Annotated in this window: 105 protein-coding genes and 2 tRNA genes (2 of these 107 running past the window's edge); 40 read left to right on the top strand and 67 right to left on the bottom strand. The window is 46.0% G+C overall.

The window, feature by feature from the left end; all coding sequences use genetic code 11:
• Together ftsH and rsfS are read right to left on the bottom strand one after the other, a co-directional pair.
• On the bottom strand, positions 1-186 hold the start of the coding sequence (ftsH, locus tag Q369_RS0100850; RefSeq protein ID WP_031525663.1) for an ATP-dependent zinc metalloprotease FtsH. It extends 1,872 nt beyond the left edge of the window; the window shows 186 of its 2,058 coding nt (coding positions 1-186); the start codon lies at positions 184-186; its stop codon lies beyond the left edge, outside the window.
• A 72-nt stretch (positions 187-258) separates the two neighbouring features.
• Positions 259-642 carry a ribosome silencing factor gene (gene rsfS, locus Q369_RS0100845; protein ID WP_031525662.1) on the bottom strand — a complete coding sequence of 128 codons (384 nt, stop codon included), beginning with the start codon at positions 640-642 and terminating at the stop codon, positions 259-261.
• A gap of 43 nt (positions 643-685) precedes the next feature.
• On the opposite strand from rsfS, the gene Q369_RS0100840 reads away from it, so the two are divergent.
• Positions 686-1,453 carry a biotin--[acetyl-CoA-carboxylase] ligase gene (locus Q369_RS0100840; RefSeq protein WP_031525661.1) on the top strand — a complete coding sequence of 256 codons (768 nt, stop codon included), beginning with the start codon at positions 686-688 and terminating at the stop codon, positions 1,451-1,453.
• Here Q369_RS0100840 and Q369_RS0100835 read toward each other — a convergent pair.
• Positions 1,443-1,784: a transmembrane 220 family protein gene (locus Q369_RS0100835; protein ID WP_031525659.1), complete on the bottom strand. Its 342-nt coding sequence runs from the start codon at positions 1,782-1,784 to the stop codon at positions 1,443-1,445. The genes Q369_RS0100840 and Q369_RS0100835 overlap by 11 nt on opposite strands.
• Before the next feature lie 76 nt (positions 1,785-1,860).
• Positions 1,861-2,562, bottom strand: coding sequence for a tetratricopeptide repeat protein (locus Q369_RS0100830; RefSeq protein ID WP_031525658.1), 702 nt, complete (start codon positions 2,560-2,562; stop codon positions 1,861-1,863).
• A 281-nt stretch (positions 2,563-2,843) separates the two neighbouring features.
• Between Q369_RS0100830 and fsa the strand changes: the two genes are divergently transcribed.
• Positions 2,844-3,500 (top strand): fructose-6-phosphate aldolase, encoded by a 657-nt coding sequence (gene fsa / locus Q369_RS0100825; protein WP_031525656.1) that lies wholly within the window; start codon positions 2,844-2,846, stop codon positions 3,498-3,500.
• Between the two features lie 18 nt (positions 3,501-3,518).
• On the top strand, positions 3,519-4,196 hold the full coding sequence (locus Q369_RS0100820; RefSeq protein WP_031525654.1) for a cell division ATP-binding protein FtsE: 678 nt from the start codon (positions 3,519-3,521) through the stop codon (positions 4,194-4,196).
• Between the two features lie 75 nt (positions 4,197-4,271).
• Here the strand turns inward: Q369_RS0100820 and porX are convergent, their stop codons facing one another.
• Positions 4,272-5,837 (bottom strand): T9SS response regulator signal transducer PorX, encoded by a 1,566-nt coding sequence (porX, locus tag Q369_RS0100815; RefSeq protein WP_031525652.1) that lies wholly within the window; start codon positions 5,835-5,837, stop codon positions 4,272-4,274.
• Between the two features lie 170 nt (positions 5,838-6,007).
• Positions 6,008-6,745 (bottom strand): 3-deoxy-manno-octulosonate cytidylyltransferase, encoded by a 738-nt coding sequence (gene kdsB, locus Q369_RS0100810; RefSeq protein ID WP_031525651.1) that lies wholly within the window; start codon positions 6,743-6,745, stop codon positions 6,008-6,010.
• A gap of 51 nt (positions 6,746-6,796) precedes the next feature.
• Here kdsB and Q369_RS0100805 point away from each other — a divergent pair, with 51 nt between their 5' ends.
• The 5 genes from Q369_RS0100805 (at position 6,797) to Q369_RS0100785 (ending at position 11,245) form a co-directional block, all read left to right on the top strand.
• The gene (locus Q369_RS0100805; RefSeq protein ID WP_031525649.1) at positions 6,797-7,588 is read left to right on the top strand and encodes a DUF4905 domain-containing protein; all 792 of its coding nucleotides are present in this window, start codon (positions 6,797-6,799) and stop codon (positions 7,586-7,588) included.
• Positions 7,589-8,602 (top strand): LysM peptidoglycan-binding domain-containing protein, encoded by a 1,014-nt coding sequence (locus tag Q369_RS0100800; RefSeq protein ID WP_031525647.1) that lies wholly within the window; start codon positions 7,589-7,591, stop codon positions 8,600-8,602.
• 19 nt (positions 8,603-8,621) lie between these two features.
• Complete coding sequence (locus tag Q369_RS0100795; protein WP_031525646.1) at positions 8,622-8,834, top strand: hypothetical protein; 213 nt, start codon at positions 8,622-8,624, stop codon at positions 8,832-8,834.
• Positions 8,821-9,618, top strand: coding sequence for a TIGR02757 family protein (locus Q369_RS0100790; RefSeq protein WP_031525644.1), 798 nt, complete (start codon positions 8,821-8,823; stop codon positions 9,616-9,618). Before Q369_RS0100795 ends, Q369_RS0100790 begins: the two co-directional genes overlap by 14 nt.
• Before the next feature lie 154 nt (positions 9,619-9,772).
• On the top strand, positions 9,773-11,245 hold the full coding sequence (locus Q369_RS0100785) for a tail fiber domain-containing protein (protein ID WP_031525642.1): 1,473 nt from the start codon (positions 9,773-9,775) through the stop codon (positions 11,243-11,245).
• A 67-nt stretch (positions 11,246-11,312) separates the two neighbouring features.
• On the opposite strand, the gene Q369_RS0100780 is transcribed toward Q369_RS0100785, so the two are convergent.
• From Q369_RS0100780 to Q369_RS0100760, 5 genes are all read right to left on the bottom strand, one after another.
• The gene (locus Q369_RS0100780; protein WP_031525641.1) at positions 11,313-14,720 is read right to left on the bottom strand and encodes a ThuA domain-containing protein; all 3,408 of its coding nucleotides are present in this window, start codon (positions 14,718-14,720) and stop codon (positions 11,313-11,315) included.
• A gap of 146 nt (positions 14,721-14,866) precedes the next feature.
• Complete coding sequence (locus Q369_RS0100775) at positions 14,867-15,919, bottom strand: sugar phosphate isomerase/epimerase family protein (protein ID WP_031525640.1); 1,053 nt, start codon at positions 15,917-15,919, stop codon at positions 14,867-14,869.
• 47 nt (positions 15,920-15,966) lie between these two features.
• Positions 15,967-16,335 (bottom strand): four helix bundle protein, encoded by a 369-nt coding sequence (locus tag Q369_RS0100770; protein ID WP_031525639.1) that lies wholly within the window; start codon positions 16,333-16,335, stop codon positions 15,967-15,969.
• 65 nt (positions 16,336-16,400) lie between these two features.
• A complete protein-coding gene (locus tag Q369_RS0100765) occupies positions 16,401-17,546 on the bottom strand; it encodes a Gfo/Idh/MocA family protein (RefSeq protein ID WP_031525637.1) in 1,146 nt (381 codons plus the stop codon).
• Positions 17,547-17,625: 79 nt separating this feature from the next.
• Entirely contained in the window at positions 17,626-18,753 is a 1,128-nt protein-coding gene (locus Q369_RS0100760) for a Gfo/Idh/MocA family protein (protein ID WP_031525635.1), read from the bottom strand.
• A 249-nt stretch (positions 18,754-19,002) separates the two neighbouring features.
• Between Q369_RS0100760 and Q369_RS0100755 the strand changes: the two genes are divergently transcribed.
• Positions 19,003-20,253, top strand: a complete 1,251-nt coding sequence (locus Q369_RS0100755; RefSeq protein WP_031525633.1) for an MFS transporter — start codon at positions 19,003-19,005, stop codon at positions 20,251-20,253.
• A 65-nt stretch (positions 20,254-20,318) separates the two neighbouring features.
• Here Q369_RS0100755 and Q369_RS0100750 read toward each other — a convergent pair whose 3' ends face one another.
• Both Q369_RS0100750 and Q369_RS0100745 read right to left on the bottom strand, forming a co-directional pair.
• On the bottom strand, positions 20,319-22,727 hold the full coding sequence (locus Q369_RS0100750) for an endonuclease MutS2 (RefSeq protein WP_031525631.1): 2,409 nt from the start codon (positions 22,725-22,727) through the stop codon (positions 20,319-20,321).
• 196 nt (positions 22,728-22,923) lie between these two features.
• Complete coding sequence (locus Q369_RS0100745) at positions 22,924-23,442, bottom strand: DUF7935 family protein (protein ID WP_031525629.1); 519 nt, start codon at positions 23,440-23,442, stop codon at positions 22,924-22,926.
• Between the two features lie 139 nt (positions 23,443-23,581).
• Here Q369_RS0100745 and Q369_RS0100740 point away from each other — a divergent pair, with 139 nt between their 5' ends.
• A complete protein-coding gene (locus Q369_RS0100740) occupies positions 23,582-23,884 on the top strand; it encodes a HesB/IscA family protein (protein WP_031525627.1) in 303 nt (100 codons plus the stop codon).
• A 9-nt stretch (positions 23,885-23,893) separates the two neighbouring features.
• Here Q369_RS0100740 and Q369_RS0100735 read toward each other — a convergent pair whose 3' ends face one another.
• On the bottom strand, positions 23,894-24,466 hold the full coding sequence (locus Q369_RS0100735) for an NUMOD4 domain-containing protein (RefSeq protein WP_031525625.1): 573 nt from the start codon (positions 24,464-24,466) through the stop codon (positions 23,894-23,896).
• A gap of 158 nt (positions 24,467-24,624) precedes the next feature.
• On the opposite strand from Q369_RS0100735, the gene Q369_RS0100730 reads away from it, so the two are divergent.
• The gene (locus tag Q369_RS0100730) at positions 24,625-24,984 is read left to right on the top strand and encodes a CoA-binding protein (RefSeq protein ID WP_031525623.1); all 360 of its coding nucleotides are present in this window, start codon (positions 24,625-24,627) and stop codon (positions 24,982-24,984) included.
• A 5-nt stretch (positions 24,985-24,989) separates the two neighbouring features.
• Here Q369_RS0100730 and Q369_RS0100725 read toward each other — a convergent pair whose 3' ends face one another.
• The 5 genes from Q369_RS0100725 to Q369_RS0100705 all read right to left on the bottom strand — a co-directional run bounded on the left by Q369_RS0100725 (position 24,990) and on the right by Q369_RS0100705 (position 29,045).
• Entirely contained in the window at positions 24,990-25,991 is a 1,002-nt protein-coding gene (locus Q369_RS0100725) for a 3-oxoacyl-ACP synthase III family protein (RefSeq protein WP_031525621.1), read from the bottom strand.
• A gap of 34 nt (positions 25,992-26,025) precedes the next feature.
• Positions 26,026-26,730 carry a CDP-diacylglycerol--serine O-phosphatidyltransferase gene (gene pssA, locus Q369_RS0100720; protein WP_031525619.1) on the bottom strand — a complete coding sequence of 235 codons (705 nt, stop codon included), beginning with the start codon at positions 26,728-26,730 and terminating at the stop codon, positions 26,026-26,028.
• Between the two features lie 15 nt (positions 26,731-26,745).
• The gene (locus tag Q369_RS0100715) at positions 26,746-27,384 is read right to left on the bottom strand and encodes an MBL fold metallo-hydrolase (RefSeq protein ID WP_031525618.1); all 639 of its coding nucleotides are present in this window, start codon (positions 27,382-27,384) and stop codon (positions 26,746-26,748) included.
• Between the two features lie 142 nt (positions 27,385-27,526).
• Positions 27,527-28,237 (bottom strand): hypothetical protein, encoded by a 711-nt coding sequence (locus Q369_RS0100710; RefSeq protein WP_031525617.1) that lies wholly within the window; start codon positions 28,235-28,237, stop codon positions 27,527-27,529.
• A 103-nt stretch (positions 28,238-28,340) separates the two neighbouring features.
• A complete protein-coding gene (locus tag Q369_RS0100705; RefSeq protein WP_031525616.1) occupies positions 28,341-29,045 on the bottom strand; it encodes an SAM-dependent methyltransferase in 705 nt (234 codons plus the stop codon).
• A gap of 75 nt (positions 29,046-29,120) precedes the next feature.
• Here Q369_RS0100705 and Q369_RS0100700 point away from each other — a divergent pair, with 75 nt between their 5' ends.
• A complete protein-coding gene (locus tag Q369_RS0100700) occupies positions 29,121-29,549 on the top strand; it encodes a hypothetical protein (RefSeq protein ID WP_031525614.1) in 429 nt (142 codons plus the stop codon).
• Here Q369_RS0100700 and Q369_RS0100695 read toward each other — a convergent pair.
• Complete coding sequence (locus Q369_RS0100695; protein ID WP_031525612.1) at positions 29,542-30,318, bottom strand: alpha/beta fold hydrolase; 777 nt, start codon at positions 30,316-30,318, stop codon at positions 29,542-29,544. The genes Q369_RS0100700 and Q369_RS0100695 overlap by 8 nt on opposite strands.
• A 348-nt stretch (positions 30,319-30,666) precedes the next feature.
• Here Q369_RS0100695 and Q369_RS0100685 point away from each other — a divergent pair, with 348 nt between their 5' ends.
• A complete protein-coding gene (locus Q369_RS0100685) occupies positions 30,667-34,020 on the top strand; it encodes a TonB-dependent receptor (RefSeq protein WP_031525610.1) in 3,354 nt (1,117 codons plus the stop codon).
• A 57-nt stretch (positions 34,021-34,077) separates the two neighbouring features.
• On the opposite strand, the gene Q369_RS0100680 is transcribed toward Q369_RS0100685, so the two are convergent.
• Both Q369_RS0100680 and Q369_RS0100675 read right to left on the bottom strand, forming a co-directional pair.
• Positions 34,078-34,965 carry a glycerophosphodiester phosphodiesterase family protein gene (locus Q369_RS0100680; RefSeq protein WP_031525608.1) on the bottom strand — a complete coding sequence of 296 codons (888 nt, stop codon included), beginning with the start codon at positions 34,963-34,965 and terminating at the stop codon, positions 34,078-34,080.
• A 12-nt stretch (positions 34,966-34,977) separates the two neighbouring features.
• A complete protein-coding gene (locus Q369_RS0100675) occupies positions 34,978-35,886 on the bottom strand; it encodes a patatin-like phospholipase family protein (RefSeq protein ID WP_031525606.1) in 909 nt (302 codons plus the stop codon).
• Positions 35,887-36,239: 353 nt separating this feature from the next.
• Between Q369_RS0100675 and Q369_RS0100670 the strand changes: the two genes are divergently transcribed.
• Positions 36,240-37,214, top strand: a complete 975-nt coding sequence (locus tag Q369_RS0100670; RefSeq protein WP_031525604.1) for a polyprenyl synthetase family protein — start codon at positions 36,240-36,242, stop codon at positions 37,212-37,214.
• Positions 37,215-37,328: 114 nt separating this feature from the next.
• Entirely contained in the window at positions 37,329-38,702 is a 1,374-nt protein-coding gene (locus tag Q369_RS0100665; protein ID WP_031525602.1) for a leucine-rich repeat domain-containing protein, read from the top strand.
• A 1-nt stretch (position 38,703) separates the two neighbouring features.
• Here the strand turns inward: Q369_RS0100665 and Q369_RS0100660 are convergent, their stop codons facing one another.
• The 7 genes from Q369_RS0100660 to Q369_RS0100630 form a co-directional block, all read right to left on the bottom strand.
• The gene (locus Q369_RS0100660; RefSeq protein WP_031525600.1) at positions 38,704-40,881 is read right to left on the bottom strand and encodes a DUF5916 domain-containing protein; all 2,178 of its coding nucleotides are present in this window, start codon (positions 40,879-40,881) and stop codon (positions 38,704-38,706) included.
• Between the two features lie 40 nt (positions 40,882-40,921).
• Positions 40,922-41,221: a DUF3817 domain-containing protein gene (locus tag Q369_RS0100655; protein ID WP_031525598.1), complete on the bottom strand. Its 300-nt coding sequence runs from the start codon at positions 41,219-41,221 to the stop codon at positions 40,922-40,924.
• A gap of 144 nt (positions 41,222-41,365) precedes the next feature.
• On the bottom strand, positions 41,366-43,966 hold the full coding sequence (gene ccsA / locus Q369_RS0100650) for a cytochrome c biogenesis protein CcsA (protein ID WP_051663856.1): 2,601 nt from the start codon (positions 43,964-43,966) through the stop codon (positions 41,366-41,368).
• On the bottom strand, positions 43,963-44,397 hold the full coding sequence (locus Q369_RS0100645) for a cytochrome c maturation protein CcmE domain-containing protein (RefSeq protein WP_031525595.1): 435 nt from the start codon (positions 44,395-44,397) through the stop codon (positions 43,963-43,965). The genes ccsA (Q369_RS0100650) and Q369_RS0100645 overlap by 4 nt, the downstream gene beginning before the upstream one ends.
• A gap of 9 nt (positions 44,398-44,406) precedes the next feature.
• Entirely contained in the window at positions 44,407-44,628 is a 222-nt protein-coding gene (locus Q369_RS0100640; protein ID WP_031525594.1) for a CcmD family protein, read from the bottom strand.
• A 71-nt stretch (positions 44,629-44,699) separates the two neighbouring features.
• Positions 44,700-45,389, bottom strand: coding sequence for a cytochrome c biogenesis protein CcsA (ccsA, locus tag Q369_RS0100635; protein ID WP_035332893.1), 690 nt, complete (start codon positions 45,387-45,389; stop codon positions 44,700-44,702).
• A 45-nt stretch (positions 45,390-45,434) separates the two neighbouring features.
• Positions 45,435-46,106: a heme exporter protein CcmB gene (locus tag Q369_RS0100630; protein WP_035332783.1), complete on the bottom strand. Its 672-nt coding sequence runs from the start codon at positions 46,104-46,106 to the stop codon at positions 45,435-45,437.
• A gap of 233 nt (positions 46,107-46,339) precedes the next feature.
• Here Q369_RS0100630 and Q369_RS0100625 point away from each other — a divergent pair, with 233 nt between their 5' ends.
• Positions 46,340-46,567 carry a FeoA family protein gene (locus Q369_RS0100625; RefSeq protein ID WP_031525588.1) on the top strand — a complete coding sequence of 76 codons (228 nt, stop codon included), beginning with the start codon at positions 46,340-46,342 and terminating at the stop codon, positions 46,565-46,567.
• 28 nt (positions 46,568-46,595) lie between these two features.
• Entirely contained in the window at positions 46,596-48,731 is a 2,136-nt protein-coding gene (gene feoB / locus Q369_RS0100620) for a ferrous iron transport protein B (protein WP_031525586.1), read from the top strand.
• On the opposite strand, the gene Q369_RS28950 is transcribed toward feoB, so the two are convergent.
• The 3 genes from Q369_RS28950 to Q369_RS0100610 form a co-directional block, all read right to left on the bottom strand.
• On the bottom strand, positions 48,716-48,940 hold the full coding sequence (locus tag Q369_RS28950) for a hypothetical protein (RefSeq protein ID WP_031525584.1): 225 nt from the start codon (positions 48,938-48,940) through the stop codon (positions 48,716-48,718). The genes feoB and Q369_RS28950 overlap by 16 nt on opposite strands.
• Positions 48,867-49,145 (bottom strand): BrnT family toxin, encoded by a 279-nt coding sequence (locus tag Q369_RS29790; RefSeq protein ID WP_169739227.1) that lies wholly within the window; start codon positions 49,143-49,145, stop codon positions 48,867-48,869. Before Q369_RS29790 ends, Q369_RS28950 begins: the two co-directional genes overlap by 74 nt.
• Before the next feature lie 66 nt (positions 49,146-49,211).
• Positions 49,212-50,693, bottom strand: coding sequence for a bifunctional ADP-dependent NAD(P)H-hydrate dehydratase/NAD(P)H-hydrate epimerase (locus tag Q369_RS0100610; protein ID WP_031525582.1), 1,482 nt, complete (start codon positions 50,691-50,693; stop codon positions 49,212-49,214).
• A gap of 215 nt (positions 50,694-50,908) precedes the next feature.
• On the opposite strand from Q369_RS0100610, the gene rplS reads away from it, so the two are divergent.
• Together rplS and dapF are read left to right on the top strand one after the other, a co-directional pair.
• Positions 50,909-51,271: a 50S ribosomal protein L19 gene (gene rplS, locus Q369_RS0100605; RefSeq protein ID WP_031525580.1), complete on the top strand. Its 363-nt coding sequence runs from the start codon at positions 50,909-50,911 to the stop codon at positions 51,269-51,271.
• Between the two features lie 95 nt (positions 51,272-51,366).
• Positions 51,367-52,146, top strand: coding sequence for a diaminopimelate epimerase (gene dapF / locus Q369_RS0100600; RefSeq protein ID WP_031525578.1), 780 nt, complete (start codon positions 51,367-51,369; stop codon positions 52,144-52,146).
• Between the two features lie 16 nt (positions 52,147-52,162).
• Here dapF and Q369_RS0100595 read toward each other — a convergent pair whose 3' ends face one another.
• A complete protein-coding gene (locus Q369_RS0100595; RefSeq protein WP_031525576.1) occupies positions 52,163-52,462 on the bottom strand; it encodes a rhodanese-like domain-containing protein in 300 nt (99 codons plus the stop codon).
• Positions 52,463-53,605 carry a DEAD/DEAH box helicase gene (locus tag Q369_RS0100590; protein ID WP_031525574.1) on the bottom strand — a complete coding sequence of 381 codons (1,143 nt, stop codon included), beginning with the start codon at positions 53,603-53,605 and terminating at the stop codon, positions 52,463-52,465.
• 167 nt (positions 53,606-53,772) lie between these two features.
• Here Q369_RS0100590 and Q369_RS0100585 point away from each other — a divergent pair, with 167 nt between their 5' ends.
• Entirely contained in the window at positions 53,773-54,597 is an 825-nt protein-coding gene (locus tag Q369_RS0100585; RefSeq protein ID WP_031525572.1) for a hypothetical protein, read from the top strand.
• Between the two features lie 10 nt (positions 54,598-54,607).
• On the opposite strand, the gene Q369_RS0100580 is transcribed toward Q369_RS0100585, so the two are convergent.
• The 18 genes from Q369_RS0100580 to Q369_RS27455 form a co-directional block, all read right to left on the bottom strand.
• Positions 54,608-56,338, bottom strand: coding sequence for a M14 family metallopeptidase (locus Q369_RS0100580; protein WP_031525570.1), 1,731 nt, complete (start codon positions 56,336-56,338; stop codon positions 54,608-54,610).
• A 21-nt stretch (positions 56,339-56,359) separates the two neighbouring features.
• The gene (locus tag Q369_RS0100575; RefSeq protein WP_157487994.1) at positions 56,360-56,620 is read right to left on the bottom strand and encodes a hypothetical protein; all 261 of its coding nucleotides are present in this window, start codon (positions 56,618-56,620) and stop codon (positions 56,360-56,362) included.
• 49 nt (positions 56,621-56,669) lie between these two features.
• Positions 56,670-57,704, bottom strand: coding sequence for an alginate O-acetyltransferase AlgX-related protein (locus Q369_RS0100570; RefSeq protein ID WP_031525567.1), 1,035 nt, complete (start codon positions 57,702-57,704; stop codon positions 56,670-56,672).
• A 4-nt stretch (positions 57,705-57,708) separates the two neighbouring features.
• Positions 57,709-60,393, bottom strand: a complete 2,685-nt coding sequence (locus Q369_RS0100565; RefSeq protein ID WP_031525566.1) for a DUF3352 domain-containing protein — start codon at positions 60,391-60,393, stop codon at positions 57,709-57,711.
• Positions 60,394-60,403: 10 nt separating this feature from the next.
• Complete coding sequence (locus Q369_RS0100560) at positions 60,404-61,147, bottom strand: glycosyltransferase family 2 protein (protein ID WP_031525564.1); 744 nt, start codon at positions 61,145-61,147, stop codon at positions 60,404-60,406.
• A gap of 75 nt (positions 61,148-61,222) precedes the next feature.
• Positions 61,223-62,341, bottom strand: coding sequence for an acyltransferase family protein (locus tag Q369_RS0100555; protein ID WP_031525562.1), 1,119 nt, complete (start codon positions 62,339-62,341; stop codon positions 61,223-61,225).
• Positions 62,342-62,343: 2 nt separating this feature from the next.
• Positions 62,344-64,041, bottom strand: coding sequence for a hypothetical protein (locus tag Q369_RS0100550; RefSeq protein WP_031525561.1), 1,698 nt, complete (start codon positions 64,039-64,041; stop codon positions 62,344-62,346).
• A complete protein-coding gene (locus Q369_RS0100545; RefSeq protein ID WP_031525559.1) occupies positions 64,038-64,958 on the bottom strand; it encodes a transketolase family protein in 921 nt (306 codons plus the stop codon). The genes Q369_RS0100550 and Q369_RS0100545 overlap by 4 nt, the downstream gene beginning before the upstream one ends.
• Positions 64,959-64,976: 18 nt before the next feature.
• Complete coding sequence (locus Q369_RS0100540) at positions 64,977-65,165, bottom strand: hypothetical protein (protein ID WP_031525558.1); 189 nt, start codon at positions 65,163-65,165, stop codon at positions 64,977-64,979.
• A gap of 11 nt (positions 65,166-65,176) precedes the next feature.
• Positions 65,177-65,470, bottom strand: a complete 294-nt coding sequence (locus Q369_RS0100535) for a type II toxin-antitoxin system HigB family toxin (protein ID WP_031525557.1) — start codon at positions 65,468-65,470, stop codon at positions 65,177-65,179.
• 76 nt (positions 65,471-65,546) lie between these two features.
• Positions 65,547-67,541 (bottom strand): NAD-dependent epimerase/dehydratase family protein, encoded by a 1,995-nt coding sequence (locus Q369_RS0100530; RefSeq protein WP_031525556.1) that lies wholly within the window; start codon positions 67,539-67,541, stop codon positions 65,547-65,549.
• Positions 67,534-68,361 (bottom strand): transketolase, encoded by an 828-nt coding sequence (locus tag Q369_RS0100525; protein ID WP_031525554.1) that lies wholly within the window; start codon positions 68,359-68,361, stop codon positions 67,534-67,536. Before Q369_RS0100525 ends, Q369_RS0100530 begins: the two co-directional genes overlap by 8 nt.
• Before the next feature lie 126 nt (positions 68,362-68,487).
• Positions 68,488-70,347 (bottom strand): glycosyltransferase family 39 protein, encoded by a 1,860-nt coding sequence (locus Q369_RS0100520; RefSeq protein WP_031525552.1) that lies wholly within the window; start codon positions 70,345-70,347, stop codon positions 68,488-68,490.
• Between the two features lie 97 nt (positions 70,348-70,444).
• Entirely contained in the window at positions 70,445-72,472 is a 2,028-nt protein-coding gene (locus tag Q369_RS0100515; RefSeq protein ID WP_031525550.1) for an OmpA family protein, read from the bottom strand.
• Positions 72,473-72,543: 71 nt separating this feature from the next.
• The gene (locus Q369_RS0100510; RefSeq protein WP_031525548.1) at positions 72,544-73,851 is read right to left on the bottom strand and encodes an apiosidase-like domain-containing protein; all 1,308 of its coding nucleotides are present in this window, start codon (positions 73,849-73,851) and stop codon (positions 72,544-72,546) included.
• A gap of 34 nt (positions 73,852-73,885) precedes the next feature.
• Positions 73,886-74,533 carry a ribulose-phosphate 3-epimerase gene (gene rpe, locus Q369_RS0100505; protein ID WP_031525547.1) on the bottom strand — a complete coding sequence of 216 codons (648 nt, stop codon included), beginning with the start codon at positions 74,531-74,533 and terminating at the stop codon, positions 73,886-73,888.
• A gap of 44 nt (positions 74,534-74,577) precedes the next feature.
• Positions 74,578-75,114 (bottom strand): Uma2 family endonuclease, encoded by a 537-nt coding sequence (locus Q369_RS0100500; protein WP_084165616.1) that lies wholly within the window; start codon positions 75,112-75,114, stop codon positions 74,578-74,580.
• A 124-nt stretch (positions 75,115-75,238) separates the two neighbouring features.
• Complete coding sequence (locus Q369_RS27455; RefSeq protein WP_229206699.1) at positions 75,239-75,766, bottom strand: Uma2 family endonuclease; 528 nt, start codon at positions 75,764-75,766, stop codon at positions 75,239-75,241.
• Between the two features lie 169 nt (positions 75,767-75,935).
• On the opposite strand from Q369_RS27455, the gene ligA reads away from it, so the two are divergent.
• From ligA to Q369_RS0100435, 12 genes are all read left to right on the top strand, one after another.
• Positions 75,936-78,026, top strand: a complete 2,091-nt coding sequence (gene ligA, locus Q369_RS0100490; RefSeq protein WP_031525541.1) for an NAD-dependent DNA ligase LigA — start codon at positions 75,936-75,938, stop codon at positions 78,024-78,026.
• Between the two features lie 63 nt (positions 78,027-78,089).
• Positions 78,090-78,980 carry a 4-hydroxy-tetrahydrodipicolinate synthase gene (dapA, locus tag Q369_RS0100485; RefSeq protein WP_031525540.1) on the top strand — a complete coding sequence of 297 codons (891 nt, stop codon included), beginning with the start codon at positions 78,090-78,092 and terminating at the stop codon, positions 78,978-78,980.
• Positions 78,980-80,041, top strand: a complete 1,062-nt coding sequence (locus Q369_RS0100480) for an aminotransferase class V-fold PLP-dependent enzyme (RefSeq protein ID WP_031525537.1) — start codon at positions 78,980-78,982, stop codon at positions 80,039-80,041. Before dapA ends, Q369_RS0100480 begins: the two co-directional genes overlap by 1 nt.
• A gap of 67 nt (positions 80,042-80,108) precedes the next feature.
• Positions 80,109-80,822 carry an NUDIX hydrolase gene (locus Q369_RS0100475; protein ID WP_031525535.1) on the top strand — a complete coding sequence of 238 codons (714 nt, stop codon included), beginning with the start codon at positions 80,109-80,111 and terminating at the stop codon, positions 80,820-80,822.
• A gap of 99 nt (positions 80,823-80,921) precedes the next feature.
• Positions 80,922-81,491, top strand: coding sequence for a MarC family protein (locus Q369_RS0100470; protein WP_031525534.1), 570 nt, complete (start codon positions 80,922-80,924; stop codon positions 81,489-81,491).
• 48 nt (positions 81,492-81,539) lie between these two features.
• A complete protein-coding gene (locus tag Q369_RS0100465; protein WP_031525532.1) occupies positions 81,540-82,004 on the top strand; it encodes a pyrophosphohydrolase domain-containing protein in 465 nt (154 codons plus the stop codon).
• A gap of 24 nt (positions 82,005-82,028) precedes the next feature.
• Positions 82,029-83,267 (top strand): peptidase T, encoded by a 1,239-nt coding sequence (gene pepT / locus Q369_RS0100460; RefSeq protein WP_031525530.1) that lies wholly within the window; start codon positions 82,029-82,031, stop codon positions 83,265-83,267.
• A 248-nt stretch (positions 83,268-83,515) separates the two neighbouring features.
• Complete coding sequence (locus tag Q369_RS0100455) at positions 83,516-84,151, top strand: ribonuclease H1 domain-containing protein (protein WP_031525528.1); 636 nt, start codon at positions 83,516-83,518, stop codon at positions 84,149-84,151.
• Positions 84,152-84,154: 3 nt separating this feature from the next.
• Positions 84,155-84,877, top strand: coding sequence for a tRNA1(Val) (adenine(37)-N6)-methyltransferase (locus tag Q369_RS0100450; RefSeq protein ID WP_031525526.1), 723 nt, complete (start codon positions 84,155-84,157; stop codon positions 84,875-84,877).
• A gap of 60 nt (positions 84,878-84,937) precedes the next feature.
• A complete protein-coding gene (locus Q369_RS0100445; protein ID WP_031525524.1) occupies positions 84,938-85,909 on the top strand; it encodes a glycosyltransferase family 2 protein in 972 nt (323 codons plus the stop codon).
• Between the two features lie 53 nt (positions 85,910-85,962).
• Positions 85,963-86,574, top strand: coding sequence for an inorganic pyrophosphatase (locus Q369_RS0100440; protein WP_031525522.1), 612 nt, complete (start codon positions 85,963-85,965; stop codon positions 86,572-86,574).
• A 138-nt stretch (positions 86,575-86,712) separates the two neighbouring features.
• Entirely contained in the window at positions 86,713-88,308 is a 1,596-nt protein-coding gene (locus Q369_RS0100435) for a peptide chain release factor 3 (RefSeq protein WP_031525520.1), read from the top strand.
• Positions 88,309-88,530: 222 nt separating this feature from the next.
• Here Q369_RS0100435 and Q369_RS0100430 read toward each other — a convergent pair whose 3' ends face one another.
• Together Q369_RS0100430 and Q369_RS0100425 are read right to left on the bottom strand one after the other, a co-directional pair.
• Positions 88,531-88,893 (bottom strand): DUF4890 domain-containing protein, encoded by a 363-nt coding sequence (locus Q369_RS0100430; protein WP_031525518.1) that lies wholly within the window; start codon positions 88,891-88,893, stop codon positions 88,531-88,533.
• Between the two features lie 91 nt (positions 88,894-88,984).
• Entirely contained in the window at positions 88,985-89,281 is a 297-nt protein-coding gene (locus Q369_RS0100425) for a hypothetical protein (protein ID WP_031525516.1), read from the bottom strand.
• Positions 89,282-89,450: 169 nt separating this feature from the next.
• Between Q369_RS0100425 and Q369_RS0100420 the strand changes: the two genes are divergently transcribed.
• Together Q369_RS0100420 and Q369_RS0100415 are read left to right on the top strand one after the other, a co-directional pair.
• Positions 89,451-92,480, top strand: coding sequence for an amidohydrolase family protein (locus Q369_RS0100420; protein ID WP_031525515.1), 3,030 nt, complete (start codon positions 89,451-89,453; stop codon positions 92,478-92,480).
• 23 nt (positions 92,481-92,503) lie between these two features.
• A complete protein-coding gene (locus Q369_RS0100415) occupies positions 92,504-93,820 on the top strand; it encodes an amidohydrolase family protein (protein ID WP_051663854.1) in 1,317 nt (438 codons plus the stop codon).
• Between the two features lie 21 nt (positions 93,821-93,841).
• Here Q369_RS0100415 and Q369_RS0100410 read toward each other — a convergent pair whose 3' ends face one another.
• From Q369_RS0100410 to Q369_RS0100380, 7 genes are all read right to left on the bottom strand, one after another.
• The gene (locus Q369_RS0100410) at positions 93,842-94,681 is read right to left on the bottom strand and encodes a CvfB family protein (RefSeq protein ID WP_031525513.1); all 840 of its coding nucleotides are present in this window, start codon (positions 94,679-94,681) and stop codon (positions 93,842-93,844) included.
• Between the two features lie 48 nt (positions 94,682-94,729).
• A complete protein-coding gene (locus Q369_RS0100405; protein ID WP_031525511.1) occupies positions 94,730-97,135 on the bottom strand; it encodes a TonB-dependent receptor in 2,406 nt (801 codons plus the stop codon).
• A gap of 209 nt (positions 97,136-97,344) precedes the next feature.
• Complete coding sequence (locus tag Q369_RS0100400) at positions 97,345-98,676, bottom strand: TolC family protein (RefSeq protein WP_084165615.1); 1,332 nt, start codon at positions 98,674-98,676, stop codon at positions 97,345-97,347.
• 35 nt (positions 98,677-98,711) lie between these two features.
• Positions 98,712-101,810 (bottom strand): efflux RND transporter permease subunit, encoded by a 3,099-nt coding sequence (locus Q369_RS0100395; RefSeq protein WP_031525507.1) that lies wholly within the window; start codon positions 101,808-101,810, stop codon positions 98,712-98,714.
• Between the two features lie 34 nt (positions 101,811-101,844).
• A complete protein-coding gene (locus Q369_RS0100390; protein WP_229206698.1) occupies positions 101,845-102,942 on the bottom strand; it encodes an efflux RND transporter periplasmic adaptor subunit in 1,098 nt (365 codons plus the stop codon).
• Between the two features lie 141 nt (positions 102,943-103,083).
• Complete coding sequence (locus Q369_RS0100385; protein ID WP_031525504.1) at positions 103,084-104,334, bottom strand: chorismate-binding protein; 1,251 nt, start codon at positions 104,332-104,334, stop codon at positions 103,084-103,086.
• Between the two features lie 51 nt (positions 104,335-104,385).
• Positions 104,386-104,811, bottom strand: coding sequence for a hotdog fold thioesterase (locus Q369_RS0100380; RefSeq protein WP_031525502.1), 426 nt, complete (start codon positions 104,809-104,811; stop codon positions 104,386-104,388).
• Positions 104,812-104,896: 85 nt separating this feature from the next.
• Between Q369_RS0100380 and Q369_RS0100375 the strand changes: the two genes are divergently transcribed.
• The 4 genes from Q369_RS0100375 to Q369_RS0100360 all read left to right on the top strand — a co-directional run bounded on the left by Q369_RS0100375 (position 104,897) and on the right by Q369_RS0100360 (position 108,341).
• Entirely contained in the window at positions 104,897-105,541 is a 645-nt protein-coding gene (locus Q369_RS0100375) for a histidine phosphatase family protein (protein ID WP_031525500.1), read from the top strand.
• A gap of 104 nt (positions 105,542-105,645) precedes the next feature.
• The gene (locus Q369_RS0100370) at positions 105,646-106,713 is read left to right on the top strand and encodes a sensor histidine kinase (protein ID WP_031525499.1); all 1,068 of its coding nucleotides are present in this window, start codon (positions 105,646-105,648) and stop codon (positions 106,711-106,713) included.
• A 53-nt stretch (positions 106,714-106,766) separates the two neighbouring features.
• Positions 106,767-107,501: a LytR/AlgR family response regulator transcription factor gene (locus Q369_RS0100365; RefSeq protein WP_031525497.1), complete on the top strand. Its 735-nt coding sequence runs from the start codon at positions 106,767-106,769 to the stop codon at positions 107,499-107,501.
• 24 nt (positions 107,502-107,525) lie between these two features.
• On the top strand, positions 107,526-108,341 hold the full coding sequence (locus Q369_RS0100360; protein ID WP_051663853.1) for a PdaC/RsiV family protein: 816 nt from the start codon (positions 107,526-107,528) through the stop codon (positions 108,339-108,341).
• A 5-nt stretch (positions 108,342-108,346) separates the two neighbouring features.
• Here the strand turns inward: Q369_RS0100360 and radC are convergent, their stop codons facing one another.
• The 4 genes from radC to Q369_RS0100340 form a co-directional block, all read right to left on the bottom strand.
• On the bottom strand, positions 108,347-109,054 hold the full coding sequence (radC, locus tag Q369_RS0100355) for a RadC family protein (protein ID WP_031525493.1): 708 nt from the start codon (positions 109,052-109,054) through the stop codon (positions 108,347-108,349).
• Between the two features lie 61 nt (positions 109,055-109,115).
• The gene (locus tag Q369_RS0100350) at positions 109,116-110,633 is read right to left on the bottom strand and encodes a tetratricopeptide repeat protein (RefSeq protein WP_031525491.1); all 1,518 of its coding nucleotides are present in this window, start codon (positions 110,631-110,633) and stop codon (positions 109,116-109,118) included.
• Positions 110,634-110,708: 75 nt separating this feature from the next.
• Complete coding sequence (locus tag Q369_RS0100345; protein WP_031525490.1) at positions 110,709-111,455, bottom strand: zinc ribbon domain-containing protein; 747 nt, start codon at positions 111,453-111,455, stop codon at positions 110,709-110,711.
• A 100-nt stretch (positions 111,456-111,555) separates the two neighbouring features.
• Entirely contained in the window at positions 111,556-112,656 is a 1,101-nt protein-coding gene (locus tag Q369_RS0100340) for a Nif3-like dinuclear metal center hexameric protein (protein WP_031525488.1), read from the bottom strand.
• Between the two features lie 288 nt (positions 112,657-112,944).
• On the opposite strand from Q369_RS0100340, the gene Q369_RS0100335 reads away from it, so the two are divergent.
• Together Q369_RS0100335 and Q369_RS0100330 are read left to right on the top strand one after the other, a co-directional pair.
• Positions 112,945-113,021 (top strand) — tRNA-Asp (locus Q369_RS0100335).
• A 26-nt stretch (positions 113,022-113,047) separates the two neighbouring features.
• Positions 113,048-113,121, top strand: a tRNA-Asp gene (locus Q369_RS0100330).
• Between the two features lie 264 nt (positions 113,122-113,385).
• Here Q369_RS0100330 and Q369_RS0100325 read toward each other — a convergent pair.
• Complete coding sequence (locus Q369_RS0100325) at positions 113,386-114,969, bottom strand: RagB/SusD family nutrient uptake outer membrane protein (protein WP_031525486.1); 1,584 nt, start codon at positions 114,967-114,969, stop codon at positions 113,386-113,388.
• 11 nt (positions 114,970-114,980) lie between these two features.
• Positions 114,981-115,343: the end of a SusC/RagA family TonB-linked outer membrane protein gene (locus tag Q369_RS0100320; protein WP_051663852.1), read on the bottom strand. It continues 2,619 nt past the right edge of the window; only the last 363 of its 2,982 coding nucleotides appear in the window; its start codon lies off the right edge, out of view — the gene reads right to left on this strand; the stop codon is at positions 114,981-114,983.

The raw sequence follows: 115,343 nt of genomic DNA, 5'->3' as shown, positions 1-115,343 counted from the left end.
TTCCACTTCCCTGTCCGCCATCATTTTTTCAAAACGCTTCTGAGTAGTTTCGCGGATTGTCGAGGTACGGTTCAGGTAAGTAATTCCCAGTATAGTGGCAATAAGAGCGGCTATGATCCAGCCTTGATATCCTTTTTGAGGACTTTTAGGACTGAGTGGCCCTCTTTTGTTATCGTTTTCGGACATTCTTTGTTTCTAATTAAGAGGAAATTTATTAAACAACGTTCCCGGTAGGGTGAATGTTCACCCCCCAGCCTTTTATACCATGGAATCTTCCAGGTATGTCACCTCTGCATCTCCCCATAATTCTTCCAGATCGTAGTGCTTACGGCGTTCCTTGTTGAAAATGTGGGCTACGACGTCCACATAGTCAATCAAAATCCATTCGCCGTTTGCTTTTCCTTCTTTCTGCCAGGGCTCTGTTTTGGAGATTTTATACACCTCTTCTTCAACCGAGTTTGCCAGAGCATCGATCTGTGTATCGGAGTTACCGGAACAAATCACGAAAAAATCAGTTATTGAATTTTTTACTTTGCGGAGGTCGAGTATTGCTATGTCCTGGCCCTTCTTTTCTGTCATTCCTTTTACTACCAGCTCGGAGAGATCTTTTGAAGATAGTTCTTTATTTTTGCGTTCTTTCATGCGTAATTGATTCCTTTCTAAACCCTAAAGTAAAGCAAAAAAATTGTACAACTCGATACAGGATACCTTAATAATTGGTAAAAAAGTTATCTATCTGCCAAGTTGTCATTCAACAAACGACATTGCGGCTGAAATAGTACACGCTGGCTTGTTCACGGAGGGTACCGTTGTCATTACTGGTCATCAGCTGTCAGGGCGGGGACAGCGGGGGACTTCCTGGGTATCGAATCCGGGAGAAAACCTGACGCTTTCCATTGTACTTACGCCTGCTTTCCTGTCCGTTCAAAACCAGTTTCTTATTAGTCAGACAGTCGCCCTCGGAATTAGGGCATACCTTGAAAGATACGTTTCAGGTGTTCAGATAAAGTGGCCTAACGACATTCTTGTTAAGGAAAGAAAGATCTGCGGAATACTCATTGAAAACGCAATTCAAGGTAGCAGGCTGAATACCTCAATTGTCGGTATTGGCTTGAATATTAATCAAATGAGTTTCAATAGTGAGCTCGCTTCGTCACTATTCATCGAGACTGGCAATGTGTTTGCTTTGGCCGACGAGTTTGCATTATTAATGCACAGCCTCGATGCAGCTTATCTGCAGCTAAGGTCCGGACACCGATATGACGAGATTCGTCAGGCGTATATGGACAGTCTTTACGGGCATTTGCAAGAAGTAAAATTCTCCTACGAGGGTAACGTTTATACAGGTACCGTCACGGGGGTAAATGAGCTGGGGCAGCTATCTGCCAGGCTATCAAATGGGGACATGCTCACGAACCTGGGCTTAAAAGAAATCAGCTGGATCAGGAGCTAGGTTGCCCCCATTTGCCAATTACAAACATCACAATCGCACTGATTCCCAGTCCCAGCGACTCCCGGGCCAACTCAATATTCAGGCTTCTCATTTGTGTCTCACCAAAGAAAATGCCCTCAAACTCGGTCGGCCATTGAAATACAGCGCCGATCAGATAGGCGGCTCCCAGTACGTAGAAAACCCAGCTGGGCCAAAGATCCCGGATGCCCATAAAGCAGGCAAGCGCTGCAAAGCTGTAAATCCCGATCCAAACGCCGGAATCCGGATCGTTCAGTTGGAAATAGGCGAAAATGACGAAAATGATCCCGAAAACTATTTTAAACAATCGCATTGTTCTTGAAGAAAAAGTGAGTCTGTTTATTTGAATAAAGTACTATCACAGGTTCAATTTACCTGTATTTCCTCATTTATTGACAAAACTGCGCCAGCGCATTGGTGGCATCAGAATACCCCAGGTTTGCGGCCTGTTTGAGACTTGTACAACCCAGGTCTTTCTCCCCATCGTTCCATTGCGACAAGCCGAGGCCGTAAAATGCTTTTCCGTATTGTCCGTCCAGCTTCACTGTTTGGCGGAATGCCAGCGTAGCTTTTTTGAAATCATTTAAACGGTAGTAAGTATTGCCCAGATTGTACCAGGCTTGTTTGTTGTTTTCATCGAGCCTGGTTGCTTTTTCGAAGTCAGGGATAGCTTCTGTGGGTTTGTCCATCAGCACCAGCAATTGTCCACGGTTAAGGAAAACATCAGCGGTATCAGGAGCAAGCTCGGCAGCTTTGTTATAGTCTGCGAAAGCGGAATCCAGGCGGTTTTCACCAGAGTAAAGCAATGCGCGGTTGAAATACGGGCGGTAGTTGTCAGGTTCCAGTTTGATTGCCTGCGCAAAGTCCAGCAATGCGTTTTCGCTTTCCTTTAACTCGTAGTAGGCGACAGCACGGAGGTTGAAAGCTTCTGAACTGGTGGTATTTTTTTCAATGGCAGTATTGATGAATTCAATGGCTTCACGGGGTTTCCCTTCATTCATCAAATCCTTTCCTTTTTTGAGAAAAGCGTCAGAAGATTGGGAGCAGGCATTCAGAAGTAGTAAAAAAAATAAAAAAAATAAGCGGGGCATACTGATTCATTTCTAGGTGATTCGCACAAAAGTAGCGTGAAACCGTAAATGAATGTTTTCTTTTTGTTAATAAAATGTCTTTATCTTTGCACCCGGCAAATCGGAACTACCAGCTCCTTCCGAATCCCCCAGGTCCTGACGGAAGCAAGGGTAGGTGGTCGATGCGGTGAGATTCTCGGTTTGCCTTTTTTTGTTCCCCCCTGCGATCCCCCCTTCTTTCTTTTTGCATTTGACCAGGGTTTTCTACTTTTGTGGAATATTCTAACCAATAAATTTCCGATATGAAGTTTTTCATTGACACTGCTAACCTGCAAGAGATTCAGGAGGCACAGGCGCTTGGCGTTTTAGATGGAGTTACAACCAATCCATCCCTGATGGCGAAAGAAGGAATTACAGGTAAAGACAATATTATGCGCCATTACAAGGCAATCTGCGATATTGTTGATGGAGATGTAAGTGCCGAAGTGATATCAGTTGATTTGGAAGGAATGATCCGCGAAGGTGAAGAGCTGGTGGAGATTGATGATAAAATAGTGGTGAAAATCCCGATGATCAAAGAAGGCGTAAAGGCATTAAAATATTTTTCAGGCAAAGGTATCCGAACCAACTGTACGTTAATTTTTTCTGCCGGACAGGCACTTTTAGCAGCAAAAGCGGGAGCAACCTATGTATCTCCGTTTATTGGCCGTCTGGACGATATTTCAACAGATGGAATTGGCCTGATTGAGCAAATCCTTACTATTTACAGAAATTATGGGTTTGACACCCAGGTACTGGCGGCATCAGTTCGTCACCCGATGCACATTATCCAATGTGCAGAAGTAGGCGCCGATGTAATGACCGGGCCGCTGAGCGCAATGGAAGCGTTGTTGAAGCATCCATTGACTGACATTGGTCTTGAGAAATTCCTTGCCGACTACAAAAAGGGCAATTCCTAAAATCGTTTTTGCATTATTATGACTGAGTCTTCGGAGCCGATAATTGTACTCGACCAGGCTGATATCTTCCAGGGTGACCGGCCTGTATTGAGTGATGTGCATTTTGAGATTAAAAAGGGAGAGTTTGTCTATCTGATCGGTCGTACCGGCAGTGGCAAAAGCTCACTTTTGAAAACGCTTTATGCAGACCTGTGGCTCCATACCGGATCTGCAAAAGTAGCTGGTTACGAGCTCCATAAAATCAAGAGAGCGGATATCCCGTTCCTGCGTCGCCGCATTGGAATTGTGTTCCAGGATTTTCAGCTGCTTTCCGACCGTTCTGTGGAAGATAACCTTTCGTTTGTACTCCGCGCAACGGGCTGGGATAACCAAGCGAAAATTTCGAAAAGAATAGCCGAAGTACTCATGCAAGTAGGCTTAGGTACCGCGCAGAAAAGAATGCCGCACCAACTTTCGGGTGGTGAGCAGCAGCGGATCGTAATTGCCCGTGCTATGCTGAATGAACCCGCAATCCTGATCGCTGATGAGCCGACGGGTAACCTGGACCCGGAAGTAGGTGACCAGATCATGAATGTTTTCAGGACGATTAATAATGCAGGTACCGCCATTTTAATGGCTACTCACAACCACGATTTTCTCAGGAGATTCCCTGCACGTGTATTGAAGTGCGAGAACGGGAGTGTAACGATCAGCTGAGTCAGATCACATAAAATGAAAAGCGGGCGAAGTTTTAAACTTCGCCCGCTTTTCATTTTATACCTCTCACATTAACTATTTGGCTGTCATATCAATGATCGGAATGATCATCTCCTCCAAAGACACACCGCCGTGCTGGAAAGTATCCCGGTACAAGTTGACATACTGATTATAGTTATTCGGGTAAGCAAAGAAATAATCTTCTTTCGTAAACACGTAAGATGTTGAAACGTGCGGTTTCGGCAGGAAAATGCGCTCTGGTTTCCGGCAAACCATCAAGTGGTTGTCATCGAATCCCAGGTTTTTCCCGTGCTTATATCTCAGGTTAGTATTTGTTTCGCGGTAGCCGATGATCTTAACCGGCTTTTGAACGCGGATCATGCCGTGGTCAGTAGTTAGGATCAACCTGCACTTTTTCTCAGCCACTTTTTTAATAAAGTCTAGAAGGGGAGAATGCTGGATCCAGGAGCGGGTAATTGAGCGGTAAGCAGCTTCATCTGGCGCAAGTTCCTTGATCATCTGAACATCAGTCCGAGCGTGCGAAAGCATATCCACAAAGTTATAGACAATCACATTCAACTGATTATTCAGCATGTTGTTAAAATTGTCTATCAACGATTTCCCCTGATTTGTATTGAGGATCTTGTTGTAAGAAAACTTAATGTTAAAGTGGTTCATTTCCAGTTGCTTTTGCAGGAAATCCTGTTCATGGTTGTTCAGACCTTCTTCACCTTCTGGGGTGTTTTCATCACTTACCCACCATTGCGGATGCTTGCGCTCCATTTCGCTTGGCATTAAGCCTGAAAAGATCGCATTTCTAGCATAACCTGTGGTAGTCGGCAGGATTGAGTAGTAGGAAGATTCTTCCTCAATGTTGAAATACTCCTGCAAAATGGGCTGGATCATTTTCCATTGATCGTATCGGAAATTATCTATCAAAAGGAAGAATACAGGCTCGTCGGAGGTTTTCAGATGTGGAAATACCTTTTGTTTCATCAACTGGTGCGACAAAATCGGCTTGTCCGACTTCGGATCATTCAGCCAGTCTTCATATTCGTCTTCGATAAACTTGCAAAAATTGGCATTTGCCTCACTTTTCTGCATGCTGAATACTTCCGCCATTCCCTGATCTTCGGAATTTTCCAATTCCAATTCCCAGTAAATCAACTTTTTATAGATATCCGCCCATTCCTCGTGCCCGATCCTGTCCTGGTATTGCATTGCCAGGCTCCGGAATTCTTGCTGGTAGCTTAATGTGGTTTTTTCTGTAACCAGTCTTTTATTGTCAAGTATTTTTTTAACCGACAGGAGAATCTGATTAGGATTCAGTGGTTTGATCAAGTAATCATCTATTTTAGAGCCTATTGCATCCTCCATGATATGCTCTTCCTCACTTTTGGTAATCATTACTACAGGAAGGCTGGGCTGCTGTTGTTTAATCTGGGCGAGTGTTTCGAGGCCGGTCATACCTGGCATCATTTCGTCCAAAAAAACTATGTCAAACCTGTCATTTTCAATGCGATCCAAAGCATCTGCTCCACTATTTACAGGAGTAACATTGTATCCTTTGTTCGTCAGAAACATGATGTGCGGTTTGAGAAGATCTATTTCATCGTCCGCCCAGAGAATGTTATATTGCATAAGCTTGTTTTTTCAATAATAATTAAATGAAATGCCTTAAAGGGTAACGGGACAATCAGAAAGTGTGGTATAAAAATACCTGTTTTAACATATTTTTAGAATTGACACCTGACTGTATACGTTGGCAAAAAGGGTACAAAAGGCATACCAACAATGCGGCTTGCAGCCCGTCAGAGAAACTTTTTGGTGACACGGGCCAGGTCATCGGGAGTGTCTACACCGTGTGAATCATCGGAAGTTATTACCGCTCTAATTGCATATCCGTTTTCCAGCCAGCGCAACTGTTCCAGTGCTTCCGCCTTCTCCAATGCAGATACCGGCAGCTTTGTAATTTCAGCAAGCACGTCGGCCCGATACGCATAAATTCCAATGTGTTTGTAAAATGTGTGTGCAGAAAGCCACTGGTCTTTTTCCGTGTTGCGGAGATAGGGAATCGTTTGCCTGCTGAAATACATAACTTCATCTTTCTTGTTCAAAACGGCTTTCGGCACATTTACATTGAACAAAATGTCCTCCTGATCGATTACCTTCACCAATGTAGCGAGCTCGGTTTGGTTGTCAAGTACCCCGGCAAGCTGGTCGATCGGTTCGGGGCTGATAAATGGTTCGTCGCCCTGAATGTTAATGATGTAGTCAAAATTCCCCTCGGTTTTGGTAAGTGCCTCATAGCATCGGTCGGTACCGCTCTGGTGAGATTCGGCTGTCATCACAGCAATTCCGCCAAAGCTTTTTACATGATCCATGATCCGCACATCGTCAGTTGCCACAATCACCTGGTCGAGACGGGTTGCTTTGGAGGATTGTTCGTAAACTCTCTGGATCATACTTTTACCCCCGATATCCACTAGGGCTTTTGCCGGGAAGCGGGTAGAGGCATAGCGGGCGGGAATGATTCCTAATATTCGCACAAGGTCGTTGGTTTGATTTTTGTCAATTCTGTTCCAAAATAAAGCTAAAAATTGCAAAATACTTTTTCATATCGCTTTTCAAAGAATATCTGGCGCATCCTCCCCGATGCGGACCCGGCCAGCTCGGTATGGGCAGTCGAGCTGCGGGACACGGAGCAAAAAGTGGCGTCTGTCGCGGTAATTGATTCAGGGGAAAAGGCACTGCGCTGGGAAGGTATCCCGCTGGGAATGGACTGGTGGTCTTCGGTAACTGCGCTTTCTTCCCACCAGTTTTTTCTGCACCATTACAGATACCCGGACCTTCCCGAGCCGACAGACTTATCCGCATTCTCTGCGCTCACCGGGGAGCATTTGTGGGATTTGCCTAATCATCTGCTGGTCAAAATCATCGACAAAAACCGCATTGAGGTTGCAGCCAAAGCTGGCAGCGGGTTTAGCTACCATTTGTGCGACGTACGTTCAGGCGCGTTGCTGCCGCGCGAGGAAATTGTGCAGGCTGATGAAGACCAGGTAATTTTGCAAGAACCTGTTCGTTACAAAAAGGGCAATGTATTTTTCGACAAGCTGAGCTCCTTTGTTGAAGAGATAACCGGTGGTCACCAGCCTATCAGTATCGATTATTTAGAGAAAAGGCCCTTTATGATCTTTTCTTATTATATTTACCATCAGGATAAAACCGTGCAATATCTTCTGATTATCACTACCAAAAGAGAGCTTGTTTTACATGAAAAGCTGTCAGAAGAACGCGAAGGAATGGGCCGCTCCACAATGATATTGAAGGCGTCAGCACTGATTTATCTTAAAAATAACAATGAGTTTTCGAGTTTAACGCTTTCATATTAAATGAAATACATTTTTTGCCTGACTGTTCTGGCAGGTATTTTTTCAGGAATGATCAGTGCCCGGGCTGCGGGGAATGTTACAATTGATTCAGTAGGAGTTGAAAGGGTAGGAGGCAAGGTGTTTGTCTTGCATAAAGTAAATCAGGGACAAACCATGTTTGCGGTAGTGCGGCAATATGGCACTTCTATCCAGGCTCTGCGTGAAGCTAATCCCGGTATGAGCGATCAAATTCAGTTTGGACAGACGATCCGCGTACCTTACACGCCAAAGGTCAGCAAAAAAGAGGCGAGGAAGGAAGACAAAAAGGAGGAAAAGAAGGAAGATAAAAAAGAAGAGAAAAAGGAAGTCAAACCTGCTGCGCCGGCCGCGGCTGCAAAGCCTGATACCACTCCATCCACGACTTCGGCACCTACCGCCGGATCTTCCGTTTCTGTATCTCCTAACGGAAAACACATTGTGGAGCCGGGCCAAACATTGTATCGTGTTGCTGTTAAATATGGTGTTTTGATGGCCGATCTACGCAAATGGAATAATTTGACTGACGATAATCTGAAAGACGGGCAAGAGCTGATTGTGAGCGAGAAGGGGGCTGAGAAAGCTGTTGCGGCAGTTACACCGCCAGCAGCGCCGAAGGTAACCAGCACAACGGTAGTTAAGGATTCTGTAAAAGCGAAGACTGTCGTTCCTGAGAAAGTAGTTAAGCCTGTGGAAGAAGCAGTTGAAGCTCCGAAAGTGGTTAAAGGCAAGAGAAAATCAGAATCGGGGCTTGCGGAAGTAATCGAGACTGATGAAAGTACCAGTAAGTTCCTCGGCTTGCACCGAACTGCACCAATCGGCGCATTGGTGGAGGTTTTAAATGAGTATAATCAGGAAAAGATCATCGTCCGCATTATCGGCCGGATCCCTGATACCAGCGTTAACGACGATATTGTTATTAAGTTATCGTCACGCGCCTTCGAAAAAGTTTCTCCCAACAGCAAGCGTTTCAGAGCAGTTGTAAGCTACCTGGAATAGTTTTGTTATCAATTCCATTATGAAACATTCACCCAAATTCCGCTCTAAGAGAGAAGAGGAGAGAGAAGCTCTGAAAAACACTGCCGGATACAAGATTTGGAGCGTTATGTTCACATTGCTGTATCCTTTCATTGCCATTTTTACATTCCTATTTTCAGGAATTGTCATGTTCTTCTCCGGCATTTCCCGGGTTCTGGCTTACCTGTTCGGAGGAAGCCATGCAAAGCATTGAAGTGCCTCATTTGTCCCCCTACATTATAGATTTATTAGAAGATAAAGTCGAGCAGTACAACAAGCCCGACTTTATCTCCCTGGATCCAGTAAGTATCCCGCATCGATTTTCGTTGAAGCAGGATATCGAGATAATGGGTTTGTGGGCAGCAGTACTTGCCTGGGGGCAGCGGAAGACGATCATCAGCAAATGTCTGGAACTGGCTTCGCTCATGGACAATGCGCCCTATGATTTTATCCGGAATCATGAAGACAGTGATTTAACGCCTTTTCTGAACTTCAAGCACCGCACATTCAATGCCACTGACACCCTCTATTTCCTTCATTTCTTCCAGAACTACTACCGGCAGCACGATTCACTTGAATATGCATTTAGCTCGCATATCAATGCAGCAGACGAGACGATAGAAAAATCTTTGATCGGTTTTCACAACATGTTTCGCGATTCGGAACATTTCCCATCGCGTGCTGCCAAGCACATTGCCACCCCAGCTCGGAAGTCTTCCTGCAAGCGGCTGAATATGTTTCTGAGATGGATGGTCCGGAAAGACAATAATGGGGTTGACTTCGGTATCTGGAATAATATATTGCCTTCACAGCTAGTATGTCCCTGCGATGTTCACGTAGATCGCGTTTCCCGCTTTCTAGGCCTTATAAAAAGGCCAAATACGGATTGGCAAACTGCATTGGAACTTACTGCCTCATTAAAACAGCTTGATCCTTCTGATCCGGTCAAATACGACTTTGCACTGTTCGGTTTAGGGATTGAAGGTTTTGCCAAGTAGTGTTACAAACCAGCCTCCAAATACTTAACGAAAGGAAAAAAGCAAATCCGATCGTTAATTTGCGTCCGCCTCTGAATTAAGCTTTTCTTGCAAATCATTCCTAGTGTAAAAATTGCGACTGCGAAGTTGCACAATACACTAAACGTTTTGCGAAATGAAAACAATTTACAAGTTATCGGGTGCTGCTTTCTTGTTAGCAGGAATGTTTAACAGCGTTTGCGGACAGACAACCTCTTATGGTTCGCAAGCCGGCGATCAGGGTACCGATGGTACTTATGTGGGAATATGGGCGGGCTCCTCCACGGTCGGCGAGCATAATACATTTGTCGGGAGTCTTTCCGGGTTTGCTAATATAGGCGGAAATCAGAATACAGCGCTTGGAAGCAGGTCTGCTTTCTCGATTTCTCATGGAAGCGAGAATACTTTTCTCGGGTACTTATCGGGCAAAAGCAATACAACAGGCAGTTGGAATACCTTTGTAGGATCGAAGTCAGGGGCAGGCAGTGGTGTGGGTCTTAGAAACACTTTCATTGGCGTAGAAGCAGGCGGCTCTAACTACTTTGGTAACGAAAATATCTTCATTGGCTGCCGGAGCGGCTTCTTCAATAAGGAGGGGAATTACAACTTGTTTGCTGGAAATGGAGCAGGAGAGTATAACACAAGCGGACATTACAATGTATTTCTCGGACACGGAGCCGGAAACAGTAACTTGAAAGGGCTTGCAAATACATATATTGGACATGAAACGTCGGGGAGCGCCAATGTAACCTATGCAACAGCAGTGGGCGCGAAAACCAAAGTCACCCGGGATCATAGTATTGTGCTCGGGACAATTTTCGACAATGTAGGAATTGGGGTTGAGGCCCCTACTTACAAGCTTCACTTGAGTACGTTTTCTGCTGCAAAAGCCGGCTCTTCCGCATGGATTGTCGCCTCTGACAAGCGTCTCAAAAAGGATATCTCAGATTACACCGAAGGGCTTGATGTGTTAAAGCAGATCAAACCCGTCTGGTTCAACTACAACGGCGCGGCCGGTTTGCCAACAGATAAGAAGTTCGTAGGGATCATTGCCCAGGACGTGCAGAAAATAGCTCCTCACATGGTGGGTACATTCACCTATCAGGATTCGCTTGGCAATAAGACAGAATACCTCGATTACGATGCAAATGCAATGACATATATGCTGGTAAACTCTGTGAAAGAGCAGCAGCAAATGATCGAGCAAAAAGACGAGGAAATCCGGCAGCTCACAGCTGAGACTGCCGAATTAACGAAGAGACTAGCCCAGCTAGAACGCATTGTGGCTTCCAACATGACTCGGCCGCTTACCAATCCTGCCGCCAGAACCAACGAAGTAAATGAGAATGGAGTGATTCTGGAACAAAATTCGCCAAACGGTTTTTCCGGTAGTTCTTCAATCAGGTTCTTTATTCCGGAGACGATCAAGGATGCAGTATTGAATATTTATTCAACAAACGGACATAAAATCCGTACAGAAGTTGTGAAAACGCGCGGAGAAGGATCCATTCAGCTTTCTGCTCATGATTTTGGAACCGGCGTATTCATTTACGATCTCGTTACGGATGGGAAAAGCAATGGCGCTAAAAAGATGATGGTGAGTAAATAGTTTGTTTTTAAATGCGAAAAGCCGGACTTCATCGAAGCCCGGCTTTTCGCATTTAGATAAATCAAGTTTATAAAGTAGCTCGGTCAAACCGGACTGACTCTACGGTAAACAACGGTTTTGTTCCCGCATTCGGATTTCTGTATACAAAGAACAACTTATGCAGCTTTTGATCAACTGGCGCTTTAAGCGGGATACTTACTTCTCCCGTTTTGTCGATCTTCACTTCGCCGATCTTTGTGCCGGCCGGACTGTCAAGTCGCACTTCCAAAGTACCGCCGGCAGTATATTTCTCATTGCTACTGCCTGCTATTGCGAGGTTTGAGATACCGGTCAGGTCAATATCGTCGAAGGCGAAGAAGCTGCCGCTTTTGGAGCCTATTACCATTTCTTTACCGTCCTCCCCTTTAAAGTTGGCGGTATTTTGAGTAGTGTCGGCCAGGGCTGCCATCAATGTTGCCGGACGCAATGCAAGTGTTTTAGCACCTGTAAGTGGTCCCATTGTGCCACTTCCTTTATCAGTATAGCTTGCCGTGATGATGTACGAACCGGATTTTTTCTTCGCTTCGGTCACGTACGAACCTTTCAGTGGTTTTTTATCAACCCCCTTGTCATTCGCAAGTGAAAGAATGTACTTCACCATATCCTCGATTTCTTCGGGCTTGTGTTGTGGGTGGCCCGGCATTGCCTGCTCGCCCCAAACACCACTTCCACCTTTCAGAACTTTGTCGGTAAGCGTTTTAAGTGAATTACGTTCACTTGCATACTTCTTCGCTACTTCCTTATAAGCGGGACCAATGGATTTTTTATCTACCGAGTGGCAGGCTTTGCAGTCGCTCAATTCGATCAGTCTTTTTCCGGTTTCAAAGCCGGTGTTTGCCTGGTGACCCTGGGCCAATATGGTTTTGTCAAAACCTTCCAGGTAATTGATCGTCACAGTAACTTCGTCCTCCGGGATCTTCTTATTCGCGAGGCTGCCATCTTCTTTATCCGAAACCGAAACTTCGTAGTTTACAGGTTTGTCGTTCCAATAAAATGTTTTGTTGCCTTTTACAGCCACATCAACCTTCGGAATTGCATTACCTACACGCACAATAACTTCCGATGTATTTGCATTCCCTGCGTTGTCGGTTACTTTCAAAGTAGCTGTGTATTCGCCCGGCTTTGCGTAAGTATAGCTTGGGTTCGCCACATTGCTCTTAGGAAGTCCTTTCCCGAAAGACCATTCGTACTTGATCGGATCACCATCATAGTCGAGAGATCCTTTTGACGAAAAGTTGACTTTCAAAGGCGTAGCGCCAGTTGTATTCGTAGCGGTTGCCACTGCTACCGGCACGCGGTTACCTGCATTGTATGTGATATGCGACAAGCTTGCTTCGTCATTTTGGGCAAACCAGTTTGGCCCGTATTCCAATGTATAAAGCGAACCGTCATTTGCAAACTGCATATCAATCGGGTGACTAAATTTGGTATTTGGTAAAAAACGATCAATGCTCTTCAGGTCACCCTGCTCGTTCATGGTAACTATATTGATATAGTCACGGATCCAGTCGTAAGCGAAGAATTTTCCATTGTAGTATTCCGGAAACTTCACCTTGCTATCCTTGTAGTCGGAAGAATAGTAAACAGGTCCTGCCATTGCATTACGGCCACCTTTACCAACAATCGCTCCGAATTCAGGAGAGTCTGCATAAGGATAGTAGATGAATGCAGGATTGGCTGGCGGTAACTCTTGCAAGCCGGTATTATGCGGCGAGTTATTGATCGGTTTCGCCGGGTCAAATGGTCCGTGTGAAGTACTGTCAGCAAAATTGAAATCGATATAAGGCTTGTTATCAGCGATGAAGAGTGGATACCCATAATAGCCTGCCTTTCTCGCCTGGTTTACTTCATCGTAACCGCGAGGTCCCCGCTTCGGATCGTCCAAAGATGCATCCGGACCAACATCACCCCAATACAGATAACCATTGTGCTGATCCACTGAAATGCGGTAAGGGTTTCGTGTTCCCATTACGTAGATCTCAGGCCGTGCTTTCGGGTTACCTGCAGGGAACAGATTTCCTTCCGGGATATCGTACAAGTTAGTACCGCCTGGCATATTTGCGCGGCGGTCGCCATAGCGTGGTTTAATGCGAATTACCTTGCCTCTAAGTGAATTCGTGTTGGAAGAAGTGTGCTGTCCGTCGAAACCTTCACGTCCCGGCCGCTCATCGATCGGTCCGAATCCATTGGACTGGAATGGATTTACATCGTCGCCGGTAGACAGGTACAAATTTCCCTTGCTATCCCACGCAATGGAACCACCGGTGTGGCAGCAGTCCGTTCTCTTTACAGGAACAGTCAGTAAAACCTCCTCGGTGCTGAGTAGCAACGTGTCTTTGACGTCATCGTATTTAAAGCGGGACAAATGCTGAGCAGTATCCGGTGCAGATGAAAGCGGAGAGTAGTACAGGTAAACAAGCTTGTTCGTATTGAAATTAGGATCAATATTTAAACCCATTAAACCATACTCCTGCTTGGTATAAACAGGTACCTCTGCCACAACCTTTACTTTGCCCGTTTTTGGGTTATACAATTTCAACTTTCCCTTTCTTTCTGAAAAAAGCACGCTCTGATCTTCCAGTACGACCAGCTCAGTAGGTTCGTCAAGCTTGGTAGCGAGGGTCTTTTTAGTGAAACGGTTTTCTTCCGGCCTCGCCTTCGCGAAGTCGAGCTTTTCGGCCATTGCCCACTTCAAACCGCCGATAAAGTGTTTTACAAAAACCGGGTTTTCATATGTAGCATCTTCATGCCCGAAGTTGGTGTAAAATGCTTTTCCACCGTCATATTCATGGAACCACGACATTGGATGGTCGTCGCCCATTTTCCCGTCTTTATAAGTCTTCTCATCAATTTTGACCAGGACATTAACCTTCGGATTGAAGTTTTTGAAATCATAAAACTCATCCTTGATCTTCCATTTCTTCGGAAAACCCGTCATGGAAGGGTGCTGATCGTTCACTACATAAGCTTCGCCTTCCTGTACGTTCGGGTTGCCTGGATGGCTCGCGAAATAGGCGCCGGAAAGTTGGTTGTACCAGGGCCAGTCGTACTCGGTGTCGGTAGCCGCATGAACGCCGACGTACCCGCCTCCCGCCTGGATGTAGTGTTCAAATGCTTCCTGCTGTTTATTGTCCAGGATATTGCCCGTCGTATTCAGGAAAATGACCGCGCCGTACTTTTGCAGGTTCTTTTCTGTAAAAGCCGTCGCATTCTCAGTAGTATCCACGGCAAAGCCATTTTCTTTGCCATATTTCATGATCGCCGCTTTTCCGGCCGGAATGGAAGAATGCCGGAATGCAGCCGTTTTGGAAAACACAAGCACGCGCTTTTCAGGTGTGACAGTTTGTGCCGAGGACGCTAAACCGCAACAGACCAGGCCCATCGTACCTATCACTCGGAGTCGGTTCAGCAAGTTTTGATAAAGAATTTTACGCATTACAGATTAGGTGAACTGGTTATTTTTTAGTGTTCGAACTGCATTTTCATTCTACTCAAAACGAAACAATGCAGCAGGTAATTATATGAAAAAAACCTCCCTTCCATAAGGAAGACAGGTTTTTAATATACTTGTACAATCGACAATTACAGACCTAAAACTTTGCGGTTGAAAGCCTCGTCAGCTCCGGTCCCTGCAAAGTCGTCAAATGCCTTTGTAGTTACTTCTATAATGTGGCTTTCAATGAAAGGCGCACCTTCTGCTGCACCTTGAACAGGCGACTTAATGCAGCATTCCCATTCCAAAACTGCCCAGCTGCCGTAATCGTACTGAGATAGTTTGGAGAAAATACCACTGAAATCAACTTGTCCATCGCCTAGCGAGCGGAAACGGCCGGCGCGGTCAGCCCAGCCTGCGAATCCGCTGTATACACCTTGCTTACCCGACGGATTAAACTCGGCATCTTTTACGTGGAATGCCTTAATGCGGTCGTGGTACAGGTCGATGAATTGCAGGTAATCGAGCTGCTGCAATACAAAGTGGCTCGGGTCGTAATTGATGTTGGCGCGCGTGTGACCGTCGAGGTGATCAACGAACATCTCAAAAGTAGATCCGTCAAAAAGGTCTTCACCAGGGTGAAGCTCGTATGCTACGTCGACGCCATTTTCATCATAAACATCCAGGATCGGCTTCCATCTTGCAGCCAGTTCTTTGAATGCAGTTTCTATCAGTCCGGCCGGGCGCTGTGGCCAGGGGTACAAAAATGGCCAGGCCAATGCACCCGAGAAAGTCGCGCTTGCGGAAAGTCCGAGTCTGCGGCTTGCTTGCGCCACATATTTCAAATGCTGCGTAGCCCATTCAGCCCGCGCTTTCGGATTGTTGCGTACCTCGGGCACTGCAAACCCGTCGTACATTTCATCATATACCGGGTGCGAAGCCACGAGCTGACCGATGATATGCGAAGCCAGTTCAGTAATTTCCAGACCTTTGTCGGCCAGTTTACCTTTCAGCTCATCCGCATAAGTCTGCGATTCAGCGCATTGTTTCACATCAATTACCCGCGGATCCCATGTAGGAAGTTGAAGGCCTTTATAGCCTAGCCCCGCCATGTAATCAGCAATCGAATCCAGTGAATTAAAAGGAGCTTCGTCACCGAGGAATTGTGCCAGGAAAATCCCCGGCCCTTTGATTGTTTTCATGTTTTTAATGTTGAATGATTGAATGAATGAATGATTGAATGAGTCGTTTATCTGGTGTTTTTGCGGGCTTTGGACAGAATTTTGATAAGCTCTTCCGCTTCTCTCATTAGGGATTTCAATTTGTCTAGAGGCAATATTTCGGATTCTGAAATTATCTCTAACCAAAATAATGATTCGTCCGCCTCCTCGATCGTAATACTCAGTTTTGAAAAAAACTCATTCTGACTTCTGGCTCTGCAAACCGCTCGATAATTAGCTCCCACGGATGAAGCTGATCGAAGGAACTGTTTTCCAACAATCCGCGCTTCCTCGGTCGGGGGCAGTGCTTTGAAAACCTTAATGCTCCGCAATACGAAATCTTTTGTCCGATTTTGCAGCAATAAGATAAAGCTCGATTTAGAGCTTGCATTTTCCATAAGTCAGTGTGTGTATTTATTTCAAAATGGGCATTCGATCATTCACTCATTCAATCATTCAAAATTTAAATATTAACCCACGCCTGCGCTCTGTTACTTTCCAAAATCTTCTCGCAAATCAATAACTCCCTGTATCCGTCCGCGAAGGTTGGGAATGTTGGGTTTTCTGGTTGTTTGCCTGCGGCGATGGCTGCGTATACTTCTTTGAACATTTGTTTTGAAGTATCAGGGAAACCTTCGTTGTGGCCGCCTGGGAATGTGATTGTTGAACGTACATCCTCATTGACCAGCGAAGGATCGCGCATCAGGATTTCATTGCTCTTGTCGCGGTTACCAATCCACATTTCGTTTGGTGATTCTGAGCACCAGCTGAATGTTTTCTTCGAACCGGCAATTTCAAGTGCCATTCTGTTTTTCCGGCCAGCCGAAACCTGTGATACCGTGATTACGCCTTTGCTGCCATTGTCAAAACGCAGCAACACGTTTGCGTGATCTTCTGTGTTGATAGGTACATCTGCATAATCCTCAGGCTGCAGCATCTTGCCGGAATATGTTTCCACCGGTTTAAGCGGCTTTTTGCGTGTTTTATGAATGGTATTGAAATCGGCCATGACAGCAACTGTTTTCAGGCCGGTAATGTATTCCAGTATATCCATCAAGTGAGAACCGATGTCTGCAATCGCGCGGGAGTCGCCCGACTTATCTGGTTCCAGGCGCCAGTTGTAATCTGTCTCGTAGAAAAGCCAGTCTTGCAGGTAAGATCCGATGAAGGAATAAATTTCACCCAGTTCGCCTTTTTCACGCATTGATTTCATCTGACGTGCCAGCGGGTAGTAGCGCAGGTTGAAGTGTACTGCATTTACTAATCCTGTTTCAGCGGCAAGCTTTACCAGCTCTTCTGCTTCCGCAAGGTCTTTGGCAAGTGGTTTTTCACAGATCACATGTTTACCGGCCAGCAATGCAGCTTTCGACTGTGAGTAGTGAAGGAAGTTGGGCGTACATATATGTATAGCCTGAATGTCATCTTGTTTCAAAAGGTCTTCGAAGGTATAGGAACGTTCGATCCCGAGTGCGTCTGCTTTTTGTGCTGCCAGTTCAGCTGTCACTTCGCAAAGCGCTGCTACTTCAACATTTGGAAGGCGTCGCAGCGCTTCAATGTGCGCCGGGCCGATGAAACCTGTGCCGACAACGCCGACTTTGATTTTATTCATAAACGGGAATGGAAAATAGGTGAGAAAACAGTCCGCCGAAGCGGGTTAGGATTAAGGTTAAAAAAGAATTGAATGCAGGTCAGAAGTCAGTCCACTTGGTGTCTGTCTGATTGGAGGCAATGACAGCGTCAATGAACTTCATCCCTCTCAATCCATCCTGTGCAGTTGGGAAATCGTAAACAGGATCTACTGTGCGACCCTCCCAATGAGCTCGTACGTGCAATGCAAAATTGCGGTACAAATTGGCGAATGCTTCAAAGTAACCCTCGGGGTGCCCGGCAGGAATGCGCGTGTGCACCTGGGCAGCTTTGGATAGATTACCCACACCTGTGCGGATAATGCGTGCGCCCTGGTTGGTTTTGTGTATCAGCGTATTAGGTTCGAGTTGCTTCCATTGCAATCCACCAGTCTCCCCGTAAACGCGGATGTTCAGGTCGTTTTCTTCTCCGTTTGCAATCTGGCTGTTTTGAAGAATTCCCTTGGCACCATTGTTGAATCGCAGCAGAATGTTGGCATCATCATCGAGCAGGCGACCTTCCACAAAAATGGTCAGGTCAGCGCAAAGCTGCGTGATTTTGAGGCCGGTAATGTATTCAGCCAGGTTTTCGGCGTGTGTTCCGATATCACCGAGTCCGCCAGCAGCGCCGGAGCGTTTCGGGTCGGTACGCCAGGCAGCCTGCTTGTTCCCGGTCACTTCCACCAAAGTAGCCAGCCAGCCCTGCGGGTATTCCACGATCACTTTTCTGATCTCACCGATTACACCGGAGGCAATCATTTCGCGGGCTTCCTTTACCATGGGATAGCCCGTGTAATTATGGGTCAAACAGAAAACCAGCCCGGTTTTTTCAACCAATGCGACGATCTCTTCTGCTTCTTTCGTATTTAATGTAATCGGTTTATCGCAAACGACATGAAAACCATTTTCCAGGGCAAGCTTGGCAGGGGCGTGGTGTACGTGATTTGGAGTAACGATCGCCACAAAATCCATTCGCTCGCCCTCCGGGAGCTGCTTTTCTTTTGCAATCATTTCTTCAAAATCATTATAAACCCGGTCTTCCGGTAAATACAATGCGCTACCTGACTCCTTCGACTTCAATGGGTCGGAGCTGAAAGCACCGCAGACAAGCTCGATTTCTCCATCCATGATCGCTGCACGGCGATGTACCCCACCAATAAATGCGTCCAGGGAACCACCTACCATGCCCATTCTGATCTTTCTTGACATTCCAGTTGGTTTAAAGTTTTGAAAAGATTTTAAAGGTATAAAGAGTAGTATATATCACTCTTACTTCTTACAAATATAATTTTAACACTCAAAAAACACCCCCGAAAGCCTGTTAAAACCAGTAGAATCGCCGTTAATTTGTTTTTTCTGTGAAAATCTTAAATTAAAGCTTTAACGCAGACCGTTTTCAAAAAAACCATCTAATTCAAAAAATCAAACCCTTTTAGTCTTATGACTCAAACTGTTAACAGCAGCAGGTTATTCAACGCAAGTTGTCTTGCCATCATTACAACGGCCTTTTCATTCAGTATCAGAGCAGGTATCCTCCCGCAATTGGGCACTGAATTTGGCCTTACCGCCGAGCAGTTGGGCTTTATTAACTCCATGTTCTTCTTCGGATTTCCAATTTCGATGATCATCGGAGGTATTGTTTATCACACAGTCGGGCCGAAAATTATCATGCAGGTTGCTGTCGTGGCGCACACGCTTGGAATTTTGCTGACGATCTACGCCGGCGGCTACACAGGCTTATTGGTGTCTACATTCTTTATCGGTTTCGGAAACGGCTGTACAGAAGCGGCTTGTAACCCGATGATCGCTGACATGTATTCCAGCAACAAGCTGAACAAAATGCTCGGCCGCTTCCACATGTGGTTCCCGGGCGGTATCGTATTGGGTAGCTTAATTTCGAAGTTCATGACTGACGCAGGTTCGTCGTGGCAGACTCAGATCTGGGTATTGATGATCCCAACCGTTATCTACGCATTCCTTTTCTTCGGTCAGGCTTTCCCAAGACCGAAAGTGGAAGGTGTAACTTCACTTGCGAAGAACTTCCAGGCGATGCTTACTCCTTTGTATATCTTCATTTTCTGCTGCATGGCGCTTACCGCGATCACAGAATTTGGTCCTAACCAGTGGGTGAATGTAGTATTGAGCAGTAGCGGAGCAGATCCGATGCTCGTATTGGCATTGACTTTCGGTGTAATGACGATAGGAAGACTTTTCACAGGTCCGGTGGTGGATCTGGTTGGTCAAACAGGTATTCTGCTTTTCGGTGCAGTTCTGGCGGCTATCGGTATCTACATGTTTAGCACAGTAACCGGCCCTATCGCATACTTCGCGGCCGTTATATTCGGATTGGGTGTGTGCTTCAACTGGCCGACTGTAATCGGTTTCGTAGCGCAGCGTGTTCCGTTGAGCGGCGCGCTTGGAATGTCCATTATCGGTGGGGTAGGTATGTTGTCTACTTCAATCTTCCAACCATTTATCGGTCGCTGGATCGACTCTGCACACTCTGAGTATTCTGCGCAGGGCCTTACAGGTTCCGCATTGGAGCTGGCAGCAGGGCAGGCTACATTGTCTACCATGCTTACTTTCCCGATCATCCTGATCGTCGCATTTGCGATTCTCTGGTTCTGGGCCGGAAATCCAAGAGGAGGTCACGTTGAAGAAAAGCTGGTGGCCGAACAGCCTCAACTTTAATTCACTAGTCAATGAAAAAGCGTCAGGCAGTTATCTGCCTGACGCTTTTTCATTTTTATCTAAACTCATTTCAATTTAACAATCGTAACCCCGGCTCCGCCACGGTCAGGATGTTCATCCTGCATTCCTTTCACCTGTGAATAGCCTCTCAAATGGTTTCTGACAAGCGTTCGCAGGATTCCGTCGCCTTTGCCGTGGACGATCCGCAGCTCATCGTAACCGAGCATAATTGCATTGTCCATGAATTGGTCTACAAGCCCCAGCGCTTCCTCACCGCGTTTTCCGCGCATATCCAGGTTAAAGCTGAAATTGAGCATACGTTCGTTCAAATCAACTCCTTTTGCAGCGGATTTTATTTTCTTTTCGCCCGTGGCAGCTTTGTAAGTTTTGTTGGAAACCTTTTCCAGGCGGTTCAGCTTGACATTGGATTTCAAATCTCCGATCCGGATCTCAGCATCTTTACCTTTCACAGCCAACACTTCTCCAATGGCAGTCTGGCCTAGAATGCGGACATAACTTCCCGGCACGATCTCTCCGCCTTCTGGTTCGTATACTTCTTCTGCCGGGGCGGTTTCCTTAACTTCTTCAAACGCCAGGTTTTTCTTGCCAAAGGTTTCAAGCTCGTTTCTTACAGATTTCGTTTTCTCCTTCTCTGCTTTATTTTCCTTGATTTCGCGAATCGTATTTTCTATAAGCTGATTAGCGTCTGTCAGCAGATTTTTGGCTTTTTGTTTCGCTTCGTTTACAATCTTCTTTTCATTCGTTTCGAGGCGTTCTTTCAATGCAGTATAGTCCGCCAGCTGCTTGGCAAGCTTTCTTTCCTTGATGCCAATCTCAATGTTCTTCTCTGAAAAGACCCTGCGCTCAATGTCAAGCTCTTTCAGCAGCTTCTCAAAATTGACCTGTTGCTTGCCGAGCTTCTCCTTGGCGCGGTTCACCACAGCTTCCGGCAGACCGATCTTCGAGGCAATTTCAAATGCGAACGAACTTCCAGGCCGGCCGATTTCCAGCTGGTAAAGCGGTTCCAGGTGCTCTCCGTCAAAACGCATTGCGCCATTCACAAGACCCTCCGTTTTGTCGGCTAGTACTTTCAGGTTGGTATAATGCGTGTTAATCACACCATAGGCGCCCGATTTGACCAGGTTTTCCAGGATTGACTCCGCAATTGCTCCACCTAAGCCAGGCTCAGTCCCCGTTCCGAACTCGTCGATGAGAAACAAAGTGCGCCTGTTCGCGGTCGTCAGGAAGTACCGCATATTTGTCAGGTGGGAACTGTACGTACTCAGGTCGTTTTCCAGCGATTGTTCGTCACCAATATCAATGAAAATATTCTGGAAAAATCCCATTGAGGAACCTTCATCAACAGGAACCAGCAAGCCGCATTGAAACATATACTGGATAAGTCCGACCGTTTTTAACGAGACAGACTTACCACCTGCATTCGGCCCCGAAACAATCAGAATGCGCTGTTTTTCACTCAGTTCGATGTTCAGAGGTACCACTTTCTTGCCCTGCTTCTGGAAAGACAAATGCAGCAGCGGGTGACGCGCATTTCGCCAGTCTATAAATTGTCGGTTGGTAAATGGCGGATTAATCGCGCCCATCTCGGCAGCCAGCTTGGCTTTCGCTCGCAGAAAATCCATTAACCCGAGGAATCCGTAGGCTTTTTGCAAATCCGGAACGAACGGCCTGAGCTGACTGGTAAGTTCAAGCAGTATCCGGTTGATCTCGCGCCGCTCTTCATATTCCAGCTCACGTATTTCGTTATTGGATTCAAAAACGTCAGTAGGTTCTATAAAGACGGTTTGCCCGGTAGCAGACTCATCGTGGATAAATCCTTTCAGCTTTCTTTTATGTTCTGCCGCAACAGGAATAACCATTCTTCCATTCCGCACCGTAAGTGAAACATCGTCACCGATCCAGCCGCTGCTTCGGGCCGATTTCAGGATTGTGTCGAGCTTTTTACGAATTCCCGCCTGTTCAGAAATCAGTCGTTTTCTGATACGTGAAAGCTCGCTCGATGCAGAATCACGAATTTGACCGCGGTCGTCGATAATGCGGTCAATGGCGTCGGTGATCGTTTTTTCTACTCTGATAGTTTTGGCGTATTCGCCCAGGATCGGGTAGGAGTCAGGTTCCTGGCTTTCAAAGAATCGAAGACAAAGCTTGATCGTGAGCAAGGAAACTTTCAGATCCGAGAACTCAGCCTGGGTAAGCAACATTCCTTCAATCGCGGCGCGTTTCAGATAAGGCGTCGCATCTATATAGTTTTGAGAAGGGAAATTTTCTCCGATTTCAAGTATGCGCTGCATCTCGGCCGTTTGGCTGACGAGCTTTTCTACCAATGTAAAATTCTCGGAAAACTTGATCTTTTCCACAAAAGCTTGCCCAAGCGGGCTGATACAAGCCTCCTTCAATCGTTCCCGAAGTTTATCAAAACCTAATTTTTGTTCTAGTGTATTGGGGTAAAGCATCTATTTGGCTTTCGGCTTTTTTTAATTAAAGATGTAGGTGGTGTTGCTGGGTACTTCGGCAGTCGGCTTTCGGCAGTCGGCTTTTTTTTAGTTAATGACTTCGGCAGTCACCACCGGCTTTCGGGTTTTTCGTTTATTGCTTGCAAGTTTTAATTCGCGGAGCAAAAGTCTGGTAGCCGACAGCCGACGGCCCCCTTTAAAATATCCCCCTGATTTCCTCCTTCAACACTTTCAATGCATGCGAGGCTGGCTGTACTTCTTTTTCGATTACTTGTGAAAAGATTTTTTTTGCCAGGTCGGAAGGCGGGGCTTCGGCAGGTACTTCGGTGGCTGCCTGGTTGATAACTGCAACCGTCTCATTCATTGCATTGGTGATCTGTTCCCAGGCGTGCGTACTCATATAAAGCTGCTGCGCCACGTTGTGATTGTATTCATCCCTGATCTCCTGCAAAAGGATCTGCTGCAATTCCAGCGCGCTCATTGCGGAAGGTACCAGCCTCAATAACAAATTACTGGGCGTGATACGTTCAAGAAAGAGGCACATACGCTCGTAAGCCTGCAACCGCAAGGGGAGGGTGATCTCAATGTTTTTGCTTCTGATGTTCCATTTCTGTTTTTCAAAGATCTTTTCGGCAACGGTCTTAATCGTCATGTAAATACCGAAGGTAACGATCGCTCCGAGGAGCAAAAAGGCCAGTATAAGCTGATATTCCATATTCAAATGTTAATTTTCGATCCAAAAACGAATTGCAAAATTAGCGGATTGCCAGAATCAGCCGATATTTATTTAGGGTCTCGAATGGAACGGGGACCGCCGCTGTTTAGTTTTTATCCGAACGAGCATCTGCATTCAAATGGAAAGCCCAATTCAACTCACAGCAAACGCTAAGCTGGAAATTAAATCTACACTGGAAGCAAACAAGATTCCTGACACCTACGGGCTGAGGGTAGGACTGCGGGGGGGCGCATGCAGCGGTACTTTTCTGCTTGGATTTGATACGGCGACTGAATTTGACCAAACCTACCTGGTAGAAGGGATTAAGGTAATCATAGACCGTCGCCACCTGATGTACGTCATCGGAGTATCCGTGGATTATGAAGAAGGCGTGAACGGCAGCGGCTATACGGTTTCAGCCGGTGACAAGCAGCCGATGTAAGTAAGTCCTTTATTCCTCTATCGTCACATGCTTCCAGTTTTCCCCGGAACGTATCCTGTTCAGCTGCGTATGCGTAATCCCAAACTGCTTTGCGATCATTTTAAGGCGGTTATTGTCGTTTTTTAGCAGCTTTTTGATGATACGTACCTTGCTTTCCGTCAACTTATAATTTTTGGTTCGTCTTGGGATCACGCGGTTGATAAATGCAGGATTTTCGCGGTTATGCTCAATCATCTCAGCCTTCGTAACCCATTTCAGATTTTCGTAGTAGTTGTTTTGTTTTTCAAAGTCGATATGAATAACAAAATTATGCTCTGCGTCAGGTTTATCTACAAAGTGCTCAGCTACAAGCTTGTGCACGTAACGATTGATTGTTTTTCCTCCCGCAACCCTGATATTCAGCGATCTGTATCCCTGGATAACCGATCCTTTAATGACCACTCCGTCTTTCGGATTGTTCTGAAAACTTTTCAGCCTGCCATAATTAGATACTTCGTAATGAGGAGCGTTTTCGATTTCGTCGAAGATAATTTTAGCCCACTTTTCGTTCCAGAAACTCCGACTTACATTTAACTCATTCATTGTGATAAGGATATATTATTAGGTTTTATAAGGTTGCATTCGAAACCCGCGGTGCTGGCACACTCCGCGCTTTGCTGGAAACATTTTTGCAATCTTTTTCTGTTGCTATAAGTGCTACCCTGCGGTTTACACATTTAGATTCATCAAAAACTAAAAAAATGAAACGTACGCTCATCATCGGCGCTACCGCCAATCCATCCAGATACGCTTATCTGGCTGCCCAAAAACTCAGGAATTACGGTCACCCGATCTTGTTACTCGGACGAAGAAAAGGTGCTGCATTGGGGGAAGAGATACATCTTGAAAAGACAAACTGGAAAGACGTGGACACCGTCACATTGTACATCAACCCGAGCCACCAGCCTGAATATTACGATTATATCCTCTCTTTAAATCCCAAACGCGTCATCTTTAACCCTGGTACTGAGAACCCTGAATTTAAAAACATGTTGTTGGATAAAAATATCATACCAATTGAGGGCTGTACGCTGGTAATGCTATCAATTGGTCAATATTGATTGTACTACCATTTAATTAATGCAGAAGCCCACGTAAACCCGCTTCCAAAAGCAGCCAGACAAATCAGGTCGCCGCTCTTCAATCTGCCTTCCTCCCAGGCTTCGGATAACGCGATGGGAATGGAGGCAGCGGTGGTGTTGCCGAAGCGTTGCAGATTATTTACTACCTGCGATTCGCTCAATCCCAATTGTTGGCGCACATAGTCGCTGATACGGATATTGGCCTGGTGGGGTACCAAAAGATCAAGATCGCTGTGAGTGAGTCCGTTAGCTTCAAGTGCTTCGCCGATTACTTCGCCAAATCGCACGATCGCGTGCTTGAAGACTGCATTTCCATTCATGTAAACATTGAAGCCGCCCTCTTCCAGCATTTCACTGTTCACCGGTCTTCCCGGCCTGCTGCTGCCTGGGTCACGTACATAAAGTTCTTCGGCAAACCGCCCGTCAGCGTGCAGGTGTGTAGATAATATACAATGTTGGGGATCGTCGGTTGCCGATACTACTGCCGCACCTGCGCCATCTCCAAAGATCACTGCGGTATTGCGGCCTGCGGTACTTTTGTCGATCCAGGAAGACTGGATTTCGGATCCTACGACCAATGCATTTTTATACATTCCGGACTTGATAAACTGATCGGCGATCGACAGTGCATATACAAACCCTGAGCATTGTTCACGAATGTCGATCACGGGCTTTCCATCCATTTTTAGCTCGCGCTGCATCAAGAATGCCGAGCCCGGAAAGAAGTAGTCGGGGGTGATTGTTGCGTAAACGATTACATCAATCTCATCCGCGCTCATTCCTGCGCGTTCCAGCGCCTGGCGGGAAGCCGCGGCTGCCATGCTGTAATTCGTGTCTTTGCCGTATTCGAAGTACCGGCGCTCGCGAATGCCGGTACGTTCCTGGATCCATTCATCGGACGTTTCCATCCATTGCGTCAGATCATCATTGGTCACAATGTTTTCGGGAACATAATAACCCAAACCTGTAATGCGCGAGAATTTCATATAGCTATTTTAACAACAGATTGTCAATGATTAGTCAGGCTTTTTGTCCCCGCAGATTTTCTATCACTGATAAACCTATATAAAGTACCAGTATCAATGGAACTGCGAAGAATTTCAATGTAACAAGAAGCACAATTGAAGCAACTATCAAAAGAAATCGTGCCTCGTTTCCTTTCCAGCCGAAATGCTTGAATTTCAAAGCAATCAAAGGCAGTTCCATTACCAGCAGGTACGACATGACCACCGTCAGGATGAGCAAATTGTTGGTGTTTATAATAATATCTTTCCAAAAAGCTCCCTCAAACTGAACGATGAATGGCAGCGAGGCGATCAGCATCGCATTGGCCGGGGTAGGTACGCCTATGAATGCGTCCGACTGCCTCGTGTCGTTATTAAACTTGGCTAGCCTTATTGCTGAGAAGATAGCAATGATAAAAGCGAAATAGGCTTTCCAAATCCCCATCAGATCCGGAATGCTTTGCATGAGCAGTTGATAAACAATAATGGATGGCAGCAGTCCGAAAGTGACCATATCTGCCAGGGAGTCAAGGTCTTTTCCGATTGCGGAGCTTACTTTCAGCATTCTGGCCAGAAAGCCATCGAAAAAATCGAAGATGAGCGCCACTGCTACGAGCAGGCAGGAAATCAGCAGGTTGTTATGAAAAGCTTCTACCACGCCAACGCAGCCACATAGAAGGTTTCCGCAAGTGAGTGCATTGGGTATGTTTCGTCTGATCATAGTTGGTGCCTTTTTTTATCTGAAAAATGGATTGTTCTTTTTCTCAAAACCGACCGTAGTCGGATCCATGTGGCCTGCATAAACAGTATAGTCTTCCGGTAAGGTGAAGATTTTTGTGCGGATACTTTCCAGTAATGTTGCGTGGTTTCCGCCGGGTAGGTCTGTCCTGCCGATACTCAGCCGGAAAAGCACATCGCCGCCGATAACAAAACGATCTTCGTGACTTACGAATGCAATATGGCCCGGCGCGTGGCCTGGCACAAAAACGATTTCCAGGCTGCTGCTCCCGAAACGGAATACTTCTCCCTCTTTAAGATAATTATCCAGTTCAGGTTCGTCGAATCTATGAAAGCCGTAATTCGATGCGTAAGTTTTCACGGCTTTCAGAAGTGGCTCGTCGAGCTGGTGCAGCGAAAAGGGGATGTTGTATTTTCGCTTCAATGCAGCTACACCCAGTACATGGTCGATGTGTGCGTGGGTGTTAATGATATGTACCGGTTTGAGGTTATTTGCTTCTATAAAACCAGCCAGCTCTTCCACTTCTGAGTTTTCGTAGCAACCAGGATCTATGATGACGGACTCGCCGGTTTCATCATAAAGTACATACGTATTTTCGGAAAACGGATTGAATGTAAAATCTTTTACGCGAATCATGAAAGTCAGATTTACTGCATTTGACCAGGGGCGAAGTTACAAAAGACTTTGTAAACAGCCCCGCGGCTTTGGAGTAATAAGACCTAAAAGAAAATGCCACAATGCAAAATGGCTGCATTGTGGCATTTTCTTGGTTGCTTATTTAATCCGGCAATACTTCCTGTAAAGTAGCTCTAATGCGATTGTAGTACAGTCTGGTCGTTCCTTCATAGCCTGAATCCGTTCCAATAAACAGCCAGATCTCGCCCTTTGCATTTGCTTTCACAACAAGCGGTTTGCCTGCATTGGATCTGTCTATGAGCACGTATTCCACTTTATCTTTTCCATTTGCGACATCTCCCAGCAAAACTACATCTTTACCACCCTCGGATTGCTGGCCTTTATCCAGGTTGAACTCATATTCAGTGTCTTTTAAAGTGGTGATCGGCTCTGTACCTGACGCGCCCGCTTTTATATAAACTGAACTCGCAGGCGATCCACCTACTCCAAAGCTTCCACTTGCTGCATTGGTGCCCAGGTTAACGTCGAAAGTAACATCGTAAGATTGTCCAGGAATCAGCCCGATCACCTTTTTCTTCAGGTACATAAAAACATCGTCGCTCCGATTTGTACTTTGAATCATAAAAGCGCGCTGAGAACTATCCAGCCCGGTGGGCAGGGACATTACACCCGCAGCAAAATCTAAAATTGATGTGTCTGTTTTGGTGGAGTAATCCGAGAATTCTGCTGTCCAGCCTTCCGGGCCTGTTTCGAAGTTCGAATCTACGGTAGTGATTGCATTCAAGCCGTTATCATTGCAGGCAGACATCATCAACGTGAAAATTACCCCTGCCGCTGCGATCCATTTTTTCATGGTTTTAAACTGATTTATTGAAAAAGTAAATAATGCATTGTCCTTCCAAGAGGCAAATACGGGCTGCAAGGTTGGAAACAACACTGTTTAAAATGCATTTACTTTATCCGATTGAAAAAATGACAGGTCGCTTGTGCAGGTCAGGTTTGCGCGTTTTCCAATTCCGCACCGGCATTGTTTTCACGAACTCGGTAGCAGCGGTGATATCGGCGGCAATGCTGAGCATTGTATCCGGCTGGCAGGTTTCCAGCAGTGTATCGAGCAACTGATTGTTTCTGAATGGAGTTTCCATAAACAGCTGGGTCTGCTGCCGCTGCCGGCTTTCTCTTTCCAGCGTTTGTATCATTTTTTTGCGCTGTACTTTATCGATCGGCAGGTAGCCGTGAAATGCAAACGATTGGCCGCTCAGGCCGGAGGCCATGATCGCCAGCAGAATGGAAGACGGACCCACCAGCGGAACTACCTGAATGCCGAGCTGATGTGCTATGTTCACCGCAACTGCACCCGGATCAGCAACGCCCGGACAACCGGCTTCGGACAGCACGCCGGCATCCTGCGATAAACCCTTTAGCGCTTCATAGGTTGCTGCTTCCGGCGTATCCTTGTTCAGCTCGATGAATGTAAGCTCGTCAATGACTTTTCCTAGGCGCAGGCTGCTGATGAAACGTCTCGCTGTCCGTACATTTTCCACAAAAAAAATGTCCAGTGCTTTGATAGCCTCAATGACACCGGGACTGAGTACCTGATCTTGTGTACCCTCGGCCAGGACGGTCGGGATCATGAACAGCTTTAATGGTATTTTATGCATTGAAATTGTAGTTACTGCTTATTTCCAACCAATTCGGGGCTATTTGCATCCTTAGGATTGTATAAACTTAATACTATGAAAAGGCTTCTATATATCACATTGTTTCTGAGTGTTCTGATTTCATGCAAAAAAGACAGCATGGATGTCATGAGCTCAGCGGTTGCGAATACAATTGCAGGCAACTGGCGTCTGGCAGAAATTGAGAGGGCTTCCGTCGACAATAAGAATGTCTGGGAAAATGCCTCCGCGTCGCAGGTCGATACCATTAGTTTTCGCAGTGACGGCGTTATCTTACAAGCAAACGGCCTCCCAAGATGCTGTGCACCCAAGTCGCTGATCATTAACGGACAGCTGATGGATATCAAGCCGCAGTCGCCGATCCCTGATAATCCGATCTGCGCGTTGGTCAATTGCGTTTACTGCCCGGTTTGGGAAATCACATTTACGGGCAATGAGCTTATCGTATCTTCCTGTCTCAACCAGCGGAGGAAATACATTAGATAACCTCGTCAAAAAACCGCGTAACTGCCGCAACGAACTCCTGCGGCTTTTCTGCCTGAACCCAGTGGCCTGCGTCTGCGATCGTTTCAAATCTGGCTTCCGGAAACATTTCCTGAATACCCGCAAAATCTCCGTCCTGAATATAATTGGACTTCTCGCCACGGATAAAGAGCACAGGTCCCTGAATGGGTGATTCATATCTGATTTCTTCACCTACATTGGACATATCCGTGGTGAGAAGCGGCAGGTTGAAACGCCACGCGAAGCCTCCTTCATCTTTTCTATACAAGTTTTTGAGTAAAAACTGGCGGACTGCCAGTATCGGCTCGTACTCGCTCAATATCTCGTCTGCCTCGTTCCTGCTTTCGATCTGGTCAACAGGAATTGCATTCAAGCCTTCCAATATCCTGGCATGGTGGATCGGGTAACCTTTTGGGCCGATGTCGACTACCACAAGACCCTCATAAGTGCCGGGGTAGGTCACTGCATATTGCATTACTGTCTTGCCGCCCATTGAATGTCCGATCAGGATCGGGTTCTCCAAACTATGTTCTTCTATAAATTCCTTTAAGTCGGCAGCGAACGTGGGGAAATCCAGCGGGCCTGCGTGTGGCGATCGTCCGTGATTTCTTTGATCGACCAGGTACACACGGTATCCCTGCTCTGCAATTGTCTTACTGATCCCCGACCAATTATCGAGCAAACCGAAAACGCCATGAAGTATAATAACCGGCTTTCCGTGTTCACCTACCTGTTTGAAATTTAGCTGCATGATATGAGTTGAAATGAAAATTTAATAATACGATAATATTGGGTTTTTCTCCTTCGGGAGCAGGGTTCAGAAAAGTTGAGAAATCACTGAAACCGGCAAATAATCGGCTGAATACGGTAATGCTGCTGATTAAGGATTTTTAAGAATTTGTTAAATTCAAAAATATTGAAGTATTGGTACACTATAATGCATTATTTCAATAGATCAATTAGTTACGTATATTAGTATTGCATTTTAGTACGATTAAGCTTTTTGTTTCTAAAATAAAAATCTTATTATTTTGCGGTAAATGATCACTCATCGCTACCGATGATGCCCCCATTTATACAAACCAAATCACCAAATTTTATGAACGGGAAAAGTTTACTTTTCAAGGCAGCGTGTTGTACGCTGGTTACTCTTCTATTAACCATTTTCGGGCCGGATGTTTCTGCCCAGGTAACTTCATCAGCAATCACCGGCCGGGTTACAGATTCTAAAGGCGACGCGCTACCAGGCGCAACCGTCGTGGCGATTCACACGCCTTCGGGAACAAGGTACGGATCAGTTACCAATGATCAGGGCTTGTACACGATTCCGGCAGTTCGGGTAGGCGGGCCTTACTCAGTGACTGTTTCGTTCGTTGGTTTCAATGACAAATCTCAGGAAAATATCTACGCAAACCTGGGAACATCCGCAAATGTTAACTTCGATTTGCAGGACGGATCTACTGACCTGAGCGAAGTAGTTGTAACAGGTGCAGGAAGCGACATTTTCAGCTCAGACCGTACAGGTGCGGCAACCACCTTTAATAAAGGATTGCTCGGAAGCCTGCCAACGCTGGGTAGAACGCTGAACGACATTACGAAATACAATGCTTACAGCAACGGTCGTTCATTCGGCGGCCAGGACAGCCGTTATAACAACTTCACGATTGACGGTTCTGTTTTCAACAACGGTTTCGGCTTGGGTAGCGAAGCGGCAGCAGGTGGCCGGACAGGTTCAACGGCGATCTCTCTGGACGCGATTGAAGAAGTTCAGATCAACATTGCACCTTACGATGTACGTCAGTCAGGTTTTGCGGGAGCTGGTATCAATGCAGTGACGCGTTCAGGTACCAATGAATTATCGGGTTCTGTTTTTCACTTTTTCAAAAACAAAAGCCTGGCGGGAGACAGACCAGACGGTAACAAAATCAAGGTTAATGAATTCAATGAGAAGACAACCGGGTTTCGTTTGGGTGGACCGATCATTAAAAACAAGCTTTTCTTTTTTGTTAATGGTGAATTCGTAAAACGTTCAAGCCCTGCATTGGATTTCGTGCTGAACCGCGGCCAAACAGGAAGCAACGTATCCCGCACAACTGCGGCTGACCTCGAAGATCTGGGTGCTTTCATGAGAGAGAAGTTCCAGTATGATATCGGCGCGATCGACGGTTTTAACAACGAGAACAAGAGTAACAAATTCCTGGGCCGCATTGATTACAACATCAGCGACGCGCATAAACTAACATTACGTTACTCTCACCACGACTCTGATTCTGATGTACTGATCAGCCAGAGCAGCAGCAGTAACACAGCGGGTTTTGGGAACCGTACCAACTCACTTTCAGCGATTTCTCCTCAGAATACAGGATATATCATTCAGGATAACACCCGCTCCTTCGTAGCAGAATTGAACTCGAACTTTGGTGGTAAGTTTGCCAATACATTCATCGGTACCTTCAACAAGCAGATCGAAGACCGTAAATACAAGGCGCCAATCTTCCCGACAGTTGAAATCCAGAAAGACGGATCAACTTATACCACAATCGGTTCTGATCCATTTACGCCAAATAACAAGCTGGATTACTCTACGCTTAATATTACGGATAACCTGACGTATTTTGCCGGAAAACATACACTGACTGCCGGTGCTTCTTACGAGTATTTCAAATCAAACAACCTGTTCTTCCCGACTTCAAACGGAGTTTACGTTTTCAGATCGATCCAGGATTTCAAAAATGCAGCGAATGCATACCTGGCTAATCCAAACCTGACAGTTGCGCCGGACACATTGGTTCGTTTCAACTATCGTTACTCATTGCTTCCGGGCGGTGCGGCACCTTGGCAGGAGTTCAAGACTCAGACAATCAGTCTTTACTTACAAGATGAATACCAGGTGACGCCTAATTTCAAGCTCACTGCCGGTCTTCGTGGCGACTATATCACGATCCCAAACACTTCGAAACAATATTATAATGCAGAAGTTGCTGGTATAGAATTCAAAGATCCTGCTGGCGCACCTTATAATGTAAATACAGGTAATGTTCCAAAAGCACGCATTTACTTGTCGCCTCGCATCGGTTTCAACTGGGATGTGAAAGGAAACCGCACGACACAGGTTCGCGGTGGAACGGGGTTGTTCTTGTCGAGAATCCCTTACGTTTTGATCTCAAACCAGTTGGGTAACAATGGGGTGAACTCAGCAACGATTGCGGGGAACAATACGACCGCATATCCGTTCACATTAGATCCTTCTCGTTACAACCCTACAACATCGGCTCCATTGCGCGGCTATCAGGTAAATGCATCGGATGAAAACCTGAAATTCCCACAAATTTGGAAAAGCAACATTGGTATTGATCAGCAAATAGGCTGGGGTGTAGTAGCAACTGTTGAAGGTATTTTCAACAAAAACTATAATGCATTGCGCTACATTGACGTAAACTTGAAGGCGCCAACTGCTGAATTTGCAGGTCCTGATACCCGTGATCGCTTTGCCGGATCGGGTCTTAGCGGAAGCGCAGCAACAGTTGCTCGTTCTGTTTCAGATAAGGTTGCCAACGTTTACGTTTTGACTAACACAAACAAGGGCTACTCTTACTCCATCACTGGTAAACTTGAAAAAGCGGCAACCCGCGGCTTCGGTGGAATGATCGGTTATACTTACGGACAAGCAAGAGACGTAGCGTCTGTATCAAGTACAGTTGAAGGAAACGTTCCTGGTGTAAATGGCCTGAACTACCTGGATCTTGCATGGTCTGGAAACGATTTGCGTCACCGTTTTGTGGGTTACATAACATACCGTAAAGAATATGGCGGCAAGTTTGGCGGAGCAACCATGTTTACCTTGGGTGGTGTTTCCAACAGCGGAACCAAAATTTCATACGTCAGCTCTACGGATTTGAATGGCGACGGTCAGAATAATAATGACCTGCTTTATATACCAAACAGCGCATCTGAAATCACTTTTGCTACGCTAAATACGCCGGTGAATGGTAAGACGTACACATTTACGCCAGAGCAGCAAGCAGAAGCTTTCCAGAAATTCGTTGACAATCACCCATATCTGTCAAAGAGAAAAGGACAATACACAGAGCGTAATGGTGGTGCTTATCCCTGGTTGACAAGATTTGACTTCACAGTAGAGCAGGATTTCTTCGTGAAAGTGGGTGCGAAAAACAAAAAGAACATCATTCGTCTGCGTGCTGACATTTTCAATGTAGGTAACCTGATCAACAACAAATGGGGCGTAGGAAACCAGGTGACTGTTTCTTCAAACAGCACACAGTCTAACCCGCTTAACTTCGCAAGCGTATCTGCACAAGGAGTTCCTTCTTACAGAATGGGAACGCAGATCGTGAATGGAGAGCCGGTACTGGTTCGTGATGCATTTGTAAAGTCTCAAACGATCAACGACGTTTGGCAGGCACAGATTGGTATCCGTTATATCTTTAACTAAGCAGAAAGCTGCTGGTTAGTAAGAGAGCCCGGTCACATTTGGCCGGGCTCTCTGCATTTAATCTTTTTTGTAAAAAATACTTTGTACCAGAATCGGATTGTCGGTACAGATAATGTCCGGCCCGCCGCTTTCCCAAAGCTTCTGGTACATCGGTCGCGAGGCGCTTGCCTGCAGGGTATCTATATTTCCATTGGTACCCAGCGAGGATACCACATTGAGGTTATGAATTTTGTCGTAAAAAGGTTTATCCTGCAACTCACGCGGGGTTAATGCAACCAGCTTTTCCATCGGCAAGCCTGATTTGGTAACTGCTTCAATGTGATCATTACTGTTAAACCCAACAGCCAGCATCAAATCCGGTGCGAGCTGGTGTGCCAATCTGGCTTCCGCAAGCGAGTAGCAGATCAGTACAGATTTGTTTGCATTGCCTGTTGCTTTCAGCATTTCAATGGTCTTGGTAATGCTGGTTTCCGGCTTTTTATCAACAATGAGGATCAGGTTTTTGTCTTTGCTCCAATCGAGTACGTGTTGTAGCGTAGGTATACCATGTTCGGTAATTGAACCGTAGCTGTCTTTCAATTTCAGTTTACTTACTTCCTTCCATTTCTTCTTGTTAAGTAGCCCTTTTCCATTGGTGCGAGTTTCAAGCTCGTTATCGTGCGAGATTACCAGCAGACTGTCGGCAGTCATTCTCACGTCGAATTCGAGCAAAACGCAGGGGACCTGCTTGTAGGTTCTATCAAACGTGGCCATACTATTCCCCGGAAAACCATCTTCCGTGCCACCCTGGTGCGCCATAATCATGGGCGTAGTGCGGCCGGACGGTTTCAGATAGCTTTGCAGCGAGTTAGGTGCGTCGAATTTGCATTCTCCTGTTTGTGCATTGCTATACGTCGGAATGGCGGCTAGCAGCAAGGCAATTCCGTTTTTGATCGTTGAGTTCATGAGCTTGGAAGTTTAGTCCGGTACCTTGTCTTTGTTCAAAATCGATTCCATTCCTGCGCGGTAACCTTCTATAACCAATCTGGAAATATCGTCCGAGGTAAAATGTTGTAAGTCGAGGAATAATGGCGTAAGAGGACGGATCACAGTGAGCTTTATTTGCTTTCCGCGCAATATGGAACGGTCCACATACGATTCTGCCCAAAGAATATTGCTGTTAACAATCTGATTGACAGTAATGTCGCGCACGCGTTCAATTAATGTGATCAGGTTTCGGGTATTGATCCCCTCGGGCTGGTATAGCAGAGGTGAATGGCAGGCTATGAGTACAATTTCCGTCGCGCCGTCTTCGATAGCCTGCCGGATCGGAGCAACTTCACGCATTCCGCCGTCGAGATAAAGTTGCTGCTCAATTTCCACGGCAGGCATCAACATGGGAATGGAAGAACTCGCAAACACGAACTCGACGTAATGCGGATCGGCTGTTGAAACATACCTGATCTCGCCGGTACTGACGTTCACAGCACCTACTTTGACCTTAACCGGGGTATTTGCCAGATATTCGTTGTTGAGGTGCTTGCGGATCAGGCTATGCAGCGGTGCCGGGTCGACGATCCCGTCAAACCGGCTCATCAATGTGTTCATTCCCAGCATGACGCGCGAGCGCAGCATGGATATATCCTGGGGCTGCGTGATGTTCTTGATCCAGAATTCGAGCAGGCGACGGCCGGCAGCCTGCCAGTTTACCGCGTTCTTTTCAGTAAGCTGCTTACCTGCCTCATTGGCCAGAAAGGTGGTATTCAATGCGCCGACCGAAATACCGTAAATCATTTCAGGTTCAAAACCATTTTCCAAAACTGCCTGGATCACGCCAACCTGAAAAGCGCCCTTCATAGATCCGCCTCCAAGGACGAGTGCTTTCATTTATTTAATGATTGAATGAATGAATGATTGAATGATTGAATGAGCCGCCGTGGTACGGTGAATGATTGAATTAGTGAATGAATTGCGAATGAGTGAATGAGTGAATGGTTGAGTGGCTTGAAATTCTAAACTCTATAAACTTATTCCTTATTCCTTCCTCCTTCCTCCCTTTCCTCCTTCCTCCCCCCCTTCCCCAATTCTAAACATTTTCAATATTAAATTGATATAAACAGAAGATTTTATTCCAAATTTGAAGATTAGTGTTCAGGAACATATTTGCTGTTCATCGGATCGGGATCTTGGCCTGGACAACCTCTTAATATCCAGAGGGACGCGGTCCCTTTTACATGCGTATGACCCTTTCAATAAAGGAAATCCAAGTGCCTATTGCAGACGAAATGAAGGCTTTTGAGCAGAAGTTTCGTCAATTCATGAAAAGCGATGTAATGCTGCTTGACCAGATCATGAACTATATTGTAAGGCGTAAAGGCAAGCAATTACGTCCGATGTTCGTCTTTCTTTCCGCTGGGGTCTGCGGCGATATTTCAGAGTCAACATACAGGGGCGGGGCTTTGATAGAGCTATTACATACCGCCACACTCGTGCACGACGATGTCGTGGATGATTCCAATTACCGTCGCGGCTTTTTCTCCGTCAATGCATTGTGGAAGAACAAGATTGCTGTGTTGGTAGGAGATTACCTGCTTTCCCGTGGACTGCTTTTGTCAGTTGATCACGGCGAATTTGATATACTAAAAATCGTTTCTACTGCGGTTCGCGAACTGAGTGAAGGGGAGTTGCTTCAAATTGAAAAGGCCCGCCGGCTCGACATTGATGAAGAAGTATACTACCAGATCATTCGTCAGAAAACAGCCTCATTAATTGCTTCATGCTGCGCGGTAGGAGCCAGCTCGGTAGGAGCCACGGAAGAAATTGTGAAGCGAATGCATGCATTTGGCGAGAAGGTGGGAATGGCATTTCAGATTAAAGACGACCTTTTTGACTACGGGGAGGAGGAAATCGGAAAGCCGCTTGGCATTGATATCAAAGAGAAAAAAATGACGCTGCCACTGATTTATGCACTCAATAAAGCCTCCTGGCTGGAAAAAAGAAGGGTGATCAATATCATTAAGAATGAGAGCCACAAACCCAAAAAAGTGAGCGAAGTAATTGCTTTCGTAAAAGACTCAGGCGGCCTTGGTTACGCGCAGCAAGTGATGCAGCGTTACGTTGAAGAAGCGAGGGCACTTCTATACGAATTTTCTGAGTCACCACACAGACATTCCCTGGAACAACTCGTTCAATTCACCATAGAAAGAAGTAAGTAGCTATGATCTTGTAGTTATAGATTTCATTGCAGCTTTTGAAGGAAATATGTAAGTAACTATTATAATATGACTAAACTTTTAGTTATGTTAGCACTTCCATAAAACCTTAATGTCATGAAAGCTATATTTTCTGCATTGATCTGCTTGTGCATGCAATCTGCTTATGCACAAATGAAGGTAGTATCTTCAAAAAATCTTGAAAAAGAAGGTATCGACAACATCAACCTGGCCAATGGTTACGAACGCGGTGAACTGTCTTTGACAAAGGAGGTCATGAGAAAGACAAGCCTGATCATCGAATCTTCATTTCCTGAAAATCCCAATCCCGGAATCTCTGTATTTACCCAAATTTACATTAACGAAGCAGGAAGCCCGGATTACGTCATTTTCGACATTCGCACGGGAGATGGATATAACAAGGATTCGCTCGACGGACACGCCAGATATGCTTTTATGACCGGATTTGACGGCTGGAAAGTCTCTAAACCAGGGAAGAAATTCTCCGTTGTTGCCTTTAGGACGATTGGAAAACAGCCCGTTGTGCGGGAGGTCAGGCAGGGCGATAGTTCGGTGGTTGATCTGAAAACGGCGCTTGTTTTCCAAGATACCTTGAAGGTTAAAAGGCTTTATCTTAATCAGCTGGAGTTGAAGAAATTGCCGGATGTTATTTATCGGTTCCCCAATTTGGAAGAACTGTATGCGGGTGATAATGAGCTGCAAACTTTGAATATAAATATGAAGCGGCTTCCAAAACTCAGGCAGCTGCATTTACAGAATAACCATTTGACCAACAGCGGATTCAATCTTTCACCAAACAAATCACTACGATTGCTGAACCTGAAAGAGAACAAACTTACTGACATTCCAAACCCGATCCGCAAATCCAAAAAGTTGGCAATACTGTGGCTGGGAGGAAATGAGCTTACCGCATTATCAAATAAGAGTTTTCGTAAGTTAAAGCAGGTGCAAGACCTGAATTTTTACAAATCGGACATTGCGCTTTTACCAAAGGGAATAAAAAAGATGAAGAAGCTGCAAGTGCTGGACCTTTATTACAACAAGCTTGAAATGCTGCCAGCCTCCATTACCAAGCTCAAAAAGCTTACACATCTTGCTATTTCCTATAACCAGATCAAAGTTTTGCCTGAACGAATCGACAAACTGAGGCGCATTCATACATTATATACGCACCATAATCGACTAAGTAAGCTTCCTGCAAACATTACCAAAATGCAAAACCTGAAAATACTAGATTTAGGGTTTAACTGGTTCACAAATTTTCCCCCGGAACTGACGGCATTCTTGAACTTGCAGGAACTCGATTTATCGTCGAACAACTTCCCAGAATTCCCCGAGCAGCTTCTGCAAATAAGGCAGCTTGAAAAACTTTATCTCCGCGGTAATCCGTTCGTCAAAGAGGATGCTGAAATAAAATACAGCAGGCAGCTTGGTCAGCTGAAAAGCAAAAACATCGAAGTGTTTTATTGAATTACAAATTCCACCAGTAAGTAAACTTCAACACAACAGCTCTGTTTTTAACGCGGAAGTTTTCGGGTAAATAATTATCGGTGTAAACAATGAACAAGTCAGATGCAGGCTTGTACCGCCATTGCAGACGTGCATTCAGGTTGATATTGTCAGCCTGATTGTTGTACTGCATAAAAGTGGTAAAGAACAGCCGGTTCGTGAAGGTAACATCTACACGTGGTCCTACGAGCCAGAGCTGGGTACGGTTCCAAGGCTCCGGAAGCCGGATATCGTTATAGTTCCCGGCCATTGTAATAGCTACATAAGGTTGGAAACGGTAACCCAGTTCTGCGCGGAGATTGTTTCTATGGCCATTTTGGTAATAACCGCCGAAAATTCCGGACGCGAGATAGGTAAAGCGGTTCTGCGGACCAGAGACAATGTCGAAGCCAGCTGCCTTCCAGCTGTGAGTGCTGCCCGTTTCCAGCGTGAAGCCGCCCAGGTTGGTAGGATCAAACGGACGCAGCAGGCGAATGTTATAGCTTCCGCCCCACAATGCAATCGTAGCCCGGTTGATGAAATTGACATTATAAGAAAGTGTAAATTCCTTGTCGCTGACGTTGAATTCTTTATCCCAATACACATTACTTACCAGCTTTGGTCCGTGGCTTATGATCTTTGGATTTTTTATAAAAAACAGATAACCGACATTGGGGCTGATCTTGTAATAGCCCATTCGCGTCGCATTAGGCACATAGCCGACTTCTGCATTGAAGTTCTTGCCCACATACTCGTGCTGCCATTGCCAGAAGAAGTTTGCACGATTGAATCTGAGGTCAGCAGCATGGGTGAAATCATCACCTGATTTGCCGGGAGTAAAAGATTTCAGCACCATTACCTTACCTGTCCAGAGGTTTTTCGCGCTGGCCAGGTTGAACTCGGCGCCGACGTTGCGGTTATACCGGTTGGTTCCTACATGTTGCTCGGCTACGTAGTTGGTTGCGTCCTTATTGACAAAAATGAAACGCACATTGGAGCGGGCGAGTACCTGTCGCTGTAATGCGAGAACAGCGTAATTGTTTCTCGGAGTGAGCGTATCATTCGACCCGGTCTGCACATCCAGCAAGCCCACGCGCCAGTTCTTATTGATCTTCCCGCTTACTCTTGCACCAAATTGGATCGGTACTCCCAAACCGATGCGCCGCGAGAAAAAAGGGCGAATGGTAGCGTACCCGAAGTTGGCGAAAAGATCGGCGTTTTCCAGAAAGAACTGTCGACGCTCCGGAAAGAAGAGCTCAAACCTGTCCAGGTTTGTTTGCTGTACATCCACATCCACCTGCGAAAAGTCCGGATTGACGGTCAGGTCCAGGTTCATGGAAGGAGTAAGTCCCACTTTTATGTCGCCGCCTATGGCCGGCTTGTAGTTCGGGTGCGCGTCGGTCTGGTAGTTTTTGGTCATCCGGGTGGCTGCGTAGGGGATAAGCGATACGTTTGGTCCCGGATTTGGCGGCGGAGTATCCCACACAAGAACGCCCGTGTATGCCAATGAAGCAGACGGGAATTGACGGGGTACAGGCGCCCATGCCGATTTTTCTGAGATAGTCAGGTCCTGGCGGCTGAAATTGATCCCCCAGCGGGTGATACCCGGCTTGTAACGAATGCTTTTGAATGGAATAGCGGCTTCCCAGACCCATTTATCGTCCTCATTTTTAACTGCACTCACCCATTTATTATCCCAGCTCAGATCCACCGTCCCTCCGTCACCCTGCTGTCCGTCCCAAGGTGCCCCGGCTGCATTTGCCCCGAAAGAAAACCCGTTGGTCTTGTCGTCGAATGTATCCATGAAAAGGAGGAAGTTATCGTTTTTTCCAAACGAGAAATCCCTTTTCAGTGACTCAACAATAATAGAACCGAGAACGGGCTTGTGGTTCACAACGAGAATGTACAGGTTTTTCCTGTCGTAGCAGAGCTTTACGTCGGTTTGCGCCCGTGAAAAGCTCGTGTCCATGGGCGTGATCATGAAGAAATCCCGCGCCGTTTCGGCAGCGCCCCAGGCTATATCATCTGCAACACCGTCGATTACGAGCTCCGAAGTGGCTGCATGAATGTGATACTGGTAATTTTCATTGGGTTTCTGAGCAATTGTTCCTGAAATGATTAGACAGAAAAAAAGGCAGGTTAGGATAGAAGTACGTTGCACTTGTCGGGGTTAAGGAATTAGGAAGATGGAGCCGGATGCATTAGTTTCTGAACCACTTAGCATCTGCGTAAAAGGTGCCAAAAGGAACAATCGAAGAGAGAAAAGATAAAAACGACTTTTTAAATGACCAGCTTCTTTCTATCGCTACCTGGATGAGCAAAATCACAAAAAGAACGAAAAGCACACCATGCGCTGTACCCACGTGACGAACCGCCATCGGCATGCCCGCGAAATATTTCAAAGGCATCGCAATGCCGAGTAAAACCAGGTAAGATATACCCTCTAAAAAAGCCACGATGCGAAGGCGGCCCAATGCAGATTTGATGAGGTCGGAAACCATATTGAAATTCAGATTAGAAGAAAACAGATCAGGATATAAATATACATACTGAACGGTTTTGAATCCTGAACTTTTGTGCGGACAAGTACAAAAAAAGAGGGTTCAGCTGTGGCCAAACCCTCTTTCCGGTATATGCAGTGCAATTTACACCGCTGCTACTTTTTTCGCTTTCGCCTTCGGAAGTCCGGCAGGGGCGTTTTCCTTATTTCTCATTTTTACAAAATCCTTGAAACGGCGTACGGTAGCCATAATGAAGCCGATAACAAGAACAAATGTACCCAGCCAGAGAATGTTGATCAGCGGCTTCTCAGTTGCTTTCATTACAATGAAATCACGCTGCGTCGTATTTACACCAAAAGTAAACTGGCCTGTTTGCGGATTGATTTCCTGAAACTGAATCCGTAAACCCAGATCGTTGCTCGTTTCCGGTTTGCGGGCCACCATTCTGTCGCGGATGACGAATGAAGGTGTAATTACAAATTCTTTGTCTTTATCCAGGATGCGGACAATCGCCTTAACAGCAGCATCGCCAGCGCCCAGGGTAACACCTTCCACTTCTTCCGTCCGTACTACATTGTCCAGGACAGCGACGTAATCATTGACAAAAAACGTATCACGCAGGTTAACGGTGAAGTTCTCAGTTTGGCTCCAAACCGGCTCAGCAGTCGGGTTGGTGACCATGGAAACGTAGGTGTAAAGGTCTTTATCCACCTTCCGCTGAATGTCCGGAGAGGAAACAATGCCTCCCATTCTCGGATTGATCTGAACGCGCGGGAACAATGTGAAGATCCGGCCTGATGGTTCGCGGTATTCGATTTCGTAGTAGAAGTTTTCAGGGAAAATCTCGATAGTATCTCCCTTCGTATTGTATTTTTTGCCGTCTACTACAATATCGCGCAAGGCCACCGCATGGAAATCGCCTTCTACGATATCAACCCAGCTTTTGGGGATATAACCAGGAATATGACGCGGTTCTACGCGTACGTCGCGCCAGGTAAGCATATAGTCGCCCATTTTCTCGGCTTTGTTGAGCCAGAGCGTAATGTTCTCTTTGTTCTCTTTGTTATCGTTGCTCGTAAATTCCTCACTGCGGGAGATCATCAAGCCCGAATTGTTGATCGAAACAACTTTGGTATAAGCCGACGAAAACAGGATTCCGATCAGCATCAATGCAACTCCGATATGCGTGATTGCGCCACCTGACAAGTTGTAGTTGCCGCGAATGATGTTAAGCAGGATCGTTCCATTTGCAACGATCGCGAAGATGGCGGTTGTAAGCAGTACGATGTACTGGATATCACTCACACCTTTTACCGTAATCACCGCCGCACTGATCAGCAACGAAATAAGAAGCGGGTTATAGAGTGCCTGCAAATTGCCTTTGCCTGTGCGTTTCCACCAGAAGAACTGACCAATACCAGTCAATACGATGATGAGCGAGAAGAACCAAAGCTGGAATTTATTGTAATGCGCGATCTGATCGGCTGGCAATGCCATGTTCAATACCGTTCCAAATGCTTCCGCTATCTTGTTGTAAACCGGAATGGATGTTGTTGCCAGAATCTGAAAGCCGGATAGACATAGCAGGGTAGCTCCGATAAAAATCCAGAATTCCTGAGAGTAGGTGGAAACTTCTTCTTCATCGCTCGGCAACGATTTCCAGCGGTAAACCAGCAAGCCAATCGCTACGATCGTGAATGTCAGAAGGTAGATCAGCAACTGTCCCGACAAGCCAAGATCTGTAAATGAGTGAACAGAAGCATTACCCAAAACGCCGCTTCTCGTCATGAAAGTAGAGTACAGGATCAGAATGAATGTCGCAATGGTAAGAATGAAAGAAGTCTTCAATGCAGTTGCATTCCTTCGTGCGATAATCATCGTGTGAACTGCCGCTACAAGTACCAGCCAGGGCACGATAGACGAGTTTTCAACAGGGTCCCAGTTCCAGTAGCTTCCAAAGTTGAGTGTTTCATAAGCCCAGTAAGCGCCCATTAAAATACCGACCCCAAGGATCAGGGAAGAGAAAAGTGCCCATGGTAAAGCAGGACGAACCCATTCCTGAATTTTCTTGCTCCAAAGTCCGGCGATTGCAAATGAAAACGGGATCAGCGTAGAAGCGAAGCCGAGGAAGAGGGTAGGAGGGTGGATCACCATCCAATAGTTTTGTAAAAGCGGGTTCAGACCGTTACCGTCTTTTGGAATGAAATTCGGATCCATTTTATAAACAGGAAGATCCGGCATTACTTCTTTCAATAACAAAAACGGAGTAGAACCGATTTTCAGGTCCAGCCCAGGAATAACTACGCCTAAGATCATCGACGTAAGGAATGCTTGTACCAATGCAAAAACCGTCATCACAGGAGCTTCCCATGAGCGGTTTGAGAAGATCAGAATGCAGCCTAAAACCACATTCCAGAATATCCAGAGCAAGAAGCTACCTTCCTGATCCTGCCAGAAGCTGGAAATCGTGTAACCAGTTGGCAGTGAAAGCGAGGAGTTTTTCCAGGCGTAATGGTATTCGAAATAGTGGTTACCGATAATCCAGTAGAGTGAAAATACCACGCCGATTACCGCAGCCATGTGGACGAAGAACACAACTCTTGCAAAACGCTTCCAGGTAAGCGTGTCTTCCAGCGAAGCCGCCTGCATCCCGGATTTGAAATAGGCGAATGTTGCAACAAGGGCTGTTACAAAAGCAATAATAACCAGCAGGTGCCCTGCACTTCCTATGGTACTGTGAATCATGATTGTACTGCGGTATGTTCAGTGGTTTCCATCTTTCCGTTCTCGTATTTGGACGGACATTTCATCAGTATTTTCTCAGCTGAGAATGTACCGTCTTTCATTTTTCCAACCACAACAACCTGCTCCGATTTGTCGAAGTCCTGAGGTTTTGAATTTTTGTAGATTACCTTTTGCTCTACATTGTTGTTGTCGACCAATGTAAAAACGAAATAGTTAGGGTCGATTTCGGGCTGGTACTCCATTTCAACGATCCTGCCGCCATTGTCCTTTTTTAGTTTTCCAACAACGTGGATACTCTCTTCGTCACCATCCTGGGCCATTTCTCTGGCTTTGGTAAAATCGACATATGTACTTGCGTCTCCGGCAGTTGAGACGATAATTCCTATTGCAACTGCAATAATGATAAGGCCGAATATCTGGATCTTTTTCACGGGATAAACCTATTTGATATTTAACTCTTTTTCAATTCTTCTAAGCTTGCTATCGATACGAAGCATATTAATCGTAATTCCCGCGAAAATTACAGCAATCACGGCAACTACGACCCAGATCTTACCATCTTCCCGCAGTTTATCGGCCATCGGAACGTCGTCAGTTGCCTGGGCAAATACATTAGCGGATAAAAGAAGTAAGGTCAGCAGGATGAGAGAAAGTCTTTTCATCTTATTTATTAATAGACTCAAAATCTTAACGAAATTTTGATTTGAAATGTTTACTGGATTCTAAATTAAGCTTAGTGTGCTACTTTATCGCTGGTGGTGAGGGATTCTTCCTGCACCCGGTTGATGTGCTTCATACGGATCCGCAGCTCGGCAAGCCACAGTCCTAAAAGAATGTATCCGATCACAGCCGGGTAAAATACTTTCCGGATATCGTTGTTGAAATCGTAAGAACCGAATGTGCTGTTGCCGCCGCTGCCGGGGTGAAGAGAGTCGGTCAAACGGGGTAATATGTAAATGATCGGGATAAAAACGGCGAATGCGAAAATGTTGTAAACCGAAGAAATGCGCGCCTTTCTTTGCTCGTCTTCAAATGAACTTCTCAGCAGCAGGTAGGCGAGGTAAATCAATATACCCACAGCAGCCCCATTCAGTTTCGGATCATTGGGCCAAGGATCGCCCCAGGTGTAATTGGCCCAAATTGAGCCCGTCAGGCAGCCCAGTATTCCAAAGAAAATAGCAGATTTTGCAAGTTCACTTGCGATATCATCGTCATTGATCTTTCCCTTGCTCAGGTACCTGATGGAAAAAACCATCGACAAAAACAGCAGGGTTGTCATGGCAAGCCAAAGCGCCACGTGAAAGTAAGTATTGCGGATACTTTCGTTGATAATGGCCAGGCGCGGTACGGGCCCGATCAATCCCATGACGATCACATAAAATATGATCGCGATGCACAGGATTTTCCACCAGATCTTTCTCATTTTGAGTCTTTTTACCTTAAATTTTTTGCCCGCTATCTGCAAAAATCAGCTTCTCCACAGATAAGGAAAAAGCAGGTAGCTGAGCGTAATTACTATGAGATCAATAGATAATAGTGTGGTGATTTCGTCCGTGCTGACAGACCAGTCGAGCCCGTCCAGCGCGTTTTTTGCCAGCCTGATTGTCATCAAAAGCATGGGCAGGATAATCGGAAAGCTGAGTACCGCCATTAAAGTGGCGCTATTGTCTGCTTTGGAGGCAATGCCTGCTACCAGGGTGAGTACAGACGCAAAGCCAATTGCCGCCAGTACAATGCTGATCATATATAAACCAACATCCCCCACCGGGTTTCCCATGACCAGCGAATAGATCGCGAAACCGATTCCCGACAATGCGAGCATGATCAGGGCATTGTAAATGATTTTGGAAATGATAATCGCCTGCGGACTACATAAGCTGTAATAATACATCAATCGTCCATACCGTTCCTGGGAAAAGCTTTTTGCAATCGCGTTAACAGCAGTAAACAAGATAATGATCCAGAATAACGTGTTCCAAACGATAGGAGTGAGCTGGTTCCGGCGAAGACTGAAACTCAGGTAAGTCACGAAAACAGTGCTGACCACGTACAACAACATGCCGCTGAGCGCATATTTTTGTCGCCATTCCAGGGTTACTTCTTTCCAGATTAGGGTTCTGATCTCGTTCAAATCGTGCAATCGGCTATCTGCGTTCAGGTATCGGAGCGTCGCTTAATGATGAAAATCCCGGACTGGGATTCTCTGTTTCGAGCTGCAAAAATACGACATAAAGCCTCAGGGAAATAATAAAACGGACAGGATTTTGAGAGACAGTTGTCATAAAGCATTTGAATTCCGCATGGAAATATTTGAATTGCGGGTGGATAGTGCTTTATTTGTGGTTTAAATAAAATCAATCTAAATAAGCATAGATGCCCGGCAAGAATGTAGCTCAGCTTCGCAAAGGCGAAACAGGTGTGATCAAATCTTTCACCGACCGGGATCTGTCTTTGAAATTGCTGGAAATGGGCTGTTTGCCCGGTGCGGAGGTGAGAGTGGAAGCGGTGGCACCCTTTGGCGATCCGATCTGCATTAATGTTTCCGGCCAGTATAGTTTATCTCTTCGCCTTAACGAAGCGTCTGTCATTGAGTTGGAATAAGGTTTAATGCTGTTTACAGTCTTCTCCATTGAAACAAGGAAATATAAAAGTTGCGCTGGTAGGTAACCCGAATGCCGGCAAGTCCACATTATTTAATGCATTGACCGGTTTACGTCAGAAAACCGGAAACTTCCCCGGCGTAACTGTCTCAAAAAAGTCCGGAACATTTCGAATCCCCGCCCATAATAATCACGAAGAAGCGCAGGTAACACTGGTAGATTTACCGGGATTGTACAGTATCTATCCGAAATCGAAAGATGAGAGTGTGGTAATGGACATTCTCGCCAACCCGAAGCATCCAGATTTTCCGGACGTGGTCGTGATCGTGGTCGATGCTTCTAACCTGCAAAGAAACCTGCTGCTCTTTACTGAAATAAGCGACATGGGAATTCCATCCGTGGTTGCATTGAATATGCTTGATGTTGCGGAGAGTATGAGCCTGACCGTGAATGCGGTACAGCTTGCCATGCAGCTGAATGTACCTGTGGTCAATATCAACGCACGAACCGGCAAGGGAGTTGATAAGTTAAGAGAGGCGATCGGACAGATTTACCATTCCAAAGAAAAAACGATCCAGCATTATTTTTACGAACCAAAGGAAAGCGAGGTAAGTCTGATTGGGGAAGTAAAGGAAATATATCAGCTTGAAAACGACTATGTTGCATTGCAATATGTTTGTCAGCACGATAACTTCTCCTTCCTGGAACAGCCAGCCAGAACACGTTTGGACAAGCTGATCGAGAAGTATGGTTTTGATGAAAAGCATTTCCTGGCTACGGAAACGATCGCGCGGTATGAGAAGATCAAACCTATTGTATCAAAGGCGGTTAAATCTGCGGGTATCACTGAGCAACCTTACTGGACCAGAAAGCTCGATAGTATTTTGCTGCATCCATTCTGGGGCTATATCTCCTTTTTGGTAGTCCTTGTCATTGTATTCCAGGCCATTTTCGCTTGGGCAACTTACCCAAGCGATCTGATCGATGCAGGTATCGCCCAGGTGATTGAGTGGACCAAAGAGGTGCTTCCGCCTGGGGTATTAAACGATTTGATTACGGATGGTATCCTGGCGGGAATAGCCGGAATTGTTGTATTTATTCCTCCTATCGCTATCCTTTTTGCATTGGTTTCGATCCTGGAAGAATCGGGGTATATGGCGCGGGTGATGGTAATTATGGACAAATTAATGCGTCCCTTTGGCCTGAACGGCCGCAGCGTGGTGCCACTTATTTCAGGAGCTGCCTGTGCTGTACCTGCGATTATGACTACCAGGAGCATCAGCAGCAGATATGAGCGGCTGCTTACCATCCTCGTAACTCCCCTGATGAGCTGTTCTGCACGACTGCCTATTTATACCATTCTCATTGCGCTGGTAGTACCGTCTACCACTGTGCTCGGTTTCCTCAATTTGCAGGGTTTGGTATTGCTCGGGCTTTACGCTTTGGGTTTGATTGGGGCCTTGTTCTCAGCGTGGCTGCTTTCGCTTTTTATCCCAAGAAAAGAGCCGGGCTATTTCATGCTCGAAATGCCTTCGTACAAGTTGCCGCGGTGGGGACATGTGGGATTTACAATGTATGATAGTGTAAAATCGTTTGTGCTCGAAGCCGGGAAAGTCATTTTGGCGATTTCCATTATTCTTTGGGTGTTGTCTAACTATGGCCCAGGGGACAAAATGGAGTTAGCCGAGCAGCAAACTGTTGAGAAAATGCAGGCTGCACCTCAGGAACAGATCGACGTGGCAGTGGCATCGGCGAAGTTGGAAAATTCTTATGCGGGGCACTTCGGACGGTTTATCGAACCTGCGATCCGCCCATTGGGGTACGATTGGAAAATCGGGATTGCATTGCTCGCTTCTTTTGCGGCAAGAGAGGTATTTGTGGGCACAATGGCGACTATATACAGTATCAGTGGTGATTCCGAAGATGTTCCGACAGTGAAAGAGCGGCTATTGCAGGAAAAGAATCCTGAGACGGGACAGCCGATGTTCAGTCTAGCAGTCTGTTTTTCGCTCCTGATGTTTTACGTGTTCGCGATGATGTGTATGAGTACCATCGCAGTTGTACAGCGTGAGACCCACGGCTGGAAATGGCCCCTGATCCAGCTCGCCTACCTGATGGTACTAGCCTACGGATCAGCGTTTGTGGTTTATCAGCTACTAAGCTGAGCTGCTTCGATGTCTGAGCGCGTAATCCGCTTTTTGCGCTGGGACAAATCAACAATCGTAGAAAGATCAGCTTCCAGCTTTTGACTGAAATCTTTTAATGAAACATTTTTTGGCATAACCTTAACAAAAAAAGGTTTACTTGCTTTTACAGTATAATTCCTTCTCTTTTTTGCGGGCAATCCGTGTTCCAATGATTCTGACTTTTCCATCCCTTATTAAAAAATAAGAAGTTAATACTCTTTTCAGGAAGCTGGTTCCAATGCAAAGGAAGCGAACTTCTCTGGATCTGTTGCTAATCAGGATCAGGCGATCTCGATCTGTAAAAGTACTCTCCGCCTCAGTATTAACGATTCTATGTTTTTCCTCCGACTTACGTTCGTTTCCTTTATCCCAATCAAATTTAAGTGGTGCCAATGCAAAGTTGGCTAATGTGATATGCAGTGAGACGCACTTACTTCAAATTGGTAACGCATTTCATACCTACCAACCCAAACTTTCTACAAGATCAGACGCGATCAATGCGCTTTGGCCTCTTTGAGCTGCTGCTTTGTCCCCGGCTAGTCCGTGCTGGTATACACCGAAGATTGCAGCTTCGTGGGGTTTGTATTTTTGTGCTAAAAGGCTGAGGATTATTCCCGTCAGTACGTCGCCGGTTCCGCCAGTCGCCATTCCGGGGTTTCCTGTTGAATTGAAATGTACTTCTCTATTCGGAAGAATGACGGCAGTGTTTGCCCCTTTAAGACAGACAATAACTTTGTGTTTTGCAGCAAAATCCCGACCAAGTTCAAGACGATCGAATTCATTTTCACTATCGCCTGCCAGTCGCTGGAATTCTTTCGGATGCGGGGTTAAAATCGTATTCTCAGGTAGTTTATTTAATAATTCACGATTCGTTGACAGAATGTTCAACGCGTCTGCATCTATAACAAGAGGTACCCTGACTTCTTCCAGCAATTGTTCAAGCACTTTGGCTGTATCGCTTTCCTGCCCCACACCGGGCCCGATTCCAACTGCTGAATAGGAGCTAAGCTCAGGCAAATTGCTTAGATGATTTTGCGCCTGATCTGCCAAAACCATTGCTTCCGGGATGGAGATCTGGATTATCTCATATCCGCAAAGCGGCGAATGCATTGTCAATAAGCCAACACCCGAGCGCAGACAGGCTTTTCCTGAAAGTACAGCTGCACCCATTTTGCCAAAACTACCCGCCAAAAGCAGCGCATGCCCATAAGTACCTTTGTGCGAAAATTTACCCCGTGGCTTAACCAGCGTTTCGGCAGCTTGCTGGTCGGTAAAAAAATAGGGGCTTTCCGCTTGATTGATGAATTCCTGATTCAATCCGATATCTACTACGTGCCACGCTCCGGTAAAAGCGACATTTTGTGGAAACAGGAATGAGAATTTAGGGAGCTGAAACGTGACCGTAAAATCCGGTTCTATAATCACTTCTTCTTTCGCATTTGACTGGTCTGTATACAGCCCGCTTGCTAAGTCAACAGCTACAACTCGGTTAGGCAATGCATTGATCCTGGTAATGATTTCAGCCAATAAACCCTCCACCGGCCGCGACAATCCTGAGCCCAGTAAAGCATCAATGCAAACTGCCTTAGCAGAAATCACGGGAAAGTCAATTGCTGAATGAATGTAAACGGGAGTAAGCTGGTCCTGCAAACGGATCAGATTGGCTTGAAAATCTTCCGAACTTTTGTCTGTGTATTCAACAATAACAACCTGCACATCATAGCTCCGCTGGCTAAGTAAACGCGCAATCGCCAGGCCATCGCCGCCATTGTTGCCTTTTCCGCAAAACACGGAAACCGGTCTCGTATTCACATATTCACTACAAAACCAGTTGACAAAAGCTGCCGACGCGCGTTCCATTAAATCGAGGGAAGAAACAGGTTCGTTTTGAATAGTATGCTTATCCAGCGCCCGGATTTGTTCTGCACCAAGTATTTTCATGCTCTTGTATTTAATGAGGTAAGTATCTGTTCCAAATCTTCATACCAGCGAGTTTGCCTTGCTGAATTAATCCAGTATTTAGAGCAAGTGCTTTTAGATAAGCGGAAATAATCTTAGATTTGCACGCATTTTCGCAAAAGCTGTTTTGAATGAAGGGGCGTCACCCCGTCCGCTGGGAACAAGCTATCACTTAAATCTATAAAAAAGCATTCGTCATGAGCGAACTTATTAAACTCGTAGAAGCTACGATTGAAAATCGTAAATCCGAGTACCCTGAATTTTCTTCAGGCGACACAATCAACGTACACGTTAAGATTCGTGAAGGTAACAAAGAGCGTATCCAGCAGTTCCAGGGTACCGTTATGCAACGTCGTAATCTTAGCTCAAGCGGTGAAACTTTTACAGTACGTAAAATCTCAAACGGCATAGGTGTTGAACGTGTTTTCCCAATCCTTTCACCAAGTATCGCGAAAATCGAATTGATCCGTCGTGGTAAGGTACGTCGCTCACGTTTGTTCTACCTACGTGGCCGTCAGGGTAAAGCAGCTCGCATCAAGGAGCTTAAAGTGGCTAAATAAAGTCCCTCTTAAAAAATTAAAAACCCTGCAAGTGATTTTTTCTTGCAGGGTTTTGTTGTTTTGTACAAATCCGCCAACTCAAATACCACATTGCAATGACAATCGACTTCTTCAAATACCAGGGCACAGGAAATGACTTCGTAATGATCGACGACAGGAGCCAGCAATTCCCGGTTTCAAAGGAACTCATTGCTTCCATCTGTCACAGAAGATTTGGTGTGGGCGCGGATGGGCTTATTTTGCTCCAAAATGCCGAAGGTTATGATTTTAGAATGGTGTATTTTAATGCAGACGGTGGCGAAGGAAGTATGTGCGGAAATGGCGGTCGCTGTGTTGTGCAGTTTGCCAGTGATCTGGGAGTTTTCAGCGGAAAAACGAAGTTCATAGCCGTCGACGGGGAGCATGAAGCTACCATTAACGGAGATATAATCACGCTTAAAATGTCGGGCGTAAAGGATTTGGAGCGTTATGATGATTTTGATTTCATGAATACCGGCTCTCCGCATTACGTCACTTACGTGGATGATGTGACCGAGGTAGACGTAGTAAATATCGGAAGCGAGATCAGGTATGGTTCAGTTTATGGACCGAAAGGCGGCACAAACGTCAACTTTGTTGAGGTAATTGAGCAAAATCACCTGAGTGTAAGAACGTACGAGCGTGGCGTAGAGGATGAAACGTTCAGCTGCGGCACCGGTGTTACCGCCTGTGCATTATCTGCCCATTTAAGAAAAGGCTGGGAGAGCCCGATCAAAGTAGAAACGATTGGAGGAACCTTGCAAGTCGCATTTTCCAAAACGGAAAGCGGAGAATTCAGTGATATTTATCTGATTGGACCAGCTGTAAAAGTTTTCAGCGGCGCATTGAGCGTGTAAATTGCGGGTTAGCAGACTAACCTTCCAGTATGCCGCCTTTTACATGAAAAATGGTCTTTTCAGACCATTCAGGCACCCTGCAATAATCCATTGCAGCTACCTTACTGCGAACGCCATTGGTACAGATGACTATTATGGGATCGTAGTCGGCCAGCAACTCCCTCTTCTGCCTGATATCAGCGAGGGGAATGTTGATCCCGCCTTCATTAAATTCTTCAAATTCCCATTGCTCACGAACGTCAACAAGCACTGAACCTGGCTTTTGGCTTAATTCCAGTGCTTGTGACAGACTGATATCCGAGTAACTCTTACGCATTTACCTCAATACAGCGAAAGGATGGTTGGTTTCAACCGGGATGTTTTTGGCGATTAGCTTGTGAATGTCGCGGAGAAAAAGTTTTTCTTCCTTGTCACAGAATGAGATCGCAATTCCCTTTGCTCCTGCGCGACCTGTCCGTCCAATTCTGTGAACGTAAGTTTCCGGAATGTTCGGGATCTCGTAATTGATCACGTGGGTAAGATCGTCAACGTCAATGCCGCGGGCAGCAATATCGGTCGCTACCAAAACGCGGGTAGTCTGACTTTTGAAATTCTTTAACGCATTTTGACGCGCATTCTGAGATTTGTTACCGTGGATCGCCTCCGACGTTACCCCTGCTTTTCTCAATACCTTCACAACTTTATCCGCACCGTGCTTGGTACGTGTAAAAACCAATGCGGTAGAAATAGACTGGTCTTCCAGAATGTGCAGCAGTAAAGAATTTTTGTCAGATTTATCGACAAAGAAAACAGACTGCCTGATTGTATCGGCTGTGGAGGAAACCGGGGTAACTTCCACCTTTACGGGCTGATTCAGGATCGTTCCCGCAAGCTGAACGATCGCCGCCGGCATTGTAGCCGAGAAGAATAGTGACTGCCTTTGCGCCGGCAATAACTTGATAACTTTTTTTACGTCATGAACAAAACCCATATCCAGCATACGGTCGGCTTCGTCCAATACGAAAAATTCAAGCTGGTTGAGCTTAATAAAACCCTGTGTGATCAAATCGAGCAACCGGCCCGGCGTTGCGACGAGGATATCAACTCCTCTTCTTAATGCGTCGGTTTGAGGCTTCTGGCCAACACCGCCGAATACAACCGTATGTTTAAGTCCGGTGTGACGACCGTAAGCTGCGAAACTCTCGCCTATTTGAATCGCCAGTTCCCTGGTTGGAGTCAATATCAATGCACGGATTCGCTGTCTTTCCGAATTCCCAACAGGCTTGTTATAAAGCAGTTGCAGCATTGGTATCGCAAAAGCTGCCGTTTTTCCTGTTCCGGTCTGTGCGCAGCCCAACAAGTCTTTTTGTTCTAAAATAATCGGGATCGCTTTTGCCTGAATGGGGGTGGGGGTGTTGTATCCTTCTTCTTTCAGAGCCTTCGTGATAGGCTCAATGAGTGTTAATTCCTGAAATGTCATTTGTTTTATTTAGCGGCTGTGTCAGATATTGATTTGCAGCCAGATCCTATTGTGGCCAATGGCCGACGGTATAACAGCAGTTACGTTTTTAACGTTCATGAAAAAATATCATGGGATTGTCTTCTCTTTTCATAAATTTAGATATTCCTCATCAACCATATTTAGCCATGATCAAAAACAGTCTTTTTACGCTCTTGCTTTCCCTATTCTTTGTCGCAGCTCAGGCACAGGATATCATCGTTAAGAAAAATGGGAAAACCGTCGAAGGTAAAGTCACAGAAGTCGGAGTTGACCGCATTACCTACAAAATCAACAATACAGAAAACAGCGCGAACTTTGTGATCCTGAAAAGGGAGGTTTTGCGCATTGAATTTGAAAATGGACAGACAGTTTTCATGACTGATCGCATTGATGGTGGCCGCGCGAAGACAGTTATAGAGCGCGAAAGTGAAGCTTTTGGAGCTAACCTGATTAACATTTCACCTTTTAAAGCGCTTGACAGCGGGCCGGGTTTCGGGATCAGCTATGAGCGGATTGTTGATAAAAAAGGTTATTTCGGGATCATTCTGCCATTTACGATTACCATTCCCGGAAGTTCCACTTACATTTTCGACGTTCCAGATAATAATGGTTCTGCGATGTTCTATTTGTCGCCCGGCTTGAAGATCTACCCATTTGGACAAAGAAAAGTTACTTATGCTGTTGGTCCGAGTTTCTTCTTTGGCAGGGGCGAGCGTTGGAACAATACCAACACATACGATCCTGTGACCGGCGGATTTATTTCAACCGGCCGGAACAATGACTGGGTGAGAATGGGGTTGCTTGTCAATAACTACGTTAACTTCCAGGTCACACCCAAGTTTCAGATCAGCCTGAATGGCGGCCTGGGATCGAGGTACGTTGATCGTGAAAAATATATGTCAAGAACAACCATAACCCGCGGCTTGCAGGTAACAGGCGAGTTCAATTTCAGCCTCGGATTCAGGTTCTAAAAGCTGCATACTATTTTATAACCCTGAAAACCGGGTAACGTAAGTACTCTTTCTCCCGGTACACGGATTGATCATAGATAAAGTCGAGCTGCGCATTTGCATTCTTTGCAAATGCCGGCTCGGCTTTCTTTTTTGCTTCCAGCTTCTCTTTCAGCTCAGGTGATTTGGTCAGAAGCGCTGCTGCCAGATCTTCAAAAACATAGTTGGAGTAATGCTCCTTTGCCTGTAAGATCATGTCAAAGAAATTCCATTTAAAAAATGAATCTACGGCTTTGGGTTCCAATGTTTCGACAATATATCGGTTGGTCCATTGATTTACGGGTATATACCAATCTCCTTTTTTGAATGGCAACCTTTGCTTCTCAGTTCTGACATTCACGCTGGTATGCCAATAATGTCCCTCAAACGGCATTTTAGGTGACTCCACATTTTCTATATAATAAGTCTCCACGTCGAACTCGGTATCTTTTTCCAGCTGCTGCATTGCGACCTCGTTCAGTTTCAGCAATGCAACTACATTGTGCCAGCCCTGCGGGATGATATAGGCTTTTGGCTTTGTAACTTCATCCAGCGGGACATAGGTGTCATAAAAAGGGATTGTTTTGGTAAAAGGCTTTGTACGGTCGTAATGCAGGCGCTCAGCCCCGGTTACTTCACTTTTAATATATTTCGGTTCATAACCCTTGAATTCGATCTCGGTATTTTTCGCTTTGTCCACCTGCCAGGTAATCGCAAACTTCTCCTGCGTTTTCACCGACTCTTTTGTTTCCTGACGTAAACTCAACAGCTTGTTCCGGTTAGCTGCCAGAAACTTCAAATTACCGTGCAGGTAAGCATAAGTCGCCCTTACGCGTTGATCGTACGGTTTGAGCATGTGGGTCTCTGTCATTACGCCAATCGTGTGAAACAATGCAGCATAACCTGTCGAATACCGCGGCCAGTCCGGGAACTGAACAAAGCCTTTATCCGGCGTCTGCCCCCAGGAATTTACATACGGCGTTGATTCAAAACCTGCCTCTTTCAGGTGGTTGTACATATAAGGCAGAAAAACAGCATTGTTGAAATCGCCCAGCGGTCCGCCCAGCTTATCCTTCTGCGCATAGTCGAGTGTCATTACATACTGGTAATCCGCTCCGTTGCTCACGTGGGTATCTGCAAAAAGATCGGGATCCAGCTCGTGAAAAATGGCCGCGAAACTACGCGCATTCCGCGTGTCGCTTTTAATAAAATCACGGTTCAAATCATAATTGCGCGCATTTCCCCTAAACCCATATTCTTCGGGACCTTCCTGATTGGTGCGGGTTGTACTATTCCGGTTCAATGCACCACCAATGTTGTAGAATGGAATAATCGCAAGTACCACACTGTCCATTTCCGGGTATTTACCTGGATTTGTTACAATATCCCTGAGGAGCATCATCGAAGCATCCACCCCGTCGGACTCGCCTGCATGGATCGCATTGTTGACGAGCAAAATCGCTTTTCGCTGTGCTTTGAGCTTTTTGATATCGAAATCCCGGTTTTTCGAATAAAGTACCAGGTGCAGCGGCCGACCACTGTCTGTCGGACCTTTTTCCGTCATCTGGATTTGCGGAAAATTCTTGGCAAGCAGTTTGTAAAATGCGATACCCTCTTCGTAAGTAGGGGTTTGCTTGCCGCCGCTTACTTCGAATCGCGTTTTGTATTGAGCAGTGGCAACGAACTGAACAAGTAGCAGAAGTGAAAGTATCGAAATGCGCATTGTGGAGTTAAGAAGACGGGATTAGTATTTATATTTCTCAATCAGGTACAGATATGGGGCTGTAAGGTGATGAACGAAAATGTCCTTCTCGGAATCTGGGAACTGACGGTAATAATCTTCATCTGGCAGTAATGTAATGGTCGGACCAATGCGGACATAGTTACTGGTTTCAGCATAAAGCGGCGGCTGAAACCCGGGCAATGCCTTTTTAACCGATTTGGATGCATAGTTACCGAGGTACTTTATATAATTCTGCACCGCTTTTGAACTCGGGTTTCGCATTTTCTTGTACGCATGCTTCATTGCAACCCTTGCAATATGCTTTTGCTTCTTAGAGAACAGGTGATTTGGCAGAAACCATCCTGTTGATTTCCGCATTTACTTTGTCGAGCCACAAGTACTGCCCCTCACACGTCCAGTGCGAATCTCCCTTGAGATAAGAGCTGCGGCCCATTTTGCGGAAATCAGCGAGTATGTCGATCGTCGGCATATTCAGTTTCGGATGTGCGTAAATGCGCTCAATCAGGTGATTGTAAATCCCGTATTCGGGATTTAATACGGATACCTTATTGGGTATTACAGAAAGGAAAACATGCTTAAAACCAATGGACTCAGCAAACTTCCGGCTTTCGTTCAGATTAATAACCATCGTATCGATCTCTCTATTGCTTACTTCCTTAAAAGACGAAGTCACTCCGGTCGTGTCAGTATCCATGTAAAAAACCATATCCTGATCATTATTTACCATGGTAACGGACTCGTTGACGCGGTCGAAAAAACGATGCTGGAAATCTGCCCGCCATTCTTTTACTCTCAGAAAAAAATCATTCTGGAACAAAACCGCGTCCAGCCTGTCGCGCGTGTAAGTTGCATTAAAAGCATCATCCAGCTGGTTCATGAATGGCGGCGGATTTACGTGCGTTTTGAAAGTGGCAGTATCAGGAATGAGCACCTGAACAGGTGCAACCATTTTCTGCCGGAAGTGCCGCTCCACGGACTCTAAAATCAATATGTTAGTCTCTGTGGTATCCAGTTTGATATGGAGGAAATCCGACCAATGCACGTATGTATATGCATCAACAGAAAAATCCTTTAATCCCACGCGCTGCGCTTCCGTGAAGCTGTCGCCGATGATGTAAAGGTGAACTTTGCGCGTTCCGGTAGCTTTTGCAGGCGGCACGTAATCTGTGCATGTGCGCCTTGGATCTTTGAATTTGGAAAGATTTGATAAACGGTAAAGGTCTCCGTACTGGTATCCGTCATTGATCAGCTTCCATTCACCCACTTTTGTAAGCAAATACTGGCTCTGCCCGATCGCAAAAATGACTGAGCCTAAAATCAACAGGACGTATTTTAAAATCTTCATCGACTTATCGCAATTTGACAGACCAAACCTGAATCTTCTTTTCTGATCTGCTGAATATCAACAATTTGTAGTAGCCTGGCTGGTAAGTGAGCTGAACAGGCATTTCAGACGGAATTGCTTTGTCGCCCAGTCGCTTGCCCGTCATATCGAAAACTGTCGTGTAACCTCCTGATTTGATTGTAATAAAGCGGTTATCTACACCAAAAAAGTGGTACTGAATAACAGGATTTGGCAAAATATCCTTGATCTCAAACAATTCCTTCCCGTCTTTACTAATAATCGCAGTCTTGGAATTAACAGACCGCACCAGGATCCAATCCAGAGAATTCCGATCAAATAAAGTCCTGAAAGAAGAACCGGGCTCCGGGCGCAGTAACTGTTTCCTGGAAGTAATTTTCCCTTCCGGATTGATCCTGACCAGTTCACCGGAAACACTTACCCCAACCAGCTCCGGCTGGCCGGTTCCGGGATCCTGTGTCCAGGTGAATGCACTTGCGGTTCTTGTAAGGATATCAACAGGGAAACCTTGCCTTACACTGCCGTTTTCTTTGAGCAAGTAGATCTTACCATTTTTCTGTGTGACGATAAATCCCTTGTTGCCGATCTGGTTCAATGCGATTACGGGACTCTGAATATTCTCAAAACGTACCGAACTGTTCAGTCTTTTTACCGGCCTGGTCACGCTTTCCCAAATGAAAAGTTCTTCTGCCGTGGTCTTGATGATAAAACGGTTACTTCCCTCGTCGCCTCCGTCAATGGCGTACAATGCATTGATATCCGCAGAAGAGGGCAGTATTCCAGTGAATGTAGATACAGTAGTAGAGTCGTCTTCGTCCAGCGCATAAACGGTTTTTGCTGTCGCGAAAATGCGTTGTTGACGGCCGATATTTAAAAAATCGACCTTATAGGAAGCTGTAACAATTGGCCCGTCAAGCTTGGCGATCACTTCCGTTTTACCCTCGCGCAAGTTATTTGTCCTTAACAAGTTGTGATTCTTATCAGTCAGCAGAACCTCGGAACTCCCGTCGATCGGGTTCTGTAATGCGGTCAGTTCGGTGTCGAAGAGATCGGGCCATTCTATGTCGATATTGAGGAAAGTACGGTTAAGTACCTTGCTGGCTGTCTGCCGTTTTTTTGGTGTAAATGTAATCTCGGGAAAAGCTTCATCGTCTGCATAGCGGCATTGAAATGTGACAGACTCCATTTTCGAGATCAGGTCCGAATATTTGGTGAAACCCTCATTTCCAGCCCGGGTTTGCGCTTTTCTGAGGTTTACAATGACCGAAAGCTGCGCCTCGCTGTTCGTTTTGGTCAAAACACTGTCGTATTCTGGTGATTGTTTCCAGGTAATCTGGTTTTCGTAATCAACAATGTAATTCTGCAAAACCTGTGAATTGTTGCTGATTACGAGGTAAGGCGCGACGTAAGTGAAATAGCTGCGTGGAAAGCCCGAGAACATCGGCCCGTAAAGTCCGGAAGGCAGCTCCGGAATTGGTACTGAATAGATATCATAACCCTGGTACTGATCCACCGAGGCATTTGTTTCAGAATTAGACAGCCGGGCAAGTTTTTGTAAAACGGGCCGCACTTTGTCATAATTTGAAAACTCGGCAAGCAGAATCTTCCCGTCGCTGATACTATTGTTTTCTTCGAGCTGACAGAGTAGCAGCTCAGAGCCCAGGTTATTGATCAGCAGATTGCTTTCTGAGGAAATGTAGTAGTTCAGCTTATCCCAGGAAGGTGATTTTTGTTTCTTGTGCCATTTGCCAAATTCCTTTTTAAATGCAGCTTTATCAGACGCAGCCGATCGGTAGAGGAAGGAAGTTTGCTGCGAAATGTGCTTGTGACCCGCAAACGGCATTCCGGGTATATCCTTCAAAATGTTCGCCATATAATAATCAGGCGCATCGCTACCCAACGATTTCAATGTCAAATTCCCCTTTTTTCCAGGCTTTGATTCAATATGATAATCCTGGTAGGTCGGGAAGTTTTTTGCAAATTCAGTGTAAATGCCGATTGCATTATCAGCGGAAACAACCGATTTCCAGGCATCGTTTCGCAGGTAAATGCTCGTACCGAATTCTGAATCGTCGATGTTGGAAAACCTGGAACGAAGCCGAAAGGATTGGATGCTGAGGGAAGAAGCACGCATTGCATCTTCTATCAGATCACCATAGTAGCTCACGATCAGAAGATTATCTTTAACCAGATACGAGAATAGCGGCCGGGAATTACTATCAATAATGTCGGTAATGCGGTGATTCTGGAAGTTATGGTGCAATGCACGAATATTGGCGTTTTGCGGGCTGGAAAGCCACTGCTCTTCCTCGGAAGTGACAGGAATATACATCAGCACACCCCATTCAGTGGCAGTGCGGGGGTGGTAGGAGTAGGAAACTGCTTTTCCTCTTAAAAAATTGTAAAGCCGCTTTTTATCGGTAGTAAGCAGATTGAGCAGGGAAAGATTATCGCTCGCAACATCAAGCAGCGGCAGCCTCTTCAAATCCAGGCCTGCTTCCGTAGCTGCGTAAGTGGAATCCTGTAAATGCTCGCTGGTAATTACCACCACCGCATTGGAGGGGATAAACTTCCAAGCAGCCGTGGAACCACGTGTCCACTTATATAAGAAATATCCTGCCGACGCTATAATAACAATCAACAGGACAATGAAAATGCTCTTTTTTGACACAGCTTATCTTTTAAGCACGTATCGCTCTGACCTTTTTATTCAGTTCAAGACGAAAACGCAGCAGTTCCTTGAAGCTTCGTATACAAACTTTCCACAAGTTCCATTTCACAATTGATACGGTTCCGGTTTCACGGTCTTTATGCGTGATAGGTATGTCAAACAGTTCTTGTCCGGACTTTTTCGCCATAACCGAAAGGAAAATGTTCGGCGCGAAAGGCTCCGGATTGGGAAGCTGGTTCATTAATTTTTGGAGAAAACTTCCTTTGATCAGGCGGAATGGAATGTTACTGTCCATAATATATGTACCGTAAACAAGGGAGATCGTGCTGCGCAGGAATTTGGTGATAAATAGCCGTACACCTGCATCGTGCCTCACTTCGCGATAGCCCAGAATGAACTGTGAACGATCACGCTTTTCCCATAGTTTGTGGAAGTCACCTGAGATAAACTGGTCGTCGCTATCTGTCTGAAACACGTATTCAGAATTGAGCTCCAGTGCTTTGCGATATCCATTTACAACTGCATTGCCGTGTCCGCCATTCTTTTGATTGACTACCGTCAGATTGGAAACTTCTTTTGCCAATTTGTCCAAAAGCACTTTTGTATTGTCTTTGGAACCGTCGTTAATAACAATGAGGGTTGTATTATCGTTGGGAAAAGTCTGTTTCAGGAAGTCTGTCCAATTATAAACTACTTTTTCTATACAATCCTGTTCATTGTACGCGGGCATCACTATACTTAGACGGTATGACATGCAGAATTTTATTTGGTATGATTACGCGAAATTAATAAATAAGGCTGGAACCTCGATATGTCAAATGATTAATTACTAAGCGTACTTATCCTTTAACGCATTGATAGGCTTTTCAAAGAAATGCCATGAAAAAGATGCCACTGCCACTGTAAGTACCATAACAAGCAGTGCTTCAAAGGCCACAGAGCCTTTAAGGTCAGGTACATACTGGTAAATTTTCCTGAACAGGCGCACAGTCGGGTGCATCGGTCCACTGTGAAAATGGTTGTACACAAAATTGTGATAGAGGTACAAACCATAACTGATTTTACCCAGGTATATGCTCACCGGATTTTCAAGAAACGCCGCCATAACACCTCCGTAACCCATTACAGCCCGGCCAATCAGGAAAAACCCGAACAGTGATGATACCGTTCTGTCGAATACGACAAATGAAATATTGAACCTGTCTTCAAAGGTCTTGGACCATATTTGCAGTAGCACCCAGCCCAGAAATGCGAGCAGTACCGGCCAGGATTTACTAAAAAGCCTTTCAAAGAAATCAGTCTTATAAACCTGTAACCAGGCCATTAAGCCACCCAATGCGAAAGAATCCAGACAAGCCGGTGTACTTACATACGTTACAATCCAATCGTCAATTCCAAAATCCGGATTGGCAAAATAGTACCAGAACCGGAATGCAATACTAAGTGCACCCATGATCCCGAGCACGGGTACCAGCTTGTTTCTTGGAATGAAAAAGATCAGAAATGGAAAAAAGAGATAAACCTGCTCCTCAACCGCCAGCGACCACAAATGATCCATGGATCCCATCCAGCTTTTGTAGGTCGCCATGTAGATATTGGTACCGTACAAAGCCAGCCAACCGAGTTTTTCGCGCGTCGGAGGTACATTGAAGATGTACAAAAGTAAAATCACCAGATAGTAAACAGGGAAAATCCGGATTGTCCTGCGTACGAGAAACTTGCCCAGGTATTTTCTGAAACCTCCGGGCGTACCGAAGTTTTTGTCCTTGCTTTTTAAAAGTATCCTAGAAATCAGGAAGCCACTGAGTACGAAGAAGATAGTAACACCTGTTGCGCCCACAGGTATGGTATTTACTTCCACAAAAAGATGCTCTATCAGCACAAGCGCGATCGCTATAAAGCGGATCCCGTCCAGTTGAATGATATGTCCTGATGAATTCGTGCGCATGTTTACCAGTTTACCCTGACTTTGTTGGCTTTGATCGGATTGATCGTGATTTTTTCGCCTTTGAAAAGTATTCCGGTTTCATTCCCGTCCTGACGGATCAATGCGACATTATAAACTCCTTTTTCCAGTGGTTCTGTGAACGGGATATCCGCGTAAAAACCTTTTGAAAAGTAGTACTGCTTCAAAAATAGCTCTTTGCGGCTCTTGTTGCGCGTCCGGTACGCCGGGAATATGTAGTAACGGTCTTTGGAGCTGAGCAGCACATACACGCCGCTGTCCTGCAAACGCTGGCTACTGAAAAGGTTATTTTCAACCAGCAGAGACTTTTCAGCTTTCTTGAATGCAGTATTGTCGAACAGCTCCACCATTCCGCGTGACCCGCCTGCATAGTTCTGTCTGTCCGCGATCCCGATCAATGGGAGCCATTTATCATAGATAACCGGTGTTTTTTCAACAATATTGGCCGCGAAAGAAGTGTCGGTAGGATAGCGTAAAGATTTGTCGGTGAATGTAGAATTGAACTGCGCAGTCACCAGCATTTTACGCAGGTTGTAAGCGTCTACCAGATGGTAATGGTAGCTGAATACATTGAAAACCACCGCAAGAAAAACAATTGCCGTAATGTAAGGAGACAGGAATGTGCCCCGGATCGGTATCACTACATAGAGGTAAGCAACGAGCAGTAGCAGAACAGAATAGATCTTGTACCGGCTTGTAACCAGTGTCTCGATACCGAAGCCTGCCCGGGAATACACCACGATCAGCGCAGTCCCAAGAATGAAAAGGACTGTTCCCAAACAGAACAGGTCAGTTGTTTTTTCAAACTTGTTGGCGTACTTATTCCTGACAATCCTGAAAAGCGTGGTTGAAACAATTGAGACTGCAACAAAAAACAGGACAATGCCCAGGAAAAAGCAAACCTTGAAATGATCGAGGACAGGGAACGATTCTGCAAATGACCCCAGGAAAGACATATATCCCTTTACCAGCTGGAAGAGGCCGGCACGCGTGACCGGGTTATTGTCAAACTTTTCGTAGGTCGAAAAATAGCCGAATACCGTGGCAGCACTCCACAGGATCCAGATTGCGAAACGTTTCCGGTCGCCGGACAAGAATAGGAGTAGTGCGCCCAGTGGCAATACCAGAAGTCCGTTTCCGCTCGTAACCGTTGTAAGTACCGCTAGGAGTAATGAAACGACGAATGGGAGTGTTTTGGGCTTTACACAAAGAAAAAGTGTCCAAAGTGTCAGTGTAACAACCCCGAAATTCTGAACTGCCGACATTCCCCAGTACATATTCTCCCAAAATGCAAGAGTGAGCCACAAAAAGGGTACAGGCAGTAAGGCAAAAAGTGGCTTTTTGTTCTTTTTCAGCAATTCGTACCAAAGCGGAATCACACCGATCAGCAACAGGTTTCCGCAAATCATCAGGTGCTTGTAGTTCAGTGACCCGAAAATCCAGAAATCCAGCCAGGCGAAAATGCGGGTGAGTACAATTCTGTGCTCGTTATGCTGCCTTAGCAAGGCGCGTACCTCACCTTTCCAATCCGTTGCCTGGGAGAATTCAATGATGAATGCCTTAAAAGCGTGGTCGTCCCACTTGGGGATATTAATAGCGTAGTAGTTCCAGACCGTAAAGTAAATCAGGACCGGTAGCAAAAGGATCAGGCTCAGAATGACAGTTAAAGCCTTTTTTGTCATGCCGGTATCAGTAATTGATTTAAATGCGTGAAAATGGAATCGGGATCAAGGCCGGATTGCTTCTGATGATAAGTCTGACTTCCATAGCGGCTATTCGGGTATCCTTCTGCTTTCAGACTCTTAAATCCGCGTGGAACAATGCCGTTTTCCAGCAATTGCACTGAAAGTTGCTGCGCAAGTCCGCCAGTGCTGATATGCTCTTCGGCGACCAGGATAGCCGGCGATTTTTTGATCAGCTCAACAAGATCGTTTTCGATAGTCAATGGGAAATGTAGTGCAGTGACTACATTCACTTTCGCAGTCAGTTCTGGCGATAGGGAGAGAGCAGCCATTACATTATTGGCAATCGGCCCCAATGCGAAAACTGTTATATCTGCATGATCAGGCCGGTGAATGATCTTGAAAGAACCGGTTTCAATGCTGTTTGCAGGAGTTGTTTTCCCTGCGCCGAGACGCAGGTATGCAGGGCGGCTGTCGGCAGCAATTTGTCTTACAACTGCTTCTACTTCATCCGAGAATGCAGGTACCCAAACGTTTGCATTTTGCTGCCCGCTCAGGCAAGCCAAGTCTTCAATGGTATGGTGGCTGCTACCCATGATGCCGTAACCATAACCTCCTCCATTTCCAACGAGGAAAACAGGTAAGTTATTGAAGCACACGTCATTTCTGAACTGTTCGAGACAGCGGTAAACAATGAATGGAGCAATGCTGTAACAAAAAACCTTGTAGCCTTTATGCGCAAAGCCGGCAGCTACTCCGACCATATTCTGCTCGGCAACACCTGCATTGATGAACCGTTTGCCCAATTTGGCCTGCAAGTTTTCCAGCGCGTTATAGCCCAGATCGCCTGTAATGAAAACGATAGAATCGTCCTCCATTGCAAGCTGTTCCATGGCATTTGAAAATTCTTTTCTCATTGTTTGTACTTACTCAGTTCATTTATGAATAACCACTTCTGATTGATGAGACAGTAGTGGGTAATGTTTCTTCTCATATTCCTGGATAGCTTTCGCCAGTTCCAGAAATTCCTTCTGCATGGCTTCAGAGCTCTCAAAATCAGCCACTACCAGACTATCTATCTTTTGAAATGCACTTTGATAATCCTTCTCATTCAAGATTTCCATAGCATCAATGTTTAGACTGTTTTAACATCAATTTCGTCATATTCCGAATGCGTTCCAAACCAGCGTATGTAAACGGTTCTGACTGAGAAGAAAATCATGGCAATGAGCCGGTAACGATTTCCCTTTATATTGAAGACATAACGATTGTCTCCTATGAAATCAACACTATTGAAAACAGACTTGACTTCATTGAAATTAGCCCAATCTGCGGCTTCGGTCTTTAATGCCCATTCTTTGATTGCATTTACAGCTTCGGGATAAATTGATCCGTAAACATGTAGCGTTTTCTGTTTGATAATAACCATTCGGCCCCATTAGAATATAGAAAAAAACAAGTGATTTAATATTCAGAATGTTGAGCTGTAATGGTTTACTATCTATTTACTTCCTTAACTGTTTCACTAACGCACGAATCTCTTCTGCTGTTTTGTAAGATTTAGGGCCGCGCCTGATCCTGGTGCGAATATATTTGGGCCGCTTTTTAGTCTCCTCAAAAATCTTGGTAATGTATTCTCCCAAAAATGAGATACCGAGTATCGTCAATCCGCCGAAGAAAACAATTAACACAATGACCGTGCTGATACCTTGCGGGGTATTCGGGAAAAAGAACAGCTTCGCGAGAATCTGCCAGATAATTCCCAAAATGGAAAGCCCGGTCAATGCAAAACCTGCGTAACTCATCAGTTCCAGCGGAGCGAAGCTGAACGAGAAAATCGCTTTTTTAGCCCACCAGATGTTCTTTGTCCAGTTGTTGGTGGAAACACCGAACATCCGCTCGGGCCGAACGTAAGGTACCCCTGTTTGCTTGAAACCTACCCAGGCACGTAATCCCCGCAGGAATTGCTCTGTTTCGGGCAGGTCTACCAGCTCTTTTACTACTTTCCGATCGATCATCGAGAAATCGCCAGCGTCTCTTGGAATTGGTATGTAACTGAGCCCCTGGAAAACTTTGTAAAAAGTCTTATAAAAAAAATGGATATGCGGCTTCATCTCGCGCTGTACACGCACGCCGTAAACCACATCATTTCCTTCCATCCACTTTTCATAAAATGCCGGGATAATTTCAGGCGGATCTTGTAAATCTCCATCCATTAAAACCACACAATCGCCGGTAGCAATTTCCATTCCGCTCAGAAATGCTGATTGAGAGCCGAAGTTCCGCGAGTGACTGATTCCCACGACATTCGGGTCTTTGTCACAGATCTTATTAATAACTTCTTCCTGATTATCAGGTGAGCTGTCATTTACAAAAATGATTTCGTACCGTACTTTGAGCTCATTGAATGTTTTTACGAGCCGCTCGTACATAAAAGGAATCGCCTGCGCATCCTTGTAGCACGCGATAATAGCCGTGATGACCGGGTTTAATTTCGGGTTTTCAAATGCGGGGATTACCTTGCCTTCGTAGCTGATGTCTTCCTGCCACTGGCTGTATTTAGACAAGCCGGTTTCCAGTGAGGTACGCGCTTTCCAGCCAAAGTCCTGCTCAAAAGCAGAAGGATCTCCATACCAATCTGCCAAGTCCCATTTGCGATTTGAGAAGCTGCCCCACTGCGGTTCCTGGGTAATCGAGAATGTGGCGCGGGTTACGTCCACAAGGTCGCCCATTGTCGTTTTTTTACCCGTCGCAATATTGTATGATCTGCCCGAAGTGTCTTTGCTGATCTTCAATGCAGCATCCAGAAACGCCTCCACACAATCTTCTATAAAAACGAAATCGCGGCTGATATCCGGTGAAACCAGCGAAGGCAGCTGTTTTCTTCTGGCATTTTCAATGAGTTTCGGGATCAGCCGGTCTGGCTCTTCCCAATATCCGTAGATAGAATAAAGCCGGAGGTTCAGTGTTTTCAGACTGGCAACTTTGGCATAATATTCAAGCAAATATGCCGCTGAAACCTTCGAAACCGCATAGTGGCTGTTGGGCTCTACACGATCTGTTTCTTTCGGAGATGTGCAATTAAAACCATACTCTGAGCTGCTGCCTGCATGGATGTAAACCATTTCAGGCGTACAGTTCTGCAGGATATTGGCAGTTCCGATTACATTGGTCTCGTAAGTCAGATTGACGTTGCTTTGCTTGCTGTAAGCGCCGTAAGCCGCCAGGTTGAATATGGTCTGCGGCTTATATCTTTCAAAAATCTCCTGAACAGAATTATTGGAGAGGATATCGCAATGCACGATATTTTCAAAAGGCACATCCAATAGCTTCAACCGCCAGGCTTTGGTCGCATCGTGTGTCAATGCAAAGCAATCTTTACGGATCTTGAAAATGTCGTTGAAAAGATTGGCGCCGATAAAGCCGCTGGCTCCGAAAACGAAAATTGGCCCTTTTAAACTTTCAATTTTTTCGCGGTAAACCGGTAAATGGTCAAGCATTCGTCAATTCATTAAAATAGCGCTCCTTTACTTCAAGGGTTGCTTGCTCATATTGGTCTTTGTTCATCGGCAGGTAATGCCATTCCAGCTTGTTTTCCATGTAGGAAACACCCTTGCCTTTTACTGTATTCGCGATAATTGCTTTTGGTAAACCGTTTTTGTGGCTTTTCAGCTCATTCACTGCCATACTGATGGAAATGATATCGTGTCCGTCCACTTCAATGGTTTCAAAGCCGATCGCATTCCACTTTTCAACAGAAGCAGTTTCGCCCAGAACCTGATCGGTAAAGCCAAAACCCTGCAAACCATTTTTATCGATAATCATCATCAGATTATCCAGCTGATTTTGGATTGCATAATGCGCTGCCTCCCATGTAGTTCCTTCATTTGTCTCACCGTCAGAAAGCAATGCAAATGAATAGCTTTCCTCTCCAGCTACTTTGGCTGCATGCGCAATGCCGGTCGCGATCGGTAAACCATGACCCAGTGAGCCTGTTGCGAAAGGAATTCCTTTGTACTGGCGTGGAGCAGGGTGAGCCGGCAATGTGGTACCGTCCAGGTAAAAGGTATCCAGCTCTTCGTCAGTGATTTCACCTAATACATTCAGACAGGCATAAAGCGCTGCTGCTGCGTGGCCTTTGGATAATATAAAAGTATCGTCGACCGATTTTTGAAGAAAAAGAACTGCGATCATCAGATCAATGCAGCTCAGCGAGCAGCCGATGTGGCCGGCATTGGCTTTATGGTACAAACCCAGGATTTTGAGGCGGAGCTCGCCGCTTATCTGCCGTGGATCATTCAATATCTCTTCTGCGGTCATGCGTGATGTGTATATCAATTGTAGGGAACTGCTCACAAAATAACGGTCAAATCCTGTGTTTTAAGTGCGCAATATACGAAATCTTATTGGACGGCTTTGAAAAGGGCGGGTTATGGTGGCGGGTTTTCAGTAGCGGACACCTTTCAGGTCGGCAATTACAATCGGTACCTGTTGTCCGGCTTTTTTGAGCCTGATCAGGTCGGTTTGAGTGGTATCCATCACCTGAATGTACTGCGCATCCTTAGGCAGGTACAGGTTGGTCAATTGTGCGTCCTGAACAGAGTAGGGCAGGAAAGTTTTGTCCATCTCGCGCCTCGCTATCAGCTTGATCGCCGGGTAATAAATCGTATCTCCCTCCTGGTAGGTGCTCTTGATTTTCTGTGCCGCGGCATAGTAAGGATTAGGTACCCGGGGCACGGCGAAATACCCGTATTTGATGGATCGGTCCTGGTAGAATTCGCGGAGGCGCAAGCCTACAAAGCACAGCTGGATCGCCAGAAATCCATACAGCAATAGTCTGTAACCCATTTGCAGCTTTCGGTAGTATTGAAGCAGCAGACTTAATAAAACGATCACATAAGGAAATGAAAAACCCGGGTAGCGCTGGTTCAAACCATAAGTATGTCCCGCACGAAATGCCATGAAGATTAGGAAGAATGTGGGTATCAGTCCCATCAGGTAAAGCATCCACAATCTCTTGCGCTCTTCCTTACCGGCAGCGCGGTGTATATCGGGGATAAATGAGAGTGCGAAAATGCTTACCGAAAAGATGCTGAATTGGAGTTTGTGATGACTGTAAAACAGCCCCGCCAGGATAATAAACGCAAAAGGCACCTTGTCTTTGATTTGGTCAGGCGCTTTGATGTGATTTCTGAAACGGTACCAAAGGATGATCAGCAAGCCCGTGGCAATCGCGACTGCCACATTCCTTTTGCCGCCCAATGCATCCGTAAGTCCATTTGTGAAAATCACGAGATCTGTAAAAATCGGCAATGCCCGCTGAAAAACATTCCCTAATGTAGCCGGCAGGATTGTCCCGTACGGATTGTTATAAGGCATGGTATCGGCCATTCTTTTATAAAGATCAGCCTGGTCTTTCAAAGTATATAACGTGTATTTACCACCTCCCGAAGTGAGCCACCATGTAAGTCCCGACAATGCTGCCACTGCTGCAAGCGCCATTCTGATCCAGCCTTTGATGCTCCTTAAAAAGAAGAGCGCGTACGCTCCATGTGCCAATAAAACTGAAATAGTAAGAAAGTGCGACAACAGCCCTAATCCTGCCGAAAGAATGTAGCCGAGATACAATAATGCCGTTTTCCGCCTGTTAGCCTTATTTTCAATAATTTGAAGGAAAAAATAGGTAGCCAGAAGCGTCAGGAAGAATGTAAGCGAGTAGTTACGCGCCTGGTGACTGTATGCAATGAAAAATGGCTCTATGGCAACAATGCCGGCTGCGATTAACCCGGTATTAGCATTGAAAAACCGCCGGCCGAACAGGTAAGTAAGACCGATAATCATCACACTTAATAGCACCGAGAAAGATCTGGCAGAGTAATCCGACAAACCAAAAATGTCCATCCAAAGGTGCAGAAGCAGGTAATAGAACGGGCTGTTACCAATGTCGCTGCGCGTTAGCGCGTCGTAATAATCGTCAATGGTTTTCGGTGCCCAGAACTCCGCAGGGGTAAATGCGCGGGCAGTAGGGATTTCCTCGTATGTGAAAGACCGGATTACCTGAAGTGGTCTGTAATCCAATGGCGGGGTTTTCCAAAATTCCTTAACCGCAAGTCTTTGCGTTGAATAAACCGGTTTTTGATTAGCGCCTTCCAGGACAATTCCCTGGCTGACAACCATCGTACTTTTCTCATCAAAAAAAATGCTGAACCGGTCCAGACGATATAATCTTAATGCGGTTCCGGCAATTAGAATGACGATTAATATGAGCCAGGAACGCAGATTTTCGCTTGTGAAATTTAGGGACATTAGATGTTTGCTGGTGGGTTCCGTTTTGAGAAAATGAACGGAATTAACATATCAAGTAGCCGCGAAAATAAGCAAATTTCCTTTTGTAAGACATTTTTCAGATTTTAAGAATCGTAAATTCTACTCTTCGGTTCCTCTGGCGGGTTTGCTCTGTTTGGTTGCTTGCAATGGGTCTGGCCGGGCCCCAGGCTTTGGTTTGAATGCGTTTTCCTTCGACCCCTTTTGAGAGCAGGTACTTCTTCACCTCGGCGACCCTGTCCGCCGAAAGTTTGACGTTTTTTTGAACATCGCCCTGGTTATCGGTGTGCCCTTCCAGAAGGATCTCCATACCAGGATAAGCATTCATCGCATTCACGATGCGGTCGAGCTCAGGGAATGAAGTTTCAATAACGGCGGCGCTGCTTTGCGCGAACATGGTATTGCTTAGTCGTATTTGCGCCCCTTTCTTTACAGGTTGTAAATAAAGGTTTTTACGGATTGTTTTAAAACTGGTATCGTCTGTCAAATCTATGTCCTCGGAAATCGGGAAGTAGCCCTCTCCCGAAGCGGCGACTCTGTAAGCTTCTTTCAATGGTAAAATGAGCCGGTACTCGCCAGTTTCCGGGTCGAATGTCGCTTTACTGAAAACAGAGTTGTCTTTCTTAATTTCTGCAATAATTTCAGACTTAACAGGCTTGGTCGTTTCCGCCTCATAAACATTCCCTGCTACAATCACCACAGGTTCAGGCTTAATCTCCGGCGACATCCTGATCCTGAAAATATCCTCGGTGCCCGGCGCTTTGTCACTTGCGGAGAAGTAGGCATAGTCGCCAGTCGCCGGAATGTTCAGGAATGCGTCCCAAAGAGGCGAGTTGATGGAAGGCCCAAGGTTCTCTGGTTTTGACCATTTCAGCCAGGTATCGTCCAGTCTTCTCGTCATAAATATATCCCCGCGCCCGTAGCCGCTGTGTCCAAAGGAGGAAAAATACAGCGTCTTGTTATCCAATGCCAGAAAAGGAGTGCCCTCGTCATCTGCCGAATTGATCAGAGAACCCAGGTTGCGAGGCTCTGTCCAGGTTTCATCTTTTTGTAAAAATGAAATATAAAGATCTTTGCCGCCCTCAGTATCCGGTCTTTGAATTGAAATAATCAGTACATTCTCGAAAGGAGAAACCGTAATTTCAACGCTCTCCGTTTTCTCGAGCAAATTCAGGATCTTGGATTCCTTCGGAAAAGACCAACCCGTTTTGGTTTTATAAGATTTGGAAAAACCGAAGTACATACTTCCGTCCGGCCGGTACACATTGATGAGGTACAGCGTTTTGCCATCAGCGGAGATGCTGGTTGCCGCATTGGGGCCTGCATTGTTGATAGGCGAACCCATATTTACCGCATTCGACCATTGCCCTTTTTCATTGGCTGTCGAAAACCATACATCCTGTGTGGCGGGGTTGCCTACATTGCCGGCAAAATTGCTGCGCGTGAAGAAAAGCGTTTTTCCGTCGGGCGAAATGACAGGGGCAACGTCCTGACCGGTGCTATTGATCGCACTGCCCATATTTTCCTTTTTCGACTTGAAATCAATGCCCGTCGCTACGTGAATGCGCGCTTCAATCGGCGCAATACTTTCCGAAATTCCTACTGCATCGATTTCATTGAAGCCCGACACTTTTCCCGTTTGCAATACCAGCTTCACAGCATTGATTTGCAGATTTTGTTGTTTTGGGAAAATCCGCAGCATTCGTCCTTTTACGGTGAGCTGAGTAGCGGGCGCTTCCATGACGAGGTGCTCCTTGCCGGAAGGTTCGTAAGCATATATCCGAACAACCGCGCCGGGATTGACATTTTCCGCAATTGCGATCTGCTTTAAAGAGATTGCTTTCTCGAACCCGACTTTGATCCAGTCCTCACTTCTGTTGTCCGCCTCAGCTGGTGACCAGGCACACGGACTTGACCCAAAATCAGGCATTTTATTCGGTTCGCCGAGAATTTGTTTGGAACGAGAAGCGTAGCCGAATGCAGAAGGCCGTAATTCAGAAGAGTAGCCAAGTACCTTATTAGCCCACAGCACTTCCTGAGCTTCACTATATTGGGGAAAAACTGAAGCAAACAGGCAAAACGTAATAATTCGTGTCAGTAAATTCATGGGGCGCTCCATTCCGGCAGAGGCAAGTCAGTATCTGGTAATATTATTAAGAATACAGATGAATGTCAAACCTACTGTTTGGAGCCGATCAGCAATATCCAGTCCCAGCCCGGCTGTGAGTCGGGAGGTTGTACCACAACCTGTTCCGCCGTGCTGAACTTTCCTCCGTCCCACCTGCGCCCGGTTCGCGGACTATACCAGACAGCGCCAAACTCACTTCCATGTAGGTATTTTAGATCAACTTTGACGGGCCTGGATTCGGGCAGGTACATCATGCACATTCTTTTGTTGGATAGGGAAACAATGCCGATCTCGGCTTTATCAATGGAGTCGGGCAGCAGATCGGGCTTGTCGGGCTGCATGTATTCCCACGGGATTCCTTTCAGGATTTTAACCAGCTCGTGGATATACTCTGCACCGTCTTTGGTAATGTTTACTTTCCAGGTGGGATTAAAATTTTTGATCGTGCTCATGTGGCAAAATCCTGCGGCTGAGCTCAGAATAGACTGGTAAGCCTGCGTCCGGATCAATGAAGATTGATCGGTTATCTCTCTTGGGAACTCTGAATTGGCAATCAAAAATGGTCGCAATGAAGCTTCTGCCGAGTTTTTCTGCCAATTGGCCAATGCAGCATACTCCGAGGGCGTGACAGTAGAATCGGGAATAATGAATTTCAGACTGGAAAAATTCGAGGAGTTCTCGTTAAGGTTAGTGGGCGAGCACGTATTCAGTGACGCCAGTATTTGTCCCTCAGAAACCGACCTGATACCTTCCGCAATGGACCCAAATTGCGCCGCGCTCTGGTACTCTTCCTCACTTACGATCCAAATGATGTTGGAATAACCGGCAAAAGCTTTTCCTACATAGGCACCATATTCTTTCCACGCTGCTTCATTATAGGTATCGAAAATGGCATTCCAGCTTTTCCTTGACACTACAATGCCCACTACCAGGTTCCGTTCTCTGGCGGCGGCTATTATTTTGCCAAAATGGTCGAAGTACGCTTTGTTGGGCTTGGTAATATCATTATTGATAAACGGCGCGACTTTATTGATGTTTCGTTGGTTTGGAAGCATTGGCAGCAGCTGCACCAAAAAGGTATTGAAGGATTGCGATTTCCTGATATCCATATATTGGACCGCCTCCGTGTAGCTCAGCCGCCGCAGCAATTGCCAGGCTACATCGGCTACCATCAGAAACGGAACGCCATTATTATCAGTAATATGTCGTCCATTCGGACTGATTTTCAATGGGAATTTGGGCGCGGCTTCCTGAACTGGCTTAAATGGATTGACAAAGCCCAGACAAAAGGCAATCAGTATTCCCAGGCATGCAGGCAAAAGCAACTGCGCGCGGCAGTTCCTGATTTTTTGTACCAAGTTCAAATTCAATTTGTGCAGAAGCTGAGACTAACTAGCTGTTTCTTAACCTTTCAATCGTAGCCGCAGGATCGTTTGAGTTGAAAACAAAGCTGCCGGCCACCAGAATGTCCACGCCTTCTTTGACAAGCTGTGGCGCATTGTCCAGATTAACGCCGCCATCTACCTCAATCTTGAATGAATACCCAAATTTTTCACGGAGTGCATTCAGTTTGGCGATTTTCTTGTAGGTATTCTCAATGAATTTTTGTCCGCCAAACCCTGGATTAACAGACATAATCAACACCAGATCAGTGTCTTCCAGAATATCTGTCAGCAGCTCAACCGGTGTGTGCGGGTTCAATGCGATACCTGCTGACAACCCGAGCTCTTTCAGGTGCTGGATATTCCGGTGCAGGTGTGTACAGGCTTCGTAATGAACAGTTAAGCCCCAGGCGCCTGCTTTTTTAAATGCTTCGAAGTATCGGTCCGGCTTTTCGATCATTAAATGCACATCGAGCGGCTTGCCGGCGTGTTTGTGAATTGCCTCGCAAACGGGTATCCCGAAAGAGATGTTGGGAACAAATACACCGTCCATTACATCGACGTGAATATATGTGGCCGAACTTGCATTCAGTATTTCAACATCACGTTGCAGATTGCCGAAGTCGGCAGCTAGTATGGAAGGAGCAATTTCAGCCATGATAATCTCAAATTAACGAAAACGATATCCGGCGAAATTAGCAATTACTTGTTTAAATCGCGAAAAATGGCATTTGCCTGAGCATCGAAGTCTGGAAAGATCGGCGTTTTAATCAGCTGCTCGCCGCTAAAAGTCCCAAACAACAGATACTGCCCCGAATACAACGTGTATACCTCGACCAGGGTTTTTTCAGGAAATACAATCCAGTATTCCTTCACGCCGTAGCGTTCATAAATTTTTTTCTTAATGACGGTATCCATTTTGAAAGAACCTTTTGAAACTACCTCAACTACCATATCCGGCGCGCCGCGTACCCAATCCTGCATGATATCTTTTTGCTTGTTGGAAATAAAAAGTATGTCAGGTTGTAAGACGTTGAATCTGTCTTCCAGAATCGTGTCCAAAGGAGCAATGAAAACCTCGCCCAGGTTATTATCTTTTACGTACCTTTTTAAGAAAAAGGCCAGGTCAAACAAGATTCGCTGGTGAGAGAGCTTCGGGCTAGGCGACATTACTTCCTCTCCATTGATGATCTGCGTCAGATCGGGATTGTAAAAAACGGTTGTGTCCATTGTTTTCATTTTCAATGCCTTTTACGAAAATACATAAAATCAAAATAGAAATCATCGGGCTTAAAGATGGTGTTTCTATTTAGACGGTCGGATTCTAAATCGGTTACACAGGTCAGCAAGTTTTTTACAAATCTCATATTTGAGCCGAACTCATCACAAGACTTACTTCCAAATTAAGAGTTTGAAAAATTGGCGAATTGATCGTGTCGCTAGTTGTAAATACTCCGTGAGTCTGGTATGCTATCCGCTGTAATGTATAGATCTCAATCAAGGCCTTCTCTGGAAATACAAGCCAGTATTCCTGCACGCCGTACCTTTCGTAAATAGCTTTTTTTACAACCGTATCCATTCGGTACGAACCTTTTGAAACTATTTCGAGCGCCATTGCTGGTGCGCCCCTGACCCAATCCTGCATGATATCAGCCTGCTCTTTTGCAACAAACAATATATCCGGTTGTAGCACATTGAATTTCTCTTCCAGAATCGTGTCCAAAGGCGCGGCGAAAACCTCTCCCAAATCATTGTTTTCAACATAAGTCGTTAGTGCGCGCAGCAATTTCCTGGAAACCCGCTGGTGAGAAAGCTTCGGACTAGGCGACATTACTTCCTCTCCATTGATGATCTGCGTGAGATCGGGATTGTAAAAAATGGTTGTTTCCATTGTTTTCATTTTCAGTGCCTTTTACGAAAATACATAAAATCGAAATAGAATTCATCTGACTATAAGATGGTGTTTCTGTTTGGACGACCGGATTTTGAATCGGTCACATGGAATTACTAAAATTTCGAATAAATCTTAAATTTGACCCAAATCCATAAAGCCATTCCGCATGAGTCCCGAACAGCAGATCCAGGAGCTTACCGACAAGCTGAACCACTATAACTATCGCTATTACCAGGATAGCGTATCCGAAATCTCTGATTACGAGTTCGACCAGCTCTTGAAAGAGTTGAAGGCACTGGAAGATGCAAACCCGGAATTCAGGCAACCCGATTCACCGACACAGCGGGTAGGAGGGACGATCACAAAGTCATTCAACACGGTGTACCACCGGTACCCGATGCTTTCGCTCGACAATACTTATAATGAACAGGAATTGCGCAATTTCGACGATCGGGTAAGACGCGGACTTGATGGAGAGGCTTACGAATACATTTGCGAACTAAAATTTGACGGGATATCCCTGAGTTTTACCTACGAAAATGGTGTACTGGTAAGAGGCGTAACACGAGGCGACGGTACGAGAGGGGATGAGATTACAACCAATGTAAAAACGATCAGGACTCTGCCTTTGCGAGTGAAATCCGACAAGCTGCCGCCGCTATTTGAAATCCGCGGAGAAGGTTTTATGCCGCTGAGCTCATTTCAGAAGCTGAATGAGGAAATGGATATGCTGGGTGAAAATCAGTATGCCAATCCGCGCAACGCAGCTTCTGGTTCTTTCAAGTTGCAGGATTCAGCAGAGACTGCGCGCCGGCAGCTCGATTGCTACATTTATTCCTTTTTATCAGACAATGCATTTTTCAAAAGTCACGAAGAAAGCTTGCTGGCGCTGAAATCGTGGGGATTCAACGTTTCGCCCGGCTGGAAAAAAGTGAGCAATATCGATGAGGTAATCGCTTACATTCATGAATGGGAAGAGAAAAGAACGACGCTTCCGCTCGCTACTGATGGTATTGTAATCAAGGTCAATTCATTTGAGCAGCAGCAGGAACTAGGTTTTACAGCCAAGAGTCCGCGTTGGGCAATTTCATTTAAATACAAAGCAGAAAACAAGCCTGCGGTACTCCGAATGGTTACCTACCAGGTAGGCAGAACAGGAGCAATCACTCCGGTCGCTAATCTGTGCGATTTAACTGAGCGTGCGCTCCCTTATAATCAGGTGAAAGGCGTGCATTTATCAGGCACCCGCGTAAAAAGAGCTACGCTGCACAATGCAAATGAGCTTGAAAGATTAGGTTTAGAGATCGGTGATACTGTTTTCGTTGAGAAAAGCGGAGAAATTATCCCCAAAATCACAGGTGTGGACGTGACTCAGCGAGATTTGTTTCCTACTGAACCCATTGTATTTCCAACCCATTGCCCTGAATGCGGCTCCGAGTTGCAGCGGAACGAGGGAGAAGTTGCATTCTTTTGTCCGAACGACAGCCACTGCCCGCCGCAGCTGAAAGGCCGGATCGAGCACTTTATTCACCGGAAGGCGATGAATATCGAGAGTCTGGGTGAAGGTAAAATTGAGACACTATTTGACCTCGGCCTGGTGAACACGCCTGCGGATTTGTATGATCTCAATGAAGGGAATTTGTTGGGTATTGAGAAAAGTATTGTTAATGAAGAAACAGGGAAAACCAAGAAGATCAGTTTCCGTGAAAAAACAGTTGAAAACATCCTGAAAGGCATTGAGCTTTCGAAAACAGTCCCATTCAAAAATGTGCTTTTTGGATTAGGTATTCGCTTTGTGGGCGCTACCGTGGCAGAAAAGCTGGCGACTTACTTCAAATCCATCGAGGCGCTGCGCAATGCAACTTACGACCAGCTGGTTGCGGTTCCCGAAATCGGCGGCCGCATTGCAATGAGCATTGAATCCTATTTCAGCGTGCCCGAAAATCAGCAGCTCGTCGCCCGCTTGCAGGCTGCCGGACTGCAAATGGAGAGCAACGAAAAACCTGTCGAAAAAGAAAGCGATGTGCTGGAAGGCAAAACTTTCGTGATATCGGGCGTATTTGAAAATTTCGAGCGGGACGATCTGAAAGAGAAGATTGAAGCCAATGGAGGAAGGGTTTTGAGCGGCGTTTCCGGAAAGCTGAACTACCTGCTGGCCGGCGCAAATATGGGTCCGTCCAAACTGGAAAAGGCGCGTAAGCTCGGTGTGACAATTCTTTCAGAGGAAGAATTTTTGGCAATGATTGATAATAAGTAAGGTAAAACGACTTAGAAAGCTAACTTTGCGTTTTCGAAAATCAACCAATTATATAGTTTAATAATGCCATTGGACCAACGTTTCAAAGGGGTAGGTGCCGCATTGATCACTCCTTTCGATCAAGAGAATGAAGTAGATTATACAGGTTTGAAAAAGCTGATCGACCTGGTGAGTGAAGGCGGTAGCGATTACCTCGTCGTACAGGGAACCACCGGCGAATCGCCTACGGTATCTTCCCGCGAAAAACGTGAAATCCTGGCATTTACGATTAAGAACAACTACAAGTCGCTACCGATCGTGTACGGTGTTGGTGGGAATGACACGAGAGCAGTGCTCGAATGCATTAAAGAAACCGATTTTACGGGTGTCGATGCAATCCTGTCCGTTTGTCCGTACTACAATAAACCTACTCAGGAAGGCATTATCGCGCATTTTACCGCCATTGCCGACGCTTCGCCTGTTCCTGTGCTGCTCTACAATGTGCCCGGTCGCACGGTGATCAATATGAAAGCGGACACCATTGTGAAGCTTTCTGCACATTCCAATATCATCGGGATTAAGGATGCAGGTGGAAGTATTGAGCAAAGTATGGAGCTGGCCGCGCGTGTTCCCGACGATTTTCTGCTGCTTTCAGGAGACGATAACCTCGTTACTACGATGATCAGCGTGGGCTGGCACGGAGTTATTTCAGTTATCGCTAATGCATTTCCGAAAGAGTTTGGTGAACTGACCTGGCACGCGCTGGAAGGGCGCTTTAAGGAAGCCGCCAGATTACAGCTCTCATTCCTGGAATTTGATACATTGCTTTACATTGAATCAAATCCGGTTGGGATCAAAAAATGTCTGGAAATAAAAGGTATATGCAGCTCAAACGTACGCTTGCCACTGCTAAAAGCTTCTCAGGAGCTTGGTGAAAAGCTTGAAAAAGCGATGATACGCGAAGGATTTATATAATGATTACATTTTATCCCGGACCCTCCAAAGTTTACGATGAGGTTGGTCAATATTTGCAGGAAGCGGTTGAAAGTGGAGTGATCAGTGCGAACCACCGGAGTGGTTCCTTTATGCAAATGATGGAAGAAACCATCAGCAACCTGAAATCGAAACTGGACGTTCCTGCGGATTACGAAGTTTATTTTGTTTCCTCGGCCACTGAATGCTGGGAGATTATCGCCCAGTCGCTGATCTCGGTACCGAGCCTGCACATCTATAATGGTGCATTCGGAGAGAAGTGGATGGAATACACTCAGAAACTTACCTCCGGCGCAAGCGGACTTTCATTCGACATGAATGACCTCCCGGATCTTCCTTTCGCCAGTAAATTGTCGGGCAGCGAGGTGATTTGTCTGACACATAATGAAACCTCAAACGGAACAGCGCTTCCGGCCGGATTCCTGGAATCGTTAAGGTCGGAGGGGGATAACCTGATTGCGGTGGATGCAACTTCTTCTATGGCGGGCGTGGTACTTCCCTGGTTATCAGCTGATATTTGGTATGCGTCAGTACAAAAATGCTTCGGCCTGCCTGCCGGAATGGGTGTGATGATTGTTTCACCAAAAGCAATCGAACGCGCCGTGGAAATCGGAGAGCGAAAGCATTATAATAGTCTGCTTTTCATCCGCGAAAACTTCCTCAAAAATCAGACTCCATTTACACCTAATACATTGTGCATCTACCTGCTCAACAAGGTAATGCAGCAGGTGAAGCCTATCAGTGAGGTAGCTGCGCAAACCAGGTCGCGCAGTGATCAATGGTATCGTTTCCTGGCTTCAAACAAATATAATCTTCTGGTTAAAAATGAAGCAGCCAGGTCTGAAACGGTGATCGCGGTGACCAATACGCCGCAGCGGATCACGGAGATCAAAGAGGCAGCCAGAAAGAATGGGATCACGCTTGGAAATGGGTACGGAAAACACAAGGATACCAGCTTCCGGATCGCCAATTTTCCTGCTATATCTGACCAGGAGATAGCAGCTTTGCAGTATTTTCTTGTCCAAATGGCGAGAAAGCAGTAATGAGTAGTAAACGGAAATGTTTGTATTTAGTAAATAAAATCAACACCATTTCCCGCAATTTTAAGTTGTGCGTTTAGACCTATTAAAGCAATACCAGGCGCAAACAAAATGTCTCGTAGCCCTGGACTCCATCATTTTCGGCTTTGATGGCGAAGAATTGAAATTACTGCTCGTAAAAAGAGGAATTGAAGACGAGGACCGTACCTGGTCTTTAATGGGCGGCTGGGTGCAGCCCGATGAGAGTCTCGAAGGCGCATCTTCCCGCATTCTGTTCGAGCTTACCAATCTTAAAGATATCTACCTGGAACAGCTGCATACTTTTGGCAGTCCCGACCGTGATCCCGTAGAACGTACAGTGTCAGTAGCTTACTTTGCATTGATTAATGTAGAGGACTACGCGCACAAGATTTCCCGGAACTTTGAGGCGCAGTGGTTTTCAGTTCAGGAGCTTCCTAAATTGCTGTTTGACCACGGTTCTATGGTAGAAATGGCGATCCAGCATCTGCGTTACAAAGCTTCCCAGCACCCGATCGGTTTCGAGCTGCTGCCTGAAAAATTTACCATTCCACAATTACAGAAACTTTACGAAGCCATTTTCGGGACGGAGCTGGATAAGCGCAATTTCAGCCGCAAACTGCTGTCTACCAATCTGCTGATCAAGCTGGACGAAAAACAGAAGGGATATTCCAAGAAAGGCGCATTCTTTTATAAGATCGACGAGGAGAAGTACAAAAAGCAGTTTAATACCTTCCTGAATTTCCTTCCTGGAAACGGCTCTTAATCAGTTACCATGACAGTACTGGCTTATTTTCGTATTGATATATAAGTCGAAATACAACGATTTTAAGCAACTTTGCGGTTCTACCTCAATGCGCGCCGCATGTTCAATTTTAAAGAAATCGTTTCCGTTACCCTCATTCTTTTCTCCGTGATCGACGTACTTGGTTCCCTGCCGGTGATAGTGGATTTCAGGAAAAGACTTGGTAAAATTGAGTCTGAAAAGGCGACGATCACGGCTGGAATCATCATGGTCGTTTTTCTTTTTCTGGGCGAAAGGCTGTTGAGTCTTTTTGGGGTAGATGTGGCTTCTTTCGCCATTGCGGGTGCGATTATCCTCTTTTTGTTGGGGTTGGAAATGATCCTGGGCAGGAATATTTTTAAACACGACAATATTGATGTGGGCGTCGCCTCCATTGTTCCTATCGCATTCCCGATTATCGCCGGAGCCGCTACGATGACTACTTTGCTCGCATTGCGCTCAGCCTATCAAATCCAGAATATCCTCATTGGTATCTTGTTGAATCTGTTTTTCGTATACCTGGTGTTAAAGTCTTCAAACTGGATCGAAAAGAAGCTGGGGCAAGGCGGGACGGATGTATTAAGGAAAATTTTCGGGATAATCCTTCTGGCGATCGCAATCAAGTTGTTTAAGACCAACCTGGTTGTATAGCAGAAAATCCCCGGTGTCAAGTATTCAAACCAATAGATAGTAATAGCAATGCAACAGCTGGATAGCCTTAACCAAGTCGCCGAATTTCACAAAACATTTAAGCACCCGATTGTAGCCGCACCTGCTATTCCGTCGGAAGAGCGCAGCAGGTTGCGCGTGGCGTTGTTGGCGGAAGAATTGAAGGAGCTCGAAGTAGCTATCCTCGAAAAGGACATTGTTGAAGTAGCAGATGCACTTTGCGATTTGCAGTACGTATTGTCAGGAGCTGTGCTGGAATTTGGGCTAGGCGAAAAATTCAGGGAGCTGTTTGACGAGGTACAACGCTCGAATATGTCGAAAGCATGTTTGACAGTGGAGGAAGCAGAAGCCACAGTGGCCCATTATCAGGCAAAAGGTACTGAATGTTATTTCAAAGAAGATAATGGTAAATACCTGGTATACAGAACTTCCGACGATAAGACTTTGAAGAATATCAACTATTCCCCGGCCGACCTGGCTTCCATTCTCGGTTAATCCGGTTTTCAAACAGATTTGATTATGAAAACATCAGTTCTCGAACGGTTTCTGAGGTATGTGCAGATCGATACGCAATCAGACCCGGAATCGGAAAGTTTTCCGAGCACAGCCAAGCAGCGCGACCTCAGTAACTTACTGGCGGTGGAACTGCTCGAACTGGGTGTTTCCGATGCGCACGTAGACGAGCACGGTTACGTGTACGCGACGATTCCTGCCAATTCCAACAAAATCAATGTGCCTGTGATTTGCTTTTGCTCGCACGTGGATACATCTCCGGATGTTACCGGCGCGAATGTAAAGCCGATTGTACACAAGAACTGGGACGGAACGGACATTGTCCTCCCCGACGATAATACGCAGGTTTTAAGAATCGGAGAATTGCATGATCTGGACCAGCAGATCGGAAATGACATTGTTACTGCGAGTGGCAAAACTCTGCTGGGAGCCGACAACAAAGCCGGTGTGGCCGAAATTATGGCAGCAGCCGAGTACCTGATGAACCACCCGGAGATCAGGCACGGAGAAATTAAGATACTGTTCACCCCCGATGAAGAAGTAGGCCGAGGCACAGAGCGCGTCGACCTGGCTAAACTCGGTGCGGATTATGGATATACTGTGGATGGTGAAGCCGCAGGTACACTTGAAAACGAGACCTTTTCAGCTGACAGCGTCAAAATCACGATCAATGGTGTGAGTACCCACCCAGGTTACGCGCTCGGGAAATTGGAGAATGCAGTCAAAATCGCCTCAGATATCATCGCCCGTTTGCCGAAAGACGCATTGTCACCAGAAACGACCGAAGACAAGGAAGGTTTCATTCACCCGACACACATAGAAGGTATTCAGGAGAAAGTAATCCTCAGCTTCATCATCCGGGATTTCACAACAGCCGGTCTCCACGAAAAAGAAGAATTCCTGAAAAGCATAGTTGACGAGGTGCTGACTGCCTATCCCAATTCCACAGCGGATTTCATGGTACAGGAGCAGTACCGCAATATGAAGGAGATTTTGGATAAATACCCGGAGATCATCGCTCATGCAGAAGAAGCAATGCGCCGTGCGGGACTTGATCCCGTTTGCAGAAGCATCCGCGGCGGTACAGACGGTTCCCGACTATCTTTCATGGGCTTACCCTGCCCCAACATCTTCGCCGGCGAACACGCATTCCACTCAAAGCTAGAATGGGTTTCGGTACAGGATATGGAAAAAGCGGTTGAAACAATTGTAAATATTTGCAGGGTTTGGGAGGAGAAGCACTAAGTGAATTTTGAATGACTGAATGACTGAATGATTGAATGACTGAGTTTTTTCAGTTATCGAATGACTCAATTTTGAAGGTTGTTGAGGATTTTTGAAAAATTTGTCGAAACACATTGGTCACTCTTAATTTAGATCCAAATCGTAGTTCAAACTCTACTTCCAAGATTACAACCGTATAAAATTTCTCCATTCAGCTGTACTCCAATATTCAATCATTCAGTCATTCAATCATTCACCATTATAACAAAATGTCCCAAAAAAAGACGAAATTCTACGTAGTGTGGCAGGGGAGGAAGACTGGGGTTTTTACGGACTGGAAGGAATGTGAAGCTCAAATTAAAGGCTTTGAGGATGCACGCTACAAGTCTTTTGAATCCCTTGAAGAAGCTGAAAAGGCAATCCAGCGGGATTACTGGGAATTTGTGACAAAGAAGGAAAGCAAGCCGGTACTGAAAGAAGCACCTGCGTCGGTGGGTAAGCCTATCAAAAACAGCATTATCGTCGACGCGGCATGGAATACGGCTACGGGAGATATGGAGTACCAGGGCATTTACTACGCCACGGGGAAACGGATTTTTTTGCAGGGACCTTTTAAAGATGGTACCAACAACATAGGCGAATTTCTCGCGATCGTTCATGCGCTCGCCTATTTGCAGAAAAACGAAAGCGACCTTCCCATTTACAGCGACTCGCGCACCGCTATTGGCTGGATCAAGAAAAAGCATGCGAATACCAAACTGGCATTGACGCCCAGAAATAAGCCTGTTTTTGAAATGCTGCAACGTGCCGAAAGGTGGCTGGCCAGTAACACCTATCCTAATAAAATCCTGAAATGGGAGACAGAGTACTGGGGTGAGAATCCAGCTGACTTTGGACGAAAATAATTAATGGCCAGAAACACTCATTTCCAATTTAAGCAATTTACGGTGCAGCAGGACCAATGCGCCATGAAAGTGTGCACAGACGCGTGCGTGCTCGGCGCGTGGGTGGATGTTGGGAATGCCGACAGGATACTTGACATCGGCACCGGCACCGGATTGCTTTCATTAATGGTCGCGCAAAGAAATACTTATGCTGCTATTGATGCTGTAGAGATTGAAGCAGAAGCTTTTTACCAGGCTGGTGAAAACGTGGAAAACAGTCCATTCAATGGTCGCATTACATTGTTTCATGCTGCTGTTCAGGATTTTACTTCCGAGTATTTGTATGATCTGATCATTTCAAATCCGCCGTTTTTCCAGTCAGATCTGCGTTCTCCTGCTGAAAAAATCAACCAGGCACATCACGCAGAGACACTTGATTTTGCGGCTTTATTGGAATCAATCGAAAGGCTGCTAGCACAGGAAGGCAGGTTTGCGGTTTTGTTGCCTGTTGATGAGGGAATTCAGTTCAAAAAAATGGCAGCGGAACAGAAATGGCAACTGACCCGCGAGTTGCGTCTTTTTCATCAACAAGGCAAGAAAGCTTTTCGCCTGCTGATGGAATTCCGGAGAGCTGCGGATGAGATCCAAACCACTGTTGCTGAAACCCTGGAAATCTACCAGGCAGACGGTGTTTCACATCATCCCGCGTTCAGGACGTTGCTGAAAGACTTTTATTTAAAATTTTGATCGGGAAAAAAGCGAACTTTGCGGCATTATAAATCCAGTCCGCGCCATTGCAGATTATTCATGACCCATTCAGCTATTCAGATATCCGTTATTGTTCCGCTTTATAATGAAGACGAATCACTCCCAGAGCTTAGTGAATGGATCGGACGGGTGATGAATGAAAATGGGTTTTCCTACGAAATTCTGTTTATAGACGACGGCAGCAAAGACCGCTCTTGGGAGGTTATTTCCCGACTTTCACTCGAAAATGCCCGCATTCGCGGCTTTCGTTTTGTTCGTAACTATGGCAAAACAGCTGCATTGCAAACCGGTTTTCAGGCTGCAAGGGGAGACGTGATTATCACAATGGACGCAGATTTGCAGGATAGTCCCGACGAAATCCCCGAACTGTACCGGATGATCACGCAGGAAAGGTACGATCTGGTGTCCGGCTGGAAAAAGAAGCGGTTTGATCCTGTTACCAAAACAATCCCCACCAAAATCTTCAATGCGGCTACCCGGAGCATTTCAGGTGTGTATCTGCACGATTTTAACTGCGGGCTGAAAGCCTACCGGAAAGAGGTTGTCAAGAATATCACGATTTACGGTGAAATGCACCGCTACATTCCGGTAATCGCCAAATGGAATGGCTTTGCGAGAATAGGGGAGAAGGTTGTGCAGCATCGTCCACGTAAATACGGGCACACCAAATTCGGTTTGGAGCGCTTTATTTTTGGCTTTCTTGACTTGCTTTCAATTGCCTTTGTGAATAAGTTTGGGCGTCGGCCGATGCATTTATTCGGTAGTCTGGGAACCCTTATGTTTTTTCTAGGAACCATTATAGCATTTTGGCTTCTTGGAAGAAAAATATACAATATCTACCATTTGTTGCCTTACCGTAATGTAACCGACAACCCATTATTTTTCCTGGCGCTTGTTGCGATCATGGTCGGTTCCCAGTTATTTCTTGCAGGCTTTCTGGGTGAGCTCTTCGTTAAGCAATCTGTTTCCAAAACAGGTGACTACAACATTTCTGAGCGGGTGGGCGATTGAAGTTGAGTTTATTTAATCAAAAAATATAAAAAATATTACCTATTACACAGATAATGATCGCTAACGTACACAAAGCACATCCCTGGCATGGAATTCCAATGGGTGACAACGCACCCGAGCTTGTAACTGCATTTATTGAGATTGTTCCTACTGATACAGTAAAATACGAGATAGATAAAACGACAGGTTACCTGATGATCGACAGGCCGCAGAAGTACTCTAACATTGTTCCTGCGCTTTACGGCTTTATTCCAAAAACCTACTGTGCTGAGAAAATCGCTGCGTTGGCACGCGAACGTTCCGGACGCGATGTGACCGAAGGCGATGGTGACCCACTTGATATTTTAGTATTGTGTGAGAAGATCATCTCGCACGGGGATATCCTTTGTACAGCGAAGCCAATCGGTGGAATTCGCCTGATCGATGGTGGCGAAGCTGATGACAAGATCATTGCCGTGTTGAAAGGAGATGAGGTTTACGGTGGATTTTCTGACATTGCCGAATTGCCTGAGGGTATCGTGGAGCGTTTGAAACACTACTTCCTTACTTACAAAAACCTGCCCGGCGAAGCTGCCCACATTGAAATTACCAACGTTTACGGTCGCGAGGAAGCTTTGGAAGTAATTATGACTTCTGTGGAAGATTACAAGCATTCATTTTACTGAGCGTCTGATTTACAGACAGAATAGCAGCATAACAATGGAATATTGAGCCGTTTCCGATAGGGGCGGCTCTTCTTTATTTGTATCTTTGCGGAAATTTTGAATTGTCAGAATCTCTGAAAATCAGTATCTCCATACTTCATGAGTAATATACAGGAAATAAAAAAGCGCCGCACATTTGCGATCATCAGCCACCCCGATGCAGGAAAAACAACCCTTACGGAAAAGCTGCTGCTATTCGGAGGCGCAATCCAGACGGCCGGGGCGGTTAAGTCAAATAAAATCAAGAAAACAGCGACCTCCGACTTTATGGAGATCGAAAAACAAAGGGGTATCTCGGTTGCAACTTCCGTAATGACCTTTGAATACAGAGACCTGCTGATCAACATCCTCGATACGCCGGGTCACAAGGATTTTGCAGAAGATACTTACCGGACGTTAACAGCGGTCGACAGCGTAATCCTGGTTGTGGATTGCGTAAAAGGCGTTGAGGAACAAACGGAGAGGTTAATGGAAGTGTGCCGGATGCGCAATACGCCCGTGATCATTTTCATCAATAAGCTTGACCGTGAAGGTCAGAACCCGTTTGAACTGCTGGACGAGCTTGAAAGCAAGTTGAACATCCGCGTTCGTCCGCTTACCTGGCCGATCAATATGGGGGCCAATTTCAAGGGAGTTTACAGCCTTTATGAACAAATGCTGTATTTCTTTAAGATCAATAAAACAAAAATCGAAAGTGATGTTGCCAAGGTGAGTCTGGAAGACGAAAGCCTGACGGATTTGGTGGGAGAAAAAGATGCCGAGCAGCTTACCGAAGATGTAGAGTTGGTGGAAGGTGTTTACGATGCATTCTCGGAAGAAGCATACCAGAAAGGAGAACTGGCACCTGTATTTTTCGGAAGTGCGATCAATAACTTTGGCATTAAAGAGTTGCTTGACACATTCTGCGAAATATCACCCATTCCCCAGCCACGCCCTACTGACGTGCGTGCAGTAGAACCTACTGAACCGAAATTCACCGGCTTTGTATTCAAAATTCACGCAAACCTTGACCCAAGGCACCGTGATCGCATTGCATTCCTACGCATTTGTTCAGGGAAGTTTGAGAGAGGGAAATTTTACAAACATGTAAGGTTGGGCAAAGAAGTACGTTTTTCAAGTCCGTTTACATTCATGGCATCTGATAAAAGCGTGATGGACGAAGGCTTCCCCGGAGATGTAGTCGGACTTTACGATACAGGTAACTTCAAAATCGGAGATACGCTGACTGAGGGAGAAAACCTGCAATTCTCAGGTATCCCGAGCTTTTCACCTGAAATTTTCAAGGAGTTGATCAATATGGACCCGATGAAATCCAAGCAATTGGAAAAAGGAATCCAGCAGCTGACAGACGAAGGTGTTGCCCAGCTTTTTACATTGGATCTGGGAAACAGAAAGGTAGTAGGTACAGTCGGAGAACTGCAATTTGATGTGATCCAGTACCGTCTGGAACATGAATACGGCGCAAAATGCCGGTGGGTACCAATGAATATTTCCCGCGCTTGCTGGCTCACTGCGGATGAAAAACCAGCAATGGACCAGTTTATCAGACTAAAAGGAAACCAGATCGCCTACGATAAAGACCGCAACCCCGTATTTTTAGCTGAATCAGAATGGATGATCCGCATGAACCGCGAAAACAACCCTGCGATCCATTTCCACTTTACGTCGGAGTTTAAGACGGAAATGGCGGTGTAAGTTAATGAGTGAATGATTGAATGAGTGAATAAATGAATTTGTCATGCCGAGCTACTTTGTCATGCTGAGCGCAGTCGAAGCATAGTGCACTATGCTTCGACTGCGCTCAGCATGACAAAAGAACGCGGCGGCTCGGTCCACTCAGCATGACAAAACTATTCACTCATTCACTAATTAAAATCATTCAATCATTCAATCATTCAATCATTCAAAATCCCCCCTTCACTTCCTAGGCGTCCGTTCTCCCCGCATTCCTCTTCTGTCTTCCAGCATGGTTTTGTATTTTTCCTGCTGCTCCACTGTCAGGATTTTGGCCAGTTCGTTGTTGAAGTTTTCCATTGACGTGCGCATTTCAGAACGGTCTGCGTTTTGCGCGTTTCTTAATTCCTGCATCTTTTGGGCGCGGGCGAGGCTTAGGTTGTAAACCTGCTTCTTCTGGTCTTCTGATAAGTTCAGATTCTCAGTAAGCGTTTTCGTCTGGTTCTCGGCGCGTTGCTCCGCCGTCATATCGCCTCCTCCCTGACGCTGTGCAAATGCAGCTACGGTCGCGAAGGTCAATAGAAATATAAACACGATTTTCTTCATGGTTTTTTCATTTAGAGACCAGGGTTAGAGTCAAAAACCGTGCTTGGGTTTAAGTGGGTATTTTATTAATTGTCAGCAACAAACGAAATAACTAAGCTTCCTTCAATAATGCGCGCGTCAGACTTTCCCATTCTTCCTCCAATGAGCCTGTGAAAACGTCAGCTCCTGCCCGACGGTACCAATAACCTGCATTGAATTTATCGCCTTCTACCCTGTGCAGGTAAGCATGCAGCCGATCGTAATCGCGTGTTCCTTCTGCGCTCTGTGCAATATTATGTGCAGCTTCCCAATCGCCTTTGGCGTCATACCAAAGGGCTTTCAGTGATTCCGGAATGCCTGCCGGTGGTATTTTGAGTGTCAATGATTCTTTGAATTGCTCGTAGGTCATAGCAGGATCAGTTCTGTTTTGGTATAAAAAAGTGTTTGCAAAATCTGAAAAAATAAGCCAACATGAAAATTCAGGGCGGCAATTGTAACTTCCTGCGATTATAGTCACCACGGGGCTATTTGTTGATTTTCATTGTATATTGTAAAGTTGAACAGACCCCAATTATTTTATGTTTAAACCATTATCAACCTTACTGACAGGGCTGATTATCAGCTTTTATTGTCAAGCACAAGAAACATTCCCGCAGAACGGCGCCTATGATGAGCGACCCGGCCGTTTTGCTTTTACCAATGCAACTATCGTAGTTGATCCTAAAACCACCATCGAAAATGGCACGCTGCTGATCGAGAATGGTAAGATCGTCCACGCAGGAAAGCAGGTGAAATTACCCGCGGGAGCTGTTACCATTGATTTAAAAGGAAAATACATTTATCCTTCATTGATCGACCTCGACTCGGATTACGGAATGCCGGAGGTGAAAAGAGAGCGACCATCAGGGGGAAGACAAACACCCCAGCTGGAATCCAATAAAAAAGGCGCTTTTGGCTGGAACCAGGCGATTCAGGCTGAAAATGATGCAAGTCTTATCTTTACTCCGGATTCCAAGAAAGCAGCGGATCTGCGTAAAATCGGATTTGGTACCGTGTTGGTTCACCCGCACGACGGCATTGTGCGCGGCAATGGCACGGTAGTTACATTGACTGACGAACCTGCCAACAAAGCGCTTCTGAACCGCAAAGCCTCTGCGCATTTTTCTTTCAGTAAAGGTTCCTCGTCGCAGACCTACCCTTCGTCGACAATGGGGGTGGTAGCGCTTTTGAGACAGAACTACTACGATGCAGAATGGTACGCCAGAACGCCGAAGGCGAAAGAAGCAAATCTATCACTGGAAGCTTTCAACCAGATCAAAAATTTGCCCTCATTCTTTGAGACTGGCGATAAATACAGCGTACTCCGCGCAGACAAGGTCGGAGATGAATTTGGGGTTCAGTATATCATCAAAGGTGGTGGAGATGAGTACCAGCGCATTAATGAGATTAAGGCAACGAAGGCGACGCTCATTCTGCCACTGCAGTTTCCCGAAGCTTACGATGTAGCTGATCCCTGGGATGCAGATGTGATTAGTATGTCGCAACTGAAACATTGGGAAATGGCGCCGAAAAATCCTTCGGAGGTGGCGAAAGCCGGGATACCATTTGCATTTACTTCGGCCGGGTTGAAGAATAAGGCTGATTTCTTGAAAAACATCAGAACAGCGATCGAATACGGCTTGTCAAAAGAAAAAGCACTGGAAGCAGTGACTACTTTGCCCGCGGCGCTGATCAAAGCTGAAAACCAGATCGGCAGTCTTAAACCGGGTATGCTCGCCAATTTCATCATCACCTCTGGCGACCTGTTCGGTAAGGATAACGTGATTTATGAAAACTGGATCCAGGGAAAGAAATTTGTCATAGCGCCTATCAATGCGCCGGATATCAGGGGTACTTATTCCTTGTCGATCAATAATCAGCCTGCCGGCAAATTGCAGATCAGCGGCTCGACAGATAAGCCGGAGTACAAAGTAGTTGTTCAGGATTCCGCGAAAATCACGCCCAAGGCTATTTTATCAAACGAATTGCTCACCCTGACTTACCAGGCTGACAAGAACGTGCCGGGAACAACCCGGTTGACAGGCTGGCGCAACGGAACCGGACTGTCGGGAGAAGGTGTACTGCCGACGGGTGCTGTGGTACCCTGGTCTGCCACGCTTACCGAGAAGTTCCAGCAGGTAGCAGCGGCTGACACTGCAATAGCGAAAGTGAAAGAGACTGGTCCGGTCGTATATCCATTTGTGGGTTTTGGAAATGAAGAATTGCCAAAAGCAGAGACGGTATTGATCAAAAATGCAACCGTTTGGACCAATGAGAAAGAAGGTATCCTGCAAAACTCGGATGTAATTGTACAGAATGGAAAGATCACGAAAGTCGGCAAAGCGCTGAGTGCACCTTCGGGAGCGAAGACCATTGATGGTGCCGGCAAGCATTTGACGAGCGGCATTATCGATGAGCATTCACATATCGCATTGTTTACGATCAATGAGGGCGGACAAACCAGCTCGGCGGAAGTGAGAATGAGCGACGTGATCAATCCTGATGATGTCAATATTTACCGCCAGCTCGCAGGCGGGGTTACCGCGTCTCAGCTGCTTCACGGTTCTGCGAATTCGATTGGCGGACAAAGTGCGATGATCAAGCTGAAATGGGGCGCAAGCCAGTCGGAAATGCTCTTGCCAGATGTGAAAACGATCAAGTTTGCATTGGGAGAGAATGTGAAGCAGTCCAACTGGGGCGATGTGGCGCGGGTTCGTTTCCCTCAAACCAGAATGGGCGTGGAGCAGGTATATTTTGATCACTTCCTGCGGGCCAAGGAATATGCCAAAAGCTGGAAATCATTTAATGGTACCTCCAAGAAAGTAGCTGCCAATGCGCCGAGAAGGGACATTGAGCTGGATGCACTGGCTGAAATTCTGGACAACCAGCGCTTTATTACCTGTCACTCCTATGTACAGTCGGAGATCAATATGCTCATGCATGTAGCGGATTCTTTGAAATTCAAGATCAATACATTTACCCACATTCTGGAAGGTTACAAGCTGGCTGACGGAATGGCGAAGCGCGGAATCGGCGGTTCTACTTTTGCGGACTGGTGGGCGTACAAAATGGAGGTGAAAGAGGCGATACCTTACAATGCGGCATTGATGTACCACGAAGGAGTAACAGTGGCCATTAACTCAGATGACGCGGAAATGGCCCGCCGCCTTAATCAGGAAGCTGCCAAGACAGTGGAATACGGTGGAGTTCCTGAAGAAGAAGCCTGGAAAATGGTAACACTTAATCCTGCCAAATTACTGCACGTTGATAATAGAATGGGCAGTATCAAAGCTGGAAAAGATGCGGACCTGGTACTTTGGAATGCGCACCCGCTCTCCATTTACGCCCGCCCCGAGTTTACGATGATTGAAGGAGCTGTGTACTTTGACCGTAAGAAAGATGAGGAGAAGCAGAAGTCGATGCAGCTCGAAAGAGAAAAGTTGATCCAAAAGATGCTGAGTGATAAATCGGAAGGAAAACCTACACAGAAACCGCAAGCGACACAGCCAAAAATGTGGCATTGCGAAGACATAGTAGGTGTGCACACAGAGCACGAAGAAACCAGGTAATCACTCCGTTAATCATCGAAATCATGATTCAAAAAATATTAACAGGAACAATCAATACGCTGATCGCGCTGGCAGCAATTTCCCCGGCCATTGCTCAGAACCCGGCACCCGCATTGCCACAAACCAAACCGACGGTACTCACAGGCGCGACGATCCACGTCGGAAATGGGCAGGTGATTCAAAACGGCGTAATCGCATTCGAAAAAGGGATCATTACCTACGTAGGTGCAGCGGGTTCTAACCCGGCTGCATCGGGCGCAGAAACAGTTGAGGTAAAAGGCAAACATATTTTCCCGGGAATAATCTCGCTTAACACCACGGTCGGTTTGCAGGAAGTCGCATCAGTGCGGGCCACACTGGATTTTGCGGAAGTAGGAGAGATCAACCCGCATGTGCGTGCATTAGTCGCTTATAATACCGATTCAGAAGTGATCCCTACTTTGCGCGGGAATGGAATTCTCGTTTCGCAGTCGGTTCCTCAGAGTGGGGTAATATCCGGCTCTTCTTCTGTGTTTTACAGCGATGGGTGGAATTGGGAGGATGCAGTTTTAAAAAAGGACGATGGTATCTGGCTAAGCTGGCCACCTTTCCTGGCAAGCAGCTTCAACTACGATGATTTCTCAATTTCTACCAAAAGAAATGACAAACGCCAGGAGGTAATCGACCTGATTAAGGCTACTTTTTCGGAGGCAAAGGGATATCATGAGATTGCTGAACCCGCTTCTGTAAATCTGCGTCTGGCTGCATTGAAGCCGGTTTTTGCCGGTACTACGAATTTGTACATTCGTGCAGACTATGCCAAAGACATTATTGAAGCCGTAAAGCTTGCGAAAGAATTTGATATCAAAAGAATCGTAATTGTAGGTGGAAATGAGTCTTACAAGGTAGCCGCATTCCTGAAAGAAAATCAGGTACCGGTTATTTTGAATCCGACCCACCGGCTTCCCGGTCGTGTTGATGAGGGTGTATATATGCCTTACGAGCTCCCTGGACTGCTGCATAAAGCCGGGGTGAAAGTCGCAATAACCTATGCCGATGAATGGTGGAGAACCCGGAACCTGGCTTTTCTGGCGGGTACTTCTTCCGGCTTTGGTGATGTGACACTTGAGGAAGCACTTCAATTTGTTACTAAAAACGCTGCAGAGATTATCGGTGCAGAACGGGAAGTAGGTACGCTTGAAAAAGGCAAACACGCTTCTCTGATCGTTTCAGAGGGTGATATTCTGGATATGCGCGGTAATGTTGTCGGGATGGTGTTTGTGAAAGGAGGTAAAGTGAATCTCGACGATAAACAAAAGCGGCTTTACGAGAAGTACAAGGCGAAGTACGGAAAGAAGTAGATCTTTCCGTACTTAGACAGATCAATCAACACTAATCATATAAATACCATCATCGGCGATCTTGATCAGGCCTTGCCTGTAGAGACCGCCGATTGCTTTTTTGAATACTTTCTTGCTGATCTGCAACCTTTTATAGATTTCCTCAGGTGAGCTGTTGTCTGACAAATTGAGGAAACCGCCTTCTTTTTTTACAAGATCGAAAATGAGTTTGCCGGCAGGTTCAATGATCTCGGTAACACTTTTTTGCAGACTGATATCCAGCTTATTTTCCTCGCGGATTTTCTTCACATAACCTTTCAGGCTGTCACCTATTTGCAGGTCACGGAAAACTTCATTGCCGTAGATCAATCCTTTGTGATACTGATTGACAATCGCATTATAGCCCAGGTCTGTTTTCTGGAAAATCAGCAAATCCACTTCATCGCCTTCCTTAACGGTCAGGCGCTCATTATCGAGGAACTTATCGATTTTGGTAGAAGCAAGTAACCGGTTGCTTTTTTGATCCAGATATAAGAATACCACGTGCCATTCTCCAATCTCCATTGGCTTGGTCTGCTCCCGGAATGGAACAAACAGGTCTTTGATCAAACCCCAATCCATAAAAGCACCGTATTCTGAAACATCTTTTACTTCCAGGTACGCAAACTCGTTCCGGATGATCTTCGGGGTTTGGGTAGTGGCAACCGGCCTGTCTTCTGAGTCAAGGTAAACAAACACGCGGATCGTATCGCCCACCTGCATTTCGTCTGTAAGGTACTGGTTTGGCAATAGCACTTCTTCACCTTCCACGTCGCTCAGGAACATGCCTACACTTGTTACTCTTTCAATGGTCAGCTGATTGTATTTTCCTATAAAAAGCATTATCTATCGTCATTGTGAGGTGCAAAGGTAATGTTTTCGGCACGACTATCAGTCTTCCTCGCCGCCGCCTTCGCCTTTACCCTCCATTGACTGTCTTTCTTTGGAGCGGTTCAGCCGGTACGACAGCGTTACCAGGAACTGGCGTGGCCGCCATTGAAATTCGTTCCGGGAGTAGTAACCTGCATTTTCCACGATGCTTCTGCGCTTATTGGTATTAAACACGTCGCGCACGCTTCCAGTAATGGTACCGCGGCCTTTAAGTATATCTTTGGACAATCCGAGGTCAATGAAGTAGACTGAGAGATCTTTCCCCTGCGTGGTCCGGCGCGGCGCGCGGTAATTACCGGAAGCTTGTAAATCAACCGATTTGAAAAGCGTAAAGCGAGAGGAAAGGCGGCTTGTCCATGAATAAGTATCGCTCTGGTAAAGTTTGTCATTGTAATAACCCTGGTTCATGGCGCGGAAGATATTCGCATTCGCCGTAAGTTTCCACCAGGGAGCCGGATCGTAGGTCAGGTTGAATTCAAACCCATAAGAATCGCCCGTAGAAAGGTTAATCGGAGTGATGGTGGTAAAACCTGTCGAATCCACGGAAGTGATATTTTCAACCACGCCAAGCCGGTGCCGGTAATAGACACTGGATAGCAAGGAGCCTTTTTCCATATTCATCAAATGACCGGCTTCGAATGAATGCGTAAATTCCGGATTCAGCAATGGATTCCCGGCCCGGAACACGCGCGAGTCACTAAAGTTAGAGAATGGGAGCAGATCACGGAAGCCTGGCCGGCTTAGCCGGTAACTGTAGCTGAGTTGCAGCGTTTGTGCCTCCTGCAGCTTGTAGGATAGGTGCAGGCTTGGAAAAAGATTGAAATACTCCCGGTGGTTTGTTAATGCAGTCTTCTTAAGTTCAGTCAGGATATCGGTGTATTCGCCGCGTAATCCTGCCTGAACGAACACTTTTCCAAACTGATTACTCGCCATGATATATCCTGCATGGATTTTCTCGTCGTAGGCCAGGCGATTGTCAAAATCGGGCAGGATGATCCAGTTCATCGCCTCGTTTTGCTGATGTACCGAAAAGTCGTTATCCAGCAGTCTGATTGAAGTTTTCAGTCCCGCTTCTATTTTGCCGTCTTTGGAAAACGGATGAATGTAGTCGAGCTGTGCCAGAAAATTCTTCTCATCTTCGGTGTTGAATGAGCGTTGCACGATCCCGGCGCCGTTGTTGGTTGCAAATTCGTTGTATTTGGCAGATTCGGTTTCATCGCTGAGAATGTACTTGGCATCGAATGACAGACTTTGTCCCTTTCGCTCGAAGGTCTTTTTATAGCTCAATGCAGCTTCCAGATTCTGGCGGGGTTCCGTCTCACGTTCATCCCTCACCACAGTTCGTGTGAGCACATTGTTGAAATCAAAATCCCGGTATTCCAGCCTGGATCTGTTGTCGTTCTGAGAATTACGGTAAGAGACAGTTCCGGTAACTGTATTGTAGTTATTAATAAAATAATCGAGACCAACCATCACATTGTTTGAGTAGCCCGACCTGGTGCGGTTTGTGTTGGATTCGTACACAAAGCTGGTATCTGCGCCAGTGTAGGTCTGCCGGGAATTACCTCTTCCCGGACCTTCGCGGTACATTAGTCCATAATTGGCGATGAAGTTGACTTTTTTGCGTCGGTAGTTGAGGTTGAAAGAGCCTCCGAAATTGGAAGGATATCCCGCAGTTCCCGTGAATGATCCATTCAGACCATACCGGATATTTTTCTTCATGACGATGTTCAAAATACCAACTTCACCTTCTGCATCGTAGCGGGACGAGGGATTCGTAATAATTTCAATGCTTTCGATCAGGTCGCCAGGTATTTGCCGCAATGCTTCGGCAGGATTAAGTCCTACCATTCCCGACTGCTTCCCGTCGATCAGTATCCTTACATTCTGGCTGCCCCGAAGTGCCACATTCCCTTCGACATCTACCGTTACCGAAGGCATATTGTTGAGGATGTCAGATGCATTGCTGCCGATGTTGCTGAGGTCTTTACCTACATTAAAAACCCGCTTGTCGAGTTGCAGCTCCATCTGGCTTTTCTCCCCGCGCACGACCAGCTCCTGCAGCTCCCTCGCATCAGACACCATCGCGATCGCACCTACATTCACATTTGCGGAAGCGACATTAATATTGGGTATAACCTTCTCACGCAAAGACAGAAAAGTGATTTTGATGAAATAATTCCCCGGATCTGCCGAGATCGAAAACGTACCTACTTCATCAGAAGTACCGCCGCCGATCAGCGTAGAATCCTTGGTTCCGTACAATGCGACGTTCGCGAAGGGAACGGGCTTCTTTTCGGCGTCGAGCAGCTTGCCCGTAATTGTAAAGGCGGCTGGCTCTTCCTGCGCATAAAGCGAGGTTGAAAGCGTGGTTAGCAACAAAAACAGAAGCAATGATTTTTGCATATCGAAGTTGTTAATGCCACAGCTGTCGTTTAGCTGCCGCCATACATTGAAGGTGATGAATGTTTTAGATGGCAAAAGCCGGTGGAGGTTTAACAGAAATTTAATCTCTGTTAAAAGTTATTGACAAAAAGCTGTTCCAGAGGATATTAGTATTTTTCCGCGGGCCGGGGAAGCTGGCGGAAAAAGGAAATTCAGGAATATTCGGGATGTTATTCCAGCGTGTTGCTAAGTCTTTTCAGCTCAATTTCAGCAGCTTTTGCAGCGTAGTTCAGGTTGATAAGGCGATAGCCCGCATCTTCAAAGCTTCTTTGTGCTTCCCGCACATCGATAATCGTCGCCTGTATCAGTTCAAAACGCTGTAAAGTAAGATCAAGCAATTGCCTGCTCAATTCATAATTCTGCTTTTGCGTCTGTAATTGTTGAAGCGAGCTGACGTAGGTCTGGTACATTTTCACCGCACCTGCATTGTAGTCGCGCACCAATGCGTTTCGCTGGATTTTTGCGCTTGAAGTATTGATTTCCGCTGCCTGCTGTTGCCTTTTGAATGCAGATCCATTGTAAATCGGGATACTCAGCGTTACGCCGGCCTGTGGACCCAATGTCTGGTTGAGCAATGTAAAACCCGCTGCTGTCTGGTTGCGGGAATAGTTGTAAGCTGTGTTAAAACGCACGGTAGGGTAGCGCAAAGCGGCTGTTTCTCTAACGATCAGCTCATTGATCCTGATCTGGTGATCGGCTGCTTTTACATCTGCATTGGCTGTCACGCGATCAATGATTGCGTCAAGTTTGAGGTTGGTGTCGACCGTAATCGTATCTCTTAATGTAAGTGCGGATTTCGGGTCCAACGTCAGGATGCGAAGCAGCTCCGCTTTGGCGACCTGGGCTACCATCAGCTGATCCAGGAATGTTTGGTTTAATGTATTAAGATCGATTTGCGCTTGGAAAAGATCCGCATTGTTCGCCATTCCCGCTTCTTTTCTCACCTTTAAAATTTCCAGCCTTTTTTCAGAAGCCTGAATGGAAGTGCGGACTGTGTTGAGGTAGCTCAGCTGGCGGACAACATCATAGTAGCTGGTCATCACCAATGCGATCGTATTCTGAATCTGTGAGTTAAGGAGCTCGCTACTTTGGTATTGCAGTTCAGCAAGGCGTTTCTTGGTTGAAACGATCCTCTTCCCATTATACAGGATAATGCTCGCAGAAACGTTCGCCTGGGTATTGTTACCAGCTGCTGCATTTCTGTTGATCTCGGTACCGTTGTTGAGCTTTTGGTTTACTTGGGTAATCTGCTCGGTATTGGATGCATTGGCGGCTACAAGCGGCAGGCCACCTGCCACGCCGTAGTGGTTGAGCACCGTGTTCACTTCAACATTATTCTTCGCGATCTCTATTTCATAGCTGTTCTTCAACGCTGTTGCAATCGCTTCATCCAGGGTGAGGGTCAAACTGTCAGTTGCCTGAAAACAAAAAGCATTGCTTCCACAAAACAAAAGAAAAACGAGCAGGTAGTTTTTAAGATTAAAGATCGCGAGCGGGTTCATGCAAGAACAATATTGGATTTAGATAAACAGGAAAATCAATGGGTAGTTACTGACAGCTCTTCCGCCATTTTCTCTTCTTCTGTCTTTTTATGTTTTTTAGGTGATATGAATGTGTAAATCGCCGGGATTACGAACAATGTAAGGATTAGGGAGAACATCAGTCCACCCACAATCACAACCCCCAACGGAACCCGGCTCGTGGCCGCTGCTCCGAGACTCAATGCGATAGGCAATGCACCGAAAGCAGTTGCAAGACTGGTCATCAGGATAGGTCTCAGGCGCTGCGTAGCAGATTCAATGGCGGCCGACATCCTGTCCATTCCCTGTTCTCGCTTCTGATTTGCAAATTCAACAATCAGGATACCATTTTTCGTCACCAGACCGATCAACATGATCATTCCGATTTGAGAGAAGATATTGATCGTTAATCCAAATAAATAAAGGCTGAGCAATGCACCTGCTAATGCGAGCGGCACGGTGATCATAATAATAAATGGATCGGTAAAGCTTTCAAACTGTCCGGCCAATACCAAGTATACGAGCAAAAGAGCAAGTCCAAATGCAAAACTGGTGTTTGAAGAGCTTTCTTCAAAGTCACGTGACGGACCTGTCAATGAGGTTTGGAAAGACTCGTCGAGTAGCTTGTCCCCGATTCTTCGCATTGCTTCTACGCCGTCGCCGATCGTCTTTCCTTCTACCAAAGAGGCGGAAATCGTGGCGCTTTTATAGCGGTTGTAGTGATAAATTGTCGGCGGCCCGCTTTCTTCCTGCATCTGGACGACGGCAGTCAGCGGTATGTTCTCGCCACGGTTATTTCTTACATACAGTTTTGAAATGTCAGCCGGTCTGTTACGTTCCGATTTTTCTACCTGGCCGATTACCTGGTACTGCTGCCCATTCATGATAAAATAGGCAAGCCGGCGACCGCTGAATGCAGATTGGATGGTAGCGGCCACGTCGGTAGTTGAAAGTCCCAGGTCGCGCGCTTTAAGGCGGTCGATTGTTAGTCTTATTTCAGGCTTATTGAATTTCAGGTTGACATCGACATTCTGGAAAGTAGGGTCTTGCCGCGCTTCGTCCAGGAACTTAGGTAGGACGTCGTAGAGTTTGTCGAAGTTAAGGTTTTGCAGAACAAACTGCACCGGCAGCGATCCTCTCGACCCTATACCCACTGAAATTGTCTGTTCCTGAGTGCCGAAAATCCGGGCGTCGTTGAAACGGGAGAGTTTCTTATTAATATCCTGCGCAATCTCATTCTGGCTCCTTCTCCGTTCTCCGGAAGGTACCAGACCGATTCGGGCGGTGGCACTGTTTACGCCGCCGCCGCCGAATCCTGGCGTGGCAGAGAATGTAAATGCTTTTTCAGGGATTGAATCGTTCAGGAAATTGCCGAGATCATCAGAAATCTGCTGCATTTGATCAAAGCTGGTACCTTCCGGAGCGGAGAGATTGAAACGGATACTATTTCTATCCTCCATTGGAGCAAGCTCACTTTGTAAATTGGAATAGGTAAACCAGATCATAACTCCGCAGACAAGCACGAGCACCCACGAAAGCCAGCGCGCTTTCATGAAACCTCTCAGGCCGCGATTGTAGCCATTTTCCATTCCCTCGAAAAACGGTTCCGTTTTGTTGTAAAACCAGCCGTGCCCCGAGTTCTTTCTGTTGAGAAAAACGTTAAGTACCGGTGTGATCGTTAGTGAAACGAATGCAGAAATCAATACCGCAGATGCTACTACAATACCAAATTCCCGGAAGAGGCTACCGACGAAACCTTCGAGGAAGATTACCGGAAGGAACACGACCGCGAGTGTCAGAGATGTTGAAATAACAGCGAAGAAAATCTCGCGGCTACCTTCCAGAGCTGCCTGGCGAATGGGAAGCCCGCTTTCAAGCTTTCGGAAAATGTTTTCCGTGACCACGATACCATCGTCAACCACCAGACCTGTCGCCAGTACAATTCCAAGCAAGGTGAGAATGTTGATGGAAAACCCGAACAGGTACATGACAAAGAATGTCGCTACCAGCGAAATGGGAATATCAATCAGCGGGCGAACGGCCACCAGGAAGTTCCGGAAGAAGAACAGGATTACGATCACAACGAGCGCGAATGCAATGAAGAGCGTTTCTTCCACTTCCTCAATGGATTGCCGAACCAGCCGCGTGTTGTCAATCAAAACGCTGAACGTAATATCAGATTTGTTTGACTTCTGTATTTCTTCCAATCTTTTGTTAAACTCATCGGATATTTTCACGTAGTTGGCACCTGGCTGCGGAATTACGGCCAAACCCACGGAATAAACTCCATTGTACTTCCAGCTTTGCTCTTCGTTTTCCGGACCAAGCTCCGCTTTCGCCACATTACCCAGCCGCACGAGGCCCGAGCTGTCGTTTTTAATGACAAGATCATTGAAGTCCTTCTCGCTGGTAAGCCGGCCCATTGTACGAATGGTAAGCTCCGTCTTACTCCCGTAAATCTTACCCGCAGGCAGCTCTACGTTCTCGGCCGCAAGGGTATTTGAAATGTCATTGAATGAAACGTTGTATGCGCTCATCTTGTCCGGGTCCAGCCAGATGCGCATTGCGTACCTTTTTTGACCAAAAATATTAATGGCACTTACCCCGTCGATCGTTTGTAAACTTTGCTGCAGTACATTTTCGGCATATTCGCTCAACTCCAGAAGTCCCTTTGATGGACTCTGTACGGCGAGCAGCAGGATAAAGTCACTGTTTGCGTCGGCTTTGCTTACGACCGGAGGCGCGTCAATATCCTGCGGCAAATTGCGCTGTGCCTGGCTTACCTTGTCGCGTACGTCGTTGGCTGCGCCTTCGAGATCTGCTTCAAGATTGAATTCAACTGTGATGTTGCTAGTACCGATCTGGCTGGAAGAGCTGATACTTTTGATACCGGGAATACCATTAACACTCTTTTCGAGCGGCTCGGTAATCTGGCTTTCGATTATGTCCGCATTCGCGCCGGTGTAGCTGGTCCGCACGTTAACGATCGGGGGATCAATGGCGGGGTAGTCGCGGAGCGAGAGGAAGTTGTACCCTACCACACCAAACAGAATGATGAGCAGGTTCATAACGACCGCAAGTACGGGTCGCTTTAATGATAGTTCCGAAATATTCATACCGTGGGTTTCAAGGGATAGTCAATGTAAAACGTTACATCGTTGCAGCTTTCAGGTTTCTTACACTTCTCACTTTCACAGGAGCATCGGGACGGGCGAACAATACGCCCGAAACTACCACCGAATCGCCAACATTCAGTCCGCTGGTGACTTCCACTACATCTGCCAGGCGGTCGCCGGTTTCTACCGTCACAAAGACAGCTTTGCCGCCTTTTACAGTAACCGCCTTTTTCCCCTGGGCCTCAGGTATGATACTGTTCGTGGGGATCAGTATGCTGCTTTTATTTGAATTTGTTTTGAGATAAACCTTTGCAAATGAGCCGGGACTTGTAGATCCTGAGTTCAGAACAGCCCGCACGGTTATATTTCGTGTCGACTGGTTGACCTGCGGTTCCGTGGCGATTACCCTTGCAGTTTCCCTTTTCTTAGAAGCCTGATCAAGCAGTACTTCTACGTTCTGACCTTTGCTGACGTATTTCTGGTAGGTTTCAGGTACTGTAAAATCAATGCGGAGATTAGAAAGCTGCTGCATAGTGGCGATCACGCTTGTAGGCGACACATAGGAACCTGCGCTTACTTTTCTCAAACCTATCACCCCCGTAAATGGCGCTCTTACGATTGTCTTGTCAATAAGTGCCTGGGTATAAACCATATCTGCCTTAAAGCTGTTGACCTGGTTCAAGGCAAGATCGTAATCCGCCTGGTTGATCCCATTGATCGCGACCAATTGCTTTAATCTTTTCTCGGTAGTTTCGGCTAGGTTAAGCTGGATCTTGATTTTATCAAGCTGCGCGATCAGGTCTGCATTGTTGATTCTTGCGATTACAGTTCCTTTCTGAACAGTTTTTCCTTCGGGAACATCCAGGTAAGTGAGCAGCCCGCTTACCTCGGGGCGGAGCTCTGCAAATTCATTGGCGACGATGGTACCGTTTACTTCAACCTGGTCACTAACCTTTTCTGATTTGGCAATAATCACATCAACCATAGTTGGGCCTCCGCTACCTTTCTGTTGAAAAGTATCTTTTTTCTCACCACAGGAAAGAGCGATGAAGAGCGTACCCGAAAATGCTAGAAAAGAGAGGGGAGTAATTCGAAAACGGCCTGAAAAAACAGGCTTTTTGTTAGACATCATAAGTTGGTAGAATCCGCAATTAAGGTTTAGGAGTTTTTCGGATCTGCAATATGCTTTTGGCACAGTTTCAAAATTATATATTAAATCTGAAACCGATTAGACTTTTCTGTATTATAAAGGTTTAATTTAGAAAAATATATATTATAGCGTTTTAGCGATTACCCTCAGCAGCGTGTCGCATTTTAGCTCCGTTTCTTCCCACTCTTGCTCAGGAATCGAGTCCCCGGTAATACCCGCTCCCGCAAAGAATGTCGCTTTGCCATTTTTAAACCTTACATTCCTGAGATTGACAAAAAGGCTTGTGTTTTCTCCTACCTGCACAGGCCCGAGGAACCCACTGTAAAAGGATCTGTCATAGCCTTCGATACTCAAAAGGAATTCAAGACTTGGTTCTTTGGGAACGCCGCATACTGCGGAAGTAGGGTGGAGCAGTTTCAACATAACCGGCCCCAGTTCAGGGAAGTTAACCGCGTTAGTATCTACTTCAAAATCCGTGCGAAGGTGATAGAGATTTCCTGCAAGTACTGTTTTAGGTCCTGTTTCCAGGTATTCTCTAAGCCTGATTTTCTTGAAACACTCAACAATGTACCGGCTGACCAGCGCGTGCTCTTCAATTTCCTTTTCGCCCCATCTGATATCATATCTCGGGATCAGCTCGCCTGAATGTGTCCGGGCTTTCTGTGTTCCGGCAAGCGACATGGTTTTGAAAAAGCCATTTGCCTGCTGCTGCACGAGCAATTCGGGACTTGCGCCCAGCCAGATCTCGTTTTCTTCCGGAAGGTTTACGAGGGAGACAAACGCGTGCGGGTATATTTTAGATAGTTCGCAGAATGCATTTGCAGGCTGGAAATGGTCCGAGTAGCTAAGGTCTTTGGTTCTTGACAAAACCACTTTCTTAAACTGGTTTTGCCTGATCGCTGCAACCGCAAGTTCAACGGTGCGCTGGAAGCGTAATTTTGCGTATTCGTTTTTCTCCGGTTCTAATGTGGGAAGCTGGCCGCTGGCGGTATAATCAGCTTTGTATTCGGTTAAAGCGGATGCTAGCTTGCTCAGTTTCTGTACTTCAATGTGCTCTTCGCCCAGTTTGTTCTCAACCCCATTGACCCGGTATTCTGCTGAGAATGAAAGGATAATATCGCCTTCCAAAAACCGTACATCCTCCCCGGTTTTCCAGTCGAATCCGGCGACCATAAATCCGGCGGGAAGCTTGTCAAATTCCGGCTGTACCTTCTTTATTCCATTACCAATAGAAATGAGCAGCTTGATTTCACTGGTGTGAGGAAGCCGCCAAAGCGCGGAAGGGAATCCCATTTGTGTAGCAGCCGCCCATATCTGCTGAATTTGTAAACCTTCGAATATCGAAAGTGAGGAGCGGGTTTCTACTGAAAGCATTTATAATGAAATGAATAAGTCGAATTTATTTGATTTTGATGCAAAATAAAGTCAGCGTTTTGCATTCACAATAGCGACCGTCAACCTGCTGATGCATACCAGCTTGTTCTGGTCATTTGTAATCCTGATATCCCAGATGTGTGTTGTTTTCCCCAAATGGATTGAGGTAACCTTTCCTGTTACAAAACCTTCTTTCACGGGCCGCAAATGGTTGGCATTGATCTCCAGACCGACCGCCTGTCTGTCGTCGCCCTCGGGTAGAGCTAGAAATGAAGCGATGCTACCCAAGGTTTCAGCAAGTACCACCGAGGCACCGCCGTGCAAGATGCCAAATGGCTGGTGCGTGCGGCTGTCTACCGGCATTCGGGCAGTTATAAAGTCGGTTCCGATTTCAGTAAACTCGATTCCGAGGTGGTCGGCAATGGTGTTAATGCTGAACGATTTAAGTTGTTCTATTGACACGGTTTTAACAAACATATCTAAAAAATGTATAAATTTGTTAGTGCTTTGCGGAGTAAAAACAAGGTATTTGCAAAATTAATATTTAAATAATCCTATTACTTTGAAAAGAAAATCTATATACCTCATTCGTCACGGTGAAACAGATTTCAATCGCAGAGGAGTGGTACAAGGCAGCGGAGTAGACTCCTTGCTTAACGAATGGGGAGAGGCCCAGGCAGCTGCTTTCTTCAATGCTTATCAACATGTTCCTTTTGACAAAATATATACTTCTGATTTAAAGCGAACACACCAAACCGTCCGCGGGTTCATCAAGCTGGGCATACCCCACGAAAGTTACTCAGGCCTCAACGAAATCTCCTGGGGAGCCAGAGAGGGGCGGGAGCCTAACACGGGTGATAACAACTATTACAGAGAGCTGGTAACAGCCTGGCGCAATGGTCAGATCGAGCTGGCAGCCGAAGAAGGTGAGAGCCCCGTTCAGGTAAGAGAGCGCCAGATCCCGGTGATCGAGACGATCCTGTCGCGGCCGCATGAGCGTAATATCCTCATTGCAATGCACGGACGGGCAATGCGTGTCCTGCTTACGACGCTCTTCAATCAGCCGCTGGTGAGAATGGACGATTACGAACATAGTAATCTTTGTCTTTATAAAGTCAATTATTCCTACGATACGCAGAAGTTCGAACTGGAAGTTTCCAACGACATCACGCACCTGCTTTCCCTCGAAATTCCGCAAACCTTGTAAGAGCCGTTTGTGTAGGTTCGTTTCCTTTGATGTATTTATACGGTCTTCAACATTCCGTGTAAATACATTTGTTATTTTCGGGGCAATCAACGCGCTACTATTACATGTCCAAAAAACGTATTTACTGGACTCTTCAGATCCTCGGATGGACATTGCTGATCATGTTCGAATACATTCCTTACGTACTCGAATATGGTTTTGAAATCGGTGAATTTTACACAGCCCTGGCCAATATTCTGCTTGGGATCGTACTTACCCATGTTTACCGGCTGGTTATCCGAAAATGGAACTGGTCCTCACTTCCATTGCCGCGCCTCGCGTTGCGGGTGGTAGGATCAGTGTTGTGGCTCGGGCTGATTATGGCGATGATCAACCAGCCAATGGACAGGGAAATGCTGGAACATAACCTGCTGAATCAGCCGCTTGTTTTCTGGAGTTACTATGCCAACTGGTGTAAAAACCTGCTGGCTTGGATACTTTCCTATACTGTTTACCATTATGTGGAGCAGAACCGGCTTGCGACTTACGAGAAGATCATGCTGAAAATGTCTGCGCGGGAGGCTGAGGCGAAGGTGCTCCGGTCGCAGCTTAATCCGCATTTCACATTTAATGCATTGAACAGTATCCGCGCGCTGGTTTACGAAGATCCAGCCAAAGCACAGCTAAGTATCACTCAGCTTTCCAATATCTTAAGAAACTCGCTGCTTGCAGACAGAAGAAAAACCGTTGACCTGCAGGAAGAGCTGCGCACGGTGGAGGATTACCTCGAACTCGAGAAGGTGCGTTATGAAGACAGACTGAAGTACACCATCAATGCCAATGCGCAGGCTGTTTACTGGCAGGTACCGCCTATGATGTTGCAAACGCTGGTGGAAAACGGCATCAAGCACGGAGTTTCAAAAGAGGTCGGCGGTGGTTTCATTGACGTTAAAGCCGAGATTGTTAATGATGTGCTCGCAATTAATATCTTCAATTCGGGTAACCTGGGGACTACTGAATCCGGTGGGGTCGGTCTGAAAAATACGGCTGAGCGGCTTTCTATTCTTTATGGCAAGGCGGCTACTTTCCGGATTTACCAATGCGAGAATAATGTAGTTTGTTCAGAAGTTAAAATTCCAATGCTGTCGGAAAACGTGATGATGGTGGGGCAGGAGTCGGGAGCAGGTAACTGAGAAGTAATGTTCTAATTTTATCAAATAAATAACTAATTCCTAACTGATCTGCCATGAGAACCCTGATTGTTGATGACGAGCGTCTTGCGAGAAATGAATTGAAACGTTTGCTTGAACCGTATACGAAAATTGAAATCGTAGGCGAGGCCGCGAATGCAGACGAGGCGCTGGTGCTGATCGACGAATTACAGCCTGAGCTGCTTTTTCTTGACATTCAAATGCCCGGCAGAAATGGATTTGAATTGCTATCGTCCATTGAAGGCAAGACCCCGGAGGTGATTTTCACAACTGCTTATGATGAGTACGCGATCAAAGCATTTGAATACAATGCACTCGATTATTTGCTCAAACCGATCGATAACGAGCGACTGAAAGAGACCATTCACAGGATTGAAGAAAATCAGGCACAGCCAGAGGCGCCTGCTCCTGCCCACGAGCGCGCCGAAAAAGTACTAAGCGGAAATGACCAGGTATTTGTAAAAGATGGCGAAAAATGTTGGTTTGTTAAGTTGGGTAAAATCCGTTTGTTTGAATCAATGGGCAATTACGTGCGACTACATTTTGACGATCAGAAGCCACTGGTACTGAAATCGCTCAACAACCTGGAAGAGAGACTTGACCCGAATACTTATTTCCGGGCAAACCGGAAGCATATCATTAACCTGGGCTGGATTGAGAAAATTGAACCATGGTTCAGCGGCGGCTTGCTGGTAACACTGCAAGGCGGCGATAAGATCGAGATTTCACGCCGTCAGGCGATCCGCTTTAAAGAATTAATGAGTCTATAATATAAACCCCGACGTGGACTGCGCATGAAAAAACAGGCTCTAATTCTAATCTTTGCAGCGGCTTTGCTTTACAGCTGTAACCCTTCTGCTAAAAACGAAAACACAGATGGTCGAAACGGACTTTCGCAAGGCGAGATACGAATGGCGGCTTTCGGGAAATGCGATACCGCTGCGAATGGACAGGGTGTAAGTGTGAAAGTAGAAGTGTGGGAGCCGGCAGATTCCAGCGAAGTTGCTTCTGAGATCCGAAATAATATCGCAGCCAAACTGATTGATAGGGTTAACCAGCATGGTGATTCAGCGAGCATCGCCGCGAACCGGGCTGCTGGAAAAACGCTTGAAGGTGCATTCAATGTTTTTCAGCGCAATTACAATGACTTCAAAAAGGATTTTCCCGATGCTCCCGGCTGCTGGGAAGTAAGCTTGAAAGGTGATACTGTGATGGTTACTTCTAAAATCCTTTTTTACCAGCTAGACCATTATTCATTTACTGGTGGCGCACATCCTAATACCTTTCGCTCGTTTCATGCATTCGATGCAACCGATGGTGCGGAGGTTGAAATGAAAAAGTTTGTCGCCGACTCTGCTGCATTGTTACAGCTCGTGGAACGCCATTTCAGAAAAACCGAGAAACTTGCTTCCGATATTGATCTGGAAGAGGCAGGCTATTTTCTGCTGAATCACCAGTTTGTACTGCCGGTCAACTACGTTTTCACGCCAAAGGGTGTTTTATTTTACTACAATCCCTACGAAATAGCTGCCTATGCGCGTGGAGCAATCCAGTTCACGATCAGCTACGAAGAGCTGGGTGACATTGTCAAGAGAAAGCAAGTAATGTAGCTGTCCTACATTTCCCCGGAATCCAGAAAGCTGTAAAATCCGCTATCGGTAAATATCATGTGGTCCAGGATCGGAATGTCCAGCAAAAGCCCGGCCTCTTTGATCTGCGTCGTGAGCATTCTGTCCTGGTGGCTTGGTATCAATTGCCCGGACGGGTGGTTGTGAACGAGGATTACTGCGCTTGCCAGGTAATCCACAGCCAGTTTGAAAATCAGCTTGATATCAACGGATACTCCTGAAACTCCGCCCACGCTCACCGGCAGAGCGCGCATTACCTGGTTTCCGCGATTCAGAAGTAAGATCCAGAACTCTTCATTCGGCTTATCCAGGAGGTATTGCCTCATCTCTTCATAAACTGAGTCTGATCCCATGATCTTTCTTTTCCGCGTTGGCATGATATCGCTTCTCCGGCGACCAAGTTCGAGTGCTGCTACAATGGAAATCGCTTTTGCTTTCCCCATTCCCCGGTATTTCATGAATGTCTTGTAATCAAGCTTCGCAAGTTCATGTATGCTATTGCCGACGCTGGCCATAATGATTTTTGCAAGGTCAACGGCGGATGTTTCCGGGGTACCTGAGCAAATGAGAATGGCTATCAATTCTGCATCGGTGAGGGCGGCGCGGCCTTTTAGCATCAGTTTTTCACGCGGTTTGTCTTCTTCGGACCAGCTGTGAATGCATCTTGGATTGTCTGACTTTCGTTTTCTGGACATTTGGATCAAATTCGGAACCTACTTATCTGTTAGACGTTCGATATTTCATTCGGTCACACACTTATTGTCCCAATTCTGTCAACGCAGCCCTCGCTTTGTTATCAATGCTGTTTTTATACTCGTGTTTTTTGAAAGACATCGCCTTTTTAAAGTAGCTGCCTGCCTTTTGCTTGTCCTGTTTTTCAAGATAAATATAACCTAGCTGCAATGCAGCGGAGGCGCCCATGCCAGGGCTCACAGACTGGCTTAGGAGCAGACAGCGCTCGTAATAGGGGATTGCGCCGGCATTTTGCTCCATTTTGTGCAGTATCCGGGCTTTTCTGTAATTGAACTCGGCCTTTTCGGGGATGACTGTAAAACTGTTTTCTGAAGTATTCTGGATGATCGCAAAAGCTTTTGGTAGAAACCCGCCGTCCGTTGCGTAGCGCGCCTGATAAAGTACTTTTTGTTGCGCGCTGATTTTGCCTCCCAAAAATTCTTTGGCTGTTCGTTCCGCAAGCTGATCAGCTTCCACGATCATTTCTCCCGAAGAACTGATCTTTTTAAGAAATGCATTCGCCTCAGCATCTTTCCCGGCTAGCCAACGACACATGAAAAGTTTGAAATAAGTATCTTTAATGTAATTGAAGCCGCGATATTGCTTTTGGAATAAAATGTAATAGTCAGCCGCCGCATCATAATTGCCTCTCTGCAATTCTATCTCACCTTTGAGATATTTCAGAAATGGAAAGTCAACATAAGCCTCACTGCTGGGAGCATTATTCAGAAAGATGAAAGCTTCATCGCTTCGATTTTCTTTCATCAAAATGGTAGTAGCAAAAAAGTGTAGCAGGAGATTGTCAGGCTGCTCTGTCGGCCATTTGCGAATTCGTTTTTGTTGCTCCGGAGAAAGTTTCAGCGTGTAAGCGTGTAATAGTAAATCCACCAGCTCCGCCTCCTGGCGAAAAAAAGGCTCCTCGCGTTGTACCATCCTTAACTCACGGATTCCAGCCTGTATGTTGCCTTTCAAGCCGAGTATCTTTGTCACCCAAGCGTAGTTGTCGGGTATCGAGCCGATCAATACGTGGAGCAAGCCAAGGGATTTTAAAGTTGGAGTGAAGTCAGGGAATTTCTTCCGGTTCTCATCCAGTAGTTTGTAAGCTTTGATTATCTCCCATGCGCCGCTCATCTGGTCGCCGAATTTCAACCGGGCGAATGCCCAATGCAATCTTATTTCTGCTAACAAAAAGCGTTTATAAGGGGATTGATCAGGTAATTTAGATATGATATCAAGCCGCCTGCTTTCCAATGCAAGTAACTTCTTGTAAGAAGCCCGGTCTTCCGAAATCAGCAGGTAATGCAGATCTGCATAATTGTCCAGGTATGGTATAAATGCATTGCCCACGTTACCGGCCCGCTCCGAATCTATCAGTTTACGTGCATTTGGCAAACGCAATTTTTGGATCTCAAAATATGCTTTTTGAAGTTTGGGAGTAAAGTCCACCCCGATTGTCGCATTCTCTGCCCTTCCATTGTTGTTTGAAAGTAAGAGAAGCAGCAGTAAAATACTGAAAAAGCATTGCCTCGTTTTGGTCAGCATTTTTGGGAAAAGTACATAGAAGACATAAAAAAAGGTTGCCTGAACAGACAACCTTTCAAATCTATTTAATGATTATTATCGACGCTGGTGAACAGGTTCTACACTTTCAACGTCAGCCAAAATACGGCCACAATGTTCGCAAACAATAAGCTTTTTGCGCTCGCGAATATCAGCCTGACGTTGTGGAGGGACAATGCTGAAACAGCCTCCGCAGGCGCCACGTGATACGTGAACTACTGCAAGTCCGTTCATAGAGTTGTCACGGATTTTCTGATAAGATTTAAGCAGGCGATCTTCGATTTTCTTAACGTGTTTTTCTCTCTCCGCGATCAACCCTTTTTCCTCCGCTTCGCTTTCGCTTGTAATCACCGAAAGCTCGCCTTTTTTAGCTTTCAGATCTTCATTTCTTTCGTTCAAAACAGACTCAGCACGGTTTGCATCCTCTTCAATTAGACGGATACGGGCGCGGGCTTCGTTGATTTTCTTGTCAGCCAGCTGCATATCCAGCTCCTGTAATTCAACTTCCTTGGTGATTGCATCGTACTCGCGGTTGTTGCGGACGTTCATTTGCTGATCTTTGTATTTCTTGATCAGCTTTTCACCTTCTTTTTGTGCATTCTTGAAATTGTCGATCTCATTGTTAAGGTTCGCAATCTCACTTTTAAATTTCGCTAAACGGGTCTCAAAACCGATAATCTCGTCTTCCAGATCTCTCACCTCTTCAGGAAGGTCACCGCGTGTTTTTAGTATTTCGTCAAGGCTTGAATCAATTTCCTGCAATTTCAGGAGAGCATCTAATTTCTGTGCGATTGTGTTTTCCATGTATGTCTTTAATGGACTTGTTTCAATGCGTAATAAGTGAAGGCAGTCAGCCGTAGATTCTCAACAAATAATCAGGCAATATTCTTGATGAAATTACTTTCTATACAAAATATCGAACCGGATTGGTATTGACCTCTGACAAACAGAGTGCAAAATTAGGGAATTTTCCGGACAAATAGTTATATAGTAAATTTTTAGTATATACTTCACTTTCGTAGTGGCCGATGTCACAGATCATTATCCTTCGCTCCGCGTCGAAAAATTCGTGATATTTATAGTCGGCAGTTACAAATACATCCGCCTTCGCCCGGATTGCCTCTTTTAAAAGGAAACTTCCGGCACCGCCACAAACCGCAACTTTCTGTACCGTATGTGAGCTGGTCGGCGTGAACTTGATCATCGGAAGCTGCATTCGGTCTTTCAAAAACCCTAAAAAAACATGCAACGGCATCGGCTCTGGCAGAGCGCCAACAGCACCTGCACCAACTTCCTGGTTGAGGTTTTCCAGTGTTGTCAGGTAGTATGCTACTTCCTCATAGGGATGTACTTGGCGAAGTACCTGCAGTATTTTGGTTTGTAAAAAGGTTGGGAACATCACTTCTACCCGGTGCTCATTTACTTCTTCCAGCTGCCCGTTTTTGCCAATAACAGGATTTGCATGTTCTCCCGGCATGAATGTGCCGGTGCCTTCTACCCTGAAACTGCAGTTTTTATAGTCGCCAATTTGTCCGGCTCCTGCAGCGAAGAGTGCGTCAAGAATGGACTGGGTATTTGCAACGGGTGTAAAGAATGCAAGCTTGGTCAGTATTTGGGCTTTGGGAGAAAGTACTTTCAGGTCAGTTAGCCCTAATCTTTCAGCGATTTGCCAGTTCACTCCCCCCGGTACATGATCGAGATTTGTATGCGTCGCATAAATAGCTATATCATTCTTAATGGCTTTAATAACTGTGCGCTCAACATAGTTATTCCCATTTAGCTTCTTTAGTCCTTTGAAAACGATGGGATGATGGGCTACTATGAGGTTGCATTGCTTCAATATCGCTTCGTCAATCACTTCCTCGGTGACATCAAGCGTGAGCAGCACACCTCGCCCTTTTACTTCCGGTGATCCGACGATCAAACCGGCGTTATCATATCCTTCCTGGTATGAGAGAGGGGCCAGGTTTTCCAGCTCCCGGATAATATCCTTTATGTAGGTCATTTTGGCTCTGAATACAACTATTTCATTCTCAGAATCTTCCTTTGTTGAAGATTATTCTTTCACAAATAAAATAACTAAATTGGTGTCTCAGCTATTGTAATCAATAATAATAATACTAGTTTTGCACCACGTTTTTCAGAAAAGCACTGGAAAATAGCCTGGTTTGGTAGTTCAGTTGGTTAGAATACATGCTCGGCCTACGTTAGGTGGAACGCATGGGGTCGCGGACTTCCGCAGCCCGGTTCGAGTCCCGTCCAGCCCGGCAATTTTGAAAGTTTGTAATATTCTGGTTTGGTAGTTCAGTTGGTTAGAATACATGCCTGTCACGCATGGGGTCGCGGGTTCGAGTCCCGTCCAGACCGCCAGAAAGTTTTGAAGTTCTTTAAGTATTGGTTTGGTAGTTCAGTTGGTTAGAATACATGCCTGTCACGCATGGGGTCGCGGGTTCGAGTCCCGTCCAGACCGCAAAAAAGCTCAGAGAAATCTGAGCTTTTTTCATTTGAGGTAATCCAATTACTACCATTATTTTTTCCCATGTTGTCAGGCTGTCACACATGGGGCGGGCCGCGCAGGCTTGCGGACTTCCGCAGCCCGGTTCGAGTCCCGCCGGGTGGCCGTACCCCCAGACCGCAAAAAAGCTCAGAGAAATCTGAGCTTTTTTCATTTTTATACATCAACAAACGGGCTTGGATGAAGCCTGCTTGCTGATCGAATTTATCGGAGAAAGCGTTAGAAACCCGGATTTTGTTCCATACTTGGGTTACCCTCCATTTCTCTGGCAGGAATTGGCCAGAGGTAATCTTTGGCCTTGAAAGTCCGGGTTTCTACATTGACCGGCTTCTTGGTTCTCGGGTCAATGGCGCCTTCTACAACTCCATTCATTACCTTTTCTCCGATCTTCCACCTGCGAATATCAAACAGCCGGCTTCCTTCAAATGCCATTTCGACACGTCGTTCACGCCGGTATAACTCCCTCATTTTAGCTTCGCTGTTGTATATCTTGGCATCTACATTCGGCATTTTTGACCGGTTACGAATTGCATTCAGATACTTCAAAACATCAGGATGGTTCCATTGTCCACTCTCTACCAGCGCCTCTACGTACATTAAAAGCAAGTCTCCGTAGCGGTAAACCATATAGTCCAGCGATCCGCGGCCCCGGCCTTTATCGGCCAGGTCAACATATTTCCGTAGCCAAAAACCTGTTTTGGAAGAATAATTGGCCGCTAATCTGTTTGGATTATTAGGAGAATCGTACCACGGATTCAAATCACCATAAAAGGTAGAGCCCGGGTATGCAATGGTTAGCTCCATTCTGGGGTCTCGGTTGGAATGGAAGTTCGGGTTTAGCTTATAGATCGCCGCGCTGTCGGGAGATAATTCATCAAGCGTTTTTCCCTGCTTTGTTTCGTAAGTGTTAACCAGCGAACCAGTTGGGTTCAGGCATGCATTTCCTCCCAGATAGCCTGGCGCGCTCCTGTAAAAAGTATCATCATTTCCCGATTGCCGGATGAAAATGCGCTCTTCATTCACCTGGCCTTCATAATTGAAGAGCGAGGCATAGCTGGGATGCAGCTTATACAGGTTCAAGTCGATCACCTGCTTTGCTGCACTGGCAGCTTCCGCATACTGGTGATTGTTGAGGAAAGCCACTGTCTGCATGGTGTAACAGGCTCCTTTACTTACCCGCCGAATGTCATTCACTGCATAAACTGCCGGTAAGTCTGCCGCTGCTGCATTAAGTTCTGCAACTACAAAATCAACAACCTCTTGCCGCGTGTTTTTCTTCAGATCAGTTTCGGTTGGCAGCACAACAGTGGTAACAATAGGAATGTCACCATAATACAGCATCAGGTCCAGGTGGAACCAGGCCCGCAATGCACGAGCTTCTGCGAAGTAGCGCTTTTTGAGGTTAGGCTCGATCAGCGCTTTTCCCGCATGTTCAAGAAAACGGTTGGCTCTGCGGATCGCAGTGTAGTTTTCCTGCCAAACCGGCTGAATAGCCGCCCATTCAGTTGCGCGCATTTGAGAGTTGGAATTGCCAAGTGCGATAATGTTAACTTCTCCAAAAAAGTTGGCATACCAGACCGCGTTGTCCGTCATTCCTTCGAAAGTAATGCGGGTGTTGTTCTGGTACCGGAAACCGCCGGTCGGCACCTGATCGTACAGGATATTAAGCGCCGTGTTGATTTCGCCCTCCGTGTTCCAGAAGTTCTCGTCTGTGGTAGCAGTGGGGTGGTCTCTCGTCAGAAATTCCTCTGCGCAGGAGGAGAGCAGTAGCGCTGACAATGTAAGTATTAGTAATCTTTTCATAAGGTCGGAGTCTAGAATTTTACATTCAAACCAACTGTAAACACTTTCATTAGCGGGTAGTTAGCTTCACTTCCCCGGGTTTCAGGATCAAAGTATTTCATCTTGCTAAGCGTTATTGCGTTTTGCGCATTCACGAAAACCCGCAGGTTAGTCAGCTTAATTTTCTTAATCAGTTCAGGATCGAAATTGTAGCCGAGCTGAATGTATTTAATCCTCAAAAACGCTGCATTGGTAAGCCAGTAATCAGAGGGAAGTGCATTGTTTCCGGGCGCCGGCGACAATCTTGGGAACATTGCGCCGGGGTTTTCGGGTGTCCAGTAATCAGTCTGATACTGCATCGGGGTGCCTCCGTCGAAATTTGAAGTTACATTCAG

It is taken from the genome of Dyadobacter crusticola DSM 16708 (assembly GCF_000701505.1).
Lineage (GTDB): Bacteria > Bacteroidota > Bacteroidia > Cytophagales > Spirosomataceae > Dyadobacter > Dyadobacter crusticola.
This window is presented reverse-complemented; position numbering and strand designations above follow the sequence as displayed.

Excerpts from the sequence above, each read along its gene's own strand:
- Q369_RS0100695 (WP_031525612.1), bottom strand. The coding sequence starts at position 30,318 with ATGCAGCTAAATTTCAAACAGGTAGGTGAACACGGAAAGCCGGTTATT.
- Q369_RS0100790 (WP_031525644.1), top strand. The coding sequence starts at position 8,821 with ATGCAAAGCATTGAAGTGCCTCATTTGTCCCCCTACATTATAGATTTA.
- Q369_RS0100835 (WP_031525659.1), bottom strand. The coding sequence starts at position 1,784 with ATGCGATTGTTTAAAATAGTTTTCGGGATCATTTTCGTCATTTTCGCC.
- pepT (WP_031525530.1), top strand. The coding sequence starts at position 82,029 with ATGAAAACATCAGTTCTCGAACGGTTTCTGAGGTATGTGCAGATCGAT.
- Q369_RS0100400 (WP_084165615.1), bottom strand. The coding sequence starts at position 98,676 with ATGAACCCGCTCGCGATCTTTAATCTTAAAAACTACCTGCTCGTTTTT.
- dapA (WP_031525540.1), top strand. The coding sequence starts at position 78,090 with ATGCCATTGGACCAACGTTTCAAAGGGGTAGGTGCCGCATTGATCACT.
- Q369_RS0100545 (WP_031525559.1), bottom strand. The coding sequence starts at position 64,958 with ATGAGAAAAGAATTTTCAAATGCCATGGAACAGCTTGCAATGGAGGAC.
- Q369_RS0100540 (WP_031525558.1), bottom strand. The coding sequence starts at position 65,165 with ATGGAAATCTTGAATGAGAAGGATTATCAAAGTGCATTTCAAAAGATA.
- ccsA (WP_035332893.1), bottom strand. The coding sequence starts at position 45,389 with ATGAGAAAGATCTGGTGGAAAATCCTGTGCATCGCGATCATATTTTAT.
- radC (WP_031525493.1), bottom strand. The coding sequence starts at position 109,054 with ATGTCCAGAAAACGAAAGTCAGACAATCCAAGATGCATTCACAGCTGG.
- Q369_RS0100455 (WP_031525528.1), top strand. The coding sequence starts at position 83,516 with ATGTCCCAAAAAAAGACGAAATTCTACGTAGTGTGGCAGGGGAGGAAG.
- Q369_RS0100415 (WP_051663854.1), top strand. The coding sequence starts at position 92,504 with ATGATTCAAAAAATATTAACAGGAACAATCAATACGCTGATCGCGCTG.
- Q369_RS0100530 (WP_031525556.1), bottom strand. The coding sequence starts at position 67,541 with ATGCTTGACCATTTACCGGTTTACCGCGAAAAAATTGAAAGTTTAAAA.
- Q369_RS0100725 (WP_031525621.1), bottom strand. The coding sequence starts at position 25,991 with ATGAAATTCTCGCGCATTACAGGTTTGGGTTATTATGTTCCCGAAAAC.
- Q369_RS0100710 (WP_031525617.1), bottom strand. The coding sequence starts at position 28,237 with ATGAAAAAATGGATCGCAGCGGCAGGGGTAATTTTCACGTTGATGATG.
- Q369_RS0100520 (WP_031525552.1), bottom strand. The coding sequence starts at position 70,347 with ATGTCCCTAAATTTCACAAGCGAAAATCTGCGTTCCTGGCTCATATTA.
- dapF (WP_031525578.1), top strand. The coding sequence starts at position 51,367 with ATGACAATCGACTTCTTCAAATACCAGGGCACAGGAAATGACTTCGTA.
- Q369_RS0100795 (WP_031525646.1), top strand. The coding sequence starts at position 8,622 with ATGAAACATTCACCCAAATTCCGCTCTAAGAGAGAAGAGGAGAGAGAA.
- Q369_RS0100590 (WP_031525574.1), bottom strand. The coding sequence starts at position 53,605 with ATGACATTTCAGGAATTAACACTCATTGAGCCTATCACGAAGGCTCTG.
- Q369_RS0100570 (WP_031525567.1), bottom strand. The coding sequence starts at position 57,704 with ATGAAGATTTTAAAATACGTCCTGTTGATTTTAGGCTCAGTCATTTTT.
- Q369_RS0100410 (WP_031525513.1), bottom strand. The coding sequence starts at position 94,681 with ATGCTTTTTATAGGAAAATACAATCAGCTGACCATTGAAAGAGTAACA.
- Q369_RS0100425 (WP_031525516.1), bottom strand. The coding sequence starts at position 89,281 with ATGACCTACGAGCAATTCAAAGAATCATTGACACTCAAAATACCACCG.
- Q369_RS0100550 (WP_031525561.1), bottom strand. The coding sequence starts at position 64,041 with ATGACAAAAAAGGCTTTAACTGTCATTCTGAGCCTGATCCTTTTGCTA.
- Q369_RS0100500 (WP_084165616.1), bottom strand. The coding sequence starts at position 75,114 with ATGAAAACAATGGACACAACCGTTTTTTACAATCCCGATCTGACGCAG.
- Q369_RS0100740 (WP_031525627.1), top strand. The coding sequence starts at position 23,582 with ATGGAAAGCCCAATTCAACTCACAGCAAACGCTAAGCTGGAAATTAAA.
- Q369_RS0100325 (WP_031525486.1), bottom strand. The coding sequence starts at position 114,969 with ATGAAAAGATTACTAATACTTACATTGTCAGCGCTACTGCTCTCCTCC.
- Q369_RS0100440 (WP_031525522.1), top strand. The coding sequence starts at position 85,963 with ATGATCGCTAACGTACACAAAGCACATCCCTGGCATGGAATTCCAATG.
- Q369_RS0100770 (WP_031525639.1), bottom strand. The coding sequence starts at position 16,335 with ATGGAAAATGCAAGCTCTAAATCGAGCTTTATCTTATTGCTGCAAAAT.
- Q369_RS0100785 (WP_031525642.1), top strand. The coding sequence starts at position 9,773 with ATGAAAACAATTTACAAGTTATCGGGTGCTGCTTTCTTGTTAGCAGGA.
- Q369_RS0100365 (WP_031525497.1), top strand. The coding sequence starts at position 106,767 with ATGAGAACCCTGATTGTTGATGACGAGCGTCTTGCGAGAAATGAATTG.
- Q369_RS0100670 (WP_031525604.1), top strand. The coding sequence starts at position 36,240 with ATGACCCTTTCAATAAAGGAAATCCAAGTGCCTATTGCAGACGAAATG.
- Q369_RS0100830 (WP_031525658.1), bottom strand. The coding sequence starts at position 2,562 with ATGCCCCGCTTATTTTTTTTATTTTTTTTACTACTTCTGAATGCCTGC.
- Q369_RS0100350 (WP_031525491.1), bottom strand. The coding sequence starts at position 110,633 with ATGCTGACCAAAACGAGGCAATGCTTTTTCAGTATTTTACTGCTGCTT.
- Q369_RS0100665 (WP_031525602.1), top strand. The coding sequence starts at position 37,329 with ATGAAAGCTATATTTTCTGCATTGATCTGCTTGTGCATGCAATCTGCT.
- Q369_RS0100675 (WP_031525606.1), bottom strand. The coding sequence starts at position 35,886 with ATGAAAGCACTCGTCCTTGGAGGCGGATCTATGAAGGGCGCTTTTCAG.
- fsa (WP_031525656.1), top strand. The coding sequence starts at position 2,844 with ATGAAGTTTTTCATTGACACTGCTAACCTGCAAGAGATTCAGGAGGCA.
- Q369_RS0100640 (WP_031525594.1), bottom strand. The coding sequence starts at position 44,628 with ATGAAAAGACTTTCTCTCATCCTGCTGACCTTACTTCTTTTATCCGCT.
- Q369_RS0100345 (WP_031525490.1), bottom strand. The coding sequence starts at position 111,455 with ATGGAAAACACAATCGCACAGAAATTAGATGCTCTCCTGAAATTGCAG.
- rpe (WP_031525547.1), bottom strand. The coding sequence starts at position 74,533 with ATGGCTGAAATTGCTCCTTCCATACTAGCTGCCGACTTCGGCAATCTG.
- Q369_RS0100625 (WP_031525588.1), top strand. The coding sequence starts at position 46,340 with ATGCCCGGCAAGAATGTAGCTCAGCTTCGCAAAGGCGAAACAGGTGTG.
- Q369_RS28950 (WP_031525584.1), bottom strand. The coding sequence starts at position 48,940 with ATGGAAAAGTCAGAATCATTGGAACACGGATTGCCCGCAAAAAAGAGA.
- Q369_RS0100435 (WP_031525520.1), top strand. The coding sequence starts at position 86,713 with ATGAGTAATATACAGGAAATAAAAAAGCGCCGCACATTTGCGATCATC.
- Q369_RS0100405 (WP_031525511.1), bottom strand. The coding sequence starts at position 97,135 with ATGCAAAAATCATTGCTTCTGTTTTTGTTGCTAACCACGCTTTCAACC.
- Q369_RS0100610 (WP_031525582.1), bottom strand. The coding sequence starts at position 50,693 with ATGAAAATACTTGGTGCAGAACAAATCCGGGCGCTGGATAAGCATACT.
- Q369_RS0100685 (WP_031525610.1), top strand. The coding sequence starts at position 30,667 with ATGAACGGGAAAAGTTTACTTTTCAAGGCAGCGTGTTGTACGCTGGTT.
- Q369_RS0100390 (WP_229206698.1), bottom strand. The coding sequence starts at position 102,942 with ATGATGTCTAACAAAAAGCCTGTTTTTTCAGGCCGTTTTCGAATTACT.
- Q369_RS0100360 (WP_051663853.1), top strand. The coding sequence starts at position 107,526 with ATGAAAAAACAGGCTCTAATTCTAATCTTTGCAGCGGCTTTGCTTTAC.
- Q369_RS0100755 (WP_031525633.1), top strand. The coding sequence starts at position 19,003 with ATGACTCAAACTGTTAACAGCAGCAGGTTATTCAACGCAAGTTGTCTT.
- Q369_RS0100395 (WP_031525507.1), bottom strand. The coding sequence starts at position 101,810 with ATGAATATTTCGGAACTATCATTAAAGCGACCCGTACTTGCGGTCGTT.
- Q369_RS0100470 (WP_031525534.1), top strand. The coding sequence starts at position 80,922 with ATGTTCAATTTTAAAGAAATCGTTTCCGTTACCCTCATTCTTTTCTCC.
- Q369_RS0100680 (WP_031525608.1), bottom strand. The coding sequence starts at position 34,965 with ATGAACTCAACGATCAAAAACGGAATTGCCTTGCTGCTAGCCGCCATT.
- Q369_RS0100560 (WP_031525564.1), bottom strand. The coding sequence starts at position 61,147 with ATGTCATACCGTCTAAGTATAGTGATGCCCGCGTACAATGAACAGGAT.
- ligA (WP_031525541.1), top strand. The coding sequence starts at position 75,936 with ATGAGTCCCGAACAGCAGATCCAGGAGCTTACCGACAAGCTGAACCAC.
- Q369_RS0100480 (WP_031525537.1), top strand. The coding sequence starts at position 78,980 with ATGATTACATTTTATCCCGGACCCTCCAAAGTTTACGATGAGGTTGGT.
- Q369_RS0100465 (WP_031525532.1), top strand. The coding sequence starts at position 81,540 with ATGCAACAGCTGGATAGCCTTAACCAAGTCGCCGAATTTCACAAAACA.
- Q369_RS0100340 (WP_031525488.1), bottom strand. The coding sequence starts at position 112,656 with ATGACCTACATAAAGGATATTATCCGGGAGCTGGAAAACCTGGCCCCT.
- Q369_RS0100380 (WP_031525502.1), bottom strand. The coding sequence starts at position 104,811 with ATGTTTGTTAAAACCGTGTCAATAGAACAACTTAAATCGTTCAGCATT.
- Q369_RS0100760 (WP_031525635.1), bottom strand. The coding sequence starts at position 18,753 with ATGGGCATGGTAGGTGGTTCCCTGGACGCATTTATTGGTGGGGTACAT.
- Q369_RS0100820 (WP_031525654.1), top strand. The coding sequence starts at position 3,519 with ATGACTGAGTCTTCGGAGCCGATAATTGTACTCGACCAGGCTGATATC.
- pssA (WP_031525619.1), bottom strand. The coding sequence starts at position 26,730 with ATGATCAGACGAAACATACCCAATGCACTCACTTGCGGAAACCTTCTA.
- Q369_RS0100780 (WP_031525641.1), bottom strand. The coding sequence starts at position 14,720 with ATGCGTAAAATTCTTTATCAAAACTTGCTGAACCGACTCCGAGTGATA.
- ccsA (WP_051663856.1), bottom strand. The coding sequence starts at position 43,966 with ATGATTCACAGTACCATAGGAAGTGCAGGGCACCTGCTGGTTATTATT.
- Q369_RS0100585 (WP_031525572.1), top strand. The coding sequence starts at position 53,773 with ATGATCAAAAACAGTCTTTTTACGCTCTTGCTTTCCCTATTCTTTGTC.
- Q369_RS0100385 (WP_031525504.1), bottom strand. The coding sequence starts at position 104,334 with ATGCTTTCAGTAGAAACCCGCTCCTCACTTTCGATATTCGAAGGTTTA.
- Q369_RS0100735 (WP_031525625.1), bottom strand. The coding sequence starts at position 24,466 with ATGAATGAGTTAAATGTAAGTCGGAGTTTCTGGAACGAAAAGTGGGCT.
- rsfS (WP_031525662.1), bottom strand. The coding sequence starts at position 642 with ATGAAAGAACGCAAAAATAAAGAACTATCTTCAAAAGATCTCTCCGAG.
- porX (WP_031525652.1), bottom strand. The coding sequence starts at position 5,837 with ATGCAATATAACATTCTCTGGGCGGACGATGAAATAGATCTTCTCAAA.
- Q369_RS0100700 (WP_031525614.1), top strand. The coding sequence starts at position 29,121 with ATGAAAAGGCTTCTATATATCACATTGTTTCTGAGTGTTCTGATTTCA.
- Q369_RS0100745 (WP_031525629.1), bottom strand. The coding sequence starts at position 23,442 with ATGGAATATCAGCTTATACTGGCCTTTTTGCTCCTCGGAGCGATCGTT.
- Q369_RS27455 (WP_229206699.1), bottom strand. The coding sequence starts at position 75,766 with ATGGAAACAACCATTTTTTACAATCCCGATCTCACGCAGATCATCAAT.
- Q369_RS0100765 (WP_031525637.1), bottom strand. The coding sequence starts at position 17,546 with ATGAATAAAATCAAAGTCGGCGTTGTCGGCACAGGTTTCATCGGCCCG.
- Q369_RS0100445 (WP_031525524.1), top strand. The coding sequence starts at position 84,938 with ATGACCCATTCAGCTATTCAGATATCCGTTATTGTTCCGCTTTATAAT.
- Q369_RS0100800 (WP_031525647.1), top strand. The coding sequence starts at position 7,589 with ATGAAATACATTTTTTGCCTGACTGTTCTGGCAGGTATTTTTTCAGGA.
- Q369_RS0100555 (WP_031525562.1), bottom strand. The coding sequence starts at position 62,341 with ATGCGCACGAATTCATCAGGACATATCATTCAACTGGACGGGATCCGC.
- Q369_RS0100730 (WP_031525623.1), top strand. The coding sequence starts at position 24,625 with ATGAAACGTACGCTCATCATCGGCGCTACCGCCAATCCATCCAGATAC.
- rplS (WP_031525580.1), top strand. The coding sequence starts at position 50,909 with ATGAGCGAACTTATTAAACTCGTAGAAGCTACGATTGAAAATCGTAAA.
- Q369_RS0100575 (WP_157487994.1), bottom strand. The coding sequence starts at position 56,620 with ATGCGAAACCCGAGTTCAAAAGCGGTGCAGAATTATATAAAGTACCTC.
- Q369_RS0100515 (WP_031525550.1), bottom strand. The coding sequence starts at position 72,472 with ATGAATTTACTGACACGAATTATTACGTTTTGCCTGTTTGCTTCAGTT.
- Q369_RS0100715 (WP_031525618.1), bottom strand. The coding sequence starts at position 27,384 with ATGATTCGCGTAAAAGATTTTACATTCAATCCGTTTTCCGAAAATACG.
- Q369_RS0100595 (WP_031525576.1), bottom strand. The coding sequence starts at position 52,462 with ATGCGTAAGAGTTACTCGGATATCAGTCTGTCACAAGCACTGGAATTA.
- Q369_RS0100525 (WP_031525554.1), bottom strand. The coding sequence starts at position 68,361 with ATGACCGCAGAAGAGATATTGAATGATCCACGGCAGATAAGCGGCGAG.
- Q369_RS0100775 (WP_031525640.1), bottom strand. The coding sequence starts at position 15,919 with ATGAAAACAATCAAAGGGCCGGGGATTTTCCTGGCACAATTCCTCGGT.
- Q369_RS0100750 (WP_031525631.1), bottom strand. The coding sequence starts at position 22,727 with ATGCTTTACCCCAATACACTAGAACAAAAATTAGGTTTTGATAAACTT.
- Q369_RS0100420 (WP_031525515.1), top strand. The coding sequence starts at position 89,451 with ATGTTTAAACCATTATCAACCTTACTGACAGGGCTGATTATCAGCTTT.
- Q369_RS0100705 (WP_031525616.1), bottom strand. The coding sequence starts at position 29,045 with ATGCATAAAATACCATTAAAGCTGTTCATGATCCCGACCGTCCTGGCC.
- Q369_RS0100655 (WP_031525598.1), bottom strand. The coding sequence starts at position 41,221 with ATGGTTTCCGACCTCATCAAATCTGCATTGGGCCGCCTTCGCATCGTG.
- Q369_RS0100535 (WP_031525557.1), bottom strand. The coding sequence starts at position 65,470 with ATGGTTATTATCAAACAGAAAACGCTACATGTTTACGGATCAATTTAT.
- Q369_RS0100430 (WP_031525518.1), bottom strand. The coding sequence starts at position 88,893 with ATGAAGAAAATCGTGTTTATATTTCTATTGACCTTCGCGACCGTAGCT.
- Q369_RS0100580 (WP_031525570.1), bottom strand. The coding sequence starts at position 56,338 with ATGCGCATTTCGATACTTTCACTTCTGCTACTTGTTCAGTTCGTTGCC.
- Q369_RS0100370 (WP_031525499.1), top strand. The coding sequence starts at position 105,646 with ATGTCCAAAAAACGTATTTACTGGACTCTTCAGATCCTCGGATGGACA.
- Q369_RS0100450 (WP_031525526.1), top strand. The coding sequence starts at position 84,155 with ATGGCCAGAAACACTCATTTCCAATTTAAGCAATTTACGGTGCAGCAG.